Below are 115343 nucleotides of genomic sequence, written 5' to 3' on the forward strand. Positions count from 1 at the left end.
CCATTATCGGGGACACTCACAAGGTAACGGGCAGTAATGGCACTGATTTGGGGCTTGAGCAGTCAGCCGCTCAAGCCCCAAAAAATGCCCAACTTCCGCCCCCCACAACTCACCCCCAAATTTTCACTTTCCCAGAAACAATTGACCGTTTTCACACACTCGGTTAACACCGCTTCAAATGCTTAAGTCCCTAAAACGGGGTTGCATGAACTGGCGTGTTCCAATCATTATGGAATAGTGACTTCTCTCCTGTGCATCCTGTTCGTTACGGCAGCGCTTGCACCATGGACGATTAAGTGGCTCGGAACCCGCGGGTTCCTCGTACTCAGCCTCCCGCTGGCAGGCGGTGCCATCTACACCGGCACCCATCTCGTTCGCTTAGCTCTAGACAATGGCAACGGGGAAACTTCCGCACTCACGCAACCCGCCGTCACGCATTTTTCGTGGATGCCCATTATCCACTTGGATGTAAACCTGCGATTAGGTCCTATTGAATCGCTCTTCGGCACGCTGGTTTTGACCATCGGCTTTCTCGTACTGGTGTACTGCTCCGGTTACTTCATCAACCCGCCACTCGGCAAACGTCGCCGCGTAGGTTCCTTCGCAGCCCAAATGATCGCCTTCGCTGCGGCGATGTACGGCCTGGTCATCAGCGACAGCATCATGCTGATGTTCGTCTTCTGGGAAATTACCTCGGTTCTGTCCTTCCTCCTGGTGGGCTACTACGCCGAGCGCGCCTCCTCCCGTCGCGCAGCAGGCCAGGCGCTCCTGGTCACGACGCTGGGTGGCCTCATCATGCTGGTCGGTATCGTTCTGATGGGAGTGACCACCGGTTTCTGGAACTTCTCCGAACTCACCGCGCCTGGCGCTCTGACAGCGGCACAGCTGGACTCCACGGCAGTATCCACGGCCGCAATCCTGCTGGTCGTTGGTGCGCTGTCGAAGTCCGCTATCGCGCCCTTCCACTTCTGGCTACCCGGTGCAATGGCCGCCCCTACCCCGGTTTCTTCCTTCCTGCATTCGGCAGCGATGGTCAAAGCCGGTGTGTTCCTGGTTGCCCGGCTCGCGCCGACCTTCAATGACACCAACGCGTGGCAGCCAATCATCATCCCGCTCGGCCTCTTGACCATGATCATGGCCGGCTGGATGGCCCTGCGCCAGAAGGATCTCAAGCTGATTATGGCGTATGGCACTGTCAGCCAGTTGGGATTCATCATCACAGTCGCGTCGATAGGCACGCGTGCGACGATGCTGGCAGCCCTGGCACTGACGCTCGGCCATGCCATGTTCAAGGCCGCGCTGTTTATGGTCGCGGGCACAATTGACAGGCTGACTGGTACGCGCGATATCCGTGAGCTCTCTGGGCTCGGTAGAAAGTCGCCGCAGTTGCTGGTGATTTCGATTCTCGCCGCTGCATCGATGATGGGTGTGCCGCCGTTCTTCGGCTTCGTCGCCAAGGAAGCTGCGCTGGAGGCCACGCTCAATGCTGATCCGCTGCATGGGATGCCGTCGGTGTTTACCACCATTGGCCTCGTCGTGGGTTCGATTCTGACCGTAGCGTACTCGCTGTACCTGCTGCGCGCCGCGTTTGCGACCAAGTCCAGCACCCACGCCAGCGGCGGTGGCACTTCCCCTGCCGTGGCAGAGATGGATTCCCCGACGTGGGATCAGATTGGCCCGGCTTGGCTGTTGGCGCTGGCAGGTTTGGTTTTCGGCCTGGTTCCCCGCGTCCTCGACTCGATTATCTCGCCCTACCTCACCAGCGCATTCCCGAATACGGAAGCAGAAACGCACCTGGCGCTCTGGCACGGATTCACCCTTCCGCTGGCACTGACGGCCACAATTCTACTCGTGGGTGCCATCATGCATTGGCAGCGTAATCTGGTGCGTCAGCTGCAGTTTGATCAGCCGGCTCTCGGTAGTGCCGATGCGCTTTACGACGGAATCCTGGACTTGGCCCGCCGTCTTTCTCTCCGTGTCACTGCTGCGACCCAGCGTGGTTCCCTCCCGTTGAATGAAGCGGTCATTTTGCTGACCCTCATCGTGCTGTCCATCGGTGCGTTGTTGCTCGGCGAGCGCGATGAGCTGCGAATGGAACTGTGGGACTCTGCTCCGCAGGGTGCAGTTGCGCTCATCATGATTATCGCGGCGCTGGCCGCTACCCGGCAGAAGAACAGGCTTTCCGGGGTCATCCTGGTAGGCGTGACAGGCTACGGCTTGGCCATTATTTTCGCCATGTACGGCGCTCCTGACTTGGCCCTGACGCAGCTGCTGGTCGAGACGGTCTCAATGATTATTTTCGTGTTGGTGTTGCGTACGCTCTCCCCGCGGGCACCGGCATCGAACCCGAGGTGGACACGACACCGTGCTTGGTTGGCCATTGCAGTCGGTGTCACGGTTCCCGTGTTGGCCGCCTACGCCATGGGCTCCCGTCGTACTGAGCCAATCTCGGGCGACATTCCGCCGCTGGCGCACGATATTGGACACGGCCAGAATGCAGTCAACGTACTGCTTGTCGACATCCGCGCCTGGGACACCTTCGGTGAAATCACCGTGCTGGTGATGGTGGCTCTGGGGATTACCTCACTGGTCTTCCGCACGCATACCATGCATATGCGTTCAAAGATTAAGCCGCAGCGGAATCGAGCTCGCCGCACCAACCGTTGGTTGAACACTCTCGATGAGTCCGGTGAAGCCGAGCGGTTGCGCTACCCGATCATGGTGCTGGTGGCATCGCGCGTGCTCTTCCCCGCCATGATGGTGGTTTCCTTCTATCTCTTTTTTGCCGGCCATAACGATGTCGGCGGTGGCTTCGCCGGTGGTCTCGTGGCTGCGCTGGCACTGACCATGCGTTATCTCATCGGTGGTCGTCGTGAGTTGGCGGCAACTCTGCCGATTCCTAACGAGATGCTTCTCGGCGGCGGTTTGCTGGTGTCGGCACTCAGCGCGTTGTGGCCACTGTTTGTGGGGTGGGCACCGCTAACTTCTACGTATGGCTCGCGGGAAATTCCGCTGCTCGGAGATGTCACTGTTGTCTCCCCGATGCTCTTTGACCTGGGCGTATACATGATCGTGGTTAGCACGATTGTCTACATCCTGCGCAGTTTGGGCGGTGGCATCGACGCTCAGATAAACCTTCGCGCTGAGCGTGATCGTTCACGTCGTGTGAATCGAGCCGCACTCGGCCAGTCCCGCCAGCTGCGCAGCAAGTTGGCGGCGGCTAAGCCCGCAGGTGTTAAGTCCGCAGGCGCTAATCCCGCAAGCGTTAAACCTGCCGGCACTAAACCCGCAGACTCTGCCAACACAGCCACCTCAGAGGCTTCAGAACCGACAGCCCCAGCTAGGACCGAAGGAAAGGACACACACCCGTGATTCTCAATTTTGTTCTGCTAGCAACTGTCGGCACGCTGATTGCTACAGGGGTGTACCTGTTCCTCGATCGTTCGTTGACCAGGATGCTCATGGGACTGTTGCTGATGGGCAACGGTATCAACCTGCTCATCCTGCTTGGCTCTGGTTCGCCGGGACGGCCACCAATTTGGGATAGGGAATCGCTGGTCAGCGATGCTCAGGCAGACTCACTGCCCCAGGCCTTTATCCTCACCGCAATTGTTATTTCCATGGGCATGACCGCATTCCTGTTGGCTCTGCTCTATCGCCAGCACCGCTACCGCATCGGCGATCACGTGCAAGATGACCACGAGGACCGCAGCCTGGCAATGCGTCGGGCCAGCGACCCATCAGCTGCTCCGGACCACGACAAGTCCGACGATCCCACCACCGGTCGTCCCACAGAGGCCGGCGATAGCTTCGGTCCGGCCAGTTTCGAAAAGCCCGTGACCCCGCCATCAAACTCCCCAGGAGGTGACGACGATGACGACTGAGCAAATAATTCTGGCACTAATTCCGCTGCCTATCATCGTCCCCGCCGCCACCGCCGCAATTGCTCTGCTGCTGGCACGTTTTCCCAAAGCACAGCAGGCGATCGCGCTAATCTCGCTCGGCAGCCTGCTGGGAGTCGCCAGCGCCTTGGTGTATCTCATCTACGCGCACGGCGTCCACACGGTCCAGGTGGGCGGCTGGGACGCACCAATCGGCATCACGCTCGTAGCCGACAACCTCGCAGTGTTGATGATCACCGTCTCTCAGCTGGTCCTCTTTGCCGTGATGTGGTTCGGCATCGGCCAGGGTATTAGCGATGGTGACGAAGATGAGCCGATCTCCGTCTTCGTTCCGACGTACATGCTGCTCAACATGGGCGTCTCCATGGCCTTCCTGGCCGGCGATCTGTTCAACATGTACGTCGGCTTCGAGGTTCTGCTCGTAGCCTCCTACGTGTTGCTCACGCTGGGGGCATCGTCGTCACGCATTCGCGCAGGCGTGTCGTATGTGATGGTCAACATGTTGTCCTCGATGGTGTTCCTGCTGGCGATTGGCCTGGTTTATCAAGCGGTCGGCACGGTGAACTTCGCACACATTTCCCTGCGCATGGAGGACATCCCCGATGGCACCCGCACCGCGATCTTCGCAGTGCTGCTCGTCGCCTTCGCAGTGAAGGCGGCGGTGTTCCCGCTGTCGGCGTGGTTGCCAGACTCCTACCCCACCGCACCGTCGATGGTTACCGCGGTCTTCGCGGGGCTGCTGACGAAGGTGGGTGTCTACGCGATCATCCGCACGCGCAGTGTCGTTTTCCCAGACGGCAGGCTTGACGACGTCCTGATGTGGGCTGGCCTAGCGACAATGCTCATGGGCATTCTCGGTGCCATGGCCCAAAATGACATTAAACGTCTCTTGTCTTTTACGCTGGTATCCCACATCGGATACATGATCTTCGGTATTGCCGTCGGCAATACGCTGGGACTCGGCGGCGCGATTTTCTACATCGTCCACCACATTCTGGTGCAGACGGCATTGTTCCTGGTGGTCGGGCTTATCGAGCGCCAGGCGGGCTCGTCCTCCCTGCGCAGCCTCGGTAGCCTGGCCAAGACGTCGCCGCTGCTGGCGTTGCTATACCTCGTGCCCGCGCTCAACCTCGGTGGTATCCCACCGTTCTCAGGCTTCCTGGGCAAGGTCATGCTCATCGAGGCCGGCGCACAGAACGGATCCGCCACCGCATGGATTCTGGTTGCGGGATCTATCATCACCAGCCTGCTGACCCTCTACACCATGATTCTCGTCTGGTCGAAGGCCTTCTGGCGCGACCGTTCCGACGCCCCCGAGGGCGACACCGTGCTTGCGCAGCCAGCCGCGCTCCGGGAAAGGACTCAGATGGTTGCTATCGCAGAGCGTGACGACGTCGGCAAGATGCCACTCGGCATGGTGATGCCGACGGCCCTGCTGGTGATTGCCTCTGTGGGGGTTACCGTTCTGGCCGGGCCACTGTCCAATGTGGCTACCGAAGCGGCAAGCAACGTCGCGAATGTTGATGAGTACCGCGCAGCGGTCCTCGGTATCGACTCGGCCGATGACAAGGGCCTGGAGCAGCTGGAAAACCCAGGCCGCACCAAGAGCCCATGGAAGTCGGATTCAGCGACCGAACGTGCCACCAGCACGCTGGAAGGAGCAGGTGAAAGCTGATGAGTAAAGCGCGCGCCAAGGTGGCTGCAAAGCGACCACCACGTATTTCAATCCTGCTCTTCTTATTCACAGTGATTATTTGGGTCATGCTGTGGGGCGAGGTGACATTTGCCAATGTGCTCTCGGGAATCCTTGTAGCCACGTTGCTGAACCTCGCCATGCCTATCCCGCCAAACAGCGCGCTGGATATCAACTTCGGTGGCATGGTGCGACTGTTCGGTTCTTGGACAATCGACTTCGTGAAGGCCTCTATCAGTGTCGCCTGGCTGGCCATCCGACGAGATGATCCGCCACCGACTGCCATTATCAAGGTCCCCATGCGGACCAATGACGATATTTCGCTCACGACTGCAATGGCACTAATTAATCTGCAGCCGGGCGGCATCATCGTGGACATCGATAAGCGAAAAAAGACGCTGACCATGCATCTTCTCGACGCTTCGTCGACAGGCAAGGTAGCTGAACAAATCAACCAGTTGACCCGAATCGAGCGACGGGTGATTCGCGCGTTTGAGAACCGCGATGTACATGAGCAACCGACTAAGCCAGGCTCTGGCGAAGAGCAGCCGAGCAGTGCGAAAAGCGGCGAGCAAGGCGAAACGAGCAGCGAAAAAGGGGAGAAAGGAGCAGCCGATGAACCCGGAAGTTTTTAACATTCTGCTCGGCGTAGCTGCTGCAGGCTATTTCATTGCGGTGATGATTACCCTCGGGCACATGATCGCAGGACCAAACTCACTGGACCGCCTGGTGGCGCTGGAGTCCATGACTGCAATGTTGCAGGGCATGCTCGCTGCGTTCATGGCCTGGAGCTTGGACACTTCGGTGGTCTATCCAATGCTCATCATTGCGCTGCTCGGTTTCCTGTCTTCGCTGGCAGTCGCCAAGTTCCGTGTTCCGGATGACGGAAAGCAGCCCGCGAAGGGCTCCCGAAAGGGTGTGGCGAAAGCAGCCGGAAAGGTCGCCACAAAGAAAACCGCACAGAAAGCAGCGCCTAAGGCAACACCGACAGCAGCTCCGAAAACAGTGAAGGGAGAGCCCAAATGATTCTCGTGGCAGACATTATCGCCATCGCACTCATTATCACCGGAATGCTACTGTGCGTTGCAGCGTCCGTGGGATTAATACGCTTCCGCGACACCATCAGTCGCATGCACGCATCCTCCAAGCCACAAACGCTGGGGCTAATTCTGACGCTGTCGGGTTCGCTTTTGCACGTCGCCACGCACGCGTCAGCTCACACAACTACTAGTAGTGACTTGGCTCTGTTGACCCTGATTATCCTGTTTGCTCTGGGTACATCGCCAATTGTTAGTAACCGCGTTGGCCACGAGGCGTTCAAGGAGAGGCTCGTCGACGAGGACAGCCTCGCCCGCGATGACAGCCGGGAATAACGAGAGGACACTCCCCGTCAAGATTCGACCCGACCTGGAGCGGAACCGGGTTCGACCGGGGCCGCCCAGGGGGGCGCCTTTCTTCAGTTAGTGGCTAGGCGCACACACCGCTTAACGACGGCTAGTCGTCTACTTGCTCGTGGAAATCTGCAGGCGCTATCGGATGCCCGGCGCGCAGTTCCTGCACCGCAAGATCCACGGCGGCACGCCACGGGGTGTGGCCAATGCGCTCTTCGTTCGCCCGTACGTCGTCCTCGGTAGCCATGGACGGCAGCGCCCCGGCCGCATCCGCCACAGTGCGCTGCCGCTCGTATGCCGCGCCCATTTCCACGATGTTGTTGACGAATTCCAGTTCGGCTCGGCAACCCAGTTCGTCGGCAAGCGGGGCGAGTTGAACCACAAGTTCACGGAGTTCGTCGCGAACCCACCGCTCGTCGGTATCGCGATTGACGATGACCAGCGCGTCCATGCCGTAGCGGGCGGCGCGCCACTTGTTTTCGGCGATGTGCCAGGACTGCAGCGACGGTAGCTCCTCGCCAGCCTCCCACATGCGGTCGTAGTAAACCGTCAGACAGTGCGTCAATGCCACGATAGCGGCGAGTTCCTGCAGGTTAGAGGTAGCGTCAGCGACACGAATCTCAATGGTGCCGTACTTTGATGCCGGGCGAATGTCCAAGTGCATCGAGCCGGTGTGGTTGATGACGCCGGAGCGGGACTGGTCGTGCATGTAGGACTCCCACTCGGGCCACGTGTAAATCGCCGGCGGCTGACCAGCGGTGGGAAGCTGCTGGTAGAGCAGGCTTCGGTTGGAAGCGTACCCCATGTCCTCGCCGTTCCAGGCCGGTGAGGAGGCAGACAGCGCCAACATGTGCGGCAGCTTCGTTGCCAGGGCCTGAATGATCGGCCAAACGCGTTCGGAATCCTTAATGCCAACGTGGACGTGGACTCCCCAGATGATCATCTGGTTGCCCCACCACTGAGTGCGGTTGATGATTTCGGAGTAGTGCCCCTTGGCGCTGACCTGCTGAGCAGTACCGCGGGCGAACGGATGCGAGCCCGATGACCACACATCCACCCCAACGCGGTCAGCGGCATCGAGAACCATGTCCAGCTGGCTTTGGAGCTCCGCTACGGCATCGGGCACGTTCATGTGCACACCGGTGACGAGCTCCACTGTGTTGGCGAGGAACTCGCGCTGGAGCCCATGTCCGGGATGCTCCGCATCGATGATGTCGAGCACCTCGGCGGCAGCGGGAGCGGTGTCGCGCGTTCGTCGGTCAACGAACGCCACTTCCCATTCCACTCCCAGAGATGGCTGCGCCGATCCGGAAAATTGCTCAGTCATACCGCTATTTTTTCACACTAGGAGTCGTTTTCCTCAGTTGGCTCCGTCCAGGTGACGGTTTTTGCGCACGAGGCAAGGTCACCGTTGGAATCGACAAGCGCAACTGTGGTGAAACTGTCTTCATCCACCTTGGACGGAACGTTCCAGACATCTGCATTCCGTTTGTCATCGACGTGCACTTCGCCGATGACACCCAACCCTTCGGTTGCGGGGCTGCCGATGCCACTGCAGCCAGATGCACCACGCGCCTGCACTGTGTACTTGCCCTTATCCAAGGTAGTGAACTGACCTTTTTCGTCGGAAAGGCCCATCCATCCCTTGGCGCTCATGACCTGTACAGTTGCCAGCATTTTCATTGATCCGTCGTCGTTTGTTCGGATGAAGTTATAGGCGCTGACTCGCTCGGTCAGCTTCGGTGCAGCCGGATCTACGCTCACTGGCGCAGTGCTTGTCGACGCGCCTGCGTTCCCGTCCTTGTCGCTGCTGGATTCAACCCCCGAGCAGGACACCAACAGTGTTGCAGCACAACCCAACGCGGTGGCGACAGCAACACGACGACGCTTTACGGCGAACATAAAAACCTCACAGACCTCACTGGCTACTAGCAGAATACTAGTACCCCTTTTTCAGCCGTGATCTGTTTGAGACTGCAAAATATGCAAAAGCCCCGCGTAGGCCATGAAATGTGTGGCTTACGCGGGACTTGGAAAGCTATGGGGCTTCGCACCACGGCGGCAGGTTTTGACGCTTAGGCCGCAAACCTTAGTGAGAGACCAAAGCCTGGTGGGCCGGGAGTCTAGTGAGCCGGGTCAGTGGCGACCACGACGATTCCCGCCGGAGCGTCCCGGAGGCGGTCATCGCGAGGTGCGGCTTCCCAACCGTTGTCATGCGCGATCTGCTCAGCGGCGGCCTTTTCCTCTTCGTTCCTCGGGTCGAAGTAGACGGTGGTCTTCTCCCACACACCCATCTTCTCTTCAGGAGCATTGCCGGTCTCGCCGGCGCCCCAGCCCTGCTCGCCCATCTGCTTGGACAGGTCATCGGCGAGGCCCACGACCTCAGAGTTATTCAGGACACTGACCTTGACAGTCTTGCGGTCAATCTGGGGCGCTTCGTTGGCCTCATCCTGTGCCGGCGGATTCTCAGCGGGAGGAACCGGTTTGCCTGGCTCATTTGCCGGTGGCGGCGGCGGAACCTCGCCGTCACCATCTCCAGCAGCACCATCCTTTGCCGGATCACTGCCGTTGGCCGAGTCAGCAGGCGCACCAGAGTCAACCGGAGCGGATGCCGAGGTGTCATTCTGGCCGGTGTTCTCGGCATCGTCGCCACGTGTGCTGAGTGCATAGGCACCGTAGGCGACCAGGCACACGCCGATAGCGAGCAGCACGATAGCGAGAACGCGCATGTAGCGGCCATCACCGGCACCGTCGCCGATGTCGCCGTCATCAACACCATCAGCAGCTGCGGAATTGCTAGCAGTCCCAGCGCTGGCACCGGTAGAGGCGGCGGTGGCACCAGCAGCAGCTGCACCAGCGGCGGGAGCCGCAGATCTTGGCGCTGTGTGTTGAGCATCCGACGGCTCGGAGTACGCATGGGCGCCGCCAGCGGCGGGAGCCTCCGCGTAATCGCTGTACTCATCGAAGTCGTCGAAGTCGTCATCGAGTCGATGACGGCCCGGACGCGGCGAATTCTGAGGGTTTAGTTGGTCAGACACATCCCACATCCTATATGTTCTGCCGCCGAACCGTGAAGTGAAACTTGAACCTTATGCGTCTTGGTTGTCCCGCACGGCGCGCAGCCGATGAACCAACACGGGTTCGGCCGCTTCGGCTGCCGGAGAATCGAGAAGTCGCGAAAGTACCTGGTGGTAACGGATTGTGTTGTTGCCGAAGTCCTCGGCAAAGCGACGCCGAATTGCCTCCTGCCGCGCACCGGCCATACGCGGCCCACGGCGGGCAACTTTCAGCCATTCCTTCTCAAAATCCAGCATCTTCTGCGCCAAAATGGGCTCAATGCCGCCGATATCGCCCGCGAGTCCGAGATGCTCGGATGAGTCAGGCCGCAGCTCAGTCTCAGGTTCGTGGCTGCCGCCTATGGGCTTCTTGCTCACCATTTTCTGCACCCCGCTTTCCTTCTCAGTCGCCCTGATTTTCTATTCTGCACGACACTGCTTATGCAGATACTTAGTGAAGATACATAGTAAGGCTCAGCCACCCAGCCCTACATACCACTTCCGACATCGCCCAACGTCTCCAAGACCCCTGACATCACCAGGCGATTTAGAAAAGATGGACGCCGAGTAGAATCAGCGACATGACTATCCGCCCCATTGTGATTGCCGGAGACCCCGTTCTCCACACTCCTACCCAGCCGGTGACCGAGGACATCTCCGAGCTGCGTGAGCTCATCGAGGACATGTACGAAACTATGGACCGCGCCCACGGTGTGGGGCTGGCTGCCAACCAGGTGGGCGTCGGCAAGCGTCTGTTCGTCTACAACTGTCCCGATGATGACGACGTCTGGCACCGCGGCTGCGTCATCAATCCGGTGCTGACCACCAGTGAAATCCCGAAGACCATGCCTAACGACGACGGTTCCGATGACGAAGGCTGCCTCTCTGTACCCGGCCTGTCCTTCCCCACCAACCGCGCGGAGAAGGCTGTCGTCACCGGCCTGGATGAAAACGGCGACGAGGTCCGCATCGAGGCCACCGGTTTCCTCGCTCGCTGCATGCAGCACGAGGTCGGCCATCTGGATGGGTTCCTTTACACCGACTGTCTCACGGGCCGCTGGAAGCGCATGGCCAAGAAGGAAATCAAGCGTGCCGGTTGGACCGAGGGCGGCCTGACCTGGATGCCGGGCGTGGATCCCGATCCGTTCGGCCACGAGGATTAGATCGTGGCGGATAGGCAATTGGAGTCGTCGGCAAGCGAAAATGCAGCACAGAAGCTACCGATTTCCCGCTGGGGCGTCGGTGAAGTGGCGGTGGGACGTCGTGTCATTGTGCGGCACGCGCTGACCGATGAAGAAGCATTGGCCAGCGGCAAGAAGACTACGGACGTCATTGGGCATGTGCTCAGCATGGATCCGTTCGTCGTGCGTCCGCAGGTTCGTGCTGGCGTGCGTGCCGACGAATCCGTGGCAGCGGTGGACTTTAGCGATAAGCACATTTTGATTGTGAAGGCCCTGCCGGATCATCCGGTGCGCAATTCGGATATTCGCGCCGTGGAAACTGCGACAGCGAAGGCCTTCCCGGGTATCGCGCATGTGGTGGAGTCGGGCTGGCTGCTGCGAGCCGGCGATGGCATTACGGAGCGTTCCAACTCCGCGCTGCCGCTCGAACCCGGAGCCAGCACTCAGCCGGTGCCGTTGGAGAAGATTAAGTCGTTTTACGATTCCCACGATTTGCCGGTGCGGATTGCGATTCCGGATAGAATCGCCAAACCTGCACAGGCGCTGGTCGCGGGGCCGGAGTGGACGGTCGGGCCGGACATTGTGGTTATGACGCGCTCACTCGATGGGGATTTGCCGCCTACTGAATTGGCAGCTGAATCGCACAGCGCCGAACAGGTGCTCGATGAGCACAGCGTCGAGCTTGCAGACGTGCAGGGGGATATCGCTGATCAACCTGACGACGACTGGCTGGGGCTCTACCATTTCCGCGGTACCACGCTGCCCGAGCATGCACTACAGCTTCTGCGCAATGAAATTGATGGCCGCATGTGCTTCGGACGCCTGCAAGTGCCTGACAACAATGCGCCTGAAGGCATACGCACGGTAGCCATTACGCGCGGCACGCTGACCGAATCGGACGACGGCCGTGTGTGGCTCGGGTTCTCCGCTGTGGAAGTCGCAGCCGATATGCGCCGCCGAGGACTTGGCACCCTACTGGGAATTCACATGATGCACTGGGGCACACAACACGGGGCAGATTCTGCATATCTGCAGGTATTGGGCTCAAATGAGGCTGGCATTGCGCTGTACCGGACACTCGGTTTTACCGAGCACCACCGGCACCGCTACGCGGAGCTGACAGGGGCTTAGGGGCCGGGGGTTACGTTTCGGCCCTGCGCTGCTCGCCCTGATTGCCCTACTTCCCGCGCTTAACCCTTTTAATCCGCTTCAGCTGCTTGCCCTGCTGCTCTTTGCTACCCATGCGATTGCCCATGCGGCGCTGCCCACGCGGCAGCTCGCGCGTCTCCGGCTTTTCCACCACACGGGTGTGGACCGAGAGTTCATGACGACCTCTCCCCAGCGGATCGCGGGACGCACCCATCGCAATCCAGCCAGCCAGGCCCGCAGAGACAAACCAACCGGCGACCGGAATCATCGACGGCAGAATCCAGGCATTGCGCACAAAACCATCGCGGGCTGAGACTGGCATCCCGTGTGCACCTTCGATTTTCATGCCCATGGCGTGTTTACCCGGCGACCCGTCGAAGATGGAGTCCCCCGCCACGCGGTAGAGGTAAAAACCACCGGGGCCGAGGAAAAGGCTGATCAGCATCACCATTACGCCGCTGTCCGATGTCCCCACGATGCTAGTGAGAACTGCAATGGAGGCAATCAATGCAGTGTAGATGACAGAATCCACCAACAGCGCACCACCACGACGTGCCACTGAGCCATTGGCCAGATTGGGGTCAAAGCCCAGGTGTACTGCCATTTGAGCGGTCAGCGGCGCGACTTTGGGATTAGCACTGAGCGCACCGAAGGAAGACACCCCATAGCTAGCGGGGTACCCGCTTTCATAGCCGACCGGAATGTTTGCTACCGGATAAGGCACTTCCTGATACGGCATTGCCGCATCGTACGCCGCATATGCGTCGTGTTCCCGATAAGCGTTCCTGCCACTACTACCCAGGTAATCCGTCGGACTGTACTCGCCGCCGTAACGGCGATCGTCCCAGTTAGCCAACCTCGAAACTCCCTTTCCTACCGGGCTTCCGCCCACCTTGTCCGCTTTTGTCCGCCTATTTTGTCACTGCTTTGTTCAACGCATGAGGCCGCCGTTTCGTTCCCCTTTTACAATCGTTGATATGCGAATCTGTGTCTGGAACGTCAATTCGGCTCGAACTCGCCTCGACCGAATGGTGGAAATGCTGCGCCGGAATGACATTGATGTCCTGGCCGTCCAGGAAACCAAGTGCAAGGATGACCAATTCCCCACCGCTGCTTTTGAAGAGCTGGGATACCAAGTCGCCCACCACGGCCTGAATCAGTGGAATGGCGTTGCCATCATCTCCCGCGTCGGCCTTGAGGACATCCAGGCAGAGTTCCCCGGTCAGCCCGGTTTCAACAAGGACCCCGACGCAACTCCCGCATTGGAGGCCCGCCATATCGCCGCTACCTGCGGTGGCGTGCGCGTCCATAGCCTCTACATCCCGAACGGCCGCGACATCACCGACCCGCACTTCGAGTACAAGCTCGAATTTCTGGAGCGGCTCCGTCAGCACATCATCGCCACGCTTGACGACGACCCGGAGGCCACCTTCATGATGGGCGGCGACTTCAACATTGCCCCGACCGACGGCGATGTCTGGTCAATGGCAGCCTTCGCAGGGAAAACACATGTCACACCACCTGAGCGCGCAGCTTTCTATGCGCTGGAGCAGGCGGGCATGAAGGAAGTAACTCGCCAATTCACCCCAAACCAGTGGACCTACTGGGATTACAAGGCTGGCCGCTTTTTCAAGGATGAGGGCATGCGCATCGACTTCCAGCTCGCCTCCCCCGCCCTCGTGGCAAAGGCGTCCGCCGGATTCATCGACATCGAAGAGCGTCAGGGCAAAGGCGCATCCGACCATGCTCCGGTGATTGTGGATTACGAAGTGTAGATAAACGGGCGGAAAAGCGCGTAGGCCTAGTTCCTACTAGGGGGTGTCGCTGGGGCCGTCGTAAAGCGGAGTCTTTGCTGCCAGCCCCTAAAATCAGGGGCAGAAATGGGCGATAAAGCACCCGCACAACACTTATGAGTCTAACTTTTTGTTCAATCTACAAATTTTCACCACAGAAAGTTATTTCGACGATATAAGGTGTTTATTCAGAACATCAATTCATTACGTCGGGAAGGAAGATCATGACTTCTGCACGCTCCCCTCAGCGCACCACTACCCCGGAGCCAGCGAGCGGCTTCCCCACCGCGGATGACTCGACTGAGTCCGATGAATCCCTGCGCGAAAGCGTGCAGAAGATTTCCATCGGCCTGTATGACTTCCTTGCGTCGACTCGCCGCCTCGGTGAGCGCCCGAATGCCAGGATGGACATTTCCCAGTCGGAAATGGAAGTACTGCACTTTATTTCAACCCACCCGGGCTGCGGCGTATCCGACATTGCACGCCTGCGTTTCCTGCGCCCGTCCAACGTTTCGGCAACAGTTCGCCGTCTACTCGACAACGGACTGATTGAACGCGAGAACAATGCAAAGGATCGCCGTGCGCAGAACCTCTATGTCTCCAGCGATGGCGAGACGCTGCTGGAGCAACTTATCGACCACTGGGGTGCGCTGGTGTACGAAATTGTGCGGACAATGTCGCAAAAGGACGTTCGTGCGCTCATTAAGGCACTGCCCTCGCTACTGAAGCTGGCGGAGCACTCGGAAAGCTATGTTGAGGAGCACCAGCGCCGCCAGGAGCCGTTCTAAAAGCGCGCCGCCAAGCCCTTCTTACTAGGTACGATGATGCTTATGGCTATTACTTTGAAGAAGGCAAAAGACGTAAAGACCGCTCCGCTCGTGGCCACTGGCCTCATCGGCGGCTGGCTCACCGCTCGCGAAACAGGCATTCGTCCGCTCGGTGGCGTCATCTTGGGTGCCGCCGGCGCATACGCAGCACGCACCTGGAACGCAAAGACCGGCGCCCTGGGAGCCGCTGGCCTAGTGGCCGCCTACCTCGGCGCTTTCGGCCTCTCACACCCGCTGGCTAAGAAGATTGGCGCATGGCCGTCTGTCCTGACCGTCACCGCGCTGGCCGCTGGCGCGGCAGCAGTTGCCGACTCCAAGTAGTCGACGCAGAGAGCGCCGGTAGGTGCGAAGCCGACACCTAGTCAAGGGCCTCCAGCAGTTTCTCGAGGTGCGCGCGCACCCGGGGCCACGATTCCACAAAAGGCGGCAGCAGATCGAGGCTGTCGACGTCGTCAAGCGGAACCCAGCGCAACTCTAGGGACTCCTCGTTCGGATTCGTCTCCAGCTCTTCGGCAGCTAGTGCGTAGACCGTGTGGTATTTCCAGCCGCCGGCGAGCTCGGGGCGATCCGGATCGGCCGGGAAGGGACCGGTGGTGACCTGCGTGTCGAGGATGCGAAGCTGATGCTCCAGCAGCCCAGTTTCCTCAGCCGTTTCACGCAGCGCGGTCGCCTCAGGAGTCTCATGAGAATCACAAGCCCCACCAGGAACACCCCACGTTAGGGGGAACGATGTCCAGTCAGCTCGATACTGCATAAGCACAGTGCGCTGAGGGCTCACAATCAGCAGCCCTGCAGCTCCGAAGCGTCCCCAGCAGCGCGTACCGTTGGGGCCGGCTGCCCAACCATTTCCATCCTGAAGCATGTCTCCACCCTACGCCAGATACCCTTGTGTTTTCCGTCACAAGCCCGAGCGACTAAGATTTGCAAGGAACTAACGTTGCTCTGAGCGGAGAGATCGTCGCGGGCGACTTCGGTCACGTCGGAAGGACACGTGCACATGGGTGAAACCACTTCAAGTGCGCCTCATTCCCGTGCCCACGACAAAAACCGAAACCCATTCCACCGCAAGAATCGTGCTCCACGCCGAACTCGTTTCAGCGGTCGCACCACTCCTGGTGGCGAAAGCTTAGACACACACACTGCGGCTCAGGCGGCAAAGGAATCGAAAGATACTCCCGACACCACCCCGGCTACCGAGAGTGCGGCACCATCAACTGCTCTGGAAACTACAGAGTCCTCGGCTAATGCCCCAGCAACGGCCACAACCCCAACAGTCCTAACAGACTCTCCGCGTGATACCGACCTGCGCGTGGATGCCCTGGAAATTGGCCCGCGCAACCGGAGATTGACACGTTTTCTCGGTGAGCGTCTCTACGACAAGCTCGGCCCGTCGGCCACGTATGTGCGCCGGTCAGCGTCATTTTTGATGACGTCACCGGGCCGATTGACCACAGTCGCCCTCATCCTCATCGTCGCTATTCTGGCCGCCGGCCTATCCATGTGGCAAACAACCTCGCAACGCCAGCAGCAGCTCACCCGAATTTCGCAGCTGAGCGAGCCGATGGCCAATGCCTCGCAGAATCTCTATGCCTCGCTGACGATTGCCGATGCGTCGGCCAACACCGCCTTTTCCCGCGGCACACTCAACAGCAGCCAGGACTTGGTCAGCAACTTCGACGATGTCATCGCACAAGCATCCATGTCCGCTACCCGCGCAGCTACGGGCATTGAAAACGTCGATGCCCCAGAGATGAAGAATATCGCGACTGTACAGCGGCTGTTGCCGGTCTACACCGGCATGGTCGAGACAGCTCGCGCGAATGCGCGCCAGGGCAATCCCGTCAGTGTCGCGTACCTCGCCTCTGCCTCAAACTTGATGCAGGTCCAGATTCTGCCAGCTGCAAAATCGCTCTACGAACGCACCAGTACCACCACTAATGATGAGCAGCGCCAACTATCGAAGCCGCCTCTTTTTCCGATGTCAGGTCTGGCAGCGGCAATTTTGATGCTGCTAATCACGCAGTGGTGGCTGACTCGCCGCACCGGTCGACTATTCAACGTCGGCCTGTTTGGCGCAACCATGCTGATGGCCATCGCGCTTGTCGGTGTGGGAATTGCCACCACTCAGCCGTGGCAGTCCAACTCTCTCTTCGGAGAGCAGCGCCCGGATGTTCATGCCCTAACCGAAGTGCGCATTGATGCCCAGCAGCTACGCGCCAGCGAAACCCTCGGCTTAGTGCGCCGTCAGCCCGCGGATGCGGAGTCCTTCTCGCAGTCGGTGCGCACCCTGGTCGGCGAGCTGGAAAGAGTGGACGCCAATGCGCCGGACGACGATGTCAGAGCCGCCATCCACGGTATCTACAGCTGGGAGTCCGGTCACAACCTGATGATGGAGCACTTGAGTTCAGGCGACTACGCCGGTGCGGTTCGCATCGCGACCGATGTGGATAATGCCAGCTCGTCGGCGGCTGCGTTCAACCAGGTCGATGAGTCCTTACAGAATTCCATCGCCGAATCTCGCTTGACCGCCCGTGAGAACCTCGACCGATCCCGTCGCGCTATCGCGGCACTGTCCCTCGCCACGGTTACACTGACCGTCATCGCGGCAGTTCTGGTTGTTTTCGGCTTCCGACACCGGCTTCTGGAGTACCTATGATCGTTCCGTTCTCCCCATCGCTCCGCGGTCTCGCCGGCTGGCGGCGCAGAGCCATCCTTGGTGCACTCACCGTCGCGGGCCTCACCGTCAGTGCCTGCGCGACCGATTCGCTTGCCGACGATCCCTACTCGCGCACAATCCTGGAGGCCACCGGTGACTTTCCCCTGCCACCGGGCGCGTTCTACGACAAAGCCTCCTCGAGGAAGCCTGCGACAGAAGCCAACACGCCAGATCTGTCCACACTCGCTCCCGATGACCAAACGCCGGAAGAGCGAATCCCGGAGATTTACCAGCGCGGTCGCATCATCGTTGGTGTTGACCAATCATTGAACCTGCTCAGCTTCCGCGACTTCAGCACCGGAGAGCTTTCGGGGTTTGAGGTATCCCTGGCACAGGAGATTGCCCGGGACATCTTTGACAATCCCGATGCTGTCGAGTTTCGGTTCGTCGACAGCAACGAACGCACCGCCGCACTCGAAGACGGCACCGTCGATGTCGTTTTGCGCACTATGACGGTCACCGATGCCCGGCGCGAAAAGGTGCTGTTCTCCGCACCATATTTGACAGCACGAGCTGGAGTTCTCGTCTCTTCGCCGGGTGGCGATGCTTCCCCCGAGGACGTCGAGGACGGTCGCATCTGTGTCTCCCGAGGATCTACTACCGAGGATTTGATTCGACGGCTCTCGCCGAACAATACGCTGCTGTTGGTCGGCAACTGGTCGGATTGCCTCATTTCACTTCAAAACAGCCAGGCAGAGATTGTCGTTGCCGATGACACCATCCTCGCTGGTATCAACGACCAAGATCCGGCCACCGCCATTGTCCAGCGGGGCTTGAACGAGGAAAGCTACGCGGCCGGTGTATCCAAGGGGAACCCAGGCCTAGTTCGCCAAATCAACGCGACCCTGGAACGTATGGCAACCGATGGCACCTGGCAGTCCCTCTACGACACCTGGTTCGGCCCCTTCCTGCCAAGTGGTACACAGCCATCGCCACAGTACGGCGACGACGAAGACATACTTGGAATCTCCCCCACACCGGAAGCTGCTCCAGAAGGCGAGGTGGATAACCGATGAGCGACGAAAACCAGTACTCCGAGCAAGCCCAGCAAGCCCAGCATCCGCAGTACACGCCAGCGCCCCAGGAGGATGCTCACGCAGAGGCAGAGGCAGCTGCCACTCAGGCCGTCGCCTTCGACCCATTCGCCGATGAAGACGACGAACAAGCGCCCGGCACTGCCGCTGTCGCCTTCGACCCTTTTGCGGACGATGATGACGATGACGAAGAGTTCGATATCGCCGAATTGTTGGGGCGCGGAGGCTCGTCGTCAAGCGTGACGACCCAACCCGGCACCCAGGCACCAGATCCGTCGATGGCCTCGCACCGGAAAGCGTTGGAGGACTTTCGCCGGAAGCGATCGACTGCGCACCGTGGACGCACCGTCGCCGACGGCATGGTGCACCTGCCGTACATCACAACGCAGGATCCGCGCGATGCAGTAATGAGTGATGAGAAGATTCGCGCGACGAATAAGCCGGCGCCGAGCCTGAAAGCCGGCGATATCGTGGCGGATCAGTACGAAATTGTGGGCCCGATTGCCCACGGCGGTCTCGGCTGGATTTATCTGGCGATTGACCACAATGTCTCGGATCGCTGGGTCGTGCTCAAGGGCATGATGGCAGCGAAAAACGAGAAGGATTTCGCCGTAGTCCAGGCAGAACGCGAGTTCCTCGCGGAAATCTCGCATCCGGGAATTGTGAAGATCATCAACTTCATCGATGAGACGGACGCCAACAGCGCCACCGGCTTCATTGTGATGGAGTACGTCGGCGGCCCGTCGTTACGCAAACAGCGACGGAGCTACCCTGACGGCGTCATGCCCTGTGACCTGGCGATTGGCTACATCCTGGAGCTACTACCCGCGCTGGATTACCTGCACTCGCGTGGCGTTGTCTATAACGATTTGAAGCCGGACAACGTGCTGCTCAGCGAAGACCACGTCACGCTTATCGACGTTGGCGCGGTCACCGGCATCGGCGCCTACGGCCATATCTACGGCACGCCCGGATTCCAGGCGCCGGAGATTGCTACGACGGGACCGACGATTGCCAGTGATATCTACACTGTCGGCCGCACGCTGGCCTCGCTGATTCTGAAGTTGCCGGCGACCAACGGCGTCTACGATCCGGGACTGCCCTCACCTGTCGAAGAGCCTCTGTTCCGCCGTTTTTACTCGCTCTACCGCTTTCTACTGCGCGCTTGCCACGAAGATCCGGAGGCTCGCTTCGGTTCTGCCGAAGAAATGAGTGTGCAGCTCATCGGCGTATTGCGCGAGATTCTGGCGGTGCGCGACGGCGTGCAATTCCCACAGGCGGTGTCGAATTTCTCGCCGCAGCGTTCCACGTACGGCACCAAGCACCTGGTGTTCCGCACCGACCAGCTTGTCGACGGCATCACCCGCGGCGTGGAAATCACTCCGCAAGAAGTGACCTTCGCGCTGCCTGTGCCACTGATTAACCCGACAGATCCGGGTGCGCGCATCCTGAGTGCCTCGTCGTTTACGGAACCCAACGAACTAATCGAAACACTGACCAACGCGCTGTCCGAACCCGAGTATGGTTCTTCGGTGGAAATTCCGCTGGGCATCGTGCGTGCGAAACTGGACCTCGGATTAATTGATGAGGCCCGCGACAGCCTCTGCGATGTCTCTGAACGCTTGCAGCGCGATTGGCGTTACCACTGGTACGAGGGCGTGACTTATTTGCTTCTCGACCAATTCAACGATGCCCTCACCTCGTTCCACCACGTGCTGACAATGCTTCCCGGCGAGCCCGCCCCGAAGTTGGCGCTGGCAGCGACTCTCGAGTTGATTCAACAGCGCTTGGGCATCGCCAACGCATCTCTCCTCGAGCCCTCTGTCGCCCGCGCCGCCGCGAACTTGAGCAGCGCGCTGGATAATGTCGCTGCCGATACGCCCGAAATCTTCTCCCCCGCCTGGGCCAGCGAGTCCCTGTCGCCTCAGACGATTCGTTTCAACACCCTGCGTCTCTACGCCGTCGTGTGGGCGGCCAACCCGACGACGGTATCCTCCGCCTTCGGGCTAGCTCGTCAGCTGGCCTCTGAGCGCCAACACGAAATGGCTATCTCCCAGCTTGACCGCGTTCCCGGTAACTCCCGCCACCATCGCATGGCACGTTTGACGACGATTCTGATGCTCACCTCCGGGATGCCCTCCGAGTTGACCGAATCGAGAATTCGCCGTGCTGCGCGTCGCCTGGTGGAGCTACCAACAAATGAACCGCGCATGCCGCAGCTGCGCATCGCCGTGATGGCGTCCGCGCTGAACTGGTTGCGCAGCTCGAACCTCGACCATGCAGCTAGCTCCAATGGTCTTTTCGATGCGCCCTTTACCGTGGCTGGCCTGCGTGAAGGACTGGAAAAAGACTTACGGATGCTGGCGCGCTCTTCACAGTTTCCGCGACACCGCTACAACTTGGTGGATATCGCAAATCTCATTCGGCCACGAACTTGGCGTTAGCTCTGTACCAGCTCTTTACTGAACCTGGTCAAACATGCGGTTGTGGGCGTGAGCGCCACCCCAGAATTGGTGAATAAAGAGAGAATTGCCGTTCGTGGTTTAAGATATCCTCTATGTTTGCCTCTTCGAAATCCTCTCTCCGCAGCGCTAAGCGTGTCATTATCAGCGCTGCAGCTCTCACCACCGCCTTTGGTATTGGGGCCGGCACTGCCGTTGCCCTGCCGGTTTCCCCGGACCTGCAGTCGCTCAGCCAGAGTGTTCGGGACCTCAAGCTGCCGGAGATCTCGACTCTGAACCCGGGCGACCTTGCTCCTGAGCTCTCTGAGGTTCTGGATTCCTCTTCGGTGAAGCTGCCGGATTCGGTCGTCGCCCTAATCGATGAAAACTTCAAGTTCGCTGAAAATAACAAGCAGATGGCGGACAAGGTCAAAACTCAGCTGCTGAACGCCATCGACAGCCTGCCGCTGCCAGCTGCGCAGAAGGCCGAAGCCACCCGCGTCGTCAACGAGATTTTCGGTTTGCTGGAGGGCCAAGACAAGCCGGCGCAGCCTGAGCCGGCGCCTGCCCCCGCTCCACAGCCAGAGCAGAAGCCACGCCCTGAACCACGCCCCGAGCCAAACAACCCGTGCCCGCCGAGCGCCCGCGCATGCGTTGACCTGGCTAACCAGAAGACCTGGCTGCAGGAAAACGGCAACATCACCTACGGCCCGGTGCCAATGTCCTCCGGTATGCCAGGTTACGAAACCACCCGTGGCCACTTGAGCGTTACCCGCAAGGTCCGCGATGAGTGGTCGGTTCCTTACAACGGCCCGATGCCGTTCTCTGTGTACTTCACCAACGACGGTGAGGCTTTCCACGAGGGTTCGGTCAATCAGATGTCCCACGGCTGCATTCATCTGAATCACGATGATGCCGTGATGTACTTCAACACTCTGCAGGTCGGCGACGGCGTCTACATCTGGTAGTTACCCGCGCTGATGCGTTGAAATAATGAACAGGTGACTGAGCCTATTGAGGCATAGGCGCAGTTTCCCTGGCGGTGAAAAATGAGCTCGCCCCACTAGATTCTTCCAGTTTGGAAGGCAGTGGAGGCGAGCTCATTTTTTGTTGAGTTACAGTCGCGGATTCAACAGGTGAGGTACACGGCAGCCGTCGATTACGGGTTACCGGAACCCTGCCTACTCGTCAGGGTTCCGGTCCAAAGAACTAGTCCACGAAGCTCATTGCGTAGCGGGCAATGGCCAGTTCCTCATTGGTCGGTACCACGAAGACCTTGACCTTCGAGTCATCCGCCGAAATCAGACGTGGGCCGTCATTCGGCTGGGAGTTGAGCTCGTCATCAATTTTGATACCGAAGTTCTCAAGCTCAGCCATCGAATCACGGCGGATACCGACGTGGTTCTCACCGACACCGGCGGTGAAGGTGATGGCATCGAGACGACCGAGAATCAGCATGTACGAGCCGATGTAGCGGCGCAGCTGGTGAACATACATCTGGTATGCAGCCCAAGCATCCGGGTCGTGGTCATCCATGCGCTCCTGCAGGACTCGGAAGTCATTGACACCAGAGACACCCTTCAAACCAGACTGGCGGTTGCACAAATTGTCGATCTCATCGATGCTCATGCCGTTGCGGTAGAGGTGGAAGATGACGCCCGGGTCAATGTCACCGGTACGAGTGCCCATCATCAGACCAGCCAGCGGAGTCAGCCCCATCGAGGTATCCACCGCCTGGCCACCTCGGATAGCCGCACACGACGCACCGTTACCCAGGTGCAGCGTAATCTGGTTGATTTCCTCTGCCGGCTTATTCAGAAGGTCCGGCACCTGCTTGGAAACAAACTCATGCGAGGTGCCGTGGAAGCCGTAACGACGGATATCAAACTTCGATGCGACCTCTGCATTTAGCGGGTACAGAGCAGCAGCTGGCGGCATGGTGTGGAAGAAACCAGTGTCGAAGACGGCGACGTGCGGCACGTCGGGAAGCAGCTTGCGAGACTCTTCGATGCCTACGATATTGGCCGGGTTGTGCAGCGGCGCCAGCGGAATAAGGTCGCGGATCATGCCGACGATCTCGTCGGTAATCAGCTCCGGTCCAGAGAACAGGCGACCACCGTGAACGACGCGGTGACCGACGGCGGCAATATCCACCGACTCCGGACCAACACCGTGCTCATCCATCAGCTCGAACGCGCGGTCAAGGCCACTGGCATGGTCAGCGATAGGCTCAGTGATTTCAATCTTCTGTCCGGAGAACTTCAGATTAATAATGCCGTCTTCTTCACCAATGCGCTCCACCAGACCGGAGACATACGGCGGCTGCGTTGAGTCCTTCTCTGGATCTACCAGCTGAAACTTGATAGAGGAGGAACCGGAGTTCAAAACAAGTACGTGACGGGACATAATAATTAGTTTCCTCCAGCCTGAATAGCGGTAATTGCAACCGTGTTGATGATGTCCGGCACCGTGGCGCCACGAGAGAGGTCGTTGACCGGCTTGTTCAAGCCCTGCAGAATCGGGCCGATTGCCAATGCACCACCACAGCGCTGGGCAATCTTGTAACCGATGTTACCGGCGTCCAGATCCGGGAACACGAAAACAGTTGCCTTACCCGCAACGGAGGAATCCGGCATCTTCTTCGCAGCCACAGACGGGTCAATAGCGGCATCGAACTGCAGCGGACCATCGACAGCGAGGTCCGGGGCCAGCTCCTTGGCCTTGGCCAAACCCGCCTTCACACGGTCAACATCCTCACCTGTGCCGGATGCTCCAGTGGAGTAGCTCAGCATGGCGACGCGGGCGTCGATACCGAAGGAAGCTGCAGTCTCGGCGGATACTACCGCGATTTCACCCAGCTGTTCCGGAGCCGGCTTCGGCAGCACCGCACAGTCCGCAAAACCCCACAGCGAGTTGTCCATAACCATGAGGAACAGCGACGACACCGTGGAAGCCGACGGCTTGGTCTTAATGATTTGCAAGGACGGACGAATGGTGTGCGCAGTTGTGTGGGCTGCACCGGACACCATGCCGTCGACAAGCCCGTTGTGAATCATCATCGTCGCAAAGTAGGAGATGTCCTGCATCGTCTCACGGGCCTGCTCCAGCGTGACCCCCTTGGCCTTGCGCATCTCTGCGAACTGTTCCGCGAACTGCTCAACATATTCGGAGGTCTGTGGGTTCCAGAGATGGGCGGCGTCGATGTCAAAACCAAGTTCGGCGGCGCGCGCCTTCATAGCATCCGGGTCACCGAGGATAGTGAGCTCACAGATGTCCTCGCGCAGGAGGTAATCAGCGGCCTCAAGAATGCGGTCATCATCCCCCTCTGGCAGCACAATGTGGCGCTTATCAGTCTTGGCGCGCTGCAACAGCCACCACTGGAAACGCTGTGGAGTCATCACTGCGGTGACCTCGCGGCTTACGACCTTGCGAAGCCCCTCAGCATCGTCAACGGCAACAACGGGAACGTCGAGATCGAGAGTCTTAGCAGCCTCGACTGCTTCCTCCCCTGTGAGAACAACAGCGAGTACCTCGCTGTGACGCTGAGCTGCACTGCTGAGCGCCAAACGAACGCGAGCCTTTGCGGCCTCTGTGTGGCAGCCCTCACCACCAGCGACAACGATGACACCGGCACCGGCGACGGTGGCGATGCGGAAGTCAAAATCGAGGTTGCCGGAGCCGGTCAGAACAGCCGCCCCCTCGTTAGCAGCGCGGTCGTCCTCAACAGCACTGACGATGGTGTCAAGCGCGGATTCCGGATCCACAACAACCTGATCCACAGTGGCGCCGTGAGCCCCACCGACAGTGTGGAGGCAACGTGCCCCACCCAGTGCCTCAGACAATGCCGTAATGACATCCTGTAGATCGTCTGCGCGGTCCACTGAAGTAATCAGGACTGCGGAGTTGTTGGTGGACGCTTGGGCGTTCTTATCGCTCACCGACGTTCCTTTCTCGCACTGCGCTTAATCGTTGACTTATTTGAACGTTGACTTGGCTCGAGCCATTGGACTGCCGGAGGCTCAAGATCATGCTGAGCTTCCAATCCCGCTGGGTCTAATCCTGCTGAGTCCCAAATCATTATTTTCATCTTATTGTGAGTCACCTTACATCTCACGACGGACTCAAACCTCTTTGGTTACCCCTGGTAGCCACACTTTTCCCCACAGATTCCAACAATTTTCCCGCACAATCGCGCCTTTTATGCGGTTTTTCTAGTGAACTATCCCAAATTCCCACATTGGACGTGACTAAGGTCACATTTAGTTTTGTACGCCTTCAAAAGCATCTCACCGATGATGTGATGCTCGCCTCTCGATTTTTCGTAAGTTATCGCTACGATTGGGGGCGCTACCATTGGGAATGTCGAATAAACCGATAGCTCACCAATAACTCCTTTCCCCACGAGGTCACCGCTGGCAGCTACTTACGCCGCGGTCTCGTGGCCGTCGTAAAGCATTAGAGAAAGAAGGACACGCTTCATGAATCGCCCGCTCCGCGTTGCCGTAATTGGCTCTGGCCCGGCCGGTGTTTATGCTTCCGATGCACTGATGAAATCCAGTACTGACGTGGAAGTCGATCTGTTTGAAAAGATGCCGGCTCCATTCGGTCTAATCCGCTACGGCGTCGCCCCTGACCACCCACGTATCAAGGGCATCATTATGGCCTTACACCGTGTGATGGAAAAGCCGGAGCTGCGCCTGTTTTCCAACGTTGAGTTCGGCAAGGACATCACGCTCGACGAATTAAAGGAGCATTACGACGCCGTCATCTTCGCCACCGGTGCCGTCGGCGACCGCGCGCTGCCAACGCCGGGTGCGGATCTGCCGGAGCACTTTGGTGCTGGTGAATTCGTGGGCTTCTACGACGGCAATCCGCTCTTTGAGCGCACCTGGGACCTCTCGGCGGAGTCCGTGGCCGTCGTCGGTGTCGGTAACGTCGCGCTGGACGTCTCCCGAATCCTGGCGAAGACCGGCGAGGAACTGCACGTCACGGAGATTCCGGACAATGTCTACGAGGTTCTGAAGACCAATAAGGCCAAGGAAGTCCACGTCTTCGGTCGACGTGGCCCGGCACAGGCAAAGTTCACTCCGCTGGAGCTCAAGGAACTCGACTACTCACCAAACGTCGAGGTCGTTGTCGATCCGCGCGACATTGACTACGACTCCGCATCCGAGATTATGCGTCGCAACTCCAAGATTACTGACCAGGTCTGCACCATCTTGGAGAACTACGCCATCCGTGAACCGAAGAACGCACCTCACAAGCTCTACATTCACTTCTTCGAGTCGCCAGTGGAAATCCTCAGCGAGGAGGGTGCCGACGGCCAGCAGCATGTGGTCGGCTTGCGCACTCAGCGCATGGAATACGACGGTGCTGGCGGACTGCGGCCGACCGGCGAGACTACCGACTGGAAGGTCGGCGCTGTTTACTCCGCCGTGGGCTACCGCTCTGATGCACTGCCGGGTATCCCGTTCGACAACGTAAAGAATGTCATTTCCAACGTCGGTGGTCGAGTCATCGAATCCGACAACACCGAGGATGAAGCAGCCGAGGCCATCACTGGCCTCTACACCACCGGTTGGGTTCGCCGCGGGCCGGTCGGCTTGATTGGTAATACCAAGGGCGATGCCAACGAGGCTGTGGCCAATCTGCTGGCCGATGCCGCAGAGGGCAAGAAATTCACCCCGTCGAAGCCGGAGTTGTCCGCTGTCAACGAGCTGCTGGCGTCAAAGGGCATCGACTACCTGGACTGGGAGGGCTGGCACAAGCTCGATGCTGCCGAACGCACCGCCGGCGAGGCCGAGGGCCGCGAACGCAAGAAGTATGTCGAATGGGATGAGATGGTCACCCACTCCAAGGGCGAGTAACGGCGAGTAACGAGGGCGGATAGAAAGCGCCGGCTACGCCACTACCTGCACATCCGTGTACGCAGCGCGCGAGTCCCAGCGGCAGCACACAATCGGCGCCAACAGCTCGGCCAATGGCTCACCAAAAGCCACCTGGCCAGCACCGGCGGCAGCGCCCGCATCGAGGACTCGATCCCACAGCAGCCCCGGCGCGGTAAACAGCGGCACCACTACGAGTCCGCGACCGCGCTTGGCCGCGCGCTCCTGTGCCACGGCCACGGCATCGGATCCCTTGATCTTCTCAGGACCGACCACGAATGCTGCACTCACATGTCCCGGCAGCATCCCGCCAAGATTTGCCGCAAATTGGTGCACCGCCGCATTGGCCTCCTCATCAGAGGAGCCGACCCCCATCACCAGCGCATCGACCGGCCAGGAAAAAGACGCATTCTCCGCCGCTTCAATGATTCGCTTCACGACGGCGCGCTTCGTGCCGTCGCCAAGCCCGAGTCCTTCAGCCACTGTGATGTCAACACCATGCCGATCGCAGAGTCGAACCTGCTCGGGCACGTCGACTCGCGAGTGGAACGCATCAGTGAACAGCAGCGGTACGGCCAGTGCGCGAGTCTCGCCGGCGGCGGCGAGGTCGGCACAGACGGCGTCCAGCGAAGGCTCGTCGAGGTCCAGCCAGGCGAGGCGAATCTGAGAGGGCGCATCCAGACGGGTGAGCGGCATCTTCTCGCGCACGAGTGCGACCACCTCTTCGAGCACCGGTTTGGTCTCTGGGTGCCGGGAACCGTGCGCAAGCAGAATCAGTGCGGTCATCGATGGTCTCCTCAGGCTCGCTAGCTGTGCTTTCTGGTTTCTCTATCTGGCAGCTCTACTGAGCTGCGCCACGCACGAGGCCAGCGGTGAGGCTGTCACCGGTGCCCGGCTCAATAAGCAGGAAGGCACCGACACGACCACCGACGCGGTAGGCATCGACCGGGAGCGGCTGCGCGACCTCGATGGTCACCTCAGCGACATCATTGACCGCGAGCTGGTCGGCAACGCCGGTGGGCTCGCCGGTCTCGATGTCGATAAGGGCATCGACGGAAGCGATACGCCCACGCACCAGCGCGGCACCGTAGCGCACCTCAACGACACGGCCGACTGCCAGCGGCTTGTCCGCAAGGTGGACAGCCACGGCGGAGAAGCGGCGGACGTCCTCCGGACGGGTGCCACTGATGAGATCGCCACGGGCGAGGTCGAACTCGGCATCCAAGCTGATGGCAACCGACTGACCGGCCACGGCCTCAGTGACATCCTCGGCTGCCACGGTGATCTTCGTGACCGTAGCCTGACGGTTGGCGTCTACGGAGACAGTGTCACCCACACGCACACTGCCTGCGGCGATACGGCCAGCGTAACCGCGGTATTCAGTGGCGTGATCACGAATGACGTAGTCGATGGGCAGGCGTAGGTCGGCCTCGGCATCGGTTTCCAGGTCGGCACCGATGTTGAGGTTTTCCAGCAGTTCCAACACAGTCGGGCCCTCGTACCACGGGGTGTGCTCAGAAGGATCGACAATGTTGTCGCCGACCAAAGCCGACACTGGAACAACGAAGGTGTTCTGCAGACCCAAGCGCTCTGCCAGCACTGCTACATCCGACTCAATCTTGCGGAAGGCTTCTTCGCTGTAGTCCAGCAGGTCGATCTTGTTGACGGCAAAGATTACGTGGCGAACACCCAGCAGACCGGCCACCGTTGCGTGTCGCTTGGTCTGCGTCACGACGCCGTTGCGTGCGTCGATAAGCAAAACGACGGCCTCAGCGGTGGACATACCAGTGATGGTGTTTCGGGTGTACTGCTCGTGACCAGGGCAGTCGGCCAAGATGAACGAGCGGACGTCGGTGGCGAAGTAGCGGTAGGCAACGTCGATCGTGATGCCCTGCTCACGCTCGGCCCGCAGACCATCAACCAGCAACGAGAGGTCAGGATTTTCCTGACCGCGCGCCTGCGAGGAGGCGACGACGGCCTCGTACTGGTCAGCGAGGATGTTCTTCGTGTCGTGCAGCAAGCGCCCGACAAAGGTCGACTTACCGTCGTCGACGGAGCCAGCGGTGCACAGGCGAAGAGTGCGACGAGCGCGAGTGGCGCGGTCGGCGGTAATCAGGGTAGTTGGGGAATTTGGCTGGCTCATCAGAAGTAACCTTCCTTCTTGCGGTCTTCCATGGAGGATTCGGACAACTTGTCATCTGCGCGGGTAGCGCCACGCTCGGTGAGCTTGGATGTGCGAAGTTCCTCCATGACCTCCGCAATAGTGGTGGCAGTCGATTCGACAGCGCCGGTACAGCTCATGTCACCGACAGTGCGGTAGCGGACAGTGCGAACCTCTAGGGTCTCACCGTCGCGGGGTCCACCCCACTCGCCCGGTGCCAACCACATGCCGCCGCGGTTGAACACCTCACGCTCATGGGCAAAGTAGATGGGTGGCAGCTCGATGTCACGGGCTTCGATGTAGGCCCAGACGTCGGCCTCGGTCCAGTTCGAGATTGGGAAAACGCGAACGTTCTCTCCAGCGGCGTGGCGACCGTTGTAGAGCCCCCACAGCTCCGGCCGCTGACGGCGTGGATCCCAACCGCCGAAGGAGTCGCGGACGGAGAACACGCGCTCCTTGGCGCGGGCCTTCTCCTCATCGCGGCGGGCGCCACCGAGGACGGCATCGTAACCACGGTTGGCAATGGTCTCCACCAGTGGCACGGTCTGCAAGGGGTTGCGGGTGCCGTCAGCACGCTCGGTGAGCACACCGCTGTCAATCCAGTCTTGGACCTTGGCTACGTGCAGCTTAATGCCCGGCTGAGCGGCAATCTTGTCGCGGAATTCAATAACTTCGGGGAAGTTGTGGCCGGTGTCGACGTGGAGCAGCTCTAGCGGGATACCCGCCGGTGCGAAGGCGCGCTTGGCCAGCTCGAGCACGACGACGGAGTCCTTTCCGCCGGAGAAAAGCAGTGCCGGACGGTCAAACTGGCCGGCGGTTTGGCGGATAATGTCGATGGCCTCGGCTTCCAGTTCAGCAAGCCGCGGGTCGAGGCGGTTTTGTACGGAAACGGTGGTTGAGCTTGTCATGGGGTTCTTTCTATTGTGGCTGTGTTAGCTGTGTTAGCTTTTCGGCTGTTTTAAAAAAACTGTCTGTATAAGCTGCAGGTCGCAGCTAGCCATGAGCGGCAATTGGCTAGTGACTAGTGGCTGTCGGTATCGTCTAGCCGCCAGCCACTCAAACTAGAGGTGCAATCCGCACTCTGTCTTCTCGCTGCCCGCCCAGCGGCCCGAGCGCGGATCCGCCCCCTCTGCCACTCGCGCGGTGCATGTCGCGCAGCCAATCGACGGGAACCCCTGTTGTGTCAGCGGATGCACAATGAGGTCGTTGTCCTCGATGTACTGGGCAACGTCCTCATCCGTCCAGGTGGCCAGCGGGTTGAGCTTGATGCGACCGGTCTTATCGATTTCCAGTACCGGCGTGTGTGCGCGGGTCGGCGCGTCGACGCGCTTCAGACCTGTGACCCAGCCCTCGTAGGGGCGCTTCACAGCTGACAGCGGCTCGACCTTCCGCAGTGCGCAGCATCGCGTCGGGTCGGTCTTGTACAGATCTACGCCCTCTTCGGCATCCTGCTCGGCGCGGGTACGCTTCGGCTCAATCGACAGCAGTCGGTTGTCGTAGCGCTGTGCGACCTGTTCTGCCACGTCGAGGGTCTCCGGGAAGTGGTAACCCGTATCCAGGAAAACCAGGTCGGCTTCCGGCGCGTGCCGAGCAGCCAGCTCCGCCAATACCGTGTCCTGCATCGACAGGGTCACAGCCAGTGGCGTGTGCAGGTGCTCCGCACCCCATTCCAGTACATCCCCGGCAGTGGCAGTCTCCAGCTTGGAGCCCCACTCCAGTGCAAGCTCAATCAGACGGCGAGCAGTTTCCGGGTTGTCCAGCACATCCTCACGCGCGAGTGCCTCCTGAGTCTTAATGACTTCAGCGGTTTTCAGTCCCGTGCTCATGACGCCACCTTCCTATCAATATGACCATGCAGTTTCACTGTGAATACCCGGCAGCATTCGCGGCATTGCCAGGCGTAATCGGTTTCCACATCGGGCCACAGATCATCACCGCCGCAGTAAGGGCAATGCATCACCGCACCCCGGTTCGGATTGGGGTGTGCGCTTCGGCCACCGATCCCCAGTCGCGCTGGCACCTCGTCTTTTTCGCTTGCCGACGGCCCCTGCGACCGAACCTCGTTGGGAGATTCACTCACTTCAGGTCCTCCTCATCAGCGCGGACAATCCACTCGCGGAACTGTTCACCCTCGTGGCGCTGCTCCTTGAAATGATTGACGACGCGCTCGATGTAGTCACCCAGTTCTGCCGAGGTGACCTTGTGTCCGCGAACCTTGCGGCCGAAGTTGGCATCGAGCCCCAGCGAACCACCGAGGTGAACCTGGAAACCCTCGACACGGTTGCCCTCATCGTCGGTGACAATCTGACCCTTGAGTCCAATATCGGCAATCTGTGTGCGGGCACAGGCATTCGGGCAGCCGTTGAGCGCAATGGTGATTGGGACATCGAGGTCGCCGAGACGTTCCTCCAAGTCGCCCACCAGATCGATTGCGCGCTGGCGCGTGGTGACAAGTGCGAGTTTGCAGAACTCCAGGCCGGTGCAGGCCAGGATGCCCCGCCGGAATGCGGAAGGCTTGGCAGACAGGCCAATTTCGTCGAGCTCAGCGAGCAGGGAGTCGACCTGGTCGTCGGCGACGTCGAGGAGAATGAGCTCCTTCATGACAGTGGTACGGACGCGAGAAACACCGTGGCGCTCGGCGATGTCTGCGAGCTTGACCAGGTCAGAGCCCGGAACACGGCCAACAGCGGGCTTCACACCGACGTAGTTGAGACCGTCGGCCTGCTTATGCACGCCGATGTGGTCACGGTCGCCCTCGAAAGGCTCGGGCGCGGGGCCGTCGATAAGCTTGCGGTTGAGGTAGTCGTCTTCGAGTACCTGGCGGAACTTCTCCGCACCCCACTCGGCAACGAGGAACTTCAGACGCGCGCGATTGCGCAGGCGACGGTAGCCGTAGTCACGGAAGATGCGGCACACGCCCGCCCATACCTCGGGAACCTCGTCCTCTGGGATCCAGGCGCCGAGACGCTGCGCGAGCATTGGGTTGGTGGAGAGACCGCCACCGACCCAAACGTCGAAACCGGGGCCGTGCTCTGGGTGATTGACACCGACAAAGGCGACGTCCTGGACCTCGTGGGTGACATCGAGACGCGGGGAACCGGAAACTGCGGACTTAAACTTGCGCGGTAGGTTGGAGAACTCGTCGCCGGAGAGGTACTCCTCCTTGATGCGGCGAATAGCATTGGTGCCGTCGACGATTTCATCGGCAGCAACGCCGGCAACCGGACTGCCTAGGATAACGCGGGGAACGTCGCCGCAGCCAAAGTTGGTGTCGAGACCAACCTGCTCAAGGCGGTCCCAAATCTCCGGCATGTCCTCGACGCGGATCCAGTGCAGCTGGACGTTCTGACGGTCGGAGAAGTCCGCGGTGTCACGAGCAAAGTCGCGGGAAATCTCGCCGATGGTGCGAATACCCTCGGTGGTGGTCTGGCCACCATCGAGACGAACGCGGAGCATAAAGTACTTGTCCTGCAACTCGGCGTTAGTCTTCACACCGGTGTGCTCACCGCTAAGCCCCTGCTTGCGCTGGGTGTAGAGGCCAATCCACTTAAAGCGCGGAGCTAGGTCTTCCGCAGGGATAGAGTCAAACCCCTGCTTGGAGTAGATGTCGATAACACGCTGCTTAACGGCAAAGCCAGCATCTTCTTTCTTGATGCGCTCGTCGTCGTTAAGTGGCTCGCGGCCGTCGATAAGCCACTGTCCCTGTGGCTTCGGTGCACGCTTCTTACGTCGGGTAGCCGCTGCGGAAGCCGGACGCTCGGCGGTTTTCGTAGGAGAGCTCATGGGGAATCTACCGAATCACTTTCGTTTTTGTTCTCGTTGACCGAATCAGAGTTGTTTGGATCAGCCCTGAACGAATTAGTTGCTAATTTTTATAGACCGGACGGTCTATGCAGTATTGCAGGCAACATTAGACCGACCAGTCTGGCTAGTGCAAGCCGGGGCATGCTCGGATACTTAGCGAACCCCCGCTTCGCCCATGTGGACACCGTTTTCTGCGCCCACTTTGACGCCTCCAGAAGCATCCCCAGCCCCGACATCAACCGAAGCCGGTGATGGAGATCCCGAACTAGACACATCAGCCGAGGAAGACTGAGAAGTCGACTCAAGTTGGACCCGCTGACGCAGACGCGGAAGAGTGTCATGTGACCGCGCCCACAGCACCAGTGTGACAACGCCAAAAGCCCAGACAAGCAGCACTGTTGCCAACACGCCGCCAGAAGCCAACGGTGCAAACAGTGTTCGAATATTCAGCCCCACCAACACGCCGCCGATCACAATTCCAAGCAGGCGCGGATTAATGCGCCCCACCAGGTACGCAGCCAAAGGCGCGGCAACTACACCGCCGCACAGCAAACCAATTACCGGTGCGGCATGCTGAGTGAATTCCTCCCGCAGCTTGGGCAAAAAGCCCAGCACAGCAGCTGAAGCGACAAGAAATTCCGCCGCAGAGACAGTGCCGATAATCTTCCGCGGCTGATCAGCTTCAGCACCGAGCAACGTAGAGGTCGTAACAGGCCCCCAACCGCCGCCACCAGTGGAATCGAGCAGACCACCAAAGAGCCCCAGCGGAGCGAGCTTCTTCGCTCCCCAGGTCTTTTTCTTGCGCTTAACATTAGCCAGGAAGGCGAAGCGAACAATCACCCACAGGCCGAGAAAAAGCAAGATTGTCGAGGTCACAGGCGTCGCGGCATCACCATCCAGATTGGACAAAAAGGTCGCACCAACAAAGGCACCGATAGCGCCCGGCACACCAAGGCTCAGTGCGCGCCGCCAGTCGACATTGCCGAATCGCCAGTGCGAAATACCAGAGGCTAGCGTCGTGCCCACCTCCGCTACGTGAACTACTGCCGACGCAGTGGCAGCACTACTACCAGCAACAATAAAAAGTGAAGTGGCAGTGACACCGAATGCCATACCCAGAGTGCCATCGACTAATTGCGCGCCAAGGCCGATTAGCACGAAGACTATGAGATTTTCCATGACAAGCCCTTCCCCGCTTACCCAACCAGAGCCTGCCGTTGCCACGACGTCCGCACGACAAGCTCTTTTAGACCTCGTTCAGCAGAAGCAATACGCAGCAAAACCCTCTCAAGCCAAAGCAGTGATTCTTGCGGTGTTTTGTGTTTGCTTTTTGTAGACCAGTTTGTCTATATTCTGTTTCAGCAAGCATAGACCGATTGGTCTACGATAAGCAATCGCGACAAAGAAAACGTAGAAAAAGGACTCCACCCAATGACCAACGACCAGACTGCAGCCCAGAACGCGGCCGCTTCCTCACTGCCCGATCTCGCCAACTCCACCACCCCACTGCGTGTAGCCGTGGTCGGCTCGGGCCCGGCCGGTATCTACGCCTCCGACGCGCTGATGAAGTCCGGCCGCGACGTCGCCATCGACCTCTACGAGCGCCTTCCAGTGCCGTTCGGTCTCATCCGCTACGGCGTTGCGCCAGACCACCCGCGAATCAAGGGCATCATTAAGTCCCTCCACCGAGTGCTGGACAAGCCGCAGGTCCGACTTCTGGGCAACGTGGACGTCGGTAAGCAGGTCAGCGTCGATGAACTGCGCCAGTTCTACGACGCCATCATCTTCGCCACTGGCGCGACCGGCGACCGCGATCTGAATATCCCGGGCGCCGACCTTCCGGAGCACTACGGCGCGGGTGAGTTCGTAGGTTTCTACGACTCCCACCCGGAGTTCGCCCGCGATTGGGAACTCTCCGCTGAGTCCGTGGCCGTGGTCGGTGTCGGCAACGTGGGCCTCGACGTCGCCCGCATTCTCGCCAAGACTGCCGATGAGCTGCACGTCACCGAAATCGCCGACAACGTCTACGCTGGCCTGGCAAAGAATGCCGCCCGCGAAATTCACGTCTTCGGCCGCCGCGGCCCGGCCCAGGCAAAGTTCACTCCACTGGAGCTGAAGGAATTGGACCACTCCGACACCATTGAGGTTGTCGTGAATCCGGAGGACATCCAGTACGATGCCGCCTCCGAAACGTCTCGTCGTGAGTCCAAGATCACCGATCAGGTCTGTACGATTCTGGAAAACTACGCCATCCGCGAGCCAAAGGGCGCCCCGCACAAGCTCTTCATCCACTTCTTCGAGTCCCCGGTCGAAATCATCGGCGAGACCGGCGAGGATGGAGTACAGCACGTCAGCGCTATCCGCACCGAACGCACTGAACTCGACGGCGAGGGTGGCGTCCGTGGCACTGGCACGTTCACCGAATGGCCGGTCGGTGCGGTCTACCGTGCAGTCGGCTACCGCTCCGACGCAGTCACCGGCGTACCGTTCGACACCGGCACCCACACCATCCCAGATGCCGGCGGACGCGTGCTTGACGACGTCGACGGCAACCACATCCAGGGTCTGTACACCACCGGCTGGATTCGCCGTGGCCCGGTCGGCCTAATCGGTAACACCAAGGGCGACGCCAACGAAACTGTCGGCAACCTCATCGCCGACTGGGAGGCAGGCCGTCTGGTCGCACCTGCAAAGCCCACGCATAACGACGTCGACGAGTTCCTGGCCAACAAGGGCCTCCAGGTCACCACCTGGGAGGGCTGGCACGCACTCGACGCCGCCGAACGTGCAGCGGGCGAAGCCGAAGGCCGCGAGCGCAAGAAGCTGGTCGAGTGGGCCGACATGGTTGCGGCCTCCACGGTCGTCGCAAAGCAGCCAGATGCCGATGACGTGGCCGAAGCTGTACACGAAGCGGTTGTGGAGACTGTCGCCAGCTAGCGCATCGGGTCTAACCGGGCAGTTGATTGTGCACGTCAGTCGGTCTTCGGATTAGAGTTAATACATGGCTTATCATGCAGACTCATCCAACCTGGACGTCAAGGAAGTTCTGACCTGGGAAGGCTTCGGCGTCGCCTCCCGTGAACTGGCACAGCAGATTGTCGATTCGGGCTACGAGCCGGAGATCATTATCGCCGTGGCCCGCGGTGGTCTTCTACCTGCAGGTGCACTCAGCTACACCATGGGCGTCAAGCTCTCTGACGCCATTAACGTCGAGTTCTACACCGACGTGGCGGAGACCCTACCGGATCCGGTTTTGTTGGAACCGCTGCTGGACATCGAGTCGATTTCCGACCGCCGTCTGCTGGTCGTTGACGATGTCGCAGACTCCGGTCGCACGCTGCACCTGGTGCTCGATCTGCTTAAGACCCACGGTGCGGAAGTACGCTCCGCTGTGCTCTACGGCAAGTCCCGCTCGGAGATTGCACCGGACTATGTCTGGAAGCACACCGATGACTGGATCGTCTTCCCCTGGTCGGCCGAGCCACCGGTACAGAAGTCCAAGTAGATCAAGTAGCTTACGCACCATAGCGGGCAAACAAAAAAGTGCGCTGCGGGGCCGGTTATGGCCGTACCGCAGCGCACACTAGGTCGTCGAACTAGCCCAGTTCGACGACCTTAATCTTTGATGCCGCCTCCGATGCACGCTCACGAGCAGCATCGACAGAATCCGCGGTTGAAACAGCAACGCCCATGCGGCGACGCGGGCCAGCGACCGGCTTACCAAAGATACGAATATCAGTCTCCGGAATAGCCATGGCCTCCGTCAGCCCGGTGTAGCCCGGCTGCTCGATGTCAGCACCGCCGTAGACCACAGCGGAGGCTCCCGGGGACACCAGCGTGACGTCGATAGGCAGACCCAACACTGCACGCGCGTGCAGCTCGAACTCAGAGAAACGCTGGGTGCCCATGGTGACCATGCCGGTGTCGTGCGGACGCGGGCTGACCTCGGAGAACCACACCTCATCGCCGCGAACAAACAGCTCGACGCCGAAGATACCGCGACCGCCCAGCGCGTTGGTGATGCGTGCTGCGACAGAGCGCGCATTGTCCAGGGCATTTTCACTCATGGCAGCCGGCTGCCATGACTCAACGTAGTCGCCGTCCTGCTGACGGTGCCCAATGGGCTCACAGAACCACGTTGCCCCCTCGCCGGTCTCCGGATCAACGGAGCGCACGGTCAGCAGCGTGATCTCGTAGTCGAAATCGACGAAGCCCTCCACGATGACGCGACCGGACTCGACGCGGCCGCCACTCATGGCATAATCCCACGCGGCCTGGACATCCTCCGGCGAACGCAGCGTGGACTGCCCCTTGCCCGAGGAACTCATGACCGGCTTGACCACACACGGGAAGCCAATCTCATCGACAGCTGCGGTGAACTCATCAAAGCTGGAGGCGAAGTGATAGCGGGAAGTCGGCAGCCCAACCTCTTCCGCAGCCAGACGGCGAATACCCTCTCGGTTCATGGTCAGCTGAGTCGCCCGTGCGGTTGGAATAACGGTGACGTCCAGCGTCTCGTCTTCCTCAACCTCTTCCAGCACCTCGGTTGCCAGGGCCTCGATCTCGGGGACGATGAAGTGGGGCTTGACCTGGAGAATCAGATCCCGCAGTGCACTGGAATCCGACATATTCAAGACGTAGGCGTGGTGAGCGACCTGGTGTGCCGGTGCATGCTCGTAGCGATCGGCAGCGTGCACCTCAACGCCAAGACGTTGGAAAGCAATGGTCACCTCCTTGCCGAGCTCGCCAGAGCCGAGCAGCAGAACTCGCGTTGCTTCCGGCTGGTACGGGGTTCCGGTGACTTCAGGGGTGAACATCGAGATAAACTCGCTTTCGTCTACGGCACGTACGCTGCGCAACCAGCAGCTGTTAAATTGATTGTCTCCAGCATACGACAGCGAGCGGATTCACCGCGGCGGGCACGGGCGGGAACCTAGCGCGGGAACACCCGCTGAAACTCAGCCAACGCCGCACTCCGGTCAGCGGCCAAGACAACGTTCGCCTCAGCACCGGCAGGGTCTGCCACCACTTGACCTCGGCGAGCTGGCTCATCTGCAAAGGTTCGCTTATCGACGCCCACGAGACGCATCTTCTCCACTTCCCCTGTCACCGCACCGACGGCCACTATCGCAGCAAAGAGGTCATGGACCTGCGCCTTGTAACCGACCCCCACACCCTGGTGGAACTCAAAGTAGAACTTCAGCGAACGGCGCAGAACACGCAGCAGCTCCGGGTTCATACCGGCATCGCGCCAGGACTCAATTTCAACATCGCTGATAGTGATGGTCTCGGTGACATTGAGTGGAACCAACGTCGGCACCGGCGCACCTGCGGCGGTGGCGATACTGCGCACGGCATCCTCCGGGCGCTCGACTGCCACAGCGCCCGCGGTGCCGAAGACCTCGGTGACCGCAGTGGGGTCGACCCAGAAGTTCCATTCCGCAAACTCGGTAACGTTACCGTGGTACTCCACAGCACCGCCCATAATGGTCACACCGTCGAGCTCCCGCATGAGTTCTGGGTACTTCTTCAAAGCGGCCACGTAGGTAGTCATAGGGCCAGTGACCAGCAGGTGCACCTTCTCCCCCGTCGACCGCGCCCGCTCGATGACCTGGCGCCACAGCGCCAGCGGATCCGCCGCCCCTCCGCGCCCCGGCTCGTAGATGACGGCCGGTGGCGCCAGGTTGTAGCCCAGCCCGTACGGACCATGAGTCTCAGGCGTGGTAGTCAGCTCACGGTCAGCGGGCCCCTCGAAACCGCTGACAACCGGGACCTCCGGGCAACCGCAGAGATTCAACATGTACTTGGTGTTGCGAGCGGACCATGCCGCAGTGGTGTTACCACCTGCGCAGGTCACACCCACTAGCTCAATCTCGCCTGCGGTATGCAACCCCGCGAGATAGACGAGAGCAAGACTGTCATCGATACCCGTGTCAACGTCGGCAAGCACTTTCAAACGCGTCATAAGGTCAAGTGTGACACGAAACACGCTCGGCTCGCAGAGCTAAACACGGGCAAAACAGGAATACAGACGAGTTTTCGCTGGTGCTAGCCGGATTTACTAGTTCGTCGCCATCGCTGCATCACCCACCGGAGCGGGCTCCGGCAACGGCATAGCCAGCTCGGTCAAGACCTCGCGCAGACGCGTCGGATAGTCGGTGATGATGCCATCGACACCAGCGGCAATCTGCTCGCGCATGGTCTCCTTTTCATTCACCGTCCACGGCACCACCTTCATGCCAGCCTCGTGCGCGCGGGAAATCAGCTCCGGCGTGGCGACCGGGTGGTAGTCAGAATCCGACGGTGTCTTGCCGTAAGGAATGCTGTGCGTCGGTGAGAGCACCTGCACGCCGAGCTGCTTGGCGGCCTCGATGATGTCGCCATCGACCTCGTCGTAATTGACATCGCCAATCCAAGGAGAATCCTTCTTCCAGGTGGTCTCGTCCCACAGCATGACCAGCGGAATCTCCGGGTTCCGTTCCGCGACCAGCGGCAGCGAGCGCCAATCGAAGGACTGAATCATCACACGATTAGCCACACCCGCGCGGTCAATCTCGTCGAGAATCACATCGACGAACTCCTGCGGTTCTGCCGAGTCAGCGCGCTTTTCGCCCTCAATCTTGGTCTCAATGTTGAAGTGGATGTCCTGGTTGTCCTTAGTCAGCTCGAACAGCTCCGGCAGGGTCATCATCCTATTGCCCTTGATTGGCTCCGCATCCGGGAAGTCCTCGAGCTTCTTGTCACAGACCAGGGTTTGTACCTGCTCATAGGTGAGATCATGCACGAGCTTGCCGACGTACGGGTACTGCGGATCCCCCTCCGTCACTGGCTCGGTGTCCGAGCACTTATCGTCTTGGATCTCCGGATCGTGCCAGACCATAGGCACGCCATCCTTCGTCAGGACGATGTCCAGCTCCAACGTCGTAACGCCCAGCTCCAACGAGTTGATCATCGCCTGCTTGGACTCCTCCGTCCACTCACCGCGACCACCACGGTGCGACTGCAGATCAAAACCCTCCGGCAGCTTAGCCATCGCAGCCGGCCGCACATTCGCGGCCGCATTCAGCTCAGCAACCTGCTGCTTTTCAAAGGTCTTCTCTTCGCTCGACGTAGTGCTGACCGCGCTTGCACTGCTTGACGACGATGCCGCGTCGTTGTCTGCATCATTGCTGCAGGCTGCAATAGGAGAAATAGCAAACGCGCCCATAGCGATGGCCGCGATTGCGCGGCGCGTGCCGTGGACGCGTGAATTCTGAGGCTGCTCGCTCTGCTTGGTCCGTTCGTCAAACATGGAGTCAGATGAGTTGCGAGAAGACATGGCCGGTGATTTTCCTCTTTGGGCGTAGTGTTAGCGACTTCATAGCGACGGCAAGGTACCGACAACAAAGTGTCGACAAACTACCGTCGGAAATTTTACGGAACACAGAAATTTACGTGAAATCTGTGTGTTGCGCCACTACTTTAAAACGGCTTGCCAGCACTCGCATCTGGAGAGAGCACGGGTTAGAGATTAATTTCCCTCTGCCTTTGGAATCTCACCTTCTTGAGCAACTTCTGCCCCATCCCAGGAGTACGTAACGGGAGCGTTGTACTGGTCTTTAAAGGCGAAGGCACCGCCGTCTTCAATCATTTTATTGACATCGAAGAAATTGACGGTCACAGTTTTGCCATCGCCTTCGACCGAGTTGATTGTCTGCGGACCACCGGCGGTACCCACGTACTCGCCCTTATGAAACAGCAGCACTGCACCAGAGGTAGTTGAGTGGGTAATTTCATTCTGTACTGCTGAGGCAAAGGTCAACTCGCTGGTGGTATCCCAGTTCGTATTGTCCGTGACTGTCCAACCGCTGCCATTGCCACCTTCCATTGAGTTCAGGTCGGCAACCGCTTCTTCGAAAGCCTCTTCCTGGGGTGGCGCAGAAGAACCCCCATCGGTGTCATTATCATCGACATCCGGATTGGGGGTATCTGCACTTTCACTGTCATCCTCGACAGTGGTGGTCGTAGTGATGGTGGTCGTTTCTTCATCTACCTGAGGAGCAGAGGTCGGTGCTGCAGCCTCATCAGTGGAGCAACCGGACAAAGCCACTACACCTGCGACCGCCGCGCTAACCAGCATCGACCCGCGACGAACTGAACGACCACTCATGGCTGGAACCTCTTCTGTTCTCTCAAGTTTTCTCAAGCACTTAGCGACGGCGGAGCATTACTTTCTCATGTCCGACTCTGAATTGAGTTTACTTGGAAAAAATCAAGAGTCCCCGCGAGTGCCCAAGAATTCTCGAAAGCTCTCGAGAGTTCTCGGGAGCCGTTAGGAAGCGGGCTTCGCGCCGCCGGGAATCTTCCCCTCGTGAACGACGTGATCGCCGTTCCAGAAGAAGTGAACATTAGAGGTGAACTTGGCTGCATCAGCGTTCGGCGCACCTGCGGCCTCCTGGGCCTCCCAGTCGTGGTAGATAACCGAAATGTTCTTACCATCAGGGGTCGGCGTCACCTTGTTGATGTGCTGAGGCCGGTCAGAGTCCGTACCAATGAACTCACCCTTGTGGAACATCAACAACACAGTGGAGGACTGAGCGTTGCCCTGCTTGGCCTGATCTGCGAGAGCAAAGCTCAAATCGCTACACGGGCTGAAGTTGGAGGTGCCAGTGTACTTCCACCCATCATGGTTGTTCGGACGCTCCCTGTTGACCTTATCCAGGGCCGCCTGGATTTCAGGTGCAGCCGGGTTCGGGGTACAGCTATCCGCCTGCGCCGGAGCTGGAGCCGGTGCTGGTGCCGGAGCCGCAGGAGCTGCAATTGCTCCACCTACTGCGGAGAAAACCATCGCGCCGGAAAGCACGGCGGAACTTGCCAGTCGTTGTACTCGGTGTCCTGTGTTTTGCATGAAAACCACACGCCTTCTGTCGTTTGGACTTCTGTCGTTGGACTACGCGGTGAGGCCTACGATACAAAAATGACTCTGGGATGCCAGGGGCAACTGACAATTCCCAGAGCCTTCGCGTGGTTAGCAAATGTTCTTTTTTGCAGCAGCCAGCAGTTTCGGCACCGAAGATTTTTTATCTAACAGTTCGATAAAGCCGGGTCGAAAGCCGGACTGTTTTCCGGTTAGTTCGCCACTGCCTCCAGGTTAAGTGTCCAGCGCTAGTTATCCAGCACGTCGTGAACAACGATGGTCTGGTCACGACCCGGACCAACACCGATGTAAGAAATGCGAGCGCCGGAGAGCTCCTCCAGTCGGTTCAGGTAATCCTTGGCCTTGTCCGGCAGCTCATCGAAGGCGCGGCAGCCAGTGATGTCTTCGTCCCACGCAGGCATGGTCTCGTAAATCGGGACAGCGTGGTGGAACTCCGACTGGGTGAGTGGCATTTCGTCGTGACGCACGCCATCAACGTCGTAAGCGACACAAATCGGAATCTCGCCGATACCGGTCAGGACGTCCAGCTTGGTGATGAACAAATCCGTGAAACCGTTGACGCGCGCGGCGTAGCGAGCCAGCACCGAATCGTACCAACCACAGCGGCGCTTACGGCCGGTGTTGACTCCGACCTCACCGCCGGTGGTCTGGAGGTACTCGCCCCACTTGTCGAACAGCTCCGTCGGGAACGGGCCAGCACCGACGCGGGTGGTGTAGGCCTTCATGATGCCCAGCACCGAAGTGATCTTCGTCGGGCCGATACCGGTACCCACGCAGGCACCACCAGCGGTTGGGTTCGAGGAAGTCACGAACGGGTAGGTGCCGTGGTCGACATCCAGCATAGTGGCCTGGCCGCCCTCCATGAGGACGTGCTTGCCGGCATCCAAAGCCCGATTGAGCTCAAACTCCGAGTCGATAATCATCGGACGCAGACGATCGGCGAAGCCCATGAAGTAATCGAAGACCTCATCCGGGTCGATGGCGCGGCGGTTGTACAGCTTGACCAGAATCTGGTTCTTCTGAGCCAGCGAAGACTCAATCTTCTGGCGCAGAATCGACTCATCCAGAATGTCCTGGACACGCAAGCCCGTACGGCCGACCTTGTCGGCATACGTCGGGCCGATACCGCGGCCAGTGGTGCCGATAGCGCGCTTACCCAGGAAGCGCTCGGTCACGCGGTCCAGCGTCTGGTGGTACGGAGCAACCATGTGGGCATTGCCGGAAACGCGCAGGCGGGAGGCCTTTGCACCGCGAGCTTCGAGGCCATCAATCTCGTCGAAAAGCGCCTCGAGGTTGACCACACAGCCGTTACCGATAATCGGCACAGCGTTTTCCGACAGTACACCCGCCGGAAGCAGCTTCAGCTCGTACTTCTCACCGCCAACGACAACGGTGTGGCCGGCGTTATTGCCACCGTTGGGCTTGACGACGTAGTCGACGCGGCCACCGAGAATATCGGTTGCTTTGCCCTTGCCCTCGTCGCCCCACTGGGCACCGACGATAATGATTGCGGCCATAGTCCTACTTCAACTCCTGGGATTGCAGACGACGCATTAGAGTGTAGTCCTATGCGTATTGTTGTGCTGCAGTGTGGCCCCGATGTACCCGCGTTTTCCCAATTGCTCCGCCAATCATGGTCTACATCAGCACCGTCCACACCATCAGCACCAGCTACTCCGGCACCACCCGCCTATGCGCTTCACGACGTCGCGATGATCCCCACCCGCAAGGAGCTGGCTTTCATCGACGACCTGGCCAAGGACGTACTGCCTGTCGATACAGCTCCGACGCCGGAGGAAATCTCCAAGCAGAAGAAAGTCGACCACTTAGGCGCTCCGCAACCCGCTCCGCAAAAGCCGAGCGAGCCGTTACGAATTGTGGTCGTTGGCACCGACGCGGCACTGGCTACCGTGGCAACCTACCTGATGCGCAAGAACCTCCTGTGGATTGAAGTGGCACATGTCCCCACCGCGCCCTCGACCGCGGCCAAAAACTGGGGCATCGAAGGAGGAGAAGGGCTCGATGCGGCGGCCGCGCTCACACGCCCGACGACGCCAGTGCCGCTGATTCGCGACGACACCGGCCACGCAATTGTTGGTTACGCCCTACTGACAGAGCCGGGAATTACCGGAGTGTCCTCGGCAAACGGGTTTACTGGCGAGGTCTATGTCGACGAGCATCAGATGTTCTCCGGCACATCCACCGGCCTGCAGATTCGCCCTACCCCCGATGCCCCGGGCATCGTTGCGGCCGAAGTTCCGGCGCCGGATGCGGAAAACGGTAACGAGGGTGAGAGCGGCAAAGGCCTGCTGAGCCGACTCGGATTGGGGCGCGGTGGCCGTCGTAAAGCGAAAGAAGCCCCGGCCCGCGAGCTACACCGTCCGATGACGGGTCGGGCAGTTCAAGTTGGTGGCCTGGGCTTCCGATATGTGCGCGATGGCGTGGAGTCACGAAAGCCGAGAGAGAAGACAACTCTGTACCGACACCTTCGCGACTTGCAGATTGTGCACTAACTGCGGCGGGCAATAGCCACGGTCTGCCTGTGCGAAAGTGGCGTGCATGAAAGTGACCTGCGCGAAAGTTCGAGTACAGATAACATTTGGGTGTTAAAGCCACTGCCCGCCACTGCCTCGATAGGACAGCATCATGACTGACAACACCCCACGGCTACGCGCTGGCGACCAAGCCCGCCACACTGCGCTGGAACGCTTGGAATGGGCATTCCGCGATGGCCAGATTGACTTTGCGGAATTGCAGGAGCGCACCGAGAAAGCCCAAAAGGCGACGTACATCGATGAGTTGCCCGCATTGACACAGGACTTGTCGCTGCCCGCGAACCTGGCCGAGCCGACTCCACATGCGCACCCAAACCCTAACCTGCGCCCGAACCTACACAGCGTCCCGGACGAGCACCATTCGGTGGCACCGAATGCAGCCAACAATCATCAACCAGCTCGGATTGATAGCTCCGCCGCGGCAACTGGTTCGAAGCTCTCCATCGGCATCTTCGGCGGCACCGACAAGAGAGGCCCGTGGACGTGCGCTCCCACGCACACCACGGTGGCGGCCTTCGGCGGGACTGGCTTGGATTTCCGCGAGGCCATCCTGACCGCGGAAACCACTGTCGTCAACATTGGCTGCGCCTTCGGTGGAGTCGACGTCATCGTCCCCGACCACTACCAGGTTGATGTCGACGTGCTCCCCATCTTTGGTGGCACGGATGTTACTGGAAAACCGGGACGCAACCTACCCGCTCCTGGCGCCGGACAGGCTCCGAAGATTATTGTGCGCGGCTTTGTCGCTTTCGGCGGCGTCGAGGTCAAGCGCGTACCGCAGTAGAGCAGGTTGCAGTAGCACGGGGCAGTAGAGCGTACCGCAGTAACCGACTGACGCCTAGCGAGCCGCTACTCGCCCACTCCTCACCGGCTACTCGTCCCATACCTCCGGCGGCATTGCTGGGAACGGCGTCGTCGGCGGCAGCGTTGCCACAGCTGAACGTCTGGACAGGCCACACACCTGCAACAGGTCCACCACCAATGAGCGGGACTGCGCAAACACGACCTGCTCCGATAGCGTTGCGTCCTCGATGACGCGCGGGTGCATTTTCGCTGCTAGACGACGCAAGTACCGAACCACGTCTTCAAGCTTGACCTCTCCGGATCCCTCGGAAAGCTGGGCGATAGCGATGTCGCCGGATTCGAAAGGCAACTCGCCCCACTCTGGGATTCGGCGCACGGCGGCTTCGTCGTCAAGCACATGACTGACCAGGCGCGTACCTTCAGACACGCCTAGAACAAGTGCGCACAGTTCGGACGAGAAGTCGATGTGATCCTCACGTGCGGTGATAGCGCGACGCGCGAGCACACGGATGTTGCGCATGGCGTTGTCGACGGGATGTACCATGCGCGACAGCGAGTGGATTCTATCCCGAGAGCGCCAGAGCAACGGCGAGATACGGACCTGCTCGCCCGCGTCGGCGACAGTGCGGTCCATCAGCGAGACTTGCGCCTGCATGGAGCGCACCACGCTCAGTGCGGTGCGGATGCGATCGGTGTCGCCCTCTTTCATGCCGATGCCGATGTCATAAAGTACATCTGCACCCATGTCGAGGACCTTGGCCACCTTGCGGCGAGCACCCGCCAGCGGGCTTCGCGGCAATATCATGAGCACAATAATGCCCACCACACCACCGACGAGAGCATCAATCATTCGGTAATAAGAACCAGCGGTGCCCGGCGGAATAATGGTGGCGATGAGCACGGCTGAAGATGCCGCTTGGTTCACCACAAGCGGTCCTCGACCGACAAACACACCGATGACCATGGCGACAAACACACCGACGGTCAGCTGCCAGATACCCGAGCCGAGGATGGAGATAATCACATCACCAATGCCGACTCCCAACGAGGCACCGAGCACCAACTCCACAGAGTGCTTTAAGCGAGGACCTGCGGTCATCACGTTGAGGCTGATGAAAGCGGCCATCGGCGCGAAGAACGGGTTGGGGTGCCCCAGTACCTCAAGTGCGAACCAGTAGGCCAACCCAGCGGCTAACGTGGCTTGGACAATGAGCATCCAACGGGAGCGCACACGGTCAATCGCATGGAGGAAACGCGTGCGGGGCCTCACTTTCTGACGCAGCTTGTTTGCTGCGCGGGAGGCCGGATGTAGGTACGTATTGCGAAAATCTTGGAAATCCGGGCGCGGATTATCCTCGACGAATTGCGTTTCCTTAGCTTCGACGAGGTCGCCGACATGCGCGGGAGCAATGTCCTCAAGATCCCTGGCAGCTGCGGCATCCTTATCCTCCCCACCAGCGATGCCAGCCATGCCGAAGTCACCATCCTCATGTGAAAAACTGTGCACTTTTTATGTACCCGATGTGCTGTTGTGCACTTTTATGCGCTCGCTGAATCTCTGTGCACGATTAAAGACCCAACTCTGGCAGCGCGGATTCATCACTGTCACGCAGCAACGCCATCATGCGACCGAATTCATCATCCTCGCCGATAGCCTTAGCAGCCTTAGCCAACGCCGCGAAGGCGCGGAGCACACCACGATTGGGCTCGTGCTCCCATGGAATCGCTCCGAACCCCTTCCAGCCGTTTCCGCGCAGCAGGTCCAGACCACGGTGGTAACCAGTGCGGGCGAAGGCATAGGCCTGAATCTCCTGACCTTCGGACAAGGCACTTTCAGCCAAGTCTGCCCACGCCTGGGAATCGCGCGGGCATGCGCGAACCACGGCCTCCGGGCTTGCGCCACCGTTGCGGGCAGCAACGGCCTCGTCAAGAACGGGGAGCTTCACGGGAGCAGGAGCCATCATGTCATTGAGTTTCATGCGTCCTATTGTGCCAGGCATGACGTGCCGATGGCAGGGTCGAGGCATGCGACTCTCTGTTGGCGAGACTGGCCACAGCTCGGTGGCGCGGGCGTCGGCAAGCACCAGATGGCGACCAACTACGGTCTCGCGGCTACTCAGGGCAGCTCGGCTTTGGCGATTCCAGCGACTGACCGTTTTCCAGCTTGGTCGCAACAAAATCGGCCACTCGGGCACACGCTTCCATCAGCATCCAACCCGACAGCTGGACAGAGAGGTCACGCTCCTTAATCGCCGAACCGCGAACCGCGCCACCGACTGATTGCGCAACCGAGCCGCCCTGTGGGAACTGAGCATTGTCGTTCCAATCTGCGGGGAAAAGCGGCAGGCCATCGACCTCGAGGCGGTGGTACCAGCACTTCTCCCCCGACGCCAGAACCAATCGGCGAGCAATGCGGGCCGCCGCGCGATTCATGCGATTGTCTCCAGGCAAACGCACCGCCGCATCGGCGAGGTATCGCACGAGGATGCCGTTGAACAGACCACCATCGCCGCCACCGGCCCCGGCGATGACATTGTCGGTGGTCGCCAAATCCTTTGCCACCGCGTGGATGAGGTTTTGCACGCGCGTGAAATACTTCGTCGCCTGTTCCCGCTGGCCGTGCGCCCGAAGCGCAAGTCCCACTTCGAGGCAAGCGCCAATCATGACACCCTGGTTGTACGTAAACATGCCCTTCTGCACCACGGCACCTGCCATGGACAAGCGAATGCCGTCGTAGAGCAGACCTGAGTCCGCCAAAAGGTTGGCGTAAACCCAGTCGATAAGTTCCTCTGCCTCCTTGATGCGACCAGCCCGGGCCAGAGCGATGGCTGCAGGACCGTTCGAGGGGACGTTGAAAAAGAGGTCCTGCTCACGCCACGGCAGCACACCCGTGGACTCCTGCCGACCATCGCCCAAGCATGAAATCAGCCGCGCTGTCGTCTTCTTGGGCACCGATGCGCCGAGGACAGCGTCGGCACGCCCGAGCGCCAGTGCCATCCACGCGCGATCGTCGTAGTACTTGTTCTTGGTCAGCAGCGTGAGGTTGCGAATGCGGATACCCCGAGTGGTCTGGCGGATAGCGCGGTACTTCTCCTTAGAGGGCACGCGCTTGGCTGCGTCTACCAGACAGTCGAGATACTGCGCCTGCCACCAGTAATGCCAGTTGATGAAGACCTTGTGTCGCAGCGGCGCGGGCCAGGAAGCCATTGCCAGATTCGTGCCCGGAAGACCCCACAGCTTCGCCGCATGACGGTTGCGAATCGCCTGCTCAGCCACGTCCGCGCGATAGGCCCACGTTTCGGCCTCCGGACGCGACATTTTTAGAACCACTGGCTCTCCTTAAAACGGCTGTGAAACAGCTCTAAAACAGCCTTTCGAAATAAAACACCTAAGCAGACAATTACCAGGCCGCGGTGATATCTGCATGAGTACGAATCCAAGAGTGCATGGCAATACCCGCCGCTACCCCCGCATTTATCGAACGCGTCGATCCAAATTGGGCGATCGACACCGTCAGATCCGCCGCCTGCTGTGCCTCTTCAGTCACTCCCGGCCCCTCCTGGCCGAAGAGCAAAAGACAACGCTCGGGCAACTCAACGGTTTCGATGGGTACGGAGCCCGGCACGTTGTCCACGGCCACCACAGCCAGGTCATGCTCGCGCGCCCAGCTAATGACCTCCGACACCGTCTCATGGTGCAGCAAGTGCTGGTAGCGGTCAGTCACCATCGCGCCGCGACGATTCCAACGCTTGCGCCCCACGATGTGCACGGCCTCTACCAGGAAGGCATTTGCGGTGCGTACCACGGTGCCGATGTTGGAGTCATTCTCAAAATTCTCGATGGCGATGTGCAACGGATGACGACGCTTATCCAGCTCCGCGACGATAGCCTCCATCGTCCAGTAGCGGTAAGCATCGACGACGTTGCGTCGGTCGCCCTCATCCAAAAGCTGCTCATCGTATTCTGGGCCGGTCGGCCGAGGTTCGTTCGGGTGCTCCTGATCCCACGGTCCCACCCCGACACGAGCCTCAAACCACTCCGTCGGCCCCTTCCCGGGCTCAGGCGCGGTCAAGAGCCAACAGCCCCTCGACCAGGAACAACTGCGCCACGGTGTAGGTGTCCATCACTGCCGCATTCAGAAGCTTGCCGACGACGCCCTCCTCCGCAAACATCTTTCGAGCCATCAGTAGAGTGTCGGAGATGAGGAACAGGTTGCCACCGTGACCGAGGCCGTAGGTGGCATCGGCAATCGGCAGGCCGGTCTGCTCATCAGTTCCGACAGCACCGGCCCCCTCCAGCAGTACCGGGTCATCGGCCAGTGCAGAAGTCACGGCCAGCAGCGGACCGTAGCCAACTGCAGCGGGCAGCGCCTCTGGCTTTACAGCACCGACCAGCGGTACCGAACCAGCCCACAGTGGGAAGCGAATGGCAGCACGCAGCGCGCTAATACGAGCTCCGGCACGCCACAGCAGCACGTGGTAGGCAACCTGGTTAACTGCGAACGGCACAGAACCGCGGTTCAGGTTCGGCTTGTTCGGCATGAGAATCAAGTCGCCCAACCAACCGCCGGCGAGGCCGATGAGCAGGGTGGTCGTCGTAAAGCGAGACGTCTCGTGGCGACGGCGCCAAACATTGGCCGCCAACAGTGGCATGAGGACAGTCTTGGAAACTCGACGTGGAGTCTCCCAGCCGAAGGCGCTGGAGACAACGTTGACCGCACTGGCGGCAATGTAGCCGGCGCGTTCCGGGGCACGGCGGGTGTCGGAGCTCGCGCTGGCGATACCGACGAGTGCGCCGAGGCCCTCGCCCGTGCGACGCACAAACATGTCAGCGACGGTTTCCTTGGTGCCGGGAAGTTTGGTCGTAGTGAGCTTGGACAAGAGTCCTGCACGCTTGGTAGTCATGGGGATGTTCCTCTTTCGTGGGACTGCGTTGGGGGGCGGGTGAGCTGGGTGAGGCTCGGCGAGGCTCAGTGAGTTGAGTGAGGCTCGGTAAAAGCTCTAGCGCTCAGATTCTTAGGCCAGGCCCAAGTCATCCAAACCGAGCAGGTAACGGTACTCCAGGCCTTCACCCTTGATGACCTCGTCGGCGCCCGTCGCGCGGTCAACCACAGTGGCTACACCGACAACCTCGGCACCGGCCTCGCGTAGGGCAGCTACGGCGGTCAGCGGTGAGTTGCCCGTCGTGGTGGTGTCCTCAACAACCAGGACCTTCTTGCCCACAATGTCCGGCCCTTCAATGCGGCGCTGCATGCCGTGCTTCTTGGCTTCCTTGCGTACTACGAAGGCATCAATCGGACGTCCTTCGGCGTGCATGACAGAGGTGGCCACCGGGTCCGCGCCAAGCGTCAGACCACCGACGTGCGCGTAGTCCCAGTCGGCAGTGAGCTCTCGTAGCAGGGAACCAATCAGGCGCGAGGCCTCATGATGTAGGGTGGCGCGGCGCAGGTCAACGTAGTAGTCAGCCTCACGTCCAGACGACAGCGTGACCTTGCCATGGACAACCGCCAGCTCCTTGACCAGCTCGGCCAAACGCTGCAGCTTCTCCTGATTGACATTGCTCGTGTGGGTGCTCATCTGAGGTTGTCTCCTAAATAAACGACTGTGTGCTCAAGGATATGTCTGGTTCTACTCGTCCGCGGAATCAGGGGTTGCGCCTTTGTCCTCGGATACAGATTCGGTGGGGTCGTCGCTGCTGTCGAGGTCTGGGGCGGCGTCGGTAAAAATACTGGCGGGCTTCACATTTGATCGCACTACACGTCCCCGGCTCGAGCGCATCCGGCTATGTTCGGGATCCTCGCCAAGCGCAGGAATCTGCTGGCCAGAATCCCCAATGTCCTCCGACTCACCAACGTTTGCACCCATCTTTCGTGCCGTTGACCGCGAAGGCAGCGCCGTCGGATCAAGCGGTATATCCCGCGTAGGGCGCCACGACGAGCCGTCAATCGCCTGCACCACCGTGGGTTGTGCATTGCTTTGCGACGACCACTGCGAATCATCCGTGGTTGCATCCACGGTGGCAGCGGACGAGGACGAAGGAGAATCTGCGTAAACAATTTCCTCAACGTCCAGCGGCTCTTCGCCCTTGCTATTCTGCGCGCTGTGACTCTGGGCATGCCCGTTCTGTGAGCTGTGATCCTGCGATTCATGGTTAGCAGAACCGTTGCGACGCTGGTCTGGTACCGCGTGCAAGTGCCCACGCCCAGTTCCATCCGAAATCAAGAATCCAGAGTCAACGGACTGCTCGGTGAGCTGCAAACGAGTGGGATCCCACTGATTTGTGTCCGGAGCGACGGTTTCGCCTTCCGCCGGTGGCAACCTGCGCGCAATGTCGGAGAAGTCCGACAGCGATGCCAGTGCACCGTCCCAGTCCTCTGGCACTGAATTATCAATCAGCTGAGCCAAGGACCAGGAGTTTTCGGACCACATGCGGGTAATGGCCGGGTGCACGTCGGCAAGCATGCGAGTTGCACGGTCGTCGAAGATGCGATGAATGAGCTCTGGGTCGGTAGCTGCGACTACCAGGCCGGCTTCGGTGGCTACGTGAGGCAGCGTCGTGCCGCCGCTGCGGCGCAGCTCGAAAACCTCATAGCTGGATACAGAGCGGCGGATAGCGATGGTGGTGATGCCACCGACATCGGCGAGGTGCATTTCCCGGCCAAAGGCGAAACCGGAGACCACGGCCTTGGCATCGCCGTCCGGCGTGCGCTGCCAGTACGACGGCAGCTCATGGTCCACACGGTTGTAGACAGAATTACGTTCCTGCGCCCAGGCCTTCCGCAAGTGACGCACCCGGCGACCGCTGATACGTCGACGGACAGGAGCCACTGACTTCTGCTGGGCGCGCTGCGGTTGCGCGGGCTGGGCGGGTTGGGTGACCTGAGTGGCCTGGGCGTGCGCCGCAAAATCGGATGATTGCGGCACTTCGCCGGTCTCGGTATTTTCGACCGACGCAGCCTGGAATTCTGTACCGTCAACAGTTCCAGTGCGAGCGTCAGCGGCGGTGGCGCTGTTGGCCTCTGTGGCACTGGTGTCGCCCACTAAACCTGTCTCGGGCTCATCCACGGTATCAGTATCTTCAGCAGTCACTGACCCGGCTGGCTCCGCGCCAGCCCCTGTGCCAAACTCCGCGCCGGACTCCGCGTTACTTCGGAGAGTCCCGTCCGTTCCCGCATTCAGGTCAGCTGCTGGTCCCGATGTTTCGGAAGCTCCCGTGTTTTCTGTTGCTTCGGACATTTCAGCAGGGGCCGCCGGTTCGATTCCCGCGACAGATTCAGGCTCCGCCGGCATCATTTGCCCAGCTGAAGTACCCAGTTCTGTCGTCGAAAACTCAGTTTCAGGGTCAACTTCAGCGGCACCATCAGTCTCAGCGACAACCTCAGAGTCAGCGCCAGCTGCGACATTCGGTCTCACCACAGAAGCTGTCTCAGAGCTGCCCTGCTCTGAAGAATCCGGCTGTTCAGGCACAACATCTTCTGCCGCCACACCGGTTACTTCGCCGGTGGAGTCCGAGGGCTCGTCGTAAAGCGATGGCGACGAAGGAGACGCCACAGCAGTCTCACTTGTGCTGCGACGGCGGCGGTCGACAACGAACAGCGCGACTGCGGCGATGATGAGGATCGCTGCGAGGGTGAATACTAGGGGAATCATTAATCTCCTAGCTTAAGCCAGAAGCCGTTCTATTTGGTCAGCGACAATATGCCGTCCCCCGTCTGGCGCAATGCCAATGCCCGAGGCGAGAGCGTACAGGACTCTCTAGAACCGTAAGGGCGAGGGGAAATATCCACATGGACGACGCATCAGGGGTTCCCTGGGGGCGGTCGCCCTGCCCCGGACACATGCGAGTCCGGCGCCGCTTAGAAACGGACGATAGGCAGGCTCGGATTGCCAGCCCACTGGGACCAGCCTCCGACATACAGCGAGGCGTCAGTAATGCCCGCTTCTTCCATGGCCTGTATGAACAGTGAGGAATGAAGACCGGAACCGGAGTAGACCGCTACATTACGACCGGCTTCGATACCTACGGAGGCAAAGCGCTCACGGAGCTGCTCAACAGGCAGGAAGGAGCCGTCGGCATTTTGCAGACTGCGAGCCGCCAGGTTCACGGCACCCGGGATGTGACCTGCCTGCAGATCGACGCGCTCACTGCGGCCTTCAAAGCGGCTGGGCTCACGCGCATCCACCAAAATTCCACGTTCAGACCAGGTGCGTACGTCGTCGAGGCTGGCAACAGGCATATTGCCCTCGCTCACCGCAATCGTTCCAGGCTGCGGCAGATTGCCGGGACCGAAGGCAGTCTCGTTTCCATCTGCTTCCCAAGCAGCTAACCCGCCGGTGAGGACACGCACATTCTCCAGACCCGCCCAGCGCAGAATCCACCAAGCACGTGACGCGAACAGCCCATCGCCCGCGTCGTAGACGATCACCAGATGCTCCGAGCGGACTCCCCAACGACGGACGGCATCGCGCACACGCTCGATATCCGGCAGCGGGTTGCGACCAGCTTCTCGGCTGGGAACACCCGCTAGATCCAACTCGGGATCACAAAACACGGCCAGAGGGATGTGAGCCGTAGCGTAGGAGTCATATGGTTTTTTAGCGCGCGACCAGCGTGCGTCAACGACGACGATGCGACCGCCGCCGGCAATCTTGTCACGAAGCTCTTGTACCGAGATGGATGTTGTCATAATCCCGGATTCTAAATCGATTGACTTGGTAGCGCGATATGTACGTTATTAAAACTAGGAGCTTGGGAAGATCTCTGAAGATGCTGCCCACCTGGCCGTTTTCATCTCAAACGCAGGCCATGGAATCGGCCGTGCCACCGCAGAAAAACTGCTTTCCCGCGGCTAAACCGTCGGAGTTGTTGACGTCTCTGCTCGAAAATGTCAGCACTGACGGCACCAAGCGCATGGGTATTCGCATCACACCAGCTGACTTCGCCAACGCAATCGTCGACTGCATCGACCAGAAACAGGGCACGATTACTAAGGCTGACTTCCCCGTCAGCCTGCCGACAAAATTGCTGCACTATGCCGCCAGCGTCGGTGCCCCTTTCCTCAACCGCTTCATTAACGCAAAGCTGACTACGAAACGGAAGATCAGCCTCTAAGCCAGGACCCCGCTCCCTACCCGACTACCCACCGGGATCCTGTCCCGTCTCACCATTGCCATCCGCTGTGTCCCCCGCCCGTTTCTCTCGCGCTTTACGACGCAACCAGCGCCCCGGGCTATCGAACGTATCGGGGTCCTCATTGGATTCCGCTTTTCGGTTTCCTTCCTTGCCTTTCGGGGCCACCCAGACCACACGATCGGTAGAAGCCGGCTCGCACTCCCCACTAACCCCGCCCCCTTCGTCAGTTCCTAGAATCCCCGGCACCTCATCCGGCCGAAGCGTCCACCAAGCATTTTCATCACATCGAGCATCATCGATCTTTCGATGCGTACCCGGATCAACCAACGTGAGATTATCCAGATCAGTGCCACCACCGGAAGACCACGACTGCACATGGTGAACATCACACATAGCTCCCGGAGTGCCCATGCCCGGCGCGGAGGAACCTCCTTCCTCTCCAAGAAGGGCCAGATACTGCGGCAAAGTCCCCAGCCTGCGGGACCGACCAAAGTACATGGTCTGCCCCTCATTCCCCAAGACTTGGAGGAACGAATTTCTATCAACCATCTGTTGCACGGCCTGACTAATGGAAATTCGCACTCCCGCATCAGAGACCGCTTTGCCCGATCCAGGAAGTACAAAATCTTTCCCATCAGGCAAGGAGACTCCAGCTAGCGCTGCCACATCTGCGATATGCGCGACGGTGACCACCGATGTCGTCCCCCGCGCCGGCTGAAGGTCACCGCCTGGTTGAAAGCCCCCATTCACCGCCGCTTCCACGGCATCATGAAAACGCTGCTCCGGATTCCGCTGGTCATCGGCACCTTCTTCGAGCAACCCGCCAGGGCGCGCATGATCCGCCTGCAGCCTTTTGAGCACCGCTGCAAACGAAGGCGTAACCACACCGCTCAACCGGCTCATGCCGTCCGGCCCCTGAGCACCGATTTTTAGGCTTCGTTTCCGAGCGCGGTCCTCATCCGTATACGGGTCATCAACCCCCAACATCGCCCGCAGGCGGTTCGGCAATTTATTGAGATCATCAACACGGATTTTGTCCACTAAATCTGCAATGTGCTTGTCCAGCAGCCTAGACAGCTGTGCATGCTCCGTTGCCGGCAGCTCACGAACGGCTTTGTCAATCTTCGAAACAGCATCCGCACCGACAACACCTTCCTCAACTTTCTGACGAAGGTTCGGCATTCGCACATCCTCATTCGCCGGAGCAAACGGATCAACATTCCTACTCAGGCGCCCGACGACGTTGATACGCTGCCTCGCTTCTGCTCGCGAGATTCGCATCTCCTGCGCTAGCCACGCAATCTTTCGATGCTCCGCGCTGGGCATCCGCCCCTTCATGGTCTCCACATAAGCCGCATCAATTACTGCGAGTCGTTTTCGTGCTTTCTCAATCGACTTATATGCATCGTGCGCATGATCCGGCGCAAGTACTTCGAAGTTCTCTACGATGACTGTCGACAGAGCTTCAAACTGCGCAACCGCATCTAAAACCTGAGATGTCGAAAGCGGTCCACTGCCGTTTGGCGCCGATGGTGTAGCCATTTCCCCCACCCCCTTTTAAAACGCTAGCAATCCGAATCCCCAAATGGACTAACTAATTTCCCTCCCCATATTATCGCACACCCATTCGACACCCCACAACCCCCTAAGTCAACTTTTTCGAATCTTTTTCCGAAACACTGCCGTGCTTCCAGAGCTCGAATACCCCACCATCCGCCCTAAAAACCCGACCAACCCGCGCAGCCCCCCCCCAAAAAAAACTGCACGCCGAAAGCCTAAAACCGCACCACCATCACATCGTGGTCCGGGAAGCTCGAGCGCCCCACTAGCTCAAACCCCGCCTTCACATAAGCTTTCGCCGCCCGCGGGTTGGCATCATGGACAGCCAGACTAACCCCCGGGTACCCCAGCTCACGCGCATACTCAAGAAGCCCCGCAATCATCGGCTGCGACAGCCTGCGTCCGACTACACCCGGACGCAGCGCAATCGCTACCTCAGGAATCCCATTTCCCACAAAACCGTACCCCGGATCGTCCTTCGTAAACGTACGCAGCCAGGCCGCCCCCACCGGCACTTCATAGCCCTCGCATTCTTCGCTTGACGACGAATCCCCGCGCTCCAACCATTCCGCCTTAATGGCGGCCGCACTGTAAGTAGCCTCGCGAGAAACCCTCGGTTCAAATGGGTCAGTGCGGGTCATGTCGCCACTGAGCGACTCGAGGTCAGCGTCGTCAAGCGAAGTGGCGAAAAGGATAACCCCGCCCTGACTCGCGTCCCACTGGTCGACGTATTGACGCCTCGTCACTACATAGTCTTCCGGCAGTGGCTGACTTTCATCTCCGAACGTTTCCGTTAGTTCGTCCATCCAGGCAATGAAGGGGCGGTCGGAGTCTGTCGCTGGTCGCCACTGAAAGTTAGTCATATTTGCGCACTATACCGGCGCACCCCAGGCCGACCGGAATGCAACAAGCCCACGCGATCGGCCGCAAGGGACATAAGCCCGGACAACAAAAGCACAAAAAAGGGGCAGTTCAGGAGAAAAATCTCCCAAACCGCCCCAACAAACGGACAGCCTGCTGAACAGGTATCGCCCTGAGGATTGGGCGCCCTAGACCCGGGCTACGCCGTCCTCGCCATAGCCGACAACCTTCAGCGACTCGCCATCGTCAGCAACCGTAACCTCTACTCGGTCACCATCGCGAACATCGCCCGCGAGCAGTCGACGTGCCAGCTCATCGCCGATTGCCTTCTGCACCAGGCGACGCAGCGGACGGGCACCATAGGCCGGGTCGTAGCCGCGCTCCGACAGCCAATCCAGTGCCCCATCGGAGACATCCAGCACCAGACGACGTGCAGCCAGACGCTCCGCCAGGTTGCGAACCTGAATGTCCACAATGCCGCGCAGCTGCTCGGAGGTCAGCGGATCGAAGATCACTACATCGTCGAGACGATTGATGAACTCCGGCTTGAAGGCCATCTTGACCGCGTCCATGATCTGTTCATGCGTACCACCAGCACCGAGGTTGGAGGTCAGAATCAGAATCGTGTTTCGGAAGTCCACGGTTCGACCCTGACCATCAGTCAGGCGCCCCTCATCGAGCACCTGCAGGAGCACATCGAACACGTCCGGGTGAGCCTTCTCAACCTCGTCGAAAAGCACGACGGTGTACGGACGGCGACGAACAGCCTCGGTGAGCTGACCGCCAGCGTCGTAGCCGACGTATCCGGGAGGGGCACCAATCAGACGAGCGACAGAGTGCTTCTCGCCGTACTCGGACATATCGATGCGAACCATCGCACGCTCATCGTCGAAGAGGAACTCCGCCAGCGCCTTGGCCAGCTCCGTCTTACCAACGCCAGTTGGACCGAGGAACAGGAAGGAACCAGTCGGACGGTTCGGATCGGCAACACCCGCACGCGAACGGCGGACAGCATCGGAGACAGCCTCCACAGCGGTATTCTGACCAACGACGCGACGGCCGAGGTTGAGCTCCATTTCCAGTAGCTTCTCGGTTTCGCCCTGCATCATCTTGCCAGCCGGGATACCCGTCCAGGCGGAGACAACCTCAGCGACTTCCTGAGGCGTAACCTCCTCCTTGAGCATGGAGTTTTCCTCTGCGTCAGCGACCGATTCCTCGGCGGCCTCCAGCTTCTTCTCCAACTCAGGAATGCGCCCGTAACGCAGCTCTGCGACGCGCCCGTAGTCACCTTCGCGCTCAGCCTTTTCGGACTCAGTGCGCAGGGCATCGAGCTCTTCGCGAACGGAGCGAACATCATCAATCGAGGACTTCTCGTTCTGCCAGCGAGTCTTCAGAGCGTTGAGCTTCTCGCGCTCATCTGCAAGTTCCTCACGAAGCTTGTCCAGACGCTCCTTCGACGCGATGTCAGTTTCCTTCTCCAGGGCCATTTCCTCGATTTCGAGGCGGCGCACAATACGTTCCGCGGAGTCGATTTCCTCCGGCGAGGAGTCAATCTCCATACGCAAACGCGATGCGGCCTCATCCACCAGGTCAATGGCCTTATCCGGCAGGAAGCGGGATGTGATGTAGCGATCCGACAGCGTTGCCGCAGCCACTAGCGCGGAGTCCTGAATACGGACACCGTGGTGGACCTCGTAGCGTTCCTTCAGGCCACGCAGAATACCGATGGCGTCCTCAACGCTCGGCTCACCGACAAAGACCTGCTGGAAACGACGCTCCAGCGCAGCATCCTTCTCGATGTACTTGCGGTACTCATCCAAGGTCGTCGCACCGACCAGGCGGAGCTCACCACGAGCCAGCATCGGCTTAATCATGTTGCCCGCATCCATCGAGCCATCACCCGTGGCGCCAGCGCCAACGATGGTGTGAATCTCATCGATGAAGGTAATAATCTGACCGTCGGATTCCTTAATCTCGTCCAGAACCGCCTTCAGGCGCTCCTCGAACTCACCGCGGTACTTCGCACCGGCGACCATGGAGCCTAGATCCAGGCTCATCAGCGTCTTGCCCTTCAGAGATTCCGGCACATCACCTGCAACAATGCGTCGTGCGAGCCCCTCGACAATTGCCGTCTTACCAACGCCCGGCTCACCAATGAGCACAGGATTGTTCTTGGTACGACGACTCAAGACCTGTACCACGCGACGAATCTCTGCATCGCGGCCAATAACTGGGTCAATCTTGCCCTCACGTGCCCGCGCGGTTAAATCCGTCGCATATTTTTCCAGAGCCTGATACTGCTCTTCCGGATTCTCCGTTGTTACCTTCCTCGATCCACGCACGCTAGTCAGCGCACCCTTTAATGCCTCGGCAGTAGCGCCCGCCGATTGCAGTACAGTTGCCGCCTCCGACTGGCCAGTTGCTACACCGATAAGCAGGATTTCCGTGGAGACATACTCGTCTCCAAGCTCGCCCGCCAGCTCCTCGGCAGCGTTCAGTGCATTAACGGCGTCCCTATTAAACTGCGGGTTCGCCATATTCGCCCCGCTTGCCGACGGGTACCCAGCGACCAGCTCCTTAGCGCGGGTCAAAACCCCGGAAGGATTAACACCCGCTGCCTCAAGCAGCGGAGCCGCAATACCCTCCTTTTGCTCCAGCAGCGCTACCAGAATGTGCCCAGGCCGAATATCCGGGTTACCCGCGCTGGTCGCGGCCTTCATAGCTTCCTGGAGAACTTCTCCAGTCTTAGTTGTTGGTGTAAAACTCATAACTTGCGCCCCTTTGACTCAACTTTGTCATTCACTACCCATAACGTATTCAGCCTTGAGTCTGTTCCACTCAACTTCAAATTTTACAATTTCATACTGTGATTCACGCCACATCCACAGCGAAAAGGATTGCGCTCGGCAGTGTCGTTAAGCGCAGTAGCGCACCGGAAAGCACTAGAAAACATTGGAGAGCTCCAGAAACCACGCGCGGACGCACTCCAATACACCGTCCGACGCCCTCACCAGCGCACTCCCGCCTGCTTCGACTTCCCCCATGTGAGTGATGGGCGGGCAGCGCACTCATACTGTTTTGGTTACCCTGGTAGATGACATTCCTTCATTCTCACGAAAGGACTCGAATGAACATCGAGCAGGCACGTCAGATGACTGAGGGCAAGGGCTTCATCGCCGCTCTCGACCAGTCCGGTGGATCCACCCCGAAGGCTCTGCGCCTGTACGGCATCAACGAGGATCAGTACTCGAACGAAGATGAAATGTTCGACCTGGTTCACGAGATGCGTACCCGCATCATCACTTCCCCGTCCTTCAACTCTGAGCAGATTATTGGCGCGATTCTCTTCGAGCAGACCATGGATCGCGACATTGAGGGAATCCCGACCGCTCAGTACCTGTGGGAAAAGAAGGGCATCGTCCCGTTCCTGAAGACCGACAAGGGCCTGGCAGACAAGGAAAACGGCGTTCAGCTTATGAAGCCGTGCCCGGGCCTGGATGAGCTGCTGGAGCGCGGTGTCGCTAAGGGCATTTTCGGCACCAAGATGCGTTCCTTCATTGCTGAGGCAAACGAAGAGGGCATCAAGGCCAACATTGCTCAGCAGTTCGAGTTCGGCAAGCAGGTTCTGTCCCACGGTCTGGTTCCGATTCTGGAGCCGGAGGTCGACATCAACGCTGCCGACAAGGCAGAGGCTGAGGACATTGTCCTGCGCGAGCTGCTCGCCGGCCTGGATGACCTGGCCGATGACCAGAAGGTCATGATCAAGGTTTCCATCCCGACCAAGGATGACCTGTACAAGCCGCTGATTGAGCACCCGAAGGTCATGCGCGTCGTCGCCCTGTCCGGTGGCTACGAGCGCGAGGACGCCAACGAGCGCCTGTCCCGCAACCACGGCATGATTGCTTCCTTCTCCCGTGCACTGTCTGAGGGCCTGTCTGCTCAGCAGTCCGACGAAGACTTCAACGCAACCATGGCTGAGTCCGTCAAGGGCATCTACGAGGCTTCGATTTCCTAATCGTCCGCTGTGCATTTGCGCTTGTGCGCACCTCTAGGTAGCCGCTAGCGCAACTAAAAACTCCCGCACCAGGTTTTCTTGGTGCGGGAGCTTTTTTAATCGCGCCCCTGGTAGTCAAACACCGGCAGCGACCAGCCACGCCACAGCGCCGCTAGTCGAATGAACAGCGCCGACAGTACAGCGCAGATAATGTTGATGCTCTCGTGCAGGCCAACCATGTCGAGCACGTAGTAAAGCGTCGCCGCGACGACTGCGATGGAGGCATAGAGCTCCTTTTGGAACACCAGCGGGACGCGGTCACACATCAGGTCGCGGAGCACACCTCCAAACGCACCGGTAAGAACGGCGCCGACAATAGCGATGATGACACCGTGCCCCATCTCCATGGCCACGCGGGCACCGATGATGGAAAACGCCGACAAACCGATCGCGTCAGCGACCAAGAACACGACTCGGAAGTGCTTCATCAGGAAGTCGGCCAACAGCACCGTGATCAGTGCCGCACCGACGATAACCAGCAAATATTGTGGGCTTGCAACCCACACCAACGGATAGTGGCCGAGAATGACATCGCGCAGGGTACCACCGCCGATAGCAGTCATGCACGCAATTGTTGAAACCCCAAAGAGATCCATGCGCATTCGACCGGCCGCTAGTGCGCCGGTGACGCCTTCGGCCGTAATTCCAATGACCCAGAGGATGTGGAGCAGCATGATTAGAAATATAAAGGACTTCGGCCGAATCGGTAGAACTGTCGGCTAAATACCCGCTGTCTTCGCTCCCCCACTTCTGCTTTCAGCTCGGCTCGGCCCTCTTCATTGCTTCCCAGCTAGCCTTGGTCGCGAATTTCCAGCACCGGAATCGAGCGGCGAATCCGTTCCACCTCCGCCACATCCGCATCAGCCACGAGTAGCTGCGGACCGTAGCCCGCCGAAGCAATAACCCCACCGTCCGCATTGACCAACATAGAGTGCCCCGCACCGGTAGGCCCCTCATCCTTACCCGCGGCCTTAGCCCCACCAGGCCGCGCCGCATCAACGGCCGCGATCACGCAAGTGCTGTCCAAGGCACGTGCCGAAACCAGGGTCTGCCATTGCGTCACCTTGCCCGGTCCGTCATTCCACGAAGCGGGCAGCGCGATGACCTCCGCGCCCAGGTTGGCCAGTTGAATGAATTGCTCCGGAAACCTGATGTCAAAGCATGTCGCAAGGCCGAGGGCGACCGACGATCCGTCGGCAAGCGGGACATCACACACCACGTGCGCGTTGCCCGGCGCGACGGTATCGGATTCGCGAAACCCGAAAGCGTCGAAGAGGTGGAGCTTGTCGTAGAACTCGACACCGGGGCCGTCCTCATCACGCCAAGCCAGGAGCAGCGAATTGAAGACGCGGTGCATCGTCTTACCGTCGCGCTCCACTTCATCTGCCGGGCGGAACATGCCGACTACCACGCTGATTCCGGCATCGTGAGCGGCCTGCGAGACCTCCGCTACGAACCTATCGCTGCTGGACTCCGCCACGACATCCAGGCGACCGGAATTGAACGCCTTCATCGTGGCCTCGGGGAAGACCACCAAATCGGCGTTGTCCTGTGCTGCTCGCGCGATAGTCACCTTTACCGCGTCCAGATTCTCTTCAACCGATGCTGACAATTCCAACTGAGCCAGTGCAATACGCATGCCTAAATGTTACCGGCTCCCCCGGATTGACTGTCCTGAAGTTATCCACAGGACGTCGCCGTGCGTTGCTATCGCTCAGAGTTATCCACAGTTCGCTGAAGATGCTCTTCCGCTGCCTTTCGCCACCCAGCAGAATCAAAAACATGGCCGAACACATCACAGTCAATCCAGCTCAACTATCCGCCTTAAGCCGCTCTTACCAGCAGATCTCCACTCGTATTGATGGTCTTTCCACCATCGTCGCAGCTGCCCCGGGAAGCGCCGAGCTCACCTCTGCCCTGCCCGGTTCACGGATTGTCCCCGCTGTCTCCACTACTTGTGGGAAGTGGTCGGAATCATTGCTTGCCGCGTGCACAAACATCGACGTTATTGCGCAGGCTGCCGATGCCCTCGCTGTCAGCGCTCTCGCGCACGAGCATGACCAGTCCGCCGCCTTGGAAAAGCTGTCATGGTCACGGTAGGCGAAGCGCTGCTGTGGCGTGTGGATTCGCTGGAGACGCTTGCCCGGGCACTGCGTTCCGGGGCGCGCGCCCTCGCCGATTCCGCCGACAGTTCCCAGGCCGCACTCAAGGCGCTTTCAGAGGATGACTTCGCCGGCGACAACCGCAGCGCCGCCGAGGCTTCTGTCACCCACAGCTCCACGCGTCTGCGCCGGAGCAGCGTAGCGCTCGAACGTCTCGCCGCCTGCTGCAGCGATACCGCCGCCATGCTTAACGACGTCATCCGCGAACTTACCGACGCGGTAAACCAGGCAACCAACCTGGGGTTTCAGGTGAATCTGGTTTCTGGTGCGGTGACTCCACCGGAGGGCATGCTGTCTACGATTGCGCGCAGCCTCGTTCATCCCAAAATTCCTTCCGGGCCTTTCACCATGGCCGAATGGCGTGCAACCTCGCAGCTTCGGATTCAGTCGGCCTTGGCTGAACTCAACCGACTCGATGAGAAGGCGGCGGGCGCAATCTCAGCTCTTTCACCACTGGTGGCAAGCGGAGCTAGTGGCTCGGGTAGATTGCAGCCATCGCAGGCTGGTCGTAGTACTGGCACCACTAGCGACAAAGAGATTGACGGTGGTTGGGACTTGGAAGTTGGGAGCGGATTGGCTGGGGCGTATTCGAGTAGCCCGCTATCAGAGATAGATGCCGCCATGTCCGCTCGCGCCAGGGCTTTGGGGCTGCCTCCTGGACAACTATTGGAGTCCTCGCCTGGACATTCTGCGATTGCGTTCGGTGACGTTGAGCGAGCATCGACTGTGATCACTCTCGTCCCCGGTACCAGCTCTAGCGCGGAGGACGCTAGCAGGCAGTTCGAGCGTGTAGCCGCGACCTTCCACGCCGCCGGTGGAGATCCGGAGGATGTGGCGGTGGTGTTGTTTTCCTATGACGCGCCACCCAACCTCCGTGAGGCCATACGCACCGAGTATCACAATTTTGCTGCAGAGCGGCTGCAGCACTTGCAAGCCGGTTTGATTGAGCGTTCCGGTGGTGTCGATAGCGGTGACACTGCAGTTGCCGGTGGCGCTACCGCCCATGCCCAGTCTCCTACTCAGCGGCACGTTGTCGCCGGCTATAGCTATGGGGCGACGGTGGTCTCGCAGGCCTCCCTTGGTAGTGGCCTCTACGCGGATAGGGTGCTGCTCATAGCTCCGCCAGGTGTTGGCCCTGGACTGGAGCGTGCAAACGACATGAAACTGCTCAAGCCGGACGGTACAGCCCGACCCGAATATGAAAATAGCCACCGTGTGGCGGTGGCGACGTCCCCGATGGACCCCATTCGGATTCCTGCCGAACTGGGGATTCATGGGAAAAACCCGGCGGATAAAGACTTCGGCGCGTACGCACTCAACCTGAGTGAGCGTGGCCTGTCCATGCGAGACTTGGCCCAATTCATGGTCACTCCCGTGCAGGATATTCCTCAAAAGTATCGGCACGTTCAGGGCAACCCACACATCGAACACTACTTTGACGATGAAGTTTTCACTCGCGAGACCAACCGGTGGCTAACTGATAGCTGACCGGCGTCTCAGATCAACAGTTGCTTATCCGCGGCCCAAATTAACAAGCCAAGAGAAAACGGACTAAGCAGCCGACGCTGCTTAGTCCGTTCAATCACCCGTGTGGGTTATCCTCCCCAACACGATCACCTCTGCGCCCGCGCCGCGTGCGCGGCTCCCACATCACCACGGCCGTAGAGCGTGGGACGTGAACCAGTTCGCCACGCGAGCGGCGAGCCTGTGCCTTTGCCTGGTAGAGCTGCTCTCTCAGTTCTGCATTTTCCTGTTCAAGCGAATCCACCCGCTCAGTCAGATCGATGATGGCCTTAATACCGGCCAAGTTGACGCCGTCTTCCTGACTCAGACGCTGAATCTCACGCAGCAGCGCAACATCGCGTTTGGTGTAGCGCCGACCTCCGCCGGAAGTGCGCTGTGGAGTTACTAACCCGAGTCGGTCATAATTACGCAGCGTCTGCGCATGCATGCCGGCGAGATTCGCGGCTACGGATATGACATAGACCTCAGTGTTGTCGGACATTATTTCGCACCTGCCCAACCCTCACGAGGATTGAACCCGCTAGCACGCTCCGCTTCGACGTAGGAGCGCAATGCCGAAGTGGCATTGTCATCCAAATTGGTCGGTACCTTCACGCGCACGGTCACTAGCAAATCCCCCGGAGTGCCATTGCGCTTTGGGATACCCCGACCGCGCACACGCAGTGTTCGGCCATCGGCTGTGCCAGCCGGCACACGCACACGAATCTTGTCACCCAACGTCGGCACAGTAATGGTGCCGCCGAGTGCGAGTTCGCCGAAGCTCACCGGCACCGTGACCTCAAGGTCATTGCCGCTGCGGGTGAAGACTTCATCCGGGCGAACATGAACGGTGACAAAGAGGTCACCGGCCGGACGCCCCCGCAGTCCCGCTTCACCTTGGCCAGCAAGACGAACCTTCTGGCCGTCCACCACACCTGCGGGGACGCGAACGGTGATGGTACGACGGCGGGTGGTCACACCGGTGCCGTTACACTGCGAGCAGGGATTCTCAATGCGAGTGCCCTGGCCACCACAATCCGCACACGGACTGGAGAAGCCGAAGGCCCCCTTTTGCTCCTTGACATACCCCGAACCGTGACAGGTGGTACACGTCACCGGCGAGGTTCCCGGCGCTGCACCCGAACCATTGCAGTTCGTGCATGGCGACGGGTTGGTGAGCTGCAGCGGGATAGTGACACCTTGGGCGGCCTCGCGGAAATCGAGCGTAATCTCTGTCTCCACATCCGCACCACGGCGGGCCTTCTGCCGCCCGGCAGCACCAGCGCCACCATTGCGGTTTACGAAGCCGCCCAGGAAATCACCTAGGCCACCTGCACCACCAGCATTGCCACCGAATCCGGCACCTCCGCCGAAGAGATCCGACACGTCGAAGTCGAATCCACGTCCACCGGCAGCACCGGCTCCGCCAGCACCTGCGGCACCGGGGAATCGGAAACCACCTGCGAGCGCTGCACGCAGCTCATCGTATTCGCGGCGCTTGTCCTCGTCACCGACCACCGAGTATGCCTCGGAGATTCGCTTGAACTTATCTTCAGCAACCTTGTTGCCCGGGTTCTTATCCGGGTGGTTCTCCCGGGCTAACTTGCGGTAGGCCTTTTTAATCTCGTCGAGTGACGCAGACTTAGAGACGCCCAAGTCAGCGTAATAGTCCTTATCTGCCCATTCCCGTTGAGTCATGGTGCATCTCCTCCTTTCAAAAAACTAATTCAAAGAAATCTGCGTCACTTGTGTCTCCGCTACTGCGGATCGCCGATGATTACCATCGCCGTACGGATGACACGGTCATTAATGCGGTAGCCCTTGCGCAGCACATTGGCTAGAACCTTGTCATCCCCTTCGGAGAGATCCTGGACAGCCTCGTGGATGTCCGGGTCGAATTCCTCTCCTGCAGCACCAAACTCCTCAACACCCTGTGCGGTCAGCACGCCGCGGAACTTATCCGCGAAAGCCTTCAGCGGGGTGCCGTCTGCCAAGTCGCCGTGCTCTTCAGCCCGGTCGAGGTCATCAGCCAAAACCAGCAGTTCTCCAGCCAGCTTTGCCTTTGCCTGTACGCGCTCGGCCTCACGGTCTCGGTCAACTCGACGACGGTAGTTTGCGAACTCCGCCGACAGGCGCTGCAGGTCCTCCGTACGCTCATCCAACTCACGTTGGATGGCTGCAACTGGGTCTGCAGCTTCCTCCGCGGCGGTGTCGCCGGCGGCATTTTCGGTCGCCGGCTCCACGTCGTCGTCAAGCTTGGCCTGCTCGAAGACCTCGTTGACCTGATCGGCCAGGTTGGCCGGCTCCTCCGGGGTGGGCTGGTTTCCCTGATCCTGGTCAGTCATTCTTACTTGTCCTTCTCATCCTCGTCGACGACCTCAGCGTCAACGACGTTGTCGTCAGCGTCAGCGGCCTCAGCACCCTCGGCTGCGGTTGCACCCTCAGCTGCCTGAGCCTCGTAGATAGCCTTACCCATCTCCTGGCTCTCGGTGGACAGCTTCTCGACGGCGGACTTGATGGCCTCGATGTCGGAGCCCTTCAGAGCCTCGTCGACTTCCTTGGCAGCCTCTTCAACGCGGTCGCGGATGTCCTGGGAGACCTTGTCCTCGTTCTCCGAGGCGAACTTGCGGGTCTGGTAAGCCATGGACTCAGCCGAGTTGCGGACTTCCTGCTCCTCGCGGCGCTTCTTGTCCTCGTCAGCGTGCTTCTCAGCGTCCTTAATCATCTGGTCGATCTCCTCCTTGGAGAGGCCGGAGCCGTCCTGGATGGTGATCGTGTTTTCCTTACCAGTGCCCTTGTCCTTAGCGGTGACGTGGACAATGCCGTTGGCGTCGATGTCGAAGGTGACCTCAATCTGCGGGACACCACGCGGTGCCGGAGCGATTCCGCCCAGCTCGAAAGAGCCCAGCAGCTTGTTGGCAGCAGCCATCTCACGCTCACCCTGGAAGACCTGAATCTGAACGCTCGGTTGGTTGTCTTCAGCAGTGGTGAAGGTCTCCGAACGCTTGGTCGGGATAGTGGTGTTGCGCTCAATCAGCTTGGTCATGACACCGCCCTTGGTCTCAATACCCAGCGACAGCGGGGTGACGTCGAGCAGCAGCACGTCCTTGACCTCACCGCGCAGAACGCCGGCCTGCAGAGCAGCACCAACTGCGACAACCTCGTCCGGGTTAACACCCTTGTTCGGCTCACGACCACCGGTCAGTTCCTTGACCAGCTCAGAGACTGCCGGCATACGGGTGGAACCACCGACCAGCACGACGTGGTCAATGTCGGAAACCGGAACATCAGCGTCAGCAATGACCTGCTGGAACGGCTTACGAGTGCGATCAAGCAAATCGGAGGTGATGCGCTGGAACTCAGTACGGGACAGGGTCTCGTCCAGGAACAGCGGGTTCTTGTCAGCATCAACGGTGATGTACGGCAGGTTGATAGATGCCTGCTGCGAGGAGGACAGCTCAATCTTGGCCTTCTCTGCAGCCTCACGCAGACGCTGCAGAGCCATCTTGTCCTTGGTCAGGTCAATGCCGTTGCTGGACTGGAATTTCTCAACCAACCAGTCAACGATGCGCTGATCCCAGTCATCGCCACCGAGCTTGTTGTCACCAGCAGTTGCGCGAACCTCAACAACACCATCGCCAATCTCCAGCAGGGAGACGTCGAAGGTACCGCCACCGAGGTCGAAGACCAGAATGGTCTGCTCCTTGTCGGACTTCTCCAGGCCGTAAGCAAGTGCAGCAGCAGTCGGCTCATTAACAATGCGCAGGACGTTCAGACCAGCAATCTGACCTGCTTCCTTGGTTGCCTGACGCTCGGCGTCGTTGAAGTAAGCCGGAACGGTAATAACCGCATCAGTGACGTCGTCGCCCAGGTAAGACTCAGCGTCGCGCTTCAGCTTCATCAGCGTACGAGCGGAAATCTCCTGCGGAGTGTACTTCTTGTCATCGATCTCGATGCTCCAGTCAGTACCCATGTGGCGCTTGACCGAACGAATAGTGCGATCAACGTTGGTGACAGCCTGGTTCTTAGCGGACTGGCCAACCAGGACCTCACCATTCTTTGCAAATGCAACTACCGACGGAGTGGTGCGCGAACCCTCAGCGTTCGCAATCACCTGAGCCTCGCCGCCTTCGAGGACGGAGACACAGGAGTTCGTCGTACCCAAGTCAATACCAACAGCGCGTCCCATGATGAACACCTTTCTAGAAGAGTAAAAGAATTGCCCTTAAGTCTTACGCGCTCAAGTCTGCATTGCCGTAGAAAATCTGTCAAGCAAACTTGAGCGTGTCCGACTCAATGTTTGTCATGCTATGCAACGGACTATGGGGCAAAGTTATTCCCACCCGACTCAACTTTTCTAGAAAAATCTCCATCATCGCAGGTCATCGCGATAACAGATTTTTGTAAAACTATATTCTAAAGCCACTCACGGTAGCCGACAGCGCAATTTTCTATACAAAATTCTACCTCTGGCCTCCAGGGGAAAACTTCTTAGCACTAGCCCTGGGAACTTTCCTGCAAAGCGAACCGACTAATCCCCTGACGTGTTTTGCAGCCACCGGCTCATCAACAGGCCATGTCCTTGTTAACCCCATGGCCCGACACCGAATCAGCTCTGGCGGCTCCACCAATGCATGTCCAATCTCTCCCCACTCGTGGGGCGATCGAGCCAAGAATTCATCCCACTTATTTAGGAGTTTTTCATGCCTCAGAACGCACAGCGCCACCGTTCCCACTTTTGCTGCAGCCTCGCAGTAGCGTCGGCAAGCGCCGCGCTGATCCTCACCTTCCCCGCCATTGCATCCGCACACGTGCATGCAACCCCGTCGTCTGCCCCGATTGGCGGCTACACGGATTTAGCTTTCGGGGTCGGCCATGGCTGCGACGGTTCGCCAACGACGAAGGTCGAGTTCACCATCCCGGAGGAGTTCGAAAAGGTCACGCCGAACGTGAACGCGAACTGGGATGTCACGAAGGAGTCGACTGGTTCCGGTGAAAATGAAAAGGTACAGAAGGTCATCTACACCGCAAAGACGCCACTGCCATCGGACCTGAAGGATTCTCTAACGCTCAGCGTGAAGGTGGCTGATGACGCGAAGCCGTCGACGGTTAAGGTGCCGACACTGCAGACCTGTGAAAAAGGGTCGATGAACTGGGCTGAAAAGGACCACGATAGCGATTACCCGGCCCCAACCGTGGACCTGGTTGAGAAGTCGGAGGACGATGAACATAGCCACGGTCACGACCACAGTCACAGTCATGACCACGGCAATAATCACGGCACCGACGAGACAGAGCACAGCGATAACCACTCGGATGACATCGAGCATTCCGCAGCTGCCACCAGCGAGGATTCCAGCAGCACGCTTGGCGGCTGGGGCCTGGGACTCGGCCTCGTGGGCGCGCTCACCGGTATTGCCGCATTGGTAGTTTCACTGCGCAAGCGAGGCTAAATCGCTTTGACGTTCCTTGAAGAGCTTTCCTGCTTTCACCGACACGGACGAACCATTGAATTTTTGAAACGGTTTTTCTAAGCGAATAAGGATTCAAGGGTCTGGTTTCCGATAGTTAATTGGAACCAGGCCCTTTCATCATTCCGCGACCAAACACCCTCTGCTAGAAAGCTACCGGCCCTCCGGTCCAACCCATGAGGAGCAGCTCAACCTAGCGGGCGAGTCACTGGAGAATGGTCAAATTAAACTGCTTAATCAACGGAGATAGAGCTGCGGCACCATTTGAAATTGCGTCATGAGGGAAGCCGTAACTTGTCATCCCCACTGCATAAATCCGGTTTGGGTTTTCTGGATCCACAGCCCAAACTGCCCCGCCAGAATCGCCATGGTCCGAAATATTTCCGAAGCCGAACATGTAACTCCCCACAGTCTCTTTGTAGGGGCCGCATGAAAGCCCACTACGGTACCCAAGACGGCAAATACGAGGTTGTTCTTGCTCGAGCCATTGAGGACTTGCCCAGCCAGCTAACTCCGCCCCCTTGAGCATGGGAGTGCCGTAAACATTCTTAGGGTTAACAGTCAACTCAATCAATGCATGATCTGTCCGGTTGTTCTTAGCCTCCGGGTCATACGACCTCCAGACAAATTGTCCGACTTTATAGAACTTCCCTTTTTCATCCTCTACGTATACGTTGTCTCCCTTGTTCCCGCAGTGCCCAGCACTTGTAATGTAGTGCCGCCGAGGTTCATCCTTGTTGTATACCCACCACGCAAAGGAACAAGATGAAGTCGAATCATCAGCACCCTTCACAAGAAAACGAGCTCCCGGCGCAATAAGCGCTGAGTTTTCGAGGAACTCCCATCCTTGACTATTGCGGTAGATTTTCTCATTCTCTGGATTACTAGGCTTCAGCTTGGTCGAACCATCACCCATCCCCTCAACATCGGTGCCCGATTCCGCTGAACCGGTGTCCGATTTATCGGAACTATCATCGGGTTTTTCCATCCCCGAACTGGGCGCACTAGTCGAAGATTGGCTGTCATCACCCTGAGATTGCCCTGCACTTTCTTCCTGCGAAGTTGATGTTGCAGAGCTTTCTCCGACCCCCATAGCGTTTTTCAAAGAATCTGCATCACATGCAGTCAGCCCCACTGCCAGCAAAGCCGCAATTGTTGAAGCCCAAACTCGTTGCTTGAATGACTTGCCCCTCTTACCGTTTCCCTCGGTAACCAGACCGACACTCGATGATGTAAGCGAGCGTGTCTCCATTTCCGGATTCATATCAATACTCCTGTGGCGCTTAGTCATTTCACTCGATGGACCCCACATATGCCCGCGGATGCAAACTTTTGCGTAGGTTTTCGGTCATCTGATGAGCTTTTGTCGCGATTGGACTGTTAGCTTCGTCGTAAGTATAAGAAGAAACCTTCCATTTGGCATCAAAAGGTAAGTAAGTTTTCGGCACTTTCTTATAACGTCGTTACTCCAGCTCCGGCCACAAGTCTCCACAAAACAAATTCCCGACCGCGCTGACCTACCCTGCCGCCGCTTTCCCACCCAGGAAAGCGGCGATGCAATCGTCGTGAAGCCCCACCCAAATCCAGCCTCACGGGTAACCTCGCTTACAACCTGATTTCTATTACCGCTTTGGAGACACGAATATGTCCGAGTACACCAACATCCTCACCGAAATCCGCGGTCGCGTCGGCATTATTACCCTGAACCGCCCGAAGGCGCTGAACGCCCTCAATCACAAGACCATGGAAGAGATCGGCGCAGCAGCCACCGCTTTCGACAACGATGCAGGCATTGGCGCGATTATCATCACCGGCTCCGAGAAGGCGTTTGCCGCAGGTGCAGACATTAAGGAGATGGCGGACAAGTCCGGAACCGAGATGTACATCTCCGATTGGTTCGCACGTTGGGATGTCCTGACTTCCGTCCGCACTCCAGTTATCGCCGCCGTCAACGGCTACGCACTGGGCGGTGGCTGCGAGGTCGCCATGATGGCGGACTTCATCATCGCTGGCGCTAAAGCCAAGTTCGGCCAGCCTGAGGTCAACCTCGGCATCTCTCCGGGTATGGGCGGCTCGCAGCGCCTGACCCGCGCAATTGGCAAGGCTAAGGCAATGGAGATGTGTCTCACCGGCCGTATGATGGGCGCCGAAGAAGCCGAGTGCGCAGGTCTGGTCGCCCGCGTCGTCGAGCCGGAGGCGCTTCTCGACGAGGCCTTGAAGGTCGCCGACACCATTGCGTCGAAGTCGCTGGTTGCCACTACCCAGATTAAGGAACAGATTAACCAGGCCTACGAAATGACGCTGTCGCAGGGACTGCTCTTTGAGCGTCGCACCTTCCACTCCCTATTCTCCTCCAATGACCAGAAGGAAGGCATGGCCGCGTTCTCCGAGAAGCGTGAGGCAAACTTCACTAATTCCTAGGATCTCCAGGCGATTATCCGCCTGAAGAAAAGCGAGAGACCCATCCTCTCGAGGGAACCTCTCGCTTTTCTGCCTCAATAGGCCAGTCGATTATGACCGCCCCGCTAGCCGCTGGCCGTATACGGCTAGTGGCTAGTTCACAGTCGACGGGACGGCCAGCCACAGCGCCGAGTCGTCGGCAGCAGAATAGGTGTCGCGTGCGCGCGGTGTGTGCGTTGGAGAAGTCACAATGACAGCGGCACGAACGCCACTGGTTCCCGATTCCGCAAGGTATGCAGTGCCAGCCGCATTTTCAACAGTGGAGTCTGAGTTTGTTTCCATCGTGATTCGCCGCTTCCATACCCCCATAGCTGCAAGCGCATCACGCATGTACTCAGCCTCAGTCTGGCAATCCGGCTGAGTACGACCACCCGTGACGATGACCGGATTAAGAGGATGACGCAGCGCCAGCGAACGTGCAGTTTCCAATCGGGACGTCAAGACAGCAGGAGCACTGCAGTCGGGATTGAGACGGGCTCCGAGCACAATAATCGGCACCTGAGGATCAAGTAGCGCAGTCTCCGCAGCTGCACGTCCGACCGGGGAAACCACCACTGGAGTCATAAGCGAGCTATTGAACGCCTTGACTGCGACCGCACTGACCGGATTGGCGTTTGCCACTGCGCCCGAGCTAAAGACCGCACTCGCACGGCTCCAGCCATAGCGATTGCACGGAAAGATCGCACTATTAAAGTCCCTCTCAAGAAAAAGTGGCACTGAGAAATCCATACCCCACTGCCATTTAGAATCAGACGGATAAATCCGCAGTATCACGCTGCTAATACTAGGTAATACACAGAATGGCGCCTACATAAGAATTGCGCCGGGGGTGGCCAGGCAACTCTCCTCACCACCGAATTGGCACGCCGATTACCAGGCAAATTGCGGACATAGAGGCTTTTAAATCCACTTGGGATTCATAAAAGTCAGTTACATTTAATGACTTTTTCGTTAATTGTCAGCAAATCCCGGGCCCAATAGCGAACTATCCACCAAAACACAGGTACAGAAGTAACTATTGTTATTTGTGTTAAGAATGTAACGCATGTGAATACATGTCTGCTTCAATCAGTTTTCAAAGACCAACACGCCACCGACCCCCTCCCCGCCTCGCAACACAGCTCCGCCCCTGCGCTTCGGCGCTACCCCCGCAATGCGTCCGCAGAACATCGAGTCGACAACACTCGACAACTGCCCACACGCAACACCGCCACCACTTCCGCCCATAAAAGCGTGACGACGAAAGTGCCTCGCACCGTCGTCAAGCGAAGACGTTGCCCCTCGAATCCCTCTCGAATAAAACAACGATTTTTTTGCGTAATTCGCCAAATAACCGCTGGTTACACCGTGTATCGATGAATTCAGCACCATTTTGGACATTAGTTAGGTAAGCGTCCGCGGCTCGTGATAGAACTCACAAGAGAACTATTTTCACTCAGCCATCACCCTGGCTGAGCCAGCCTAGAAGGAACATTATGAGCGTGCTCAACCTCGCCGCGGCGACGGCTGACACGGCGATTCCGGAATCTACCGGATTCACCGTCGCAGTCGGCGTTATTGGCGTCCTGTTGTCCCTGCCCTGCTGGTTCATCTTTATCAAGGGATTCACCCATATGGTGAAGACCATCATGGTGGGCCAAAAGACATACGGTCACACCGGTGAATGGGGAACCCGTATTTGGACCATGATCCGAGAGATCGTCGGTCACACCAAGATGGCCAAGAAACCCGGCGTTGCTGTGGCTCACTGGTTCGTCATGGTGGGCTTCCTCCTCGGCTCCCTGGTGTGGTTCGAGGCGTACATTCAGACCTTCTGGCCAGCCGGTGGTTGGCCAATCCTCAGGAATCTGACCGCCTGGCACTTCATCGACGAACTGCTCGGCCTGGGCACCACCCTGGGCATCCTGACACTGATCCTCGTCCGCCAGACCAACCTGGGCAAGGAGCGCCTGAGCCGCTTCTACGGCTCCAACGCTGGTGCTGCTTATTTCGTCGAGGCTGTCGTCCTCATCGAGGGCCTCGGCATGATGTTCGTCAAGGCAGCCAAGCTGGCTACCTACGGCGACCACGGTCACACTGGCGCCGAGGTCTGGAACTGGGCGAACTTCGCCACCGGTGGTATCGCACAGATTCTGCCGGCCTCCGAAGTCATGGTGTCCATCTTCGCGCTGATTAAGCTGCTGTCCGGTATGGTCTGGCTCTTCGTTGTTGGCCGCAACCTGACTTGGGGTGTCGCATGGCACCGCTTCCTGGCATTCGCCAACATCCTGCTCAAGCGCAACGCTGATGGCTACAACGCCCTCGCTGGCGCTAAGCCGATGACCTCTAACGGCGAGATTTTGAACCTGGAAGAGGCTGACCCAGAAGTTGACTCCATGGGTACCGGTGTGGTCACCGACCACTCCTGGAAGGCTCTGCTGGACTTCACCTCTTGTACTGAGTGTGGTCGCTGCCAGGAGCAGTGCCCGGCATGGAACACTTCCAAGCCACTGTCCCCGAAGCTGCTGGTTAACCAGCTGCGTGACCACGCTTACGCTTCTGCCCCGTACCTGCTGGCTGGCGAGACCATCGAAACCGCTCGCGAGGGCGAAGGCGCTGGCGCAGCACTCCTGACCAAGCCGCTGGTTGGCGACGGCGATGAGGGCGTCATCGACCAGGACGTCCTGTGGTCCTGCACCAACTGTGGTGCCTGTGTTGAGCAGTGCCCGGTTGACATTGAGCACATCGACCACATCGTCGATATGCGCCGCTACCAGGTTCTGGTTGAGTCGGACTTCCCGACCGAGCTGGCTGGCCTGTTCAAGAACCTCGAGACCAAGGGCAACCCGTGGGGCCAGAACGCTTCCACTCGTGCCGACTGGATTAACGAGGTCCGCAAGGAAGGCATCGTCGTCCCGATTTGGGGCGAAGATGTCGAGAGCTTCGACGACACCGAGTACCTGTTCTGGGTCGGTTGTGCCGGTGCGTACGACGACAATGCGAAGAAGACCACCAAGGCTGTTGCAGAAATGCTTTACACCGCCGGTGTGAAGTACGCTGTGCTCTCCCAGGCTGAGGGTTGTACTGGCGATTCCGCTCGCCGCGCTGGTAACGAGTTCCTCTTCCAGATGCTGGCTGAGCAGAACATCGAACAGCTCGATGAGGTCTTCGACGGTGTCCCGCCGAAGCAGCGCAAGATTGTCGTCACCTGTGCGCACTGCTTCAACACCTTCAAGAACGAGTACCCAGAGCTGGGCGGACAGTACGAAGTTGTCCACCACACCCAGCTGCTAAATAAGCTGGTTCGCGCTAACCGCCTCCAGCCGGTTGCTTCCGGCCAAGGCCGCCAGGTCACCTACCACGACCCATGCTTCCTGGGTCGCCACAACAAGGTCTTCGAGGCTCCGCGTGAGCTGATTGGTGCATCCGGCGCTAACCTCGTCGAGATGCCGCGTAACAAGAACACCGGCTTCTGCTGTGGTGCAGGTGGCGCGCGCATGTGGATGGAAGAGACCATCGGCCAGCGCATCAACGTCAACCGCACCGAAGAGGCTGTCGGCACTGGCGCTGAGGCAATTGCCATCGGCTGCCCGTTCTGTAAGACGATGATGAATGACGGTGTCAACAACGTCATCGAGGACGACGAGAAGAAGCCGGAAGTCCTGGACATCGCCCAGATGCTCCGCGACTCTGTGAAGGTCGACGGCGAGCTGCCACAGGCACGTGAGCCGGAGTGGATTGAGCAGCCAGAGCGTGGCTGGGTCGATCCGAAGAAGGCTGAAGAGGAAGAGCGCCTGCGCCTCGAGGAAGAGGAAGCAAAGCGCAAGAAGGCCGAGGCTGCCGAGAAGAAGAAGGCAGAAAAGGCTGCCGCTGCCGGCGCTGGTGCCGCAGCTGCTGGTGCTGCTGCAGGCGCTGCCACCAAGGGCGGCGCACCGACCCCGGGTGGCGCCAAGAAGGGCGCTCCAGCTCCAGGTGGCGCACCGACCCCGGGCGGTGCCAAGAAGGGCGTTCCAGCTCCAGGTGGTGCTCCAAAGCCAGGTGGCGCTCCGAAGCCAGGCGGCGCTAAGGCCGGCGCACCGACCCCGGGTGGCGCCAAGAAGGGCGCTCCAGCTCCAGGTGGCGCACCGAAACCAGGCGGGGCTAAGGCCGGCGCACCAGTTCCGGGTGGCGCTCCAAAGCCAGGCGGCGCAAAGGCCGGCGCACCGGTTCCAGGTGGTGCCAAGAAGGGCGCTCCAGTTCCGGGTAGCGCCAAGGCTGCTAAGCCGGCCGCGCAGGCAGAGCCAGCAGCTGCGGAAACCGAAGCTCCGGCTGAGACCCCGAAGGCAACCAAGGGCGCTCCGATTCCGGGTGGCGCACGCAAGGGCGCACCTGTCCCAGGTGGCGCTAAGAAGGCAGCTCCAGCCGCCAAGCCGAAGGCCGAGGAAACCGCTCCTTCTGAGGACACCGCTGCTGAGGTTACGGCCACCGAGTCCGAGCAGCCAGCAGCTGAGCAGCCGAAGACCGCATCCGGTGCCCCGGTTCCGGGTGGCGCACGCAAGGGCGCTCCGATTCCAGGTGGCGCGCGCAAGGCAAAGCCGGCCGCTAGCGCCCCTGCCCCGACAGCCGAGGAAACCGAGGCTCAGGAAGCATCTGCCCAGCCAGAGGCGGAGCAGGCTCCGGAACAGCCAGAGGTTACCGAAGAGCGGGCGACGGAAGAAGCCACCTCCACCGAGCAGACTGCTGATGCTCCTGCCGAGGAGACGCAGGCACCGTCGGCAAGCGCTAAGAACCTTCCGCGCAACCAGCACGGAGTTCCGCTGCCAGGATCAGCGCGACGTAAGTAACGCTCGCTAAGTAAGCCAAAATCCGCCCGAGAGGTTATTCTTCCCGGGCGGATTTTTTGTGCTTTACGACGACCCCTGCGCCACGGCATTAATCATGCAAATGGCACTCTCAACCGCACTGACAATATATTGATTACTGCATCCCGTTAGAGATGACCGCGTTGTGGTGTGGAAAGAGGTCTTGGCGTAGTGATTAAGAAATCGCTGTCACAGATAAGGGACTTTCTGAGGACTCCGGGGTCAGTGGAGATGGTCATTGCGCTGATCCTCACGGCTCTCGATGCGCTAGTTTTCCGCGAGAGCAACTCTGATCTATTGTTGCCGACCATTATCGGTGGCCTTCAGGTCATTCTTGTTGCAGTGGCCACGTATTTGCCGCTCTTTGCCATGGTGGTTGTCCCAGCGAATTTCTTGGCGTTGACCTTCCTCCCAACAGAGCAAGCTCCAATGCAGATTTTCTGTGCGCTTCTCATCGTGGAAGTGATGCGTGCTAACAACAACAAGATGCCGGCGAGAATCACTGCGTTGCTCTTGTTGGTGATTTCAAACTACGACGTCAACACAAGTACTTTCGCACGTGACCATGTCGCGACCTTTGTGACAACACTGCTTTTTGTAATTGCCTACGCCATCGGCATGATGCGCAGTCGCTACAAAGAACAACGCCGGCAGGCAACGATTGAATCTAACCGCGCTCTGGAAGAGCAACGCCTTGAGTTGGCGACCGTACTGCACGACTCCACTGCCAAGTCCTTTACTCGCGTAACCATGCTGGCGCAGGCGCTCGCCATCGAGCGAGAAGGGACCGATGAAAAACTTGAGGAATCCCTGGAAGACATCGCAGAGACCTCCCGAGAAGGCCTGCTGCAACTTCGCCAGTTGCTTTCATTGCTGAAATCCGCTGACGACGAGAGTTCTTTGACCTCAGCTATCGGCCAGGATGAGCGAGTTCCCAGCATGAACAAGGTGCTCCAACAGGCCAAAGATGAACTACAGGAAGCTGGGTTTAACGTTTCGCTGGCCACGAGGATCGAAACCGAGCCCTCTTTGACGCAGATTTCAGAGGTTATCTCGCCGGCGCTGTCGGAGTTCTGCACGAACATTCAGAAGTACGGCGAACCGCAAACGAACGTTCACATTCTGGCGCTGAGCAACGAGGAAGATGGCTTCACGCTCGACATCAGCAATCAGATATCGAAGGCGCTACCGCATTTTCTGCCGCGGGCGATGCTCTCGAGCGGTTTGGGGCTTTCCTCACTACATCGGCGAGTGCGACCGTGGGACGGTTCCATCACGTCAGAACGAGAGGGAAATGTGTGGAATTGCAAACTCCGCATGCCACCTACCAACCAGTAGGTTACGGTAGCGTAAGATTGATGCAGTAGCCGCCTGTGACGAAGATATCTCTCGAAAAGTCCTGGTTAGCGTAGTAATATCACACGATGACAGATATTGTTCGGTTTTATAACTTCTATGAAAGGTTCGCGGATGTCTGACATTAAGGTTCTCATTGTCGACGACGACCCACTCGTACTCTCGACGCTGCGAACCTATTTCAAGAAGGCACCGCATATCACCGTGGTCGATGAAGCCAGCGATGGCCACGAGGCTCTCAACATTATTGCCCGTGGTGGCGTTGACGTAGTTTTGACCGATATTCATATGCCCAACATGGACGGCGTTGAGCTGCTCGAGCGCATTAAGAAGGTGGAGAATCCACCAAAATTCATCGCTATCACCTCATTTGATACCGATGAAACAATGCTGAAAATCTTGAGTCTCGGCGGAAATGGCTACATTCTCAAAACCGCCCGCCCGGAATCTGTCATTGGCACCGTTGAAGATGTCTTCCAGGGTGGCACCGTAATCTCGCCGATTTCTGCGACTCGGCTGATTAAAACTCTGCCGTCCCGCAACATTTCCTCGTACAAGATCACTCAAGCCGAGCGAGAGGTTCTCGGCCTAATCTGCCGCGGTAAGTCAAACCACGACATCGCCAAGGAACTCGGCAAGTCGCCGGGCACTATCAAGAAGCACCTCTCCAGCATGTTCAATAAGTTTGGAGCTACCTCTCGCCTGGACCTGGCGCTGAAAGCAATAGACGCAGGCTTCCACCCGCCGGCATCCGCTGCCGCAGAATAACCAGGGGCTCTGAGATTTGGCCGGTTAGCGGCTCTGAATTGAGCCTTTGCAGGCCCGAGATAGATAGCAAAAAGGGGCATATTCACTTTCGCGAATATGCCCCTTTTACCCGTGCTGAGTGTGGAGAGAGAACTGTGTAACTACTGGATGGTCACCTCGACATGTCGCTCGCGCGGAGCCACACCGAAGTAGCTGCGCCCAATTGGCTCCCACGTCTTCGAGTTGGCGTTGCAGCGAACTGTCTGTCCGGCGAACTCGTCAACCAGGAATCCCCAGCTCAGACGACCAGTTTCACCCTTGCGCACTTCGTATGGCCCGATCTTCTGCCCAAGGCTCCAAACCATCTCTCGGGAGTATTCCCAGGAGTACTTGCGGTTGAGCTCCTTGCTGACCTTCACACTGACAGAGATATTGGTCCACCACTTCTTGGTCTTGGACTCCTTGATGGTCTGCGTCAGCGGAATCGGCTCATCACCGATGTCATTCTTCGTAGAAACAACGCCTTCAACGTCGTAGCGAGAGCCGGTGATTTCCACGAACTCAGCCACCGAACCCGGAGCTTCACAAGTGGTTCCCGGTGCCGGACCGCGGTCAACTGCCGCCGGCTTGGGCACTGGTACCCACTCCTCCGGCGCGAACGGTTCACCGGCTCCTGGATTCGGGGCGGCCACTGCTGTCGGAGCACCGAGTCCGAGCGCAAAGACCGTCGTCAAGCACATGGCGACAACACGCTTTTTCATAACTGCTCCTAGTCGTTAATCGTGGCGGATGCCGGGCCGCCGTCACCGGAGTTACCGCTGACAGGCGCCCACTGCTGACGGTGCTCGCCCTCCTTGGTGGTCTTGTGCCAGACCACGAAGCGGGTCGACGGCCCCTTGCCGTTGTACTCACCGAAGTAGGGCTCACCGCGCCACAGGCCGGTCTTCTGGTCACAGGTGCGAACACGGCCAATGAAGGACTTCATGTGCACGCCGTAGTCTGCGCGAACGGTCTCACCGGGGTTGACAGTCACCGGGCCCAGCTTGTCGCCAACCGACCACTGACTGACCTCGACGATGCCGTACTTGTTCTTCACCCCGTGGAGGAACACGTCCCACATATTTCCGGAGCTCATGGCCTTCACAGACTCGTTAACTCCCTCTGTCACCTCGAGGGTGTACTGAATCGGGCGGTCAGTGCGGTTGGTGAATGAGTTAGTGCCGTTGTAGCGGTCCCATTCGTCGGTAATCCACTGCTCCCAGGGGTGACGCTTGGCATCCTTGACCGGGTCACATTTATCCGTATTGGTGAAACCGGTGTGGTGCTCATCTTGGTCCGGGGTCTGGGTCAGCGGGGTCGCCGCGGCCTGTCCGACGATGCCTGGCGCAAGAAGACTTGCACCCATCACCGCGCAGGCCAGGGCCTTCTTTTTCAGGCTCAACATGGAGAAACTTCCTTCTGCTTCGAGGTCTTAGAAAGGCTCAGCCCGTCTTAGACGGCGTACTCCTTGACCTGTGCCGGAGCAGCACCGTCGACGGAGCGATCAGCTTCGTTGGCGCGCATGGAAACGCGAATGTGGCGCTCCTTCGGGATGGTGCCCCAGTACGGACGACCTGCGTCGATCCACTTTCCGCCCTTACAGGTCAGGTGAGTACCTTCGAAGGACTGGTTCAGGAAGCCATACTCCAGAACACCGGTGTAGCCAGGCTTGACTGGGTACGGGCCGAGAGTCTGGCCAACTTCCCAGGTCTGAGTGGACTGGTAGCCGGCGCTAAAGGTGACATGGAAGAGCTTGAGCAGGTCGAAGTCGACCGAACCGCCGACGTTCCAGGACTTGGTCTTGCCCTCCTTCAGGGTCTGGGTCAGCGGCAGGTCGGTGTCGCCGTAGTTAGCGACAGTCGCAGTACCTTCGACCTCGAACTTCGAGCCGGTGATCTTCAGGGACTGGCCGGACTGGCCTTCAACGGAGCAGGTGCCACCGACGGTGCCCGGGGTAGGGGCTGGGGCAGCTTCGGCCATCGGGGCAACAGCCAGCGAGGACATGGTAACCAGGGCTGCAATAGAGCCGGAGAGCAGGGTCTTCTTCACGGCGAAATCCTTTCAGGATGTGACGAGCAACTCGTAAGGAAATACTTGAACTGACACCTGCAAAGGTAAGTCGAAATTCAGCGTTTTGTAATGGAAAATTTTCGACTGGCTTTACGACGGCCGCAGCAATTATCCACATAGTAAAAATGGAATCTCACCGATTTCTGCCACGCGAAAATACGACATCTAATTGACCTTGACCAGCGATTATGGGCGCCACAATAAGATTTCGGCGATCAATTCAATCGCATCAGAACTACGCCTTTTGAACCAATTCAAAAATGCCTCGGTCGGCCACTTGGTAATAGACAATCAACATTTCGGCCACTAACCTACCTACATAAAGACACCATAGAGTAGCCATTTGGCCACCCCCGGGAGCGGGCAGACGAAGGGCCCCTCACGCTTCACACTCTTGATTAAATAGTTATGATTTCTTTATTAATCACTGGCGAAGTCCGGCAGTCCACAAAGCCCTGACACTTTGCCGAGGCAGATATCTTTCGGAGTACTACCTAATGTTTCGACGCACTTCTGTTCTTGCTACCACCATTGCATCCGCAGCACTTTCCCTGGGCGCGCTGACCGGTGCCCCTGCTGCTACTGCCGCTACCGCTGCACCGACAGCTACAACCAGCAGCGACGACCTACAGGTTAAGGAATACGCTCTTTCCGATACCTTCTCTTGCGACTACTACAACCTCCCGTGGTGCCGCTAATAGAGCGCCGGCCTCTCCCCTATCCCTCCCCTTCACGTGAGAGCGCGGCTACTTCGCGGTGCCGTCGAGCCCCTCTAGCAGTGTGGCAAAATCCGTGACGTTAGCGCCCACCTGCGTGTTTGTACTGCGCCGATGGTTCGGCGCACCAACACCTTGATTGCCCTCACTGGCCCCGTCCGCTGAATGTGCTGCACCCTTTTCTTCAGCTTCGTTCCCAAAATCTGGATCAAAACCGACTACGGCCGAGCGAACACCGGGGTCGCGGCAATCAATCCATCAGCACCGCTGACAGTATCGAGGGCGGTGCGCAATTTTTCGTCGTAAAGCCCTGTGGACATCACAGTGCCGAGACTGACAGCGAGTTCGCGCAGCTCAATGTACTCGATCTCGAGACCTTCGCCGCGCTTGGAGACCTGCACGTCAACAGCTTCCGCGATGCGATTCGCGAGGATGCGCGTGGTCGATGGGTCGGAAACGCCAGCGCTTACTACGACAAGCTTTCTCACTGCTGATTCCTTTCCGCCGGGCGGACCAGCAGGTGCGGGGAATCTGCGCCTTCGGCGACGAGCGAGGCGTGCGTCGGCGGGTCGGAGGGCACGTGTGCCGGACGGCGGCGCTCGAACTCTTCACGCAGGACCGGAACGATTTCGGTTCCCAGGATCTCAACCTGCTCCAGCGCCATCTCCAGCGGTAGGCCGGCGTGATCGATGAGGAAAAGCTGGCGCTGGTAGTCACCAACGGCATCTGCATAGCCCAGGTAACGTTCGATGATTTGCTCAGGCGTGCCGACGGTCAGTGGAGTGATGTTCTCGAATTCTTCCAACGATGGCCCATGTCCATAGACCGGGGCATTGTCGAAGTAGGGGCGGAAAATTTCCTTGGCTTTCTTCTCCGTCTCAGCAGCGAAGACCTGCCCACCAAGTCCGACAATTGCCTGATCAGCAGCACCATGACCGTAGTGCTCAAAGCGCTGGCGGTAGAGATTGACCATGGCTGTGGTGTGCTCGATATTCCAGAAAATGTGATTATGGAAGAAGCCGTCCCCATAGAAGGCGGCCTGCTCAGCAATCTCGGTGGACCGGATTGAGCCATGCCACACGAAAGGCGCTACCCCGTCGAGCGGACGCGGAGTGGACGTAAAGGACTGCAGCGGCGTGCGGAATTGACCTTGCCAATCCACACTCTCCTCACGCCAAAGGGTGCGCAATAGGTGGTAATTCTCAATGGCCAGCGGAATCCCCTTGCGGATATCCTTGCCAAACCACGGATAAACCGGCCCGGTGTTGCCGCGGCCCATCATGAGATCCATGCGGCCTTCGGAAAGGTGCTGGAGGTAGACGTAATCCTCGGCGATGCGCACGGGGTCGGTGGTGGTAATCAGCGTTGTCGAGGTCGACAGAATCAGATTTTCGGTCTGCGCTGCGAGGTTTGCCAGCAGAATCGGCGGGTTCGCCGGGGCCACAAACGGTGGATTGTGGTGCTGGCCGGTAGCAAATACATCAAGGCCAACCTCTTCAGCCTTCTTCGCTAGCGCGACAGTTGCCTTAATTCGCTCATGTTCAGTAGGGATTTGTCCGGTCGTGGGATCTTTTGTGACGTCGCCAATTGTAAAAACTCCGAATTGCATGGCTCCATATTAAGACCTTTTTGTTGACACGTCATCTCTCCCTGGCTTATAGTTGATACGTCAACACCGGAAGTTGGTTCCGGCGGACAAAAATACTTCGAAACATTCGAGATACTTTTAACTTTTAGGAGATTCACCATGGCTCTTCAGTCTGGTAACTACGTTCTTGATGCACAGCACTCCACCGTTGGATTCACCGTTCGTCACGCAATGATCACTAAGGTCCACGGTCAGTTCACTGAGTTTGAGTCCGTTATTAATTTTGATGCCGACAAGCCGGAGAATTCCACGGCAAAGGCGACCATTCAGGCGAACTCCATCAACACCAACAATGAAGAGCGCGACAACCACCTGCGCTCGAAGGACTTCTTCGGCACCGACGAAAACCCGACCTTCGAGTTCGTTTCCACCGCTATCGAGCTCCAGAGCGAAGAAAAGGCCACCGTTACCGGCGACCTGACCATCAACGGCATTACCAAGCCGATCACCCTAGATGTCGATATTTTCGGCTCCGCTGAAGACCCATGGGGTCAGACTCCCGTTGGCTTCGAGGCAGCTACCAAGATTGACCGCACCGATTTCGGTATCGATTACAACGCTCCTATTAAGACTGGCGGCCTGCTCCTTGGCAATGAGATTTCCCTGCAGATCGACGGCTCCGCAGTCAAGCAGTAACTAGCAGCCGGAACCCAGCAGCCAGAACCCCAGAAAAGCGTCCTGCATCCTCATGCAGGACGCTTTTGCGCAATCAATGTGCAATTAATCTGCCCCCGCTGTGAGAAAAGCATGGTGCGGGAGCAAAAAAGTGGCATGCTTAGACAGGTGAGTTCCAGTAAAGACACTTCCCAGGGCACCGAAACCACCAACGAGACAACGCAGGACGCTCAGACTGCGCAGGCCGCTCAGGCCGAGCAGTCCCGCGCCGCCCGCGTTGCCGCCCGTCGTGGAAACATCAAGGCACCTCGCCGCACTCCGCTGAAGACACTGGACCAATCCTCCAAGCTGCAGAACGTCCTCTACGACATTCGCGGTCCGGTGACTACTCTCGCCGAGCAGATGGAGGCCGACGGCCACCGCATCATGATGCTCAACACTGGCAATCCGGCGAAGTTCGGCTTTGATGCACCTGACACCATCGTGCAGGACATGGTCCGGGCCCTCCCCCACGCACAGGGCTACTCCGAGTCCAAGGGTATTTACTCCGCACGCCGTGCCGTCGTCACGCGCTATGAGATGGACCCGGATTTCCCCCGTTTCGACGTCAACGACGTCTGGCTGGGCAACGGCGTCTCCGAGCTGATTTCCATCACCACGCAGGCGCTGCTCAACGAGGGCGATGAGGTCCTCATTCCAGCTCCGGATTACCCGCTCTGGACGGCAGCAACCACCCTCGCCGGCGGTAAGGCCGTCCACTACACGTGTGATGAGGAGAATAACTGGGCTCCGGATGTCGAAGACATTCGCTCGAAGGTGACGGATCGCACGAAGGCGATTGTCATCATCAACCCGAACAATCCGACCGGCGCGGTCTACACACGCCAGACACTCGAAGCCATCGTCGATATCGCTCGTGAGCACTCACTCCTGCTGCTTTCCGACGAAATCTACGACCGCATCCTCTACGACGATGCAGAGCACATTTCCACTGCTTCCTTGGCCCCGGATTTGCTCTGTATCACCTTCAACGGCCTGTCCAAAACCTACCGCGTGGCCGGCTACCGCGCGGGCTGGATGGTACTGACTGGCCCGAAGCGCCACGCAGAGGGCTTTATCGAGGGCATCAACCTGCTGGCCAGCACCCGTCTGTGCCCGAATGTCCCTGCTCAACACGGCATTCAGGTGGCACTTGGCGGTTACCAGTCCATCGAGGACCTGATCTTGCCAGGCGGTCGCCTCCTGGAGCAGCGCAATGTCGCCTACGAGGGACTGACCTCAATTCCGGGCGTGAGCTGCGTGAAGCCGATGGGAGCAATGTACGCATTCCCGAAGCTGGATCCGAACGTCTACGAAATTCACGATGACGAAAGGCTGATGCTCGACATTTTGCGTGAAGAGAAGATCCTGATGGTCGGCGGCTCTGGCTTCAACTACCCGACGCCGGATCACTTCCGAATTGTCACCCTGCCGTGGGCGCGCGACCTGAAGGAAGCCATCGAGCGCCTGGGCAACTTCCTGGTCAGCTACAAGCAGTAGCAGGGATTAGGCTGTTAACGGTGGGCAGGCACTCAAAAGGTTCAGTGGATTCCGGGAATCAGCAGGCTTTTCGCGTTGCTGCGAGTTCTACCCCTCTCACATATCGATGCGCTATTCACTTATAGACACGCTGGAGCGCATCGATAAGTGAGTATTGCGTCGAAAAGTGGGCACAGTGTTGATGACCACGGCTCGGCGCGCCGGAATGGCGGTACGCCTTCCGGAGCTGGTGCAGCGATTAGGTTATTAAGGGTGGGCAGGCATTCAAAAGATTCAATGAACTCTAGTAGCCAGCAACCTTTTCGCGTTGCTCCGGGTTCCGACATAGGTGCGCATCTCGACGCACTGAAGAACTCGAACAGCGGCTCCCCTACCGGCCGGTTCCGGGCTGTCAACGCCGCGAATCAACCCAACTCTGAAACCTCGGCTGCCGCAGCACGACATGCAGAACCAGCACGACATGCAGAACCAGCGCAGCCAGCAGAACCAGCGCAGTCGACAGCAACTGCGCAGCCGACAGCACCGGCGCGGCAAACCGAACCTGCACAAGCCAAACCAAAACCGACAAAACCGCGGCACAACCCCACAAGAGCACGTCGCTTGCTGGCCACAGTTCTTACAGTTGCTGGCATTGCGACTTTCCTCGCAGTGATTGGGCTCTGGCCATCGGGTGAAGCTCCGAGTCCGGGGCCGGGATTCCTGCAGTCACAGACATCAGCTGCAGAGACGGTCAAGGGAACCGTCGTAAAGCACAGCGTCGGGGCGTGCAATTCGCCTGACAACGGACGTGTCTTCGACGACCAGCCGCGGCCAGGGCTGACGGCTTCGCTCAACGACCCCGCGGCGCCGAAGTGCCAGCTCTCGGTCATTGAACTGACCTCGGGCCCAGACGAGGGCAAGAAGACTCTTCTGGAGGCATCCGGCCTGCCCGGTGAGATTGAGCTGGCGGAGGGCGACAAGGTCGTCCTGGCAATTCACCGCCCAAACGCGGCCGGTACCGGAGCTGTCGACAATGGTGCCGTGCCGGATCCGGGGTTGATGACACCAGCTCCTGGCGTTGTCCCCGCGCCTGCCCCTGAGGGAGCAGAGGGGGAGCCTGCTCCTGATGCTGAGGCTCCGGCACCGACTCCGGCACCAGCTCCGGCCCCGGAGCAGGAACCAGCACCTGAATCCGGCGCAGAAGCTCCTGCTCCACCCGCACCACCTGCCCCCGAGGCTCCCGCGGCCGACACCAATGTCGTCGATCTCGCACCTCATCAGGTTGTCGACACCGCTAGCATCGGGAACACCTACACCTTCCTGGACATGGATCGCACCACGACAATCTGGTTGTGGCTCGGCGCGGCAGTACTTCTCATCATCCTCGTCGGCATGACTCGCGGGGTCTTGAGCCTCATTGGTCTTGGCATCACGCTGGCCGCAGTGATGGGATTTCTGGTTCCGGCACTGCTACGCGGCGGCGATCCTGTGGCCTTAGCCATCACGGCGGGCGCGGCGATTCTCTTCCCTGTGCTCTTCCTCGTTCATGGCATCAACTGGAAGTCAGCTTCCGCACTGGCGGGAACACTCACCACGATGGTGCTGGCGGCGGGCCTGGCCAACCTCGCAATCTCCACGTCGCAGCTACGTGGTCTCGGCAACGAGGACAACCTGCTTATTCAGCTTTACCTGCCTGATGTCTCCGTCACAGGTCTGCTTCTGGCGGGATTCATCATCGGCGCGTTGGGCGTGCTTAACGACGTCACCATCGCCCAGGCCTCTACCGTCCAGGAGCTCTACGAAGCAGCTCCACGGTCGCGGCCTATGGAGGTCTTCCGCTCGGCAATGCGCGTCGGTCGCGACCACATAGCGTCGATGGTCTACACACTGGTACTGGCGTACCTCGGCACCGCACTGCCGCTATCGATTTTGTTAAGCGTCTCCGACCGGCCGCTGATGCAGTCGTTGACCTCCGATGTAGTGGCCACAGAACTGCTGCGTTCCACCATCGGTGCGGTCGCTTTGGTACTCGCGGTGCCGATTACCACCCTCATCGCCGCCTATACCGTGGCTCCGGAGGGTATGAAGTTTCCGAAGCGCTCGAGAGCGGCCAGTATTTAGCCGCGGCCGAGGCAGGTGACATCCCAGCCTGCGGCACGCCACTGATCGGTTGGCAGGCAGTTGCGGCCGTCAAGCACCGCTGCGCGCTTGACCAGTTTCTTCGCAACCACCGGGTCGATATCGCGGAACTGCTGCCACTCGGTGGCGACGACAACCATCTCCGAGCCTTCCAGAGCTGCTTCGATGCTCGGTGCGTACTCCAAGGTCGGGAAATTCTTCTTGGCGTTCTCCATGGCCTGTGGGTCGTAAACGCTCACCGAAGCGCCTGCCAACGACAGCGAACCGGCAATCGACAGCGCCGGGGAGTCACGCACATCGTCAGAGTTCGGCTTGAAAGCCGCACCCAGCACAGTCACGGTGTGACCGAGCAACGAGCCACCAAAGCTACCGCGTACCAGGTCAACGGTCTTTTCACGGCGACGCATGTTGATTGCATCGACCTCGCGCAGGAAAGTCATCGCCTGGTCAACGCCCAGCTCACCAGCGCGGGCCATGAATGCGCGGATATCCTTCGGCAGGCAACCGCCGCCGAAGCCCAGCCCCGCATTGAGGAAGCGGCGGCCAATTCGAGCGTCCATACCGATGGCGTCGGCAAGCGTGGTGATATCCGCACCTGTGACCTCACAGATTTCAGAGACCGCGTTGATGAAGGAAATCTTGGTGGCGAGGAATGCATTCGCCGACACCTTCACCAGCTCTGCGGTGGCGGTGTCCGCGACGATAAACGGCGTCTCACGCTCAAAGATAGGGCCGAAGCACTCGCGCAGACTTTCCTCAGCGATCGATTCGACTTCCTGACCTGCACCATTGAGGATCATGCCCGGCTTCTGCACACCCAGCACCACACGGTCCGGCTCCAGGGTGTCCTTTACCGCGAAGCCCTCACGCAGGAACTCCGGGTTCCAGGCGATCTCGAGGCTGGTGTTCTTCAACTGCTCATCACCAGATGCGGCGCGCTCGCTGATTATCTCCGCAGCCAGTTCCTGCAGGCGCGGCGCGGTACCGACGGGCACGGTGGACTTACCAAACACCAAGTGCTTGCCGACGACGCGCTTAGCCAATTCGGTTACAGCGGCGTCCACATAGCGAACGTCAGCAGCGTAAGAGCCCTTAATCTGCGGAGTTCCCACGCCTACAAAGTGGACGTTCGCAAATTCAACGGCCTCGTCGTAGTCAGTGGTGAAACGTAGACGCCCCGACTCAACGTGCTTCTTCAGCAGTTCAGGCAAACCAGGCTCGAAGAAAGGAACTTGACCTGCGGACAATGCCTCAATCTTGGCGGGATCTACATCTACGCCGAGAACCTCGTGACCCAACTCCGCCATTGCTGCGGCGTGAGTGGCACCAAGGTAACCCGTACCAATAACCGTAATACGCATAAGGGCTATTATTTATCGAAAGATAAAAGGCCCTCAAGCCGATTTAACCCTTAAATGGTGTGAACTAAAGGCCCATATTTAGGCTTTTCACCTGCGGAAACTCTTTATTGAACAATTGTTTCCATTTCTTCACCGAGAATTCACTCGGGGCTATTCACAATTCATTTATATTCCGAGTTCATATCCCGAGTTTCAGGTGCCTTATTCCTCATCACGGAAGTTCAGGTACGCACGCGACGGCGTCGGGCCGCGCTGCCCCTGATACTTCGAACCGAGCTTGCCGGAACCGTAAGGCACTTCTGCCGGCGAGGACATCTTGAACAGTGCCAGCTGGCCGACCTTCATATTTGGCCACAGTGCGATAGGCAAGTTCGCCACATTGGATAGCTCCAGCGTGATGTGACCTGAAAACCCTGGATCAATAAAGCCGGCGGTCGAGTGCGTTGCCAGGCCCAGACGCCCCAGCGAAGACTTACCTTCCAGGCGGCCTGCCAAGTTCGGAGGAATAGTGAAGTACTCCAGGGTCGATGCCAGGACGAACTCGCCCGGGTGAAGAATGAAGGGCTGCCCTTCTGGAACCTCGTGCGGGGACGTCAGTTCTTCCTGCGGCAACTTCGGATCGATGTGCGTGTACTGCGAGTTGTTAAAAACTCGGAAGAACTTGTCCAGACGCACGTCGATGGACGAAGGCTGAATCATCTTCGGGTCAAAAGGATCAATGCCGAGATGGCCGGAGCCTTCGGCATCGATAGCGGCACGAATATCACGATCTGAGAGCAACACATAGACCAGCTTAACCGCTCTGTAATGCACAGCGTGCGCGGGTTGCAGGATATGCCCGCGATAAATTCAGCGGAGCTGCTGCCAACCAATTTTTTCGACGCGAATCGAGAGTGCTACATTGAAGTTACAGAGGGCGACTGATTTCCTGCATGCCACACCTACTGTGCCAATCCCGTGGCGTGCTTTTAATCATTCCGCCTACTGTGTGCCGATGTAGTTCAATGGTAGAACTCCTGCTTCCCAAGCAGGCGGCGCGGGTTCGATTCCCGTCATCGGCTCCACTATGACGTCGAAAATGATAAGTAGGCGTTTGCGTTAGCAGGCGTTGATTTGGTCGAGGCGGACGCTATGGTCGGCGACCTCGGTAACGAGTTCAGCGTCGTGGGTGATGACAATGACGACGGCACCAGTGTCAGCGAGTTTACGCATTACCCGGGAAATCGCGACAAGGTGCTTGTAGCCAACACCGGACGTGGGCTCGTCGAAGATGTAAACTTTCTTGTTCGCAGCAAGCGCTGTAGCAATAACCAGGCGTTGGCGTTGCCCGCCAGAGAGTGCTTGGGGATGATCAGCCTCGTGGTCGGCAAGGTCGAGTTCTTCAAGGATCGCGTGGGCATCGATGCGTTGCTTTTCGGCTTTGGTCGTGCCGAGCGTGACTTCGTCAATGACTGTGTCCGAGAACAACTGTCGGGTAGGGTCTTGCATCACAAGGTAGGAGTCACGGCTGGTGAATTTCTGTCCATTGAGTGTGATGGATGTATGCTTGGCCTTTTCAAGTCCGCAGACGATTCGTGCCAGTGTTGATTTGCCCGACCCGCACGGGCCCAACAGTGCAGTGATTTTCCCTTCCGGGAAGAGCACATGGTCGATGTTGAGGACTGTGTTTCCGTGGCGGTAGGCGAAGGTGAGGTTGTCGATCGTGAGCCCATCTCCTGCCGGTTGCGGTAGCTGCGGCATGGGCACGGGCACAAGGGATCGCAGTCCAAGCTGTTTGCGCTCCTCATCCGAGGTAGCGTAGAACTCTTCGCCGGTTGCGGTGAGGGCGATATTGCCTTTGTCGAAGCAGTAGACGCGGTCGACAATCCCGGCGAGGAAACTCAGCCGGTGTTCAGCGATGATGATGGTGTGCCCGTCTTTTTTGAGCCGGGCGATGAGCGTGGCGAGTTGGTCGATAACGTCAGCGGACAAGTTCGCGGTCGGCTCGTCAAAGACGATCAGCGACGTGTTGTTGCACATGGCGACGGCGCAGGCCACGCGTTGCATCTGCCCACCCGACAGTTGTGTGACGCGGGATTCCAACTGGTCGGCGATACCTAACTCGGCGGCAACCTCGTCAATGCGGGCACTAATCTCCTGCGGGTCGCGGCCGAGATTTTCTGGGCCGAAGGCGAGTTCTTGGCGCACGTGAGTGGTGTAGAACTGGGTGCGCGGGTTTTGAAACACTGTCGAACAGTGGTGGGCAAGCTCTGATAGATCTACTCGTGCCACGTCAATGTCGTCGACTGTGACGCTTCCGGTAAGGTCGCCGTCGTGGAAGTGCGGGATCAGCCCGTTAAACAGCCGTAGCGCGGTAGTTTTCCCTGACCCAGACGCGCCGCACAGCAAGGTGACGGTTCCAGGTGTGATGGTGATGGTTGCGTCTGTGATTGAGGGGTGGTCTGCTCCCCGATAGGTGAAGGTGACGCCGGTGGCTTGGGCTGTTGTCATAGGGTGATTCTCCATATCGCGAAGCCGATAACGATGAGCAGAATGACCGCGTCGACCACCCGGAATTTCACGACCGTGACTGAGGTAGGCTTTGCGGTTCCGCCCAGTCCGCGTACAAGGGCAGCAGATGCCAGTTCGTCCCCGCTTCGCACCACGGTCGATAGCAGCGGGATCGTGAAGTACTGGGCCGCGCGCAGGGAAAGCGCGGACATCCCGCGAAGCTTCATCGCATCTGAGATCGCTTTAACCTCGTGGCCGATCACGGGCAGCACCCGTAACGCGACTGAGATAGGGATCGTCAAACAAGTCGGGATTCGTGAGCTGGCTAGTGCTTTTTGCAAGGTGGCAGGTCGGATTACACCGATCGCGTATGCGCCCATGCCTGCGCTGACGCTGAATCGCCACATCCACTGCAGAAACAGCACGAGGAATGCGCTGGCTGTTGATTTCCAGACCAGGGGTATCACATAAACGAGCCCACCGAGGACCGCAAACGTGGCCAGGTAGACGGCCACCCAGCTCGGGCGCACGAGCGTGTTGGGGTTGATCGAGGCGCTCGCCAGCATCACGGCAGCGAATCCGCCCAGAGCACACACGAACCACGGCGAGTAGGAACTGTAGATCGTGGTGGAGACGATGACGAGCGCTACGATAATCGTGCGCGGGTCGGGAAGTTTAGACAAGACCGGCCCGTTCAAAGTGTTTGCGCGCGACCCTGGTTCCCAACAGACCAGCAAGCCAGCCAACGATGAGCATCACGACGAAGAAGCCCAACAGAATCGGGATAGTGACAACCTGGGCCATCTTCGCGGCATACTCGGCGCCCATTTGTTCGGCGATCTGCGACATATATGCCTCTTGGTTCATAAATAGCGGCATCCACGGTGACACGTAGATCGGCAGAATAAACAGTGCGTATGCCAGCGGAACGCGAACCTTCACGCTCTTCGGCCCCTTGGTGATGACTAGGTCGGCGAGCAGGCCGAATACAGCGGCGATCGCGATGCCGCCCACCCAGTGGCCGGTCACGAAGAAGAGGATTTCGATGAGGATCAGCATGATGGTCAATGCCCCCATCTTCGGAGTGCGTGCTGTGAACAGCGCAAAGACGATGCCGTTAACGAGGATAGAAAGCAAGAAGCCGGCATACATGGCGACGGGGATGAACCCGAGCATTCCGAATGCAAACACGATGACGAACATCAAGGCAGTGAAGACGCCGATGTTGATGAAGTCGCGCGTGTTGAGGCGCGAGGATGTGCGTGTGGACATAGTTTTTCCTTTTATGTGCTGATATGCGCTGTGTTTAGACGAGTTGCCATCCGCCTGCGTTGATGCGCTCTTGCCAGAAATCGCGGTATTGACCCGGCTGGTTGACCAGCTCGTCGTGAGGCCCGCGCTGGGCGATACGCCCACCGTGGGAGAGCACAATGATTTGGTCAGCTTGGCGAATGGTTTCAAGTTTGTGGGCGATCACGATCAGTGTGGAGTGCTTGCGTAGCTCGTTCATCGCCGCAACAATGTTGGCTTCATTTTCCGCATCCAACGCGCTGGTGGCCTCATCGAACAGCACGATCGGGGCCTTCTTCACCAAGGCGCGAGCGATGGACACTCGTTGGCGTTCCCCACCTGACAGTGCACGCCCGCCAGCGCCCGCCAATGAATTCCAGCCATCTGGGAGGCGGTTGACGATTTCCGTCACGCCCGACAGGTCAGCGGCCCACCTGATTTCTTCATCGGTAGCTTCTGGGTTGCCAAGGCGAATGTTGGCCTCAAGCGTGTCATTGAATAAGTAGACGTCTTGGAAGACCAGGGATATCTGGCGCATCAAATCTTCGGTGGTCTGCTCACGCACATCAACCCCGCCAACGCGCACGCTGCCGGACTGCACATCCCAGAAACGTGCAACCAACCGGGCGATCGTCGTCTTCCCGCACCCAGATGGACCAACCAGGGCACACATGCCGCCTTGCGGGACATGGAAGGAAAAATCACGGAGAACCGGGGTGTCCGGATCGTAGCCGAAGGTCACATCATCGAAGCGAACATCACCAGGAGCGCTCACCGGTGTGGAGGTGACAGGTTCGGACAGTTCGGGAGCGTCCATGACCTTGTCGACGTGGTTCATCTGCTGGCGGCGTTCTTCCAGCCCGGTCATGCAGCCACCGATGTCTTGGAGCATGGTGGTGAACCGCAGGCACATGCCGATGGTGACCACAGCGTTCAACGCATTCATCTGCCCGCCGAGGGCGAGTTGGGCGGTCAGCCAAATCATTACCACGACAAGGGCTTGGACGAACATTCCGTTTATCAGGTTCGCTAATGTTTCGATCCACAATGCTTTGCGGCTTTTGCGGTCAGCCTGTTTGAATGCCCGATCAAGGGCCGGGTAGTCGTCGGCGACATGGCAGGAGCGCAGCGCGCCTTGGCAGGTGGAGAATTCGACCATGCGAGCCGCCAGCTCCGATTCTGCTGGTTCGGAAACCTGTTTGCCCTTATCGAGAAGCACACGGGAGATATGAAGGAAGGCGAGCATGATCGGGAAGGCGATCGTCAAGGTCAGTCCCAGTCGCCAATCCCAGAACCAGGTTCCCACAGTGATCACCAGCACGGCTGAGAGTTTTTGGACGAGGGAGAAAATGAAATGTGCCGCCGACTCGCCCAAGTTCATCATTTCCTGGGTGACCATGCGCGACAGCCGTCCAGAACTACCCGAATCAAACACTCCCAACGGTAGGCGGGCTACCTTGTTGCCGACCGCTTGGTGTACGTCGTGAATGAACCCGAGCGCGCCGATATAGCCGGTGCGCATGCCATAAAACTCCGTGCCCACGCCCAGCATCGCGATTACCGCCAAGGCGATGAGCCAGCCCCAAAACGACAGCCCCCACACCGGCATTCCGGTCGCTAGGGCACTTGCTGCGGGAAGCAAAGTCAGCAGGGCAAAGCCGTGACACAGTCCTGAGACCGCACCCCACGCTTGACCGACCGAGAGGTCTCGCCACGAGGCGGGTTCCATCAAACGCTTAAAGCGTGGCAGCAATAGTTGATTCATCGTGTCATCTCCTCGCATGCACCTTGGGCAAGAAGTGCCTGATAGTGCGCATTACCCAACAGCTCGTCGTGTTTACCGACCACAGCAATGCGCCCGCGTTCCATGACGACGATTTGGTCTGCCCCTCTGATTGAGGCCAGTCGGTGGGCGATCACAATCACGGTTCTGCCTTTGGCAAGAGTCGAGAGAGCTTGTTGGATTTTCGATTCCGATTCCGGGTCCGCCATCGCCGTCGCCTCGTCCAACACCAACACTGGGGCATCAACCATGAGCGCCCGGGCGATCGCGATACGGGCTGCCTGCCCGCCCGAAACGTGGGTATCCTCACCCAACACAGTGTCGTAACCATCTGGCAGGCTCATGATGAACTCATCGATCTGCGCCGCCCGCGCCGCCTGCCGCACCTGATCCAAGGTTGCGTCTGGCGCGCCAAGAGCGATGTTGTTTCGAATGGTGTCGCGAATAAGCTGTGCATCTTGCAGGACAAATGCGACCGTCGAATACAACACATCCTGGGAAATGCTCTTTAGATCAACCCCGCCAATAGTGATCGTGCCAGCATCTGGATCATCGAAGCGGGCAATCAAACTCGCCAACGTCGACTTTCCCGCGCCCGACGGGCCAACCAGCGCGGTCACCGTGCCTGCCGGAATGCTCAGGCTCACTTCGTCTAACGCTTGGGTCTCGTCATAGGCATACGACACACCCCGAATCTCGATATCATGACCCTTTGGCGTCTGCGGCATATCTGGCTGAGGCAATGCCGGTAGCTCCATGACGTTCACCAGCCGTACTGCCGCAGACCCTGCGAGCTGGTACGACCAGGCGATGGTTGCGACTGCCATCAACGCTCCCGGCAACACCAAGGCGATCAACGTGGTCGTTATCACCTCGTAGATGCTCACCCAACCGGCGTTCATCATCAACGCGCCACCGCCAAGGTTCACGATCAACAACACCGGGATCGACACCCACGAAAATGAGGCGACCGACATCGACACCAGCGGCATGCACCATGCCCGGTAGAACTTAGAAAACTCGTTAGCTGCATCTAAATAGGCTTTATGTGCTTGGCCGACCTTGCCGAACGCTTTCACCACTGAGATACCGGCAACGAACTCGGCCATCGTTGCCGAAACCTGAGCGAGCTTGGTGTCCATTTCCGCGGTCTTCTCATTCATCCCACGCATCGACATGCCATACATGCCCACATAAACCGGAATCGTCGCGATCGACAGCAGAGCGAGCCGCCAATCCACCACGAACGCATAGGCCAACAAGGCGAGCGGGGATACGATCGCGTTCAGTTTCTCAATCGGCCCGTGCGCGATCACTGTGTGCACCGTGGCCGTATCATCCTGAATGGTCTTGCGGATCTTCCCCTCACCCTCGCGGGTAAACCACGACAGCGGAGCAGTCGACATGCGGGCGGCAATCTGGCGGCGCATTTGATTACGCAACGACAGGTCAATAAAATGCGTCACGCCCAACGCAACAAAATATAAGGTCAACCGGGCCATGTATGCGCTGACGAGGAGCATCACGATCCAGTTCACCCGCGCCGGGTCCACCCGGTCTTGCATCAGCGCAGCTCCCAGCTCCACCAAAGCCACATAGGGTGCGATAGCCAACACCCCAGAGGCGAACGTTAAGGCCTGCGCGATAAACAGTTTGCCTTTCACCGGCTGCGATAGCTGACGGATCGCGTTCTGGCCAGCGACTGATTTTTCCTTCGCCGACCCATACTCGCCTTCAACAACCTGATCCGTTGCACTTTCGTTCACGTAAGCACCATCCTTATTAGGCATGCCTAACCTTACTATATTTCTGGGAGGTGTGTCTACTGTGCACGTCAACTGATACGAACATCACCCTTTCAGGGCAATCCTCACCTGTTCACCGGTGCGGAACACGAACCGGATCGCGTCCTCGGTGACAATGGCGTGGTCGATAAGTGCGCTCCATTGTGCGGGGTGAAACTCGCTCACAGGTTCCCCTGTCAGATCATTCAGGGTTGTGGTGATGGCGGCGTGCTTGGCGGTGTTCGCTGCGATATCTTTTTCCAGGCTTGTTCTACGTGCGAGCGTCTTACGGTAGGTAGTATCGAGTTCGGCGTACGCGGATTGGCAGGCGTCCTGGTCGAGCGCACACCGCTGGTTTTCCGCAATCAGCGCTTCGATCTGCTCGTCTTTCACCGTCGCGCTGCTGCAGGGATGTTCGTCTGTGTATTTATGGTTGCATTGCCAAACTGCGTCTTTGCATTTCGTGTTCGACGCCCACGTTTTACGCCCATACCACGCCCCACACCGAGCACATTCCAGCCGGGTGGAGAACAACCCGACTTTCGCTGACTATATGTTGCCATGCCTGGTGGCGAGTTCGTATTGCATCTGATCCCAGATACGCGGTTCGGTAATCGGCTCATGATTACCTGATACATAGTATTGGGGTACTTCGCCTTCGTTGACCTTCATCTTCTTAGTAAGGAAATCGGTGGTGAACGTCTTTTGCAGCAGGGCGTCGTCCTTGTATTTTTCGTTGGACAGGATGGAGCACACTGTCGAGGTTGACCACACTTCTTTCCCGCGCGGGGTGAGAATCTTGCGGGCAGCGAGCTCGGTTTTAATCTCACTGATCGCTATCCCATCAAGGAACAGCTGGTAGATCAACCGCACGGTCGGAGCCTGCGTCTCGTCGATGACGAGGCTTCCACCCTCGCCTTTCTTATATCCGAGTAGCACCAATTACCCATAATCCCCACGCCGACTCCCGTTTCGGAGGAGTTGGCGTGGGGCTTTTACGTGGTCGCGGTTTACGAGGATGGCGACGGCGCGGTATATCTCAGCCACCGCAGCACTGCTTTGACACGACGGTTGCTATCCTCCGGCTGGAAGCCGAGCTTTAAAAACACATTCGCCACATGCTTACTCACAGCACCTGCGGTTAGTACCAGGCGCTTTTCCATTTCCTTATTACTGAGCCCCTGCGCCATCAGGTCGAGCACTTCGCGCTCGCGCGGGGTCAGCGCGGCGATGCCGTCCTGCTTTGCGGCCAGTAGCGTCGCAACCACTTCAGGGTCAACCACGGTACCGCCGCTGCGGACCTCTTCCAGCGCCGCAACGAAGTGCTCGACATCAGAGACGCGTTCTTTCAACAAGTACCCAAAGCCACCATGCTGCAGCAGGCGATCTAAGTAACTGGCCGCCACGTATTGGCTGAGCACGACAACCGGCTGGTCAGGGTTGCACTGGCGAAGTTTGGTGACAGCGAGCAATCCGTCGTCACGCATGTTCGGTGGCATCCGGACATCGGTGACGATGACATCGAACGTCTGGCCTTCGGCAGTGTCGAGCAGCTGATCCGCATCACCGACGGCGACGACCTCGTGTCCCAGCGCCCGCAGCAGGCCGGTCAGCCCTTCGCGCAGGAGTACGGAGTCCTCGGCCAGCAGTACTTTCATCGCGTCCTTCCTTGGCGAACAGGCAGTTCCAACCGCAATTCGGCACCACCGTCGGCGTTGGTGAGCGACACGGTGCCACCGAGCGCTGCCGCCCGTTCGCGCAGGCCCGCAATGCCGGTTCCCGTGCCATGCTTTACGACGTCTACAGCGCCCGCCCCCGATGGTTCCATCAGACCTTCACCGTTGTCGCGCACAGTGACCGTAAGCGTACCCGGATGAGACACGAGCGCCCTCTTCGGAGTCTGAACCGCGAGAGTGATATCAGCTCGATCGGCATGGCCATTCTTGGTGGCGTTGGTCAGCCCCTCCGCTGCGCTGTGGTAAGCGAGTAACGCTGAGGTTTCGTCAATCGGGCCGAAGTCGGAAACACCATTTTCACGGACGGACACCTGCATTCCGGAGTGCGCTGCCAGCTCCCTCACGGCAGCGACCAGTCCGTTTTCAAACAGTACCGGCGGGGCAATGCCAAGCACCACGGAGCGCAGCTGTGCAAGAGCCTGCGTTGCATTGCGGTCGGCGGCGGAGAGTGCCTCGGCTACATCTTCTTCAGTCTTACCCATGCGAGCAGCGGCAATGTTGAGTTTCAAGGCGGTCAGGTGTTGCTGTGGACCGTCGTGAAGCTCGCGCTCAATGCGACGGCGCTCGCCTGAGAAGGAGTCAATGAGCACGTCGCGGGATTGGGTAACTTCTTCGCTGGATGGTGCGAGGATGACGCGAGAGAGCCAAATGGACAGCAGGCCGGCACCGAGGTTGATGGCGATGGTCAGCACCAAAAAGAGGATGGCGAAAACCCAGGCAACAGTAATCTTCTGTGTTGGGTCCGTCAGAGTCCAGCTGAAAAACTGCACTTCATCAACCAGGAAAGGTGCAGCGAAGAGCACTCCGACAGTAAAACCACCGCCGACCCACGCTGTGAAGGTGACAAAGCCAATGGCCAACTGGACGAGCAAGTTGACGAAGTTGCGGATGTCGAACCAACGATTGATCACGCGGTTGGCAATCGGGGTGCCGGACCACGATGCTGCCCAGCGAGAGAGCCAATCGGCACCTCGGCCGATGAGCGGAATCCACGGCAGAAGCACAACAGAGGCAATCAAACCCGGAATGAACAGCAGGCCGAGAGTAAAACTCCAGGCCAGCGCGATTAAATTCTTTTTCTTTGTCATGGGTTCAAAGCTAAGTTGACCCGGGTTCAAATACAGTGGAGCTAACTCCCCTAAATTCAGTCGAGCTGAATACGTCCCGGCTTCTTTTCGCCGATACCTCGGTCGGCCAGTTCGTCATCAATGTACGTTGGCCGACCGACAGCCAGCCCAAGCACTGCAAGCACGACCGTAGTACCAAGCAGTACGACCAGAATAGGTGTCCACGTTTCCGTCGTTCCAGCGGCCACACCTACCAGGAATGGCCCGACTGCGGAGAAAATGTAGCCGATTGGCTGCACGAAGCCGGACAGCCGCGCGGTCAGCTCATGGCTGCGCGTGCGGCCCGGAATCAGCGCGATAGCCATGGGGAAACAAAAACCCCCCACGCCCAGCAGGAACGCAGCCCCAATCGCGTATCCAACACCAGTTTCCGCCGCTCCCCGCTGGTCGATCAGAATCATCAACGCGTACCCGAGGAAGAAAAGGCATCCGAGACCAAAAGCGACGTAGGACATGGTGCGGAGCCGTGCAATCAGCGGTGGCATCAGCAGACCGCCGATGATGCCCAGCCCTTGAACAATCATGGATGCCGCGGTAGCTACGCTGACGCTGATGCCTGCGTCGATAAGCATTTTCGGCATCCAGCCCATCAGCACGTAAGCGTTCATCGACTGCACGCCGAAGAAAACTGCCAGCGCAATGGCTGTCGGAGACTTCCAGATTGGCGTGTTTGCCGAGGTGTTGACCGAGGCCTTCGGATAGTCGAATCCGATGCGCGCACGCAGCGGCAACCACACGACAAGCTGAACAAAGGCGGTTATCGCCCATATGGCAATCGCCCAGCGCCACATATCGACGCCGCCTGTGGACGCTTCGGGTGAATCGCTAATCAAAAACGCCGTCGCCGGCCCCAGTCCGCCCCCGAGGGCGAGCATGCTGGAGTACAACATCATCAGCACGACGGCATGACGGCCGCCATGCACCTTGATCCACGCAGGTAGCAGTACATTTCCCAGCGCAATACCCGCAACCGACAACGCCGTAAACAGAAGGAATAGCCAGATGCTGCTCACCCACGGGCGCACCGCAAGGCCGACGAATAGCAACGTCGCAGACAGTGTGAGTGCACCGCTTAAGCCCATTCGCTTGCCGACGGAAACCGCGGACAACCCGATCGCGAAAAATGCGAGCCCCGGAATCGCTGTAATCAAACCACCAAAGGCGGAGGAAGCGCCAAGGTCGGATAGGAGCTGATCAAGCACCGGACCGATTGACGCAATACTCGGGCGCAAATTCAGCGCCGCGACGATTACGGCGATAACAAGAACGGGAACGCTGAGCGCGATGGCATTCTTCGAGGACCCGGCAGCCTTTGGCTGTGGTTGCCCTGGTTTTTCTTCTATCGCCATAACAATGGACGTTACCGCTTCCTGCTAAGGACTCTCTAGCCGACCCAAGCCGGCTGGGTTCGGGGAAGCTTAAAAACTAGCGTGCTGAATGTCGCTGTTGTCCTATCCTGGACTACAACGACATCTCTTTTTCTTTATCTATTGACAGTCTTTCGGCTATCTCTGACGTAAGGATTGAACTCATAAATGGTTGAACCGATTTCTGATTCCATGCTCATTGCCTACGACGGCTCCGACGAAGCCAAGCGGGCGCTGGCCTATGCCGGAAAACTGCTGCGCGTTAAGAAGGCCTACATTCTGACTGCCTGGGAACCCCTGCAGCGCGCTGCAGCTCGCACTGCTGGCGCCTCTGGCATGATGCAGCCCGACTGGGATGCCACGACTGAAGACGGCGATCCGGCTCACGACGAGGCCGTCCGTATTTGCCGTGAGGGTGTACAGATTGCCGCTGAGGCTGGCTTCGTCGCGGAGCCCTACTTGGTAGAGACGGAAACTACTATCTGGTCGGCCATCGTCGATGCAGCTCACGACCTCGATGCGGGCGTAATTATCTCCGGCACTCGCGGTGTTACTGGTTTGCGTGGTCTGTTCACCGCCTCGACCTCTGACGCGTTGCTGAAGAATGCTGGCCGCCCGGTCCTCGTCGTTCCGGGGGAAAAGGAATAATTTCCAGAAAATTTTTAAAAACTTACTTAGCTGATAGAAAATGGGTTAATCTCTCAACTAAGAAAACTCAATGACCGCTGAAACCGCTCAAAATTCAAGGCGGGGAGAGAATCCCAGCTGTTCCACTGGTTTACAGAAGTCACAGAGTGTAGTTTTATAAACAGTATTGACTTAATGCACACGAGGAGTCCTCAACATGGCATACGAAACTGATTCCGAGCAGCGTCGTAGCGTTGGCCCTGCCCTGGCCTCGGCGCTCATTGGCGCCCTTCTCGGTGGTGCCGCTATCTTCGGCATCGGCCAGGCTCTGACCGAAGACCGAATTCCGGAAGCACAGGCTGTTTCCACCGATGACGCTCTGCTTGGCGGTGTCGAGTACGGTCAGCGTTAAGTTTTTAACGCTAACCCTCCTTTAAAGCTATGCCCACCTTTGTTCGAGCGCGTAAGCGCGTGCTTGTACCTTGGTGGGCTTTGCTGTGCCTGCTGGCATTCATCCAGTCCCCCGGCAAGACTGTCGCTGACACAAAGCACGACCTGACAGAAGACCCCATCGGGTTTTTGTCCGCCTCGCTCAACATGTGGTCAGACACCATGCCGCTGGGACAGCTCCAAAACCAGGCATATGGCTATCTCTTTCCACAGGGCGCGTTCTTCGCGCTGTTTAGTTTGCTGCCCGATGTCCTAGCGCCCGGCTGGCTGATTCAGGCGCTGTGGTGGAGCCTTACTCTCTGCGTGGCTTTTACCGGCGCATATCGCGTGGCCGAAGCTATAAACGTCGGCACGCATACCTCTCGCATATTGGCGGCTTTGTTGTACGCGTTGTCGCCGCGTGTGATTACGACGTTGGGCGCGATTTCGTCCGAGACCTGGCCCGTCGCGCTGGCACCGTGGATTCTGCTTCCGCTCCTGCGGGTCGCAGCCCGGCGCGAGGAACTGCCCTGGCGTGCGACTGCCCGTGCCGTATTGCTGTCCGGCCTAGCGGTGCTGTGCACTGGCGCGGTCAATGCGGTCAGTACAGCGGCGGCTTGCATCCCCGCAGGTCTGATGCTGCTCTTCTTCGCTTTTACGGAGCCTCGCCGCGGGCGTGCGTGGGCGATGCTCGGCGGTTGGCTGGCTGCGTGTGCAGCGGTCAGCATGTGGTGGATTGTGCCGCTACTCCTGCTGGGCAAGTACTCACCACCGTTTACGGACTACATCGAGTCCTCCGGTGTGACCACTCGTTGGTTGAGTCTCGGCGAGACGCTCCGCGGTTCCACCTCGTGGACACCGTTTGTCTCTTTCGAGCGAGTCGGCGGAAATGCGCTGGTCGCGGAGCCCATTCTCATTTACGCCACCCTGGCTGTAGCGGCGATTGGCCTACTCGGCTTGGTCATGCGCTCGCTGCCGCTGCGTCGAATGTGGCTGATGATGCTGCTCATCGGGCTTGTCATCATGGCGGCCTGGACGGAGCCGTTCGGGCTGGCGTGGGAATCGGCTCGCGAGGTGCTCGATTCCACGCTCGCAGCAGTGCGCAACCTGCACAAATTCGACACTATTGTGCGTCTGCCACTTGTTATCGGCTTCGCTCATGCGACAGCCCAGCTGCCATGGCCGTGGCGAGAGCCGGCGAACGAGCACACGAACGAGACGGCGAGCGATTCAGCGACCACTGGCTGGCAGCAGTGGCTACACCCGGAGAAGCACCCGCGCGCTATCGCATCGATGCTGGTTCTGGTGGTTATCGCCAGTGCCACCGCCCCTGCGTGGAGCGCACGCCTCGCTCCGACAGGTGGTTTTTCCGAGGTTCCGGGCTACTGGCACGAAGCGGCCGACTGGCTGAATAAGCAGGGCGAGGACACCCGCACGCTGGTGGTGCCGTCATCGCCGTTTGCTGATCAGACATGGGGCAATACTCGCGACGAACCGCTCCAGCCGCTTGCCGACGTGCCCTGGGCCGTCCGCGATACGGTGCCGCTAGTGCCCCCAGAGGCGATTCGCGGCCTCGATGGTCTGCGCAATTCACTGACTCGGGGCCGTGAGGTACCGGCACTGGATGCCACCCTGCGCAACAACGGTATCGGCTACGTGCTGGTCCGCCATGACTTGAGAGTTACCTCGAGGGGCGATTCGCTGCGCGCCATCACTTCCACGCTGCAGGACTCCCCGACCATGGAAAAGGTGGCGGAGTTCGCGGACGAGGACGGCCATACCGCTATCCAGATTTGGGGTGCGGGCCCGAAGGAGCTGCGCAATCACGCACTTTCACCGCGGTTGGTGGACACTACCCAGGTGCCGCTGGTCGCCGGCGGCCCCGAAGTGCTCCCGCGGCTTGACGAAGTCGATTCCGATGCTCCGGTGCGCATCCTGTCTGGCAAGGATGCCGGCACTGTCACCGACACCCCCGCCCGCCGCGGCCGCAACTATGGTGAAGCCGTCGGCGCGGAGTCAGCAATCCTGGCCGAAGACGAGGACTCATATGTCCGCAACCTCGTTCCGGACTACCCCGTCGTGGGACTGCCACTGACGCAGACAGCAACGGGTCGCGCCACAATTGAGGTTTCGTCGTCGGCCTCTGAGCCATACAACGTCGGTGGTGCATCGGCTGACCACTCGGTCAACGCAATGCTCGACGGCGACACCTCCACCTGGTGGGAACCCTTGGCGGGCAAGAGCCAGGCTGAGTGGGTCAAACTGTCGTGGAAGGAACCGACCGATAACGCAGTGCTCAGCCTGACCGGTGCTCGCGTTCCAGTGCAACTGCGCATCCAGACTGATACGGCTTCGAGCTCCGTACAGTTGGTCCCGGGTGAGACGACTCGTATTCCGCTGCCCGGCGGCAAGACCACATCGGTGCGCATCACAGCAAAGATTGCTCCTGTAGGCTTTGCTATCTCCGAGCTAGGCCTGGTGATTCCAAAGCGAGACACTGGCTTCGACGCATTCGAATCCAGCAGCCCCGATTCCGATGAAGATACAGAGTTTTCCACCGAGGATATAGCGGAGGACCTCACGCCGGTTCGTGTCCCGGTGGTGCCGAATTCCTCGTCGCTGGCTCAGCGTTGGGTCTTCGGCCAGGAGATTCACGAGGGCACGCTGGTGCGCCTGTTCACCGTTCCAAAGCCGGTAAAGGTAAAGGTCGATGCTGATACCTGCCGCAGCAGCATCGGAGCCCCGTGGGCCAGCCTCCAGCGCGGTGACGGCTCTGATCACCGCGAGCTGACCTGCGGTGAAGAGATTGAGCTCTCACCGGGGCCATGGCGCATCGATGCCAAGTCCGATTGGGTGTCGCTCACCTCGACTGACTACTTCGCGCCGTCAGCTGAGCAGCAGAAAGTGACGCCAATCGATCTGAACAATCCCATTGACACTGCCGACCACGATCGCATCGTGTGGTTGCCAATCTCTGTCAATGCTGGCCATGAGCTCCGTGTCGGAGGCGCCGCCATGAAGCCGGTAACGGTCTCTGGTTGGCAGCAGGGTTGGACGATTCCGGCCGGTATTGGTGGTGCGGTCGAGCTGACCTACCCACCGCAGCAAACCTGGCGTACTGGCATCCTGGCAGGCGGCGCACTCGCAACCGTGTACGCACTGGTCACTGTGGGGCTGGCTTTCGCTTGGCGACGCTTCGCTCTCACCTCCCCGATTCCCGCATCTTCGCTGAGCAATGACTTGCCGCGGACGGCTATTGGCATTGCGGCTGCCGCGACAGTGACACTGGTATCCAGCTGGCCTGGCGTGGTCGTTGCCCTCGTGGTGGTTGCCGCTACCCTTGGTGCGGTTTTCTGGGCACGGAAGCGTGGGGACGTCGTCAAGCTATGGCTGAACGTGCGAAACGCCCTTATTGTGACACTTGCTGCGACGATGTTGATTGCGGGCTTGGTGCTGGCGGCGAACCCGTGGCCGAAGGATGACTACGCCGGTGCCGACTGGCCGCTTCAGTTACTGGTGACGGCGGCGCTGACGATCGTGGCGTGCTGCTCGATGCTTTCCGGTGGCGGTGCTGATAACGACACCGACAGCGACGTCGACGACACCGACAACACCGCTGATTAAGAGCTGTTAGCGGTTGACCCAGACGCGTGCGAAGAAGCGGCGGGCAGGTTCCTCGACGAGCGCGTAGGAGGCGGCGGCCACTGGAATCGACAGTGCGACCGTAACAATGGTGACACTGAGCAGATGGCCGGTAAATAGCTTCACACCAAGCAGCGGGAATGCGATGGAGAGCATCGCCACGTGCCAGAGGAAGATGCCGTACGACCAGCGCCCCAGCGCCTGTATGATGGGGTGTTCGAGGAAGCGCGACTCCGGCGCCATCGTCCAGGGGCCGATGATGGCGGCACCGAAGACCAGCCCACACAGCAGGCGGCGGGTGAATTCCCAGTTGGTGAGCTCGACTAGCCCTTCGGGACCCAGGTAGGAAGCCAGAACCAACGCACCAACGGCGATCGCCAGCCACAGTGGGCGGCGGCGAGCCCAGCGCTGCATGGTTTCCACCCTCGCGCGGGCAGCATCGGTATCGACGCCCTGGAGCGATTCCAGCTCGGCGAGAATCATGCCAGCTGCGAACCAGGAAAAGTATGCAATCGGCTGAATATGCGGGTTAACGCCTTCTGGGTACGGCAGTGGCAGGTAGGGCCAGCCGAAGCTCAAGATTGCGAGCAGGGAAATTGTCACTATGCGGCGCCCCTGCTGGCGATGTGGGTCCAACCGGCTAAGCCCGATGGCAAACAGCGGCAGCGCGATGTAGAACGCGACCTCCACCGACAATGACCACAGGTGCGTCAACCCACCGTGCAGAGAGCCTGAGAAATACACCTGTGTCAGCGTCAGGTTTGTCAGCCAAATCTTGAGATCCGCGCCACGCCCCACCGGCAGTGCGATGAGCACAATAAGCACCAGCACCCAGTACGCAGGCATAATGCGCGCGACGCGCTTCTTGTAGTACTTCGCCCAGCTCTTCTTCCGTCCGCCGTCGGCATCGGCCAATGCTTTACGACGGGGGATTCCGCCATAACCCGAGCGGTGAGAACGCCACAACAGGAATCCGGACAGCACGAAGAAAACAGCCACGAAGAAGTCGAAGCGGCCGAGGACGCGTTCCCACAGGGCTCCCACATCATGCCCGGTCTGGAATGCGACGTGCGTACCGATGATGCCCATCGAAGCCACAGCGCGCAGCCCCTCCAGCGAGGGCAGGAAGCCTGGGCGGAATGTGGTGGCAGAGTTCGGCACAGCGCTGGATGCAGTGCTGGGGGCAGTGCTCGGCGTGGAGTTCGGCACAGAGCTCGACACTGTGTCTTGCCCAGCGTTTGACGCTGCCGCAAATGCCTTGGACGTCATAGTACTTTCTTACACGGATACCGGAATGAGTAAAATCACTTGTATTCTATTATGAAATAAGTCCTGTTCAGGCCGGTTTTTCCAAAACTCTTTTGTTTTCCCGACAAGTTATTTTTTAAAAACACACCACATAACTCCTAACTTCCTGCTAGGTTTTGCAGCAGAAAGTTACGTACAGTTAAAGGACTATCCGCTGATGAAGAGAACTCTCGGACATGCACTGATTATCATCGGTGCTGCATTGATTGTCATTGCCGTCCTTCTGCCAACCTTCCTGGTGCCTCGCCTCCGGGTCATCCCACTTGACACTGTGAGCGACACCATCACGGAGGTGCGCGACGGCACTCTGTTGGACTCCAGCCAGCTGGGCAAGAATGAGCCAACGCCAAACCGCAAGAATGACCCGCGTTGCAAGGCAGAGACGGACGAAGAAAAGCGCGACCTCCCGGTCCACTGCTTCATCAACGACAAGACTCCGATGCAGTCGAAGCGCCACGTTGAGATTGAGGAGCCGGCTGACGAGAAGATCGCAACTCTCCAGGTCGGTACCACCCTGCTGCGCGATGACCGCGAAGAGCCGAAGAACCTCATCAATGCGACCCTCGACCGCATCACTGTTGACCGCAGTACTGCGTACCCGGTAGATGACCCGATCTCCAGCGTTGCTATTAACGCACCGCAGGGCGGTTCGGACACCAAGCCGCCGACGTTCACCCGTCCGGGTATCCAATACCAGTTCCCGTTTGGTGCTCAGAAGAAGTCCTACCCGTACTACGACGTCCAGGCGATGCGTAACTTCGAGATCGACTTCGTCGGTGAGGAAACTCAGGATGGCGTCAAGGTCTACAAGTACTCCATGACCATTCCGCCGCAGAACCTCTACGAGTCCCTGACCGAGCACTTCACTCGCGACGGCCGCAAGCTCACCGAGGCTGACAAGTCCTCGCTGGCTTCCATGCGCTTGAGCTTCCCGGCTCACAAGTGGGGCCTGGAGGGTGACGACGACGTCGAGTTGGATCGTTACTACACCAACGTCCGTACTGTTCGCGTCGAGCCAACCTCTGGCGTGATCGTCAACGGTACTGAAGAGATGTTCATGTTCTACGCCAAGGACGACAAGGAAGCGGAAGAAATTGCTTCCAAGGCTGGCCGTGAGAAGGAAGCCAAGGAGCAGAACCGTACCGCGATGAAGTACACCGCTCAGTGGGACGAAGGCACCAAGGGCCGTCAGATGGACCGTGCTAAGGAAGCACGTAAGTCGCTGACTATCGGTGGCACTGTCGCACCGTGGATCCTCGGTATCCTCGGCCTGGTTCTCATCGTGATTGGCTTCCGCATTCGCAGCAAGTCTGCCTAAGAGACCAAGCCACGAGGCCCTTAAGATGCCTCATGCTCTCGCTTACCCTAAGTTTCACTGAGGAAAGCGAAAAATAACTTAATATAGGGCACGTGACACAACGTTTCCGCACTACTCTGACCCAGTCGGCTCGCTCTCATTCGGAGCGAGTCGCCTGGGTTTTTGTGTTGTCGTGGATTCTCTTACTGACCGCTGCCGTGTGCTGGCCTCTCTTTGCGCCCCTCAAGGCCCCGGCTGATGGTCGCTTTGGGGCGCCGATATTCCTGCTGCGCGACATGGTCATCCCCAATCACCCACCGCTTACCGACGCGGCCCTGGGACTCGGCCCCGCTGCGGCACGAGCTGTTCCTCAGGACACCGCACTGTGGGCACTGGGATACTTTGTGGATGCCAGCCATTGGGTGCGCTTCGCCATGGTCGGCGCCTGTTTGATTGGTGGTCTTGCAGCTGCTGAGCTCGCCCGCAGGTTCACTCGCCACGGCTCTGGCGCCAGTAACGCATCCAGTGCCGGTCTTATCCCCATGACTCCGAGCTTGGCCAGTCAGCTGATCGCACCGACGATGCTGCTCTGGAACCCGTTCGTGGTCGAGCGTTTACTCCAGGGACAGTGGTCACTGGTCATCGCCGTATTGTTACTTCCGGCAGTAGTTCTGGCAACACAGATGGGTAGTGCTTTGTGGCGCACCAGCGCCATTGCCGCTGCGGGCCTCACACCGACCGGTGCCCTTTTAGCTGGTATCACCGGCATTGCTGCCGCCCGCAATAACCGCGACCGCGCTTGGATTGCGGCCACAACAGTGGCGGTCAGTTCACCGTGGCTGGTGGCATCTTTGCTGAACCCGAGTGCAGCTGGGTCCTCCGATGTTGCTGGCGCTGCCGCATTTGCGGCCAGAGCAGAGGCACACGTCGGCACGCTCGGCAGCCTGTTGGGGCTGGGCGGTATCTGGAATAAGCAAGCTGTGCCGCTAACTCGCGAGGCTGGTTTTTCGGCGATCATGGTGCTGGTGCTCTTGGTACTCATGGGTCTGGGATTCCGTCGTGTCTGGCATTCGCAAGAGCGCTGGCGGGGGCTGATTATCACCGGCGCCGTGAGCATTGTGCTCGTCGCTCTCGCCGCAACAACGCCGGGCATTTTGATGATGGGTTGGGCGCTCGAGCACATCCCGGGGGCGGGTCTGCTTCGCGATGCACAGAAGTGGATCGCGCTAGCTGTCCCTGCCTATGTCATCCTCGCCGCCAGCGGTGCGGAGTACCTGGCACGCCGCGCTCGCAGCGCCACCGCCACTATCGGCCAGTGGTTGGCTACTGGCGTCAGCGCGCTCATCATCATTGCCGCTGTCCCCACGCTACCCGCCGATGTCGCTCCACTCCGCCCCATTCCGTCATGGGAGGGCTGGTCGGCGGTTTCCGGTGTCGTCGCGCTTGACGACGATCGCGTTGCGGTTCTACCTGCCGGTTCTTACCGCATCATTAATGGGCGCCCTGTCCTCGACCCGGCTACGAAGATTTTGCCCGCTCCGGTGGTGAGCTCCGGCGAATTGATCGTGTCTGGGCAGTCGGTGTCTGGCGAGGGAGCCACAACCGTTGAGCGTACGCTGCTCGGCGGTGCAAAGAGACAGGAGGAGCTTGCGTCTGCGCTCCAGAGCCTTCGGGACCAGGGCGTTGGCTGGGTCCTAGTGGAGAATTCGCCCGGCAACTTCGGCGATTCAGCTGACATTGTGGCAGCGCTAGATCCCGTCTATGAAACACCTGACCTGCAGCTATACCATGTTCCCGGCGTTATCAATCCGACCACAGAACCAAGCCAGGGGGCCTATGCAGCTGCGTGGATAGCCTTTGGAATCTGGACTCTTTGCCTGCTCGCTGGGCTACTGGCGGGACTATTGGCTGGAGTAAAGGAAGCGCTACTGCCCCGCCGCAGGTAGCAGATTGTCCAGAGTTGGGTTTTCCAAGACATTCAGAACTGCCTCGCCGGTTTTGTCCCAGCCAAATTCTGCGGCACGGGCGACGCATGCCTTGGACATGGCGCGATGCAGTTCGCCGTTATCGAGAATCTGTCGTGTCTTGGCAATTAGGTCAGCTTCATCGCTGGCCAGCAGGCCAGTTTCACCGTCGTTGACCGAGTCGCGCAATCCCGCCGAGGAACGGTAACCGACCGTTGGCACGCCGTGCTGCGCCGATTCGATGACGGCGAGCCCCCAGCCCTCCTTGCGGGAAGGCATCAGATGCAGACACGCCTTGGAGAGGATGCGGTGTTTATCCGCCTCTGTGACCTGCCCGTGGAAGACCACGTGATCCGAAACACCCTTGTCACGGGCATATTCCACGAGGTTGTCGTGCCACCACCCCGAGCCAATAACATCGAGAATCGCACCTGGACGATCCTGCACAAGATCTGCGAGCACATCGATGGCGTGCTCAATCTGCTTATGCGGGACCAATCGCGACAGCGTCACCAGATGCGCTGCCGGACCGTCGCACTCGGATAGATCTGCCATGATTTCGGTCGACTGCAACTCCCCCGGAATCGGGTCCACACCATTGCGAATCACCGCGATGCGCCCCGGCGACACTCCGAGTTCTACCAGTTCAGCGGCACTTGGTTCGGAAACCGTGATGTAGCGGCTGCGGCGGTGAATCATCGGCGACAGACGCGACTCGATGAACCACCCCAGCTGGCTAATAATCGGCCCCGCCACTGGCCACTGCTCGCGGTGGCAGTGATGTGTCAGGAGCACCGTCGGTGCGCCGGAGAAAATCCGCGCGAAAAAGGGGACACCGTTTTGGGTATCGACCACGACATCCGGCTTGCCGCCGAGCGCCTTGGCAAGTGGCCCCACGCCAAATCTAGCCCCCAGCATCGCGGTCCAGGAACGCACGTAGACGGAGAAGTTTCCACCAGCGCGGGAGAAAGTCACGCCGTCACGACGTGAAAGGGCCGGTGCGCCTGGGTAGCTGGCCGTGCGGAACACCACAGTGTGGCCTTGGCTGGCAAGGTAACCCGCAACGCGTTCCAAATAGCGCTCACTGCCTCCACCTTCGGGATGACCAGTGTCGCGCCAACACAACAATAAGATTTTCATAACAATATGAGCCTAACGCTCGGCACGGCTTTCGTTGCCGCTTTAGCTCAAATCCATACTCCCAGACCCAACCAGTCCATTAGATTGTTTGACGTGACCAGCTTTCGCTTTCCCGCTTTTATCGTCCCGCCCGCTCTGAAAGAGCTGCGCAGCTTTGCTACGCTGTCGCGCTCATTTGGGCTGCTCAACGACTTCAAATACGAGCAAACCGATCCCGATATCTTCTACGGGCACCTTGCCGAAGACACCATCGGCCTCCTAGAAGGCATCGCGGCTGGCGCGGATGGTTCAGTGGGCGCGGTGGATGCGAGGGGCACCGTCGGTACGGCGGAGTCGCCGGGCGCAGGGGGCACGTCGTCAAGCGTTACGACGAATACCGCACTGCATGGCAAGCGCATCCTTGATGTCGGCGGCGGCCCTGGGTACTTTGGCCGAGCATTTGCCCAGCGTGGCGTGGAATATTACACCTGTGAACCAGATGTGGGCGAGATGGCGGCGGCGGGTATCAAGCTGGAGTCGTCGGTACGCGGATCGGGGCTGGAACTGCCGTTTCGCGATGATGCTTTTGACCTGACATACTCATCGAACGTTGCCGAGCACGTGCCTGAGCCATGGACGATGGGCGAGGAAATGCTGCGTGTAACCAAGCCGGGCGGACTGGTTGTTTACTCGTACACCATTTGGTACGGCCCGTTCGGCGGCCACGAGATGGGGATGACGCATTACCTGGGTGGCGACCGCGCGCGGCGCATGTATGAGAAGAAGCATGGCAAGCGGCCGAAGAACTACTTTGGCGAGTCTCTGTTCAAGGTCGGTTGCGGTGAAGGTTTGAAGTGGGCGCGCGCTGCGGCGGAGGCCGGCGACTGCGAACTGCTGGCCGCGTTTCCGCGTTACCACCCGTGGTGGGCCTGGTGGATGGTGCACGTACCGGGGCTGCGCGAGTTCGCGGTGTCGAACCTGGTGCTGGTGCTGCGGAAGCGGTAGGGGGCCAGTTTCTCTCGGAGCGTGCTCCCCTGACTTCGTATCGTCTGCCACTAGACTGGGAGCTCAAGCATTTTTACTGATTGAGCGGGGATTTTCACTATGAGCGACGCAGACCGGGCACAGCTGCACAGGACTATTTGGAACATCGCCAACGACTTGCGTGGCAGCGTGGACGGTTGGGATTTTAAGTCTTATGTGCTCGGCATGATGTTCTACCGCTTCATCTCAGAGAAGCTCTCCGAGTACATCGATGACGGCGAACGTGACGCCGGAAATGAGGACGCGGATTACGCTTCCCTTTCTGACAAGGATGCTGAGTGGGGACGCACCAGTATCGTCGAGGAAAAGGGCTACTTCATTTTGCCCTCTGAGTTGTTTACCAACGTCTGCAAACAGGCAGCTGACGAACACTACCGCGAGAACCTCAATGAGCGACTGCAGCAGGTATTCAAAAATATCGAAGCATCTGCAAAAGGCACCGCTAGCGAAAGCGATCTTCAAGGGCTTTTCGACGACATCAACCTGGACAGCAACAAGCTTGGCAACTCGGTCATCGAACGCAATAACAAGATCTACGATCTGATGAAGCATATCGGCAATATGCCTCTCACGGTTAAAGCCGATGACAACTCCATCGACCTATTCGGTGATGCCTACGAATACTTGATGGGCATGTACGCCTCTCAGGCAGGCAAGTCCGGTGGCGAGTACTACACGCCGCAGGAGGTCTCTGAGCTGCTGACCCGGATTACTGTGGTGGGCAAGGATAGCGTGAACAGGGTGTACGACCCGGCTGTTGGCTCCGGTTCGTTGCTGTTGAAGTTCAAGAAAGTGCTTGGCGAAGGCGGCGTCCGCGAGGGCTACTACGGCCAGGAAATCAACCTGACCACGTATAACCTTGCGCGCATCAACATGTTCTTGCACGATGTGAACTTCAACAATTTCGACATTGCGCTGGGCAATACGCTCACTGAACCTGCGCACTGGGACAATCAGCCGTTTGAGGCGATTGTGTCCAACCCGCCCTACTCCATAAAGTGGGAAGGCGATAATAATCCTCTGCTGATTAACGATCCGCGCTACGCACCGGCAGGCGTCCTTGCGCCAAAGTCGAAGGCCGACTTGGCGTTCACGATGCATATTCTCTCGTGGCTTGCGACGAATGGAACAGCCGCAATTGTTGAGTTCCCCGGTGTGCTTTACCGTGGCGGCGCGGAGAAGAAGATCCGCAAGTACCTGGTGGATAACAATTATGTGGATACGGTTATTCAGCTGCCGCCGGATCTTTTCTTCGGCACCACCATCGCGACCTGCATCATCGTGTTGAAGAAGTCGAAGAAGGACAATTCGGTTCTCTTCATTGATGCCTCCGCAGAGTTTGAGCGCAGTGGCAACAAGAACCGACTGAATGACAAGAACCAGAAGAAGATTCTGGATGCCTTCACTGCCCGCGAGGATGTGGAGTATTTCACCAAGCTGGTGCCCGCTGAGGAGATTGCAGAAAACGACTACAACATCGCAGTTTCCTCCTATGTCGAGCCCGAGGACACCCGCGAGGTCATTGACATCGTAGAGCTGAATAAGCAGATTGTTGGCATCGTGGAGCGCCAGCGCCAGCTGCGCGAGGCAATCGATGAGATTGTGGCAGATCTTGAGGGAACCCGCACCGATGTCTGACACGAACGGCGACATGAGCATGGCGTCTGCGGGCGAGCTGGTGATGTTCCGCACGGACGACGGCGCTACTCGCATTGAGGTACGGCTTGTCGACGAAACCGTCTGGCTCACCCAGGCCCAAATGGTGGAGCTGTTTCAGTCGTCGAAGGCGAATGTCTCCGAACATATTAGGAATGTGTTTGCGGAAGGCGAGCTGCCCAGGTCAGAGGCAACTGTTCGGAAATTCCGAACAGTTCGACTCGAAGGCTCAAGGGAAGTTTCGCGCGAGCGGGAGCACTACAACCTCGACGTGATTATCTCCGTGGGTTACCGAGTGAGGTCCTTGCGGGGTACTCAGTTCCGACAGTGGGCGCTAGGCGTTTTGCGCGAATACCTGATTAAGGGCTTCGCCATGGACGATGAGCGCCTGAAAGAGGGCGGTGGCGGAACATACTGGCGTGAATTGCTGGAGCGCATCCGCGATATTCGCTCTAGTGCGAAGGTCATTCATCGCCAGGTTCTAGATTTGTACGCCACCAGCGTGGATTACGATCCGCGGGCCGCTGTGAGTAAGCAGTTCTTTGCGACGGTCCAGAATAAACTTCATTTTGGTGCTCACGGCCACACGGCAGCCGAGGTGGTTTTCGAGCGTTCGGATGCCACAAAGCCAAACATGGGGTTGACCAATTGGAAGGGCGAGCGCATCACCAAGGCTGAGGTGGAGATTGCCAAAAACTACCTTGCCGAGGACGAGCTAAAACGCCTGAATACCTTGGTTTCTGCCTACTTCGATGCGGCAGAGTTCCGTGCCCAGATGCACCAGCCGACGTATATGGCGGACTGGATGGATCACCTCACCACAATGATTGCGGCCATGGGCGGTAAATCCTTGGAGGGAGCAGGAACGGTTTCCCACCGCCAAGCGGTACAGAAGGCCCATGCGGAATACGAGAAGTACAAAACTGTGATGGATGCCCAACCCAGTGATGTGGAGCGGGACTACCTCAAGGAAATCACTGCAGTTCAGAAACAGATTCAGCAAACACCGAAGGAGCAGAAGTGAACCAGATTGAAAAGCTCATCGAGGAACTCTGCCCGAATGGTGTGGAGTACAAACCGCTGGGCGAGGTTGGCACTTTCAGTCGTGGTGGCGGACTCCAGAAGAAAGACTTCACCGA

101 protein-coding genes and 1 tRNA gene (1 of these 102 running past the window's edge) are annotated in these 115343 nt (G+C 58.9%); 43 read left to right on the forward strand and 59 right to left on the reverse strand.

Features of this window, described 5'->3' with window-relative positions:
• Window positions 1–234: 234 nt before the first annotated feature.
• The 6 genes from HMPREF2847_RS02305 to HMPREF2847_RS02330 are packed head-to-tail and all read left to right on the forward strand — an operon-like array spanning window position 235 to window position 6968.
• Window positions 235–3372, forward strand: a complete 3138-nt coding sequence (locus tag HMPREF2847_RS02305; RefSeq protein ID WP_049193803.1) for a Na+/H+ antiporter subunit A — start codon at window positions 235–237, stop codon at window positions 3370–3372.
• Window positions 3369–3884 (forward strand): Na(+)/H(+) antiporter subunit C, encoded by a 516-nt coding sequence (locus HMPREF2847_RS02310; RefSeq protein WP_048760372.1) that lies wholly within the window; start codon window positions 3369–3371, stop codon window positions 3882–3884. The genes HMPREF2847_RS02305 and HMPREF2847_RS02310 overlap by 4 nt, the downstream gene beginning before the upstream one ends.
• Entirely contained in the window at window positions 3874–5577 is a 1704-nt protein-coding gene (locus tag HMPREF2847_RS02315) for a Na+/H+ antiporter subunit D (RefSeq protein ID WP_049193797.1), read from the forward strand. The genes HMPREF2847_RS02310 and HMPREF2847_RS02315 overlap by 11 nt, the downstream gene beginning before the upstream one ends.
• Window positions 5577–6230: a Na+/H+ antiporter subunit E gene (locus HMPREF2847_RS02320; protein ID WP_049193796.1), complete on the forward strand. Its 654-nt coding sequence runs from the start codon at window positions 5577–5579 to the stop codon at window positions 6228–6230. Before HMPREF2847_RS02315 ends, HMPREF2847_RS02320 begins: the two co-directional genes overlap by 1 nt.
• Window positions 6211–6621: a monovalent cation/H+ antiporter complex subunit F gene (locus HMPREF2847_RS02325; RefSeq protein ID WP_049193795.1), complete on the forward strand. Its 411-nt coding sequence runs from the start codon at window positions 6211–6213 to the stop codon at window positions 6619–6621. Before HMPREF2847_RS02320 ends, HMPREF2847_RS02325 begins: the two co-directional genes overlap by 20 nt.
• Window positions 6618–6968 carry a monovalent cation/H(+) antiporter subunit G gene (locus HMPREF2847_RS02330; protein WP_038626688.1) on the forward strand — a complete coding sequence of 117 codons (351 nt, stop codon included), beginning with the start codon at window positions 6618–6620 and terminating at the stop codon, window positions 6966–6968. The genes HMPREF2847_RS02325 and HMPREF2847_RS02330 overlap by 4 nt, the downstream gene beginning before the upstream one ends.
• Window positions 6969–7089: 121 nt before the next feature.
• On the opposite strand, the gene HMPREF2847_RS02335 is transcribed toward HMPREF2847_RS02330, so the two are convergent.
• The 4 genes from HMPREF2847_RS02335 to HMPREF2847_RS02350 form a co-directional block, all read right to left on the reverse strand.
• Entirely contained in the window at window positions 7090–8313 is a 1224-nt protein-coding gene (locus tag HMPREF2847_RS02335) for a glutamate--cysteine ligase (protein ID WP_016421510.1), read from the reverse strand.
• Between the two features lie 17 nt (window positions 8314–8330).
• On the reverse strand, window positions 8331–8888 hold the full coding sequence (locus tag HMPREF2847_RS02340; RefSeq protein ID WP_049169906.1) for a hypothetical protein: 558 nt from the start codon (window positions 8886–8888) through the stop codon (window positions 8331–8333).
• Between the two features lie 221 nt (window positions 8889–9109).
• A complete protein-coding gene (locus tag HMPREF2847_RS02345) occupies window positions 9110–10024 on the reverse strand; it encodes a LytR C-terminal domain-containing protein (protein WP_070595500.1) in 915 nt (304 codons plus the stop codon).
• 51 nt (window positions 10025–10075) lie between these two features.
• Complete coding sequence (locus HMPREF2847_RS02350) at window positions 10076–10423, reverse strand: DUF3263 domain-containing protein (protein WP_070438246.1); 348 nt, start codon at window positions 10421–10423, stop codon at window positions 10076–10078.
• Between the two features lie 200 nt (window positions 10424–10623).
• Here HMPREF2847_RS02350 and HMPREF2847_RS02355 point away from each other — a divergent pair, with 200 nt between their 5' ends.
• Window positions 10624–11205 (forward strand): peptide deformylase, encoded by a 582-nt coding sequence (locus HMPREF2847_RS02355; protein WP_049193793.1) that lies wholly within the window; start codon window positions 10624–10626, stop codon window positions 11203–11205.
• 60 nt (window positions 11206–11265) lie between these two features.
• Window positions 11266–12354 carry an N-acetylglutamate synthase, CG3035 family gene (locus HMPREF2847_RS02360; RefSeq protein WP_083327302.1) on the forward strand — a complete coding sequence of 363 codons (1089 nt, stop codon included), beginning with the start codon at window positions 11266–11268 and terminating at the stop codon, window positions 12352–12354.
• Between the two features lie 46 nt (window positions 12355–12400).
• On the opposite strand, the gene HMPREF2847_RS02365 is transcribed toward HMPREF2847_RS02360, so the two are convergent.
• Window positions 12401–13228, reverse strand: coding sequence for an RDD family protein (locus tag HMPREF2847_RS02365; protein WP_222866941.1), 828 nt, complete (start codon window positions 13226–13228; stop codon window positions 12401–12403).
• A gap of 121 nt (window positions 13229–13349) precedes the next feature.
• On the opposite strand from HMPREF2847_RS02365, the gene HMPREF2847_RS02370 reads away from it, so the two are divergent.
• The 3 genes from HMPREF2847_RS02370 (at window position 13350) to HMPREF2847_RS02380 (ending at window position 15313) form a co-directional block, all read left to right on the forward strand.
• Window positions 13350–14147 carry an exodeoxyribonuclease III gene (locus HMPREF2847_RS02370; protein ID WP_070851398.1) on the forward strand — a complete coding sequence of 266 codons (798 nt, stop codon included), beginning with the start codon at window positions 13350–13352 and terminating at the stop codon, window positions 14145–14147.
• Between the two features lie 242 nt (window positions 14148–14389).
• Window positions 14390–14953, forward strand: a complete 564-nt coding sequence (locus HMPREF2847_RS02375; RefSeq protein ID WP_016421518.1) for a MarR family winged helix-turn-helix transcriptional regulator — start codon at window positions 14390–14392, stop codon at window positions 14951–14953.
• 42 nt (window positions 14954–14995) lie between these two features.
• Window positions 14996–15313: a hypothetical protein gene (locus tag HMPREF2847_RS02380; protein WP_172954624.1), complete on the forward strand. Its 318-nt coding sequence runs from the start codon at window positions 14996–14998 to the stop codon at window positions 15311–15313.
• Window positions 15314–15350: 37 nt separating this feature from the next.
• Here the strand turns inward: HMPREF2847_RS02380 and HMPREF2847_RS02385 are convergent, their stop codons facing one another.
• Window positions 15351–15854, reverse strand: coding sequence for an NUDIX domain-containing protein (locus tag HMPREF2847_RS02385; protein WP_070851399.1), 504 nt, complete (start codon window positions 15852–15854; stop codon window positions 15351–15353).
• A gap of 135 nt (window positions 15855–15989) precedes the next feature.
• Here HMPREF2847_RS02385 and HMPREF2847_RS02390 point away from each other — a divergent pair, with 135 nt between their 5' ends.
• The 4 genes from HMPREF2847_RS02390 (at window position 15990) to HMPREF2847_RS02405 (ending at window position 22151) form a co-directional block, all read left to right on the forward strand.
• Entirely contained in the window at window positions 15990–17648 is a 1659-nt protein-coding gene (locus HMPREF2847_RS02390) for a hypothetical protein (protein WP_070851400.1), read from the forward strand.
• The gene (locus HMPREF2847_RS02395; protein ID WP_070851401.1) at window positions 17645–18724 is read left to right on the forward strand and encodes a glutamate ABC transporter substrate-binding protein; all 1080 of its coding nucleotides are present in this window, start codon (window positions 17645–17647) and stop codon (window positions 18722–18724) included. The genes HMPREF2847_RS02390 and HMPREF2847_RS02395 overlap by 4 nt, the downstream gene beginning before the upstream one ends.
• The gene (locus tag HMPREF2847_RS02400; RefSeq protein ID WP_070851402.1) at window positions 18721–21186 is read left to right on the forward strand and encodes a serine/threonine protein kinase; all 2466 of its coding nucleotides are present in this window, start codon (window positions 18721–18723) and stop codon (window positions 21184–21186) included. The genes HMPREF2847_RS02395 and HMPREF2847_RS02400 overlap by 4 nt, the downstream gene beginning before the upstream one ends.
• A 113-nt stretch (window positions 21187–21299) precedes the next feature.
• Complete coding sequence (locus HMPREF2847_RS02405; RefSeq protein ID WP_070546054.1) at window positions 21300–22151, forward strand: L,D-transpeptidase; 852 nt, start codon at window positions 21300–21302, stop codon at window positions 22149–22151.
• 241 nt (window positions 22152–22392) lie between these two features.
• Here the strand turns inward: HMPREF2847_RS02405 and HMPREF2847_RS02410 are convergent, their stop codons facing one another.
• Together HMPREF2847_RS02410 and pta are read right to left on the reverse strand one after the other, a co-directional pair.
• Window positions 22393–23589 carry an acetate kinase gene (locus tag HMPREF2847_RS02410; protein ID WP_049193781.1) on the reverse strand — a complete coding sequence of 399 codons (1197 nt, stop codon included), beginning with the start codon at window positions 23587–23589 and terminating at the stop codon, window positions 22393–22395.
• A 5-nt stretch (window positions 23590–23594) separates the two neighbouring features.
• Window positions 23595–24920, reverse strand: a complete 1326-nt coding sequence (pta, locus tag HMPREF2847_RS02415) for a phosphate acetyltransferase (protein WP_224783755.1) — start codon at window positions 24918–24920, stop codon at window positions 23595–23597.
• Between the two features lie 741 nt (window positions 24921–25661).
• Here pta and HMPREF2847_RS02420 point away from each other — a divergent pair.
• On the forward strand, window positions 25662–27050 hold the full coding sequence (locus HMPREF2847_RS02420) for an FAD-dependent oxidoreductase (protein WP_070851403.1): 1389 nt from the start codon (window positions 25662–25664) through the stop codon (window positions 27048–27050).
• 33 nt (window positions 27051–27083) lie between these two features.
• Here HMPREF2847_RS02420 and HMPREF2847_RS02425 read toward each other — a convergent pair whose 3' ends face one another.
• The 6 genes from HMPREF2847_RS02425 to HMPREF2847_RS02450 form a co-directional block, all read right to left on the reverse strand.
• On the reverse strand, window positions 27084–27854 hold the full coding sequence (locus HMPREF2847_RS02425; protein ID WP_070851404.1) for a sirohydrochlorin chelatase: 771 nt from the start codon (window positions 27852–27854) through the stop codon (window positions 27084–27086).
• Window positions 27855–27909: 55 nt separating this feature from the next.
• Entirely contained in the window at window positions 27910–29211 is a 1302-nt protein-coding gene (locus HMPREF2847_RS02430; RefSeq protein ID WP_070851405.1) for a sulfate adenylyltransferase subunit 1, read from the reverse strand.
• Window positions 29211–30137: a sulfate adenylyltransferase subunit CysD gene (gene cysD, locus HMPREF2847_RS02435; protein ID WP_038626730.1), complete on the reverse strand. Its 927-nt coding sequence runs from the start codon at window positions 30135–30137 to the stop codon at window positions 29211–29213. The genes HMPREF2847_RS02430 and cysD overlap by 1 nt, the downstream gene beginning before the upstream one ends.
• 153 nt (window positions 30138–30290) lie before the next feature.
• On the reverse strand, window positions 30291–31055 hold the full coding sequence (locus HMPREF2847_RS02440; RefSeq protein ID WP_070851406.1) for a phosphoadenylyl-sulfate reductase: 765 nt from the start codon (window positions 31053–31055) through the stop codon (window positions 30291–30293).
• Between the two features lie 250 nt (window positions 31056–31305).
• Entirely contained in the window at window positions 31306–33012 is a 1707-nt protein-coding gene (locus HMPREF2847_RS02445) for a nitrite/sulfite reductase (RefSeq protein WP_070851407.1), read from the reverse strand.
• A 174-nt stretch (window positions 33013–33186) separates the two neighbouring features.
• Complete coding sequence (locus HMPREF2847_RS02450; protein WP_070851408.1) at window positions 33187–34212, reverse strand: sulfite exporter TauE/SafE family protein; 1026 nt, start codon at window positions 34210–34212, stop codon at window positions 33187–33189.
• A 252-nt stretch (window positions 34213–34464) separates the two neighbouring features.
• On the opposite strand from HMPREF2847_RS02450, the gene HMPREF2847_RS02455 reads away from it, so the two are divergent.
• Together HMPREF2847_RS02455 and HMPREF2847_RS02460 are read left to right on the forward strand one after the other, a co-directional pair.
• On the forward strand, window positions 34465–35970 hold the full coding sequence (locus tag HMPREF2847_RS02455) for an FAD-dependent oxidoreductase (RefSeq protein WP_016421535.1): 1506 nt from the start codon (window positions 34465–34467) through the stop codon (window positions 35968–35970).
• Window positions 35971–36034: 64 nt separating this feature from the next.
• Window positions 36035–36538 carry a phosphoribosyltransferase gene (locus HMPREF2847_RS02460; protein ID WP_016421536.1) on the forward strand — a complete coding sequence of 168 codons (504 nt, stop codon included), beginning with the start codon at window positions 36035–36037 and terminating at the stop codon, window positions 36536–36538.
• A 91-nt stretch (window positions 36539–36629) separates the two neighbouring features.
• Here HMPREF2847_RS02460 and purT read toward each other — a convergent pair whose 3' ends face one another.
• From purT to HMPREF2847_RS02490, 6 genes are all read right to left on the reverse strand, one after another.
• The gene (gene purT, locus HMPREF2847_RS02465) at window positions 36630–37850 is read right to left on the reverse strand and encodes a formate-dependent phosphoribosylglycinamide formyltransferase (protein ID WP_049169873.1); all 1221 of its coding nucleotides are present in this window, start codon (window positions 37848–37850) and stop codon (window positions 36630–36632) included.
• Window positions 37851–37966: 116 nt separating this feature from the next.
• On the reverse strand, window positions 37967–38998 hold the full coding sequence (locus tag HMPREF2847_RS02470; RefSeq protein ID WP_070851409.1) for a nucleoside hydrolase: 1032 nt from the start codon (window positions 38996–38998) through the stop codon (window positions 37967–37969).
• 96 nt (window positions 38999–39094) lie between these two features.
• Window positions 39095–40351: a glycerophosphodiester phosphodiesterase family protein gene (locus tag HMPREF2847_RS02475; RefSeq protein WP_070851410.1), complete on the reverse strand. Its 1257-nt coding sequence runs from the start codon at window positions 40349–40351 to the stop codon at window positions 39095–39097.
• Between the two features lie 192 nt (window positions 40352–40543).
• Entirely contained in the window at window positions 40544–41182 is a 639-nt protein-coding gene (locus HMPREF2847_RS02480) for an LppP/LprE family lipoprotein (protein ID WP_070851411.1), read from the reverse strand.
• 162 nt (window positions 41183–41344) lie between these two features.
• Window positions 41345–41920, reverse strand: a complete 576-nt coding sequence (locus HMPREF2847_RS02485) for an LppP/LprE family lipoprotein (RefSeq protein ID WP_070851470.1) — start codon at window positions 41918–41920, stop codon at window positions 41345–41347.
• 257 nt (window positions 41921–42177) lie between these two features.
• Window positions 42178–43467 (reverse strand): adenylosuccinate synthase, encoded by a 1290-nt coding sequence (locus HMPREF2847_RS02490; protein WP_070851412.1) that lies wholly within the window; start codon window positions 43465–43467, stop codon window positions 42178–42180.
• Between the two features lie 51 nt (window positions 43468–43518).
• Here HMPREF2847_RS02490 and HMPREF2847_RS02495 point away from each other — a divergent pair, with 51 nt between their 5' ends.
• Both HMPREF2847_RS02495 and HMPREF2847_RS02500 read left to right on the forward strand, forming a co-directional pair.
• Window positions 43519–44463 (forward strand): hypothetical protein, encoded by a 945-nt coding sequence (locus tag HMPREF2847_RS02495; protein ID WP_224433541.1) that lies wholly within the window; start codon window positions 43519–43521, stop codon window positions 44461–44463.
• Between the two features lie 133 nt (window positions 44464–44596).
• Window positions 44597–45289, forward strand: coding sequence for a DUF1707 SHOCT-like domain-containing protein (locus tag HMPREF2847_RS02500; RefSeq protein WP_070851413.1), 693 nt, complete (start codon window positions 44597–44599; stop codon window positions 45287–45289).
• An 87-nt stretch (window positions 45290–45376) separates the two neighbouring features.
• Here HMPREF2847_RS02500 and HMPREF2847_RS02505 read toward each other — a convergent pair whose 3' ends face one another.
• The 8 genes from HMPREF2847_RS02505 to HMPREF2847_RS02540 all read right to left on the reverse strand — a co-directional run bounded on the left by HMPREF2847_RS02505 (window position 45377) and on the right by HMPREF2847_RS02540 (window position 53995).
• Window positions 45377–46780: an FUSC family protein gene (locus HMPREF2847_RS02505; RefSeq protein ID WP_070851414.1), complete on the reverse strand. Its 1404-nt coding sequence runs from the start codon at window positions 46778–46780 to the stop codon at window positions 45377–45379.
• A 97-nt stretch (window positions 46781–46877) separates the two neighbouring features.
• Window positions 46878–47288 carry a DUF3151 domain-containing protein gene (locus HMPREF2847_RS02510; protein ID WP_038626757.1) on the reverse strand — a complete coding sequence of 137 codons (411 nt, stop codon included), beginning with the start codon at window positions 47286–47288 and terminating at the stop codon, window positions 46878–46880.
• A 133-nt stretch (window positions 47289–47421) separates the two neighbouring features.
• Window positions 47422–48639 (reverse strand): glycoside hydrolase family 76 protein, encoded by a 1218-nt coding sequence (locus HMPREF2847_RS02515; protein WP_070851415.1) that lies wholly within the window; start codon window positions 48637–48639, stop codon window positions 47422–47424.
• 70 nt (window positions 48640–48709) lie between these two features.
• Window positions 48710–49381, reverse strand: coding sequence for a TrmH family RNA methyltransferase (locus tag HMPREF2847_RS02520; RefSeq protein ID WP_070851416.1), 672 nt, complete (start codon window positions 49379–49381; stop codon window positions 48710–48712).
• Entirely contained in the window at window positions 49368–50213 is an 846-nt protein-coding gene (locus HMPREF2847_RS02525) for a lysoplasmalogenase family protein (protein WP_070628460.1), read from the reverse strand. The genes HMPREF2847_RS02520 and HMPREF2847_RS02525 overlap by 14 nt, the downstream gene beginning before the upstream one ends.
• A gap of 111 nt (window positions 50214–50324) precedes the next feature.
• Window positions 50325–50885: an orotate phosphoribosyltransferase gene (gene pyrE, locus HMPREF2847_RS02530; protein ID WP_038626769.1), complete on the reverse strand. Its 561-nt coding sequence runs from the start codon at window positions 50883–50885 to the stop codon at window positions 50325–50327.
• 51 nt (window positions 50886–50936) lie between these two features.
• Window positions 50937–52958 (reverse strand): hypothetical protein, encoded by a 2022-nt coding sequence (locus HMPREF2847_RS02535; protein WP_070851417.1) that lies wholly within the window; start codon window positions 52956–52958, stop codon window positions 50937–50939.
• Between the two features lie 206 nt (window positions 52959–53164).
• A complete protein-coding gene (locus HMPREF2847_RS02540) occupies window positions 53165–53995 on the reverse strand; it encodes a sulfurtransferase (protein WP_070560411.1) in 831 nt (276 codons plus the stop codon).
• A 62-nt stretch (window positions 53996–54057) separates the two neighbouring features.
• On the opposite strand from HMPREF2847_RS02540, the gene HMPREF2847_RS02545 reads away from it, so the two are divergent.
• Window positions 54058–54420, forward strand: coding sequence for an SDR family oxidoreductase (locus tag HMPREF2847_RS02545; protein ID WP_187401116.1), 363 nt, complete (start codon window positions 54058–54060; stop codon window positions 54418–54420).
• A gap of 24 nt (window positions 54421–54444) precedes the next feature.
• Here the strand turns inward: HMPREF2847_RS02545 and HMPREF2847_RS02550 are convergent, their stop codons facing one another.
• The 3 genes from HMPREF2847_RS02550 to clpB form a co-directional block, all read right to left on the reverse strand.
• Window positions 54445–55983 (reverse strand): HNH endonuclease signature motif containing protein, encoded by a 1539-nt coding sequence (locus HMPREF2847_RS02550; protein WP_070851418.1) that lies wholly within the window; start codon window positions 55981–55983, stop codon window positions 54445–54447.
• 233 nt (window positions 55984–56216) lie between these two features.
• Entirely contained in the window at window positions 56217–56864 is a 648-nt protein-coding gene (locus tag HMPREF2847_RS02555; protein ID WP_070851419.1) for a GNAT family N-acetyltransferase, read from the reverse strand.
• 186 nt (window positions 56865–57050) lie between these two features.
• The gene (gene clpB, locus HMPREF2847_RS02560; RefSeq protein WP_070851420.1) at window positions 57051–59630 is read right to left on the reverse strand and encodes an ATP-dependent chaperone ClpB; all 2580 of its coding nucleotides are present in this window, start codon (window positions 59628–59630) and stop codon (window positions 57051–57053) included.
• Between the two features lie 359 nt (window positions 59631–59989).
• Here clpB and HMPREF2847_RS02565 point away from each other — a divergent pair, with 359 nt between their 5' ends.
• Window positions 59990–60877, forward strand: coding sequence for a fructose bisphosphate aldolase (locus tag HMPREF2847_RS02565; RefSeq protein ID WP_070560409.1), 888 nt, complete (start codon window positions 59990–59992; stop codon window positions 60875–60877).
• 95 nt (window positions 60878–60972) lie between these two features.
• Here the strand turns inward: HMPREF2847_RS02565 and HMPREF2847_RS02570 are convergent, their stop codons facing one another.
• Together HMPREF2847_RS02570 and HMPREF2847_RS02575 are read right to left on the reverse strand one after the other, a co-directional pair.
• A complete protein-coding gene (locus tag HMPREF2847_RS02570) occupies window positions 60973–61590 on the reverse strand; it encodes a trimeric intracellular cation channel family protein (protein ID WP_038626783.1) in 618 nt (205 codons plus the stop codon).
• A 116-nt stretch (window positions 61591–61706) separates the two neighbouring features.
• Window positions 61707–62555 carry a nitrilase-related carbon-nitrogen hydrolase gene (locus HMPREF2847_RS02575; RefSeq protein WP_070851421.1) on the reverse strand — a complete coding sequence of 283 codons (849 nt, stop codon included), beginning with the start codon at window positions 62553–62555 and terminating at the stop codon, window positions 61707–61709.
• Window positions 62556–62698: 143 nt separating this feature from the next.
• Between HMPREF2847_RS02575 and HMPREF2847_RS02580 the strand changes: the two genes are divergently transcribed.
• Both HMPREF2847_RS02580 and HMPREF2847_RS02585 read left to right on the forward strand, forming a co-directional pair.
• Window positions 62699–63016, forward strand: a complete 318-nt coding sequence (locus HMPREF2847_RS02580; protein WP_070549985.1) for a hypothetical protein — start codon at window positions 62699–62701, stop codon at window positions 63014–63016.
• Window positions 63004–64566: an alpha/beta hydrolase gene (locus HMPREF2847_RS02585; RefSeq protein WP_070851422.1), complete on the forward strand. Its 1563-nt coding sequence runs from the start codon at window positions 63004–63006 to the stop codon at window positions 64564–64566. Before HMPREF2847_RS02580 ends, HMPREF2847_RS02585 begins: the two co-directional genes overlap by 13 nt.
• 94 nt (window positions 64567–64660) lie before the next feature.
• Here the strand turns inward: HMPREF2847_RS02585 and HMPREF2847_RS02590 are convergent, their stop codons facing one another.
• The 4 genes from HMPREF2847_RS02590 to dnaK are packed head-to-tail and all read right to left on the reverse strand — an operon-like array spanning window position 64661 to window position 68770.
• Window positions 64661–65083 carry a heat shock protein transcriptional repressor HspR gene (locus tag HMPREF2847_RS02590; RefSeq protein WP_038626791.1) on the reverse strand — a complete coding sequence of 141 codons (423 nt, stop codon included), beginning with the start codon at window positions 65081–65083 and terminating at the stop codon, window positions 64661–64663.
• Window positions 65083–66279 (reverse strand): molecular chaperone DnaJ, encoded by a 1197-nt coding sequence (dnaJ, locus tag HMPREF2847_RS02595; protein WP_070595703.1) that lies wholly within the window; start codon window positions 66277–66279, stop codon window positions 65083–65085. The genes HMPREF2847_RS02590 and dnaJ overlap by 1 nt, the downstream gene beginning before the upstream one ends.
• A 59-nt stretch (window positions 66280–66338) precedes the next feature.
• Window positions 66339–66926, reverse strand: a complete 588-nt coding sequence (grpE, locus tag HMPREF2847_RS02600) for a nucleotide exchange factor GrpE (RefSeq protein ID WP_038626795.1) — start codon at window positions 66924–66926, stop codon at window positions 66339–66341.
• Window positions 66927–66928: 2 nt separating this feature from the next.
• A complete protein-coding gene (gene dnaK / locus HMPREF2847_RS02605; RefSeq protein WP_016421564.1) occupies window positions 66929–68770 on the reverse strand; it encodes a molecular chaperone DnaK in 1842 nt (613 codons plus the stop codon).
• Between the two features lie 514 nt (window positions 68771–69284).
• Here dnaK and HMPREF2847_RS02610 point away from each other — a divergent pair.
• Window positions 69285–70034 (forward strand): YcnI family protein, encoded by a 750-nt coding sequence (locus HMPREF2847_RS02610; RefSeq protein ID WP_070851423.1) that lies wholly within the window; start codon window positions 69285–69287, stop codon window positions 70032–70034.
• 223 nt (window positions 70035–70257) lie between these two features.
• Here HMPREF2847_RS02610 and HMPREF2847_RS02615 read toward each other — a convergent pair whose 3' ends face one another.
• Window positions 70258–71316 (reverse strand): chymotrypsin family serine protease, encoded by a 1059-nt coding sequence (locus tag HMPREF2847_RS02615; RefSeq protein ID WP_070851424.1) that lies wholly within the window; start codon window positions 71314–71316, stop codon window positions 70258–70260.
• Between the two features lie 380 nt (window positions 71317–71696).
• On the opposite strand from HMPREF2847_RS02615, the gene HMPREF2847_RS02620 reads away from it, so the two are divergent.
• Window positions 71697–72473, forward strand: coding sequence for an enoyl-CoA hydratase (locus HMPREF2847_RS02620; protein ID WP_070851425.1), 777 nt, complete (start codon window positions 71697–71699; stop codon window positions 72471–72473).
• 132 nt (window positions 72474–72605) lie between these two features.
• Here the strand turns inward: HMPREF2847_RS02620 and HMPREF2847_RS02625 are convergent, their stop codons facing one another.
• Entirely contained in the window at window positions 72606–73133 is a 528-nt protein-coding gene (locus tag HMPREF2847_RS02625; RefSeq protein ID WP_246821913.1) for a YdcF family protein, read from the reverse strand.
• 854 nt (window positions 73134–73987) lie between these two features.
• On the opposite strand from HMPREF2847_RS02625, the gene HMPREF2847_RS02630 reads away from it, so the two are divergent.
• The 3 genes from HMPREF2847_RS02630 (at window position 73988) to HMPREF2847_RS02640 (ending at window position 79456) form a co-directional block, all read left to right on the forward strand.
• The gene (locus HMPREF2847_RS02630) at window positions 73988–77314 is read left to right on the forward strand and encodes a heterodisulfide reductase-related iron-sulfur binding cluster (RefSeq protein WP_070851426.1); all 3327 of its coding nucleotides are present in this window, start codon (window positions 73988–73990) and stop codon (window positions 77312–77314) included.
• A gap of 249 nt (window positions 77315–77563) precedes the next feature.
• Complete coding sequence (locus HMPREF2847_RS02635; protein ID WP_222866945.1) at window positions 77564–78670, forward strand: histidine kinase; 1107 nt, start codon at window positions 77564–77566, stop codon at window positions 78668–78670.
• Window positions 78671–78802: 132 nt separating this feature from the next.
• Window positions 78803–79456 (forward strand): response regulator transcription factor, encoded by a 654-nt coding sequence (locus tag HMPREF2847_RS02640; protein ID WP_016421571.1) that lies wholly within the window; start codon window positions 78803–78805, stop codon window positions 79454–79456.
• Between the two features lie 140 nt (window positions 79457–79596).
• Here the strand turns inward: HMPREF2847_RS02640 and HMPREF2847_RS02645 are convergent, their stop codons facing one another.
• From HMPREF2847_RS02645 to HMPREF2847_RS02655, 3 genes are read right to left on the reverse strand one after another with little or no spacing between them, the layout of a single operon-like run.
• Window positions 79597–80196, reverse strand: a complete 600-nt coding sequence (locus HMPREF2847_RS02645) for a hypothetical protein (RefSeq protein WP_005511781.1) — start codon at window positions 80194–80196, stop codon at window positions 79597–79599.
• Window positions 80197–80204: 8 nt separating this feature from the next.
• Window positions 80205–80879 carry a hypothetical protein gene (locus tag HMPREF2847_RS02650; protein ID WP_005511744.1) on the reverse strand — a complete coding sequence of 225 codons (675 nt, stop codon included), beginning with the start codon at window positions 80877–80879 and terminating at the stop codon, window positions 80205–80207.
• Window positions 80880–80926: 47 nt separating this feature from the next.
• A complete protein-coding gene (locus HMPREF2847_RS02655) occupies window positions 80927–81523 on the reverse strand; it encodes a hypothetical protein (RefSeq protein ID WP_048734421.1) in 597 nt (198 codons plus the stop codon).
• A 518-nt stretch (window positions 81524–82041) separates the two neighbouring features.
• On the opposite strand from HMPREF2847_RS02655, the gene HMPREF2847_RS02660 reads away from it, so the two are divergent.
• Window positions 82042–82242 (forward strand): hypothetical protein, encoded by a 201-nt coding sequence (locus tag HMPREF2847_RS02660; RefSeq protein ID WP_070851428.1) that lies wholly within the window; start codon window positions 82042–82044, stop codon window positions 82240–82242.
• 236 nt (window positions 82243–82478) lie between these two features.
• On the opposite strand, the gene HMPREF2847_RS02665 is transcribed toward HMPREF2847_RS02660, so the two are convergent.
• Both HMPREF2847_RS02665 and HMPREF2847_RS02670 read right to left on the reverse strand, forming a co-directional pair.
• Window positions 82479–82748: an NAD(P)H-dependent oxidoreductase gene (locus HMPREF2847_RS02665; RefSeq protein WP_070851429.1), complete on the reverse strand. Its 270-nt coding sequence runs from the start codon at window positions 82746–82748 to the stop codon at window positions 82479–82481.
• On the reverse strand, window positions 82745–83869 hold the full coding sequence (locus HMPREF2847_RS02670) for a CE1758 family FMN-dependent luciferase-like monooxygenase (protein WP_070851430.1): 1125 nt from the start codon (window positions 83867–83869) through the stop codon (window positions 82745–82747). The genes HMPREF2847_RS02665 and HMPREF2847_RS02670 overlap by 4 nt, the downstream gene beginning before the upstream one ends.
• Window positions 83870–84007: 138 nt before the next feature.
• Here HMPREF2847_RS02670 and HMPREF2847_RS02675 point away from each other — a divergent pair, with 138 nt between their 5' ends.
• Both HMPREF2847_RS02675 and HMPREF2847_RS02680 read left to right on the forward strand, forming a co-directional pair.
• The gene (locus tag HMPREF2847_RS02675; RefSeq protein ID WP_070851431.1) at window positions 84008–84544 is read left to right on the forward strand and encodes a YceI family protein; all 537 of its coding nucleotides are present in this window, start codon (window positions 84008–84010) and stop codon (window positions 84542–84544) included.
• Between the two features lie 147 nt (window positions 84545–84691).
• Window positions 84692–86062 (forward strand): pyridoxal phosphate-dependent aminotransferase, encoded by a 1371-nt coding sequence (locus HMPREF2847_RS02680; RefSeq protein WP_284805669.1) that lies wholly within the window; start codon window positions 84692–84694, stop codon window positions 86060–86062.
• 391 nt (window positions 86063–86453) lie between these two features.
• Here HMPREF2847_RS02680 and HMPREF2847_RS11545 read toward each other — a convergent pair whose 3' ends face one another.
• On the reverse strand, window positions 86454–86609 hold the full coding sequence (locus tag HMPREF2847_RS11545; protein ID WP_168168357.1) for a hypothetical protein: 156 nt from the start codon (window positions 86607–86609) through the stop codon (window positions 86454–86456).
• Between the two features lie 53 nt (window positions 86610–86662).
• Here HMPREF2847_RS11545 and HMPREF2847_RS02690 point away from each other — a divergent pair, with 53 nt between their 5' ends.
• Complete coding sequence (locus tag HMPREF2847_RS02690; protein WP_070851433.1) at window positions 86663–88162, forward strand: YibE/F family protein; 1500 nt, start codon at window positions 86663–86665, stop codon at window positions 88160–88162.
• On the opposite strand, the gene HMPREF2847_RS02695 is transcribed toward HMPREF2847_RS02690, so the two are convergent.
• Both HMPREF2847_RS02695 and dcd read right to left on the reverse strand, forming a co-directional pair.
• Window positions 88159–89541: a UDP-glucose dehydrogenase family protein gene (locus HMPREF2847_RS02695; protein WP_070851434.1), complete on the reverse strand. Its 1383-nt coding sequence runs from the start codon at window positions 89539–89541 to the stop codon at window positions 88159–88161. The two genes, HMPREF2847_RS02690 and HMPREF2847_RS02695, sit on opposite strands and share 4 nt — an antisense overlap.
• Before the next feature lie 201 nt (window positions 89542–89742).
• Complete coding sequence (dcd, locus tag HMPREF2847_RS02700; RefSeq protein WP_038626826.1) at window positions 89743–90324, reverse strand: dCTP deaminase; 582 nt, start codon at window positions 90322–90324, stop codon at window positions 89743–89745.
• A gap of 207 nt (window positions 90325–90531) precedes the next feature.
• Here dcd and HMPREF2847_RS02705 point away from each other — a divergent pair.
• Window positions 90532–90605 (forward strand) — tRNA-Gly (locus HMPREF2847_RS02705).
• Window positions 90606–90639: 34 nt separating this feature from the next.
• Here HMPREF2847_RS02705 and HMPREF2847_RS02710 read toward each other — a convergent pair.
• From HMPREF2847_RS02710 to HMPREF2847_RS02755, 10 genes are all read right to left on the reverse strand, one after another.
• On the reverse strand, window positions 90640–92031 hold the full coding sequence (locus HMPREF2847_RS02710) for an ABC transporter ATP-binding protein (RefSeq protein WP_016421583.1): 1392 nt from the start codon (window positions 92029–92031) through the stop codon (window positions 90640–90642).
• Entirely contained in the window at window positions 92028–92714 is a 687-nt protein-coding gene (locus HMPREF2847_RS02715; protein ID WP_070429406.1) for an energy-coupling factor transporter transmembrane component T family protein, read from the reverse strand. Before HMPREF2847_RS02715 ends, HMPREF2847_RS02710 begins: the two co-directional genes overlap by 4 nt.
• Complete coding sequence (locus HMPREF2847_RS02720; protein WP_016421585.1) at window positions 92707–93303, reverse strand: MptD family putative ECF transporter S component; 597 nt, start codon at window positions 93301–93303, stop codon at window positions 92707–92709. The genes HMPREF2847_RS02715 and HMPREF2847_RS02720 overlap by 8 nt, the downstream gene beginning before the upstream one ends.
• A gap of 34 nt (window positions 93304–93337) precedes the next feature.
• The gene (locus HMPREF2847_RS02725) at window positions 93338–95086 is read right to left on the reverse strand and encodes an ABC transporter ATP-binding protein (RefSeq protein ID WP_070851435.1); all 1749 of its coding nucleotides are present in this window, start codon (window positions 95084–95086) and stop codon (window positions 93338–93340) included.
• On the reverse strand, window positions 95083–96870 hold the full coding sequence (locus tag HMPREF2847_RS02730) for an ABC transporter ATP-binding protein (protein ID WP_070851472.1): 1788 nt from the start codon (window positions 96868–96870) through the stop codon (window positions 95083–95085). Before HMPREF2847_RS02730 ends, HMPREF2847_RS02725 begins: the two co-directional genes overlap by 4 nt.
• Before the next feature lie 84 nt (window positions 96871–96954).
• The gene (locus HMPREF2847_RS11715; RefSeq protein WP_224433374.1) at window positions 96955–97422 is read right to left on the reverse strand and encodes a recombinase zinc ribbon domain-containing protein; all 468 of its coding nucleotides are present in this window, start codon (window positions 97420–97422) and stop codon (window positions 96955–96957) included.
• A gap of 15 nt (window positions 97423–97437) precedes the next feature.
• The gene (locus HMPREF2847_RS11725) at window positions 97438–97827 is read right to left on the reverse strand and encodes a recombinase family protein (protein WP_070429408.1); all 390 of its coding nucleotides are present in this window, start codon (window positions 97825–97827) and stop codon (window positions 97438–97440) included.
• A 71-nt stretch (window positions 97828–97898) separates the two neighbouring features.
• Window positions 97899–98546 (reverse strand): response regulator transcription factor, encoded by a 648-nt coding sequence (locus HMPREF2847_RS02745; protein WP_070851436.1) that lies wholly within the window; start codon window positions 98544–98546, stop codon window positions 97899–97901.
• Window positions 98543–99712, reverse strand: coding sequence for a sensor histidine kinase (locus HMPREF2847_RS02750; protein WP_070851437.1), 1170 nt, complete (start codon window positions 99710–99712; stop codon window positions 98543–98545). Before HMPREF2847_RS02750 ends, HMPREF2847_RS02745 begins: the two co-directional genes overlap by 4 nt.
• A gap of 56 nt (window positions 99713–99768) precedes the next feature.
• Window positions 99769–101100 (reverse strand): MFS transporter, encoded by a 1332-nt coding sequence (locus HMPREF2847_RS02755; RefSeq protein WP_083327300.1) that lies wholly within the window; start codon window positions 101098–101100, stop codon window positions 99769–99771.
• Window positions 101101–101286: 186 nt separating this feature from the next.
• On the opposite strand from HMPREF2847_RS02755, the gene HMPREF2847_RS02760 reads away from it, so the two are divergent.
• From HMPREF2847_RS02760 to HMPREF2847_RS02770, 3 genes are all read left to right on the forward strand, one after another.
• Window positions 101287–101766 carry a universal stress protein gene (locus HMPREF2847_RS02760; protein WP_005510532.1) on the forward strand — a complete coding sequence of 160 codons (480 nt, stop codon included), beginning with the start codon at window positions 101287–101289 and terminating at the stop codon, window positions 101764–101766.
• 196 nt (window positions 101767–101962) lie between these two features.
• Complete coding sequence (locus tag HMPREF2847_RS02765) at window positions 101963–102157, forward strand: DUF2613 domain-containing protein (protein ID WP_005510537.1); 195 nt, start codon at window positions 101963–101965, stop codon at window positions 102155–102157.
• A 29-nt stretch (window positions 102158–102186) separates the two neighbouring features.
• Window positions 102187–105798: an alpha-(1->3)-arabinofuranosyltransferase domain-containing protein gene (locus HMPREF2847_RS02770; protein WP_070851438.1), complete on the forward strand. Its 3612-nt coding sequence runs from the start codon at window positions 102187–102189 to the stop codon at window positions 105796–105798.
• A gap of 6 nt (window positions 105799–105804) precedes the next feature.
• On the opposite strand, the gene HMPREF2847_RS02775 is transcribed toward HMPREF2847_RS02770, so the two are convergent.
• Entirely contained in the window at window positions 105805–107085 is a 1281-nt protein-coding gene (locus HMPREF2847_RS02775) for an acyltransferase family protein (RefSeq protein ID WP_070851439.1), read from the reverse strand.
• Between the two features lie 196 nt (window positions 107086–107281).
• Between HMPREF2847_RS02775 and HMPREF2847_RS02780 the strand changes: the two genes are divergently transcribed.
• Both HMPREF2847_RS02780 and HMPREF2847_RS02785 read left to right on the forward strand, forming a co-directional pair.
• Window positions 107282–108442, forward strand: a complete 1161-nt coding sequence (locus tag HMPREF2847_RS02780; protein ID WP_070851440.1) for a cell envelope lipid trafficking protein PgfA — start codon at window positions 107282–107284, stop codon at window positions 108440–108442.
• A gap of 92 nt (window positions 108443–108534) precedes the next feature.
• Entirely contained in the window at window positions 108535–110367 is a 1833-nt protein-coding gene (locus HMPREF2847_RS02785) for an MmpA family trehalose lipid delivery protein (protein WP_070851441.1), read from the forward strand.
• Here HMPREF2847_RS02785 and HMPREF2847_RS02790 read toward each other — a convergent pair.
• Entirely contained in the window at window positions 110347–111525 is a 1179-nt protein-coding gene (locus tag HMPREF2847_RS02790; protein WP_070851442.1) for a glycosyltransferase family 4 protein, read from the reverse strand. The genes HMPREF2847_RS02785 and HMPREF2847_RS02790 overlap by 21 nt on opposite strands.
• Before the next feature lie 93 nt (window positions 111526–111618).
• Here HMPREF2847_RS02790 and HMPREF2847_RS02795 point away from each other — a divergent pair, with 93 nt between their 5' ends.
• The 4 genes from HMPREF2847_RS02795 to HMPREF2847_RS02810 form a co-directional block, all read left to right on the forward strand.
• Window positions 111619–112509 (forward strand): class I SAM-dependent methyltransferase, encoded by an 891-nt coding sequence (locus HMPREF2847_RS02795; protein ID WP_246821915.1) that lies wholly within the window; start codon window positions 111619–111621, stop codon window positions 112507–112509.
• A 99-nt stretch (window positions 112510–112608) separates the two neighbouring features.
• A complete protein-coding gene (locus tag HMPREF2847_RS02800; RefSeq protein WP_070851443.1) occupies window positions 112609–114186 on the forward strand; it encodes a type I restriction-modification system subunit M in 1578 nt (525 codons plus the stop codon).
• Window positions 114179–115228 (forward strand): virulence RhuM family protein, encoded by a 1050-nt coding sequence (locus HMPREF2847_RS02805; protein WP_070851444.1) that lies wholly within the window; start codon window positions 114179–114181, stop codon window positions 115226–115228. The genes HMPREF2847_RS02800 and HMPREF2847_RS02805 overlap by 8 nt, the downstream gene beginning before the upstream one ends.
• Window positions 115225–115343: the start of a restriction endonuclease subunit S gene (locus tag HMPREF2847_RS02810; RefSeq protein WP_070851445.1), read on the forward strand. Its footprint extends 1048 nt past the window's final position; only the first 119 of its 1167 coding nucleotides appear in the window; the start codon lies at window positions 115225–115227; its stop codon lies beyond the right edge, outside the window. Before HMPREF2847_RS02805 ends, HMPREF2847_RS02810 begins: the two co-directional genes overlap by 4 nt.

This window comes from Corynebacterium sp. HMSC074C03 (genome assembly GCF_001838285.1).
GTDB lineage: Bacteria > Actinomycetota > Actinomycetes > Mycobacteriales > Mycobacteriaceae > Corynebacterium > Corynebacterium amycolatum.

Coding starts and splice junctions, on each gene's coding strand:
- HMPREF2847_RS02315 (WP_049193797.1), top strand. CDS start 3,874: ATGACGACTGAGCAAATAATTCTGGCACTAATTCCGCTGCCTATCATC.
- HMPREF2847_RS02320 (WP_049193796.1), top strand. CDS start 5,577: ATGAGTAAAGCGCGCGCCAAGGTGGCTGCAAAGCGACCACCACGTATT.
- HMPREF2847_RS02325 (WP_049193795.1), top strand. CDS start 6,211: ATGAACCCGGAAGTTTTTAACATTCTGCTCGGCGTAGCTGCTGCAGGC.
- HMPREF2847_RS02330 (WP_038626688.1), top strand. CDS start 6,618: ATGATTCTCGTGGCAGACATTATCGCCATCGCACTCATTATCACCGGA.
- HMPREF2847_RS02335 (WP_016421510.1), bottom strand. CDS start 8,313: ATGACTGAGCAATTTTCCGGATCGGCGCAGCCATCTCTGGGAGTGGAA.
- HMPREF2847_RS02340 (WP_049169906.1), bottom strand. CDS start 8,888: ATGTTCGCCGTAAAGCGTCGTCGTGTTGCTGTCGCCACCGCGTTGGGT.
- HMPREF2847_RS02350 (WP_070438246.1), bottom strand. CDS start 10,423: ATGGTGAGCAAGAAGCCCATAGGCGGCAGCCACGAACCTGAGACTGAG.
- HMPREF2847_RS02355 (WP_049193793.1), top strand. CDS start 10,624: ATGACTATCCGCCCCATTGTGATTGCCGGAGACCCCGTTCTCCACACT.
- HMPREF2847_RS02370 (WP_070851398.1), top strand. CDS start 13,350: ATGCGAATCTGTGTCTGGAACGTCAATTCGGCTCGAACTCGCCTCGAC.
- HMPREF2847_RS02375 (WP_016421518.1), top strand. CDS start 14,390: ATGACTTCTGCACGCTCCCCTCAGCGCACCACTACCCCGGAGCCAGCG.
- HMPREF2847_RS02380 (WP_172954624.1), top strand. CDS start 14,996: ATGGCTATTACTTTGAAGAAGGCAAAAGACGTAAAGACCGCTCCGCTC.
- HMPREF2847_RS02385 (WP_070851399.1), bottom strand. CDS start 15,854: ATGCTTCAGGATGGAAATGGTTGGGCAGCCGGCCCCAACGGTACGCGC.
- HMPREF2847_RS02390 (WP_070851400.1), top strand. CDS start 15,990: ATGGGTGAAACCACTTCAAGTGCGCCTCATTCCCGTGCCCACGACAAA.
- HMPREF2847_RS02395 (WP_070851401.1), top strand. CDS start 17,645: ATGATCGTTCCGTTCTCCCCATCGCTCCGCGGTCTCGCCGGCTGGCGG.
- HMPREF2847_RS02400 (WP_070851402.1), top strand. CDS start 18,721: ATGAGCGACGAAAACCAGTACTCCGAGCAAGCCCAGCAAGCCCAGCAT.
- HMPREF2847_RS02405 (WP_070546054.1), top strand. CDS start 21,300: ATGTTTGCCTCTTCGAAATCCTCTCTCCGCAGCGCTAAGCGTGTCATT.
- HMPREF2847_RS02410 (WP_049193781.1), bottom strand. CDS start 23,589: ATGTCCCGTCACGTACTTGTTTTGAACTCCGGTTCCTCCTCTATCAAG.
- HMPREF2847_RS02420 (WP_070851403.1), top strand. CDS start 25,662: ATGAATCGCCCGCTCCGCGTTGCCGTAATTGGCTCTGGCCCGGCCGGT.
- HMPREF2847_RS02425 (WP_070851404.1), bottom strand. CDS start 27,854: ATGACCGCACTGATTCTGCTTGCGCACGGTTCCCGGCACCCAGAGACC.
- HMPREF2847_RS02430 (WP_070851405.1), bottom strand. CDS start 29,211: ATGAGCCAGCCAAATTCCCCAACTACCCTGATTACCGCCGACCGCGCC.
- cysD (WP_038626730.1), bottom strand. CDS start 30,137: ATGACAAGCTCAACCACCGTTTCCGTACAAAACCGCCTCGACCCGCGG.
- HMPREF2847_RS02440 (WP_070851406.1), bottom strand. CDS start 31,055: ATGAGCACGGGACTGAAAACCGCTGAAGTCATTAAGACTCAGGAGGCA.
- HMPREF2847_RS02445 (WP_070851407.1), bottom strand. CDS start 33,012: ATGAGCTCTCCTACGAAAACCGCCGAGCGTCCGGCTTCCGCAGCGGCT.
- HMPREF2847_RS02450 (WP_070851408.1), bottom strand. CDS start 34,212: ATGGAAAATCTCATAGTCTTCGTGCTAATCGGCCTTGGCGCGCAATTA.
- HMPREF2847_RS02455 (WP_016421535.1), top strand. CDS start 34,465: ATGACCAACGACCAGACTGCAGCCCAGAACGCGGCCGCTTCCTCACTG.
- HMPREF2847_RS02460 (WP_016421536.1), top strand. CDS start 36,035: ATGGCTTATCATGCAGACTCATCCAACCTGGACGTCAAGGAAGTTCTG.
- purT (WP_049169873.1), bottom strand. CDS start 37,850: ATGTTCACCCCTGAAGTCACCGGAACCCCGTACCAGCCGGAAGCAACG.
- HMPREF2847_RS02470 (WP_070851409.1), bottom strand. CDS start 38,998: ATGACGCGTTTGAAAGTGCTTGCCGACGTTGACACGGGTATCGATGAC.
- HMPREF2847_RS02475 (WP_070851410.1), bottom strand. CDS start 40,351: ATGTCTTCTCGCAACTCATCTGACTCCATGTTTGACGAACGGACCAAG.
- HMPREF2847_RS02480 (WP_070851411.1), bottom strand. CDS start 41,182: ATGAGTGGTCGTTCAGTTCGTCGCGGGTCGATGCTGGTTAGCGCGGCG.
- HMPREF2847_RS02485 (WP_070851470.1), bottom strand. CDS start 41,920: ATGCAAAACACAGGACACCGAGTACAACGACTGGCAAGTTCCGCCGTG.
- HMPREF2847_RS02490 (WP_070851412.1), bottom strand. CDS start 43,467: ATGGCCGCAATCATTATCGTCGGTGCCCAGTGGGGCGACGAGGGCAAG.
- HMPREF2847_RS02495 (WP_224433541.1), top strand. CDS start 43,519: ATGCGTATTGTTGTGCTGCAGTGTGGCCCCGATGTACCCGCGTTTTCC.
- HMPREF2847_RS02500 (WP_070851413.1), top strand. CDS start 44,597: ATGACTGACAACACCCCACGGCTACGCGCTGGCGACCAAGCCCGCCAC.
- HMPREF2847_RS02505 (WP_070851414.1), bottom strand. CDS start 46,780: ATGGCTGGCATCGCTGGTGGGGAGGATAAGGATGCCGCAGCTGCCAGG.
- HMPREF2847_RS02510 (WP_038626757.1), bottom strand. CDS start 47,288: ATGAAACTCAATGACATGATGGCTCCTGCTCCCGTGAAGCTCCCCGTT.
- HMPREF2847_RS02525 (WP_070628460.1), bottom strand. CDS start 50,213: ATGACTACCAAGCGTGCAGGACTCTTGTCCAAGCTCACTACGACCAAA.
- pyrE (WP_038626769.1), bottom strand. CDS start 50,885: ATGAGCACCCACACGAGCAATGTCAATCAGGAGAAGCTGCAGCGTTTG.
- HMPREF2847_RS02535 (WP_070851417.1), bottom strand. CDS start 52,958: ATGATTCCCCTAGTATTCACCCTCGCAGCGATCCTCATCATCGCCGCA.
- HMPREF2847_RS02540 (WP_070560411.1), bottom strand. CDS start 53,995: ATGACAACATCCATCTCGGTACAAGAGCTTCGTGACAAGATTGCCGGC.
- HMPREF2847_RS02550 (WP_070851418.1), bottom strand. CDS start 55,983: ATGGCTACACCATCGGCGCCAAACGGCAGTGGACCGCTTTCGACATCT.
- HMPREF2847_RS02555 (WP_070851419.1), bottom strand. CDS start 56,864: ATGACTAACTTTCAGTGGCGACCAGCGACAGACTCCGACCGCCCCTTC.
- clpB (WP_070851420.1), bottom strand. CDS start 59,630: ATGAGTTTTACACCAACAACTAAGACTGGAGAAGTTCTCCAGGAAGCT.
- HMPREF2847_RS02565 (WP_070560409.1), top strand. CDS start 59,990: ATGAACATCGAGCAGGCACGTCAGATGACTGAGGGCAAGGGCTTCATC.
- HMPREF2847_RS02570 (WP_038626783.1), bottom strand. CDS start 61,590: ATGCTGCTCCACATCCTCTGGGTCATTGGAATTACGGCCGAAGGCGTC.
- HMPREF2847_RS02575 (WP_070851421.1), bottom strand. CDS start 62,555: ATGCGTATTGCACTGGCTCAGTTGGAATTGTCAGCATCGGTTGAAGAG.
- HMPREF2847_RS02580 (WP_070549985.1), top strand. CDS start 62,699: ATGGCCGAACACATCACAGTCAATCCAGCTCAACTATCCGCCTTAAGC.
- HMPREF2847_RS02585 (WP_070851422.1), top strand. CDS start 63,004: ATGGTCACGGTAGGCGAAGCGCTGCTGTGGCGTGTGGATTCGCTGGAG.
- HMPREF2847_RS02590 (WP_038626791.1), bottom strand. CDS start 65,083: ATGTCCGACAACACTGAGGTCTATGTCATATCCGTAGCCGCGAATCTC.
- dnaJ (WP_070595703.1), bottom strand. CDS start 66,279: ATGACTCAACGGGAATGGGCAGATAAGGACTATTACGCTGACTTGGGC.
- grpE (WP_038626795.1), bottom strand. CDS start 66,926: ATGACTGACCAGGATCAGGGAAACCAGCCCACCCCGGAGGAGCCGGCC.
- dnaK (WP_016421564.1), bottom strand. CDS start 68,770: ATGGGACGCGCTGTTGGTATTGACTTGGGTACGACGAACTCCTGTGTC.
- HMPREF2847_RS02610 (WP_070851423.1), top strand. CDS start 69,285: ATGCCTCAGAACGCACAGCGCCACCGTTCCCACTTTTGCTGCAGCCTC.
- HMPREF2847_RS02615 (WP_070851424.1), bottom strand. CDS start 71,316: ATGAATCCGGAAATGGAGACACGCTCGCTTACATCATCGAGTGTCGGT.
- HMPREF2847_RS02620 (WP_070851425.1), top strand. CDS start 71,697: ATGTCCGAGTACACCAACATCCTCACCGAAATCCGCGGTCGCGTCGGC.
- HMPREF2847_RS02630 (WP_070851426.1), top strand. CDS start 73,988: ATGAGCGTGCTCAACCTCGCCGCGGCGACGGCTGACACGGCGATTCCG.
- HMPREF2847_RS02635 (WP_222866945.1), top strand. CDS start 77,564: ATGGTCATTGCGCTGATCCTCACGGCTCTCGATGCGCTAGTTTTCCGC.
- HMPREF2847_RS02640 (WP_016421571.1), top strand. CDS start 78,803: ATGTCTGACATTAAGGTTCTCATTGTCGACGACGACCCACTCGTACTC.
- HMPREF2847_RS02645 (WP_005511781.1), bottom strand. CDS start 80,196: ATGAAAAAGCGTGTTGTCGCCATGTGCTTGACGACGGTCTTTGCGCTC.
- HMPREF2847_RS02650 (WP_005511744.1), bottom strand. CDS start 80,879: ATGTTGAGCCTGAAAAAGAAGGCCCTGGCCTGCGCGGTGATGGGTGCA.
- HMPREF2847_RS02660 (WP_070851428.1), top strand. CDS start 82,042: ATGTTTCGACGCACTTCTGTTCTTGCTACCACCATTGCATCCGCAGCA.
- HMPREF2847_RS02670 (WP_070851430.1), bottom strand. CDS start 83,869: ATGCAATTCGGAGTTTTTACAATTGGCGACGTCACAAAAGATCCCACG.
- HMPREF2847_RS02675 (WP_070851431.1), top strand. CDS start 84,008: ATGGCTCTTCAGTCTGGTAACTACGTTCTTGATGCACAGCACTCCACC.
- HMPREF2847_RS02695 (WP_070851434.1), bottom strand. CDS start 89,541: ATGCGTATTACGGTTATTGGTACGGGTTACCTTGGTGCCACTCACGCC.
- HMPREF2847_RS02710 (WP_016421583.1), bottom strand. CDS start 92,031: ATGACAACAGCCCAAGCCACCGGCGTCACCTTCACCTATCGGGGAGCA.
- HMPREF2847_RS02720 (WP_016421585.1), bottom strand. CDS start 93,303: ATGTCCACACGCACATCCTCGCGCCTCAACACGCGCGACTTCATCAAC.
- HMPREF2847_RS02725 (WP_070851435.1), bottom strand. CDS start 95,086: ATGAATCAACTATTGCTGCCACGCTTTAAGCGTTTGATGGAACCCGCC.
- HMPREF2847_RS02745 (WP_070851436.1), bottom strand. CDS start 98,546: ATGAAAGTACTGCTGGCCGAGGACTCCGTACTCCTGCGCGAAGGGCTG.
- HMPREF2847_RS02750 (WP_070851437.1), bottom strand. CDS start 99,712: ATGACAAAGAAAAAGAATTTAATCGCGCTGGCCTGGAGTTTTACTCTC.
- HMPREF2847_RS02755 (WP_083327300.1), bottom strand. CDS start 101,100: ATGGCGATAGAAGAAAAACCAGGGCAACCACAGCCAAAGGCTGCCGGG.
- HMPREF2847_RS02760 (WP_005510532.1), top strand. CDS start 101,287: ATGGTTGAACCGATTTCTGATTCCATGCTCATTGCCTACGACGGCTCC.
- HMPREF2847_RS02765 (WP_005510537.1), top strand. CDS start 101,963: ATGGCATACGAAACTGATTCCGAGCAGCGTCGTAGCGTTGGCCCTGCC.
- HMPREF2847_RS02770 (WP_070851438.1), top strand. CDS start 102,187: ATGCCCACCTTTGTTCGAGCGCGTAAGCGCGTGCTTGTACCTTGGTGG.
- HMPREF2847_RS02775 (WP_070851439.1), bottom strand. CDS start 107,085: ATGACGTCCAAGGCATTTGCGGCAGCGTCAAACGCTGGGCAAGACACA.
- HMPREF2847_RS02780 (WP_070851440.1), top strand. CDS start 107,282: ATGAAGAGAACTCTCGGACATGCACTGATTATCATCGGTGCTGCATTG.
- HMPREF2847_RS02790 (WP_070851442.1), bottom strand. CDS start 111,525: ATGAAAATCTTATTGTTGTGTTGGCGCGACACTGGTCATCCCGAAGGT.
- HMPREF2847_RS02800 (WP_070851443.1), top strand. CDS start 112,609: ATGAGCGACGCAGACCGGGCACAGCTGCACAGGACTATTTGGAACATC.
- HMPREF2847_RS02805 (WP_070851444.1), top strand. CDS start 114,179: ATGTCTGACACGAACGGCGACATGAGCATGGCGTCTGCGGGCGAGCTG.